Origin of the sequence: Streptomyces sp. NPDC059534 (assembly GCF_042743475.1) — a bacterium.
Classification (GTDB): domain Bacteria; phylum Actinomycetota; class Actinomycetes; order Streptomycetales; family Streptomycetaceae; genus Streptomyces.
Window position 1 is genome coordinate 57,672 of record NZ_JBHWAQ010000023.1, and the last position, 96,361, is coordinate 154,032.

The following is a 96,361-nucleotide window of genomic DNA, read 5'->3' on the forward strand; positions in this document are numbered from 1 at the left end:
CGACCGTGCCCGCCGACCGGCACACCCTGGTCCGGGTCCTCCGGGTCGTCCGCGGCACGGTCCGCTTCGCGGTGGAGTGCCGGCCGCGCTTCGACTACGGCCGGGAGACACACGAGCTGGTCCTCGACGGCGCCACCGCCCGATTCACCGGCACTACCGCCGCCGCACACCTCCAGGCGCTCGGCGCCATCGCGCTGGAACGGGACGGGGAGGACGTCCGCGCGACCGTGGAACTGTCCGCCGGCCAGCGCGCCGCCACCGTACTCACCCTGGACGCGCCCGGCGCCGAACCGCCCGTACCGGCCGACGAGACGAGCCTGCAGACCGCCTTCGACGACGTCCGCTCCTTCTGGCACGAATGGATCAGCCGCTGCCGCTACCGGGGCCGCTGGCAGCAGCAGGTCAACCGCTCGGCGATCACACTGAAGCTGCTCACATACGCTCCGTCCGGCGCACCCGTGGCCGCCGCCACCATGGGCCTGCCCGAGCAGGTCGGCGGCGAACGCAACTGGGACTACCGCTACACCTGGGTCCGCGACGCCTCGCTCTCCGTGCGCGCCATGGTCGACCTGGGCTTCACCGAGGAGGCCGACGCCTTCCGCCTCTGGCTCGGCGCCCGGCTCCGGGCCGGCGGCACGGTCAGCGGCGAACCGCTCCAGATCATGTACCGGGTGGACGGCGATCCGCACCTGCGCGAGGAGGTACTGGACCACCTGGAGGGCTGGCGCGGCTCGGCCCCGGTCCGGGCCGGCAACGGCGCCGCCGACCAGCTCCAACTCGACATCTACGGCGAAGCCGTCTACGCCTTCGCGCAGGCCCGCGACCTCGCCCAACTGGCCGGCTACGACGGCTGGCAGCGCTTCGCCGCCACGGTGGACTGGCTGTGCGACCACTGGGACCGCCCGGACGAGGGCATCTGGGAGACCCGCGGCGGCCGCCAGGACTTCACCTACAGCCGGCTCATGTGCTGGGTCGCCTTCGACCGCGCCGTCCGCATGGCCACCGAACTCGGCCGCCCCGCCGACCTCCCCCGCTGGACCTCCGCCCGGGACGCCGTACTCCACCAGGTCATGGAACGCGGCTGGTCCGCCGACCGCCGAGCCTTCGTCCAGCACTACGGCAGCGACGTCCTCGACGCCTCCCTCCTCCTGATGCCGATCACCGGCTTCGTCTCGCCACGCGACCCCCGCTGGCTCTCCACCCTGGACGCGATGGACACCGAACTCGTCTCCGACAGCCTCGTCTACCGCTACGACCCCGCCGCCTCCCCCGACGGCCTCCGCGGTTCCGAAGGCACCTTCTCCCTCTGCAGCTTCCTCTACGTCGACGCCCTCGCCCGAGCCGGCCGCCTCGAACAGGCCCGCTACGCCTTCGACAAAATGCTCACCTACGCCAACCACGTCGGCCTCTTCGCCGAGGAAATCGGCCCCACCGGCGAACAACTCGGCAACTTCCCCCAAGCCTTCACCCACCTCGCCCTCATCACCGCCGCCCTCAGCCTCGACGCGGCCCTGGACCACTGACCCCCGTTCCGAGCCGACCGTCCAACAGGCGGGCGGTCAGACGATCCTCGAACTCCGGGTCCCGGTACCGCCGCGCTCCGCTTCCCGCGGGTCGGAAGCGCGGTGCCCTAGAGTCACCGCATGCGACGAAGGACCGGAGTGGTGATCGCCTGCGCGGCAGCCCTGGCCTGGGGCGAGTGGCTGAACCGGCGCTGGTCCCGAACGCTCGTCGGCAAGGGTGAAGGCACGTCAGAGGCCGTGGTCGTCCTCGGATACCGAAACCCGCAACCGACAGCAAACCTCGTCAACCGCTGGCGGGTTCGCGCCGGAATCCGCTCCCTCGCCGCAGGCAGCCCACGCGACACGCGTCTGATCCTCAGCGGTGGCGCGATCGGCGGCGCCGTCTCGGAGGCCCGACTGATGGCCGACTACGCGCATGCGGTGCTCGCGTTCCACGGCACCGTGATCCTCGAAGAGGACAGCAGCACGACATGGGAAAACGTCACCAACGTGATCCCCCTGCTCGAAGACGTCGACCGCATCAAAATCGCCTCCCAGCCGGCCCACGCCCTCAAAGCCCGCGTCTACCTGCGCCGCCAGCGCCCCGACCTGGCCCGGAAGCTCGTACGCGCCGACGACTACCGCCCCGGCGAGTGGTCCGCCGCCAAACCGCTCCTGGCCCTCTACGGACTCTGGACACTCCGTGCCCTCACCTCCGACGAACGAAAACGCCCGCTGTAGACGGCTGCCACTCCAGTCGGCCGCCGCCGGCGGCGACGGAGTACCGCGCGACCTCGGACGCTGCGACCGCGGACTGACCAGTCAATGTCAACGAGGCTGCGAGACAGTCCAGTTCAGGCCATCCGGATATGATCGACACTTTGATCCCATGAGCGCGCAAAGAGGTTCCCATGCGGCACACCCACATTCTCCGGCGCGGCACGACGGCCCTGGCCGCCGCCGCCCTCCTGGGGTTCGGCGCGGCACCCGCCCACGCCGACCCCGGCATCCCCACCGTCGGCTACGGCTACCAGAACTGGGGCTCCTCCGTCCGCTGCATCCAGTACTACGTGAATCAGCTCACGGACGTGCACATCCTGGAGGACGGCAAGTTCGGCCCCGAGACCGCGCTCGGAATCAGGCGAATCCAGCAGCTGGCCAGCACTGACTGGGCCGCCGCCCCTCTGAAGGTGGACGGCTACTTCGGCCAGGCGACGGGCCAGGTCGTACTGGAGCGCGTCAAGTACCACCCCTGGATGGTCGACGACTATCAGAAGGCATCCATCTGCGGCCACTACGTCCCCTCGTACACGGTGGTCCTCAACTGATCCCCCCATCCCCCTTCCGGGGCCGTCGTATCAAGCATTGACGACGGTGGTGCCACGGTGGGTCGGATTCAGTCATTCGACGGCCTCTGACACGGTGCGACGGGGCCAGGCGATGTCCGCTGGGTGTCTGCCGGCACCACCGGCGCGGTAAGGGAGCGGCTTGGTAGGCCGCTCCCTTATTCCGGACGCAGCGAGCGGGGTGAACTCCGGTGTAGGCGCCTCGGGCTGCGAGGGCACTGTGTCCGCAGGGAGTCGGTTCCGCTCGCGGTGACCACGAGTTCGCGTCAGCAGGCGGTGCCGGAGGCGAGTCGGGTGACTTGGCCGCCGGTGGAACCGCCGATGCCCGCCTCGCCGTTCTGGCGTTCCAGTTCCGCGGCGGCCTTGACGCTCTCCTTGAGCTGGGCGACCGAGGTGATGCGCTCGGGCTTGGCCGGGGCCGCCTCGCTCGTCGTGGCGGCGACGGCGGTGACCAGACTCGCCGCCAGCAGTGCGGCGGCCCCGGCCGCGGCCGTCTTGCGGGTCGAATTGCCCATGACGTACTCCTGTCTCACGGTGAAAGGAACCAGGAGCGTAGAAGGGCGAGGGGGCCGTGAACGGCACTCGGTGGCAGCAGTCGCCCGGCAGTTCCGGCCCGGGCATCGCGGCCAGGACCACCACGACCCTCGGCGGGCGTGGATCCGAGGTCGTCGGCGGGGCTTGGGCGAAGATCCGTGATCGGGCCGGAACGGGGACCGAGCTGAGTTAGAAAGATCGGCATGGAACTCACCCAGATACGCCTGTTGGTGTCCGACTTCCCCGCCGTCTACCGCTTCTACCGGGACGTGATCGGGCTCAAGCCGCAGTTCGAGGCCGAGGCGGGCCCGTACGCCAAGCTCAGCCCCGACACCGGACCCGCCGGGATCGCTTTGCAGGACCGGACGCAAATGGCGGGGGTGCTGGAGCAGTTGGGGGTGGCGCCGGAGGGGTACCGCTCGCTGGTGGTGCTGCGGGTGGACGACCTGGATGCCGCTCGGGCTGAACTCGTGTCGCGGGGTGCCGAGTTCGTTCGGGAACCGGGCCCGATGGGCGACCGTATGCGGGTCGCCTACCTGGAGGACCCGGAAGGGAATCTGATCGAGCTTCAGGAGTGGGTGGTACTGCGCGAGCAGGCTGGTGCCGGAGGGGCGTAGGGGTCAGGGGCGGGGTATCGAGGCCCGAGTGTGGTGATGCGCGTCGTCTGCGTTCCCGCGACGGCGCGCCCGGCACAGAGTGATGGGCGCGCCCGGCGGGGAGTTCGGGTAATGGATCGACCCGGACGGTGCGGTGGTCCACACGTTCGCGTCACAGCTCGGCCGTGACCCGGGCCGGGGCCGGGTCTTCCTCCCACATTCCGCTTCCCGCCTCCCGGGGTCAGCGGGCGCCGAACACCTGGGTCCAGTACGGGCCGCCGGAGGTGTGGATGCCAATGCCGATTTCCTTGAAGTCGCAGTTGAGGATGTTGGCGCGGTGGCCCGGGCTGTTCATCCAGGACTCCATGACCTGCTCAGGGGTGCTCTGGCCCATGGCGATGTTCTCGCCGTAGGTAGACCAGGGATAGCCGGCGGCGGTGACGCGCTCGCCGGGGCCGGCGCCGTCGGGGTTGGTGTGGTCGAAGAAGTCGCGGGCGGCCATGTCGTCGGAGTGGCCCTGGGCGGCTTTGTTGAGGGTGGCGTTGGCGGTGAGGGCTCCGCAACCGGCTTTGGCGCGCTCGGCGTTGACCAGCGCGATGACCTTGTCCGCGGCCGAGGACTGGCCGGTGTCGTGCTGCGTGCCGCCGCCCGGGCCGTCGTCCGTGCCGCCGGTGGGGGCGGTCTTCTTCGGGGTGGGGGCCTTGGTGGTGGGGGCGGGGGTGGTGGGGCGCTTCGTGGCGGGTGCCGCGGTGGTGGAACGGGGGGCCTTGCTCGGCGTGGCGGTGGGCCGCTTGGGGGTGCCGGGGGTCTGGGTCGGCGAGGCCGAGGTGGAGGGGGTTGCCGAGGTGGTGGACGGGGAGGCGGTGAGGGTGCCCGGTTCGTTCGCCAGGGGGAGGTCGAGGTCCGGCGCGGAGGCCCGGTTGGCCTCCAGGAGGTCCTCGTTGCCGCCGCGTGTGGCGTGCAGCGAGAACGCTCCGCCGGTCACCGCGACGACGGCCATCCCGGCCGCGACGACGGCGCGGCGGCGGTTGCGTTCGTCGGTCTGGCGGCGCCGCCGGCGGGTGGCGCGAGTGCTGCGTCGACCGGCCGCCGCGATGACGGCTTCGCGTTCCGCGGGGGTGGGGTAGCCGTTCACGTCGTGGAGGACGGCACCGTACGTCGCTGTCGGGGCGTCTGCGCTGAAGTCGGTCGCGGTGACGGCGCCGTACTCGGGCGGGGTGGCGGCGTCGCCGTACTCGGGCGGGGTGACCGCGTCGCCGTACTCGGGCGCGGCAGCCCCGAAGTCGGTCGGGGCGAATGTCTCGAAGTCGGTCGCGGCGGCTGCCCCGAAGCCGGCCGGGGCGACGACGCCCGGGACCCCCGTTACGGGCGCCACGCGCGCGCCGCCATGCGTCGCCGCGCCGAATCCGGTGGCGCAGTAAGCGCAGTGGGTCGTGTGGCGGGCGAGCTCGTCGCGCCAGGCGGCGCTCGGGTGGCCGTCCCAGGTGGCGGCCTGATCCTGGAGGGCGGGGCAGCGGGGGGCTCGCGTGAGGGCGGTGGTGACCGACTGGGCGGCGGCCAGGCGCAGGCGTACGGCTTCCCTGCGCATCGCCGTGTCCTGGGGGGTCCAGTTCAGTGCGGCAGACGTTTCGTACGGGCTCAGGTGCCCTTCCTCCTCCAGGGACCACAGTGCCGCCAGGACGGAGTCCTCGATGTCCAGCCAGGGGAGGGCGTCGGTGAGGCCGGAGCCGGGGGGTGCCGGTGGGGCCGGGTGGGCGGGGAGGCCGGTGGCGTGGGCGAGGGTGCTCGCGATGCCGATCGCGACGAGCCAGGGGCGGAAGGCGTCCGGGGAGGGGAGGGTGCCCAGTGCGAACTCGGCGCGGCTCAGGGTGTCGCGTACGACCGCGTGCACGGCGGCGGCGGAGCCGGGGCGGCCGTCGAGGGCGCGGGCGGCGAGGGCGTGGACCAGGGGCTGGTAGGCGCCGATGAGCTGCTCGCGGGCCCAGGTGTCGCCGTACTGCGCCGCCCGTATCAGCTCTGCATCCGTCAGCTGCTCAAAACCCGTGGTCCGCTGCACGCTGCCCGTCCTTCACTTGCCTTGTGGAGTTCCTTGCACAAGGGAGAGCCTCCGCCCGGGACGCCGATAACGGAAAGAGGAAGACCGGGTTTATGACGTGGGTCACATCCTCGGATCCGTCGAAGGGACCGCCCGCAGGGCGGCGCCGATGGGACCCGACGGAGGCCGACGGGGTGCACCGGAGCCCTGTCGGGTGGACGGAGCCATGTCGGATGGACGGAACCCAGTCGGGCGGCCGGAGCGCGAGGATGCGCTCGGGCCGCCCGACTCGCCCCGGCCCCCTGCCGTCCGGACGGCCCAGGCGGAGGCGGTCCGCGTCAGCGCGTGACGTGGTACTCGTTCCCGGCGGCGTCGAGGAACTCGCCGGGTTCGCGTTCCGGGTGGGTGATCTCCAGGCGCAGTCTGTTCCGCGTCGTCTTCGGCGCCGCGGGCGGTCCCATGACGAGCGAGACCGTGCTGGTGGGCGTACGGCGCAGCCGGAAGCCCCAGTCGTGGGACTCGTGGGCGGACCAGTCGGCCTGGGACTGCCAGAGCGTTTCCTGTGCGCGGCGGTCCTCGGCGGCGACGTCGAGGCAGACGGCGACGAGGCCGGAGTCGGCGAGCACTCCGTGGTGACCGGGACGGAGTACGCAGAACTCGTTTCCCTCCGGGTCGGCCAGTACGTCCCACGGGACGTCTCCCTGGCCGATGTCGGCCCGCGTGGCGCCGAGGGCGAGCAGGCGTGCCACCTCATTCTCCCAGTCCGGTCCCCCGGCCAGGTCGAGGTGGAGCCGGTTCTTGTGCGTCGTCTTGGGTTGCGAGGTCGGGACGAACCGCAGGTGCAGGTCGCCCGTGCGGCCTTGCGTCGCTTCCTGCCAGAAGCGGTCCATGCGCGCGACGTCCAGCGCGTCGATGACGATCCCCGTCAGCATCCTGTTCCCCCAAGCCGTTGATCCGGTTGCCGCCGCTCATTCTCGCCGCGCGGGAGGGCAGGGCGGGGTGCGTTGAGCCGGTCCGCGTCGCGGCCGGGAGGCCGCACACGTGTATCGACGGCAGTCCGGACTCGAAGGGGCGCTCGTCCGTGGACGGCGGCGAGATCGCGTGGGACGACGAGTCGAGGTTCGACGACGCGCGGAGCCCCGCGAGTACGGCACCGCACACCGAGGACGTCTTCACCGGCCGGGTGGCGGCGTTCGAGGAGCAGCGGGAACTCCGGAGCTGGACGGCGGACGTCTACCGGGTCGAGGTGGTCTCGGTGCTGCGTGGCGACGTACGGGGGACGGTGCGGGTCACGTACGCGCCGGAGGACGAGCCGAGGCCCCGGCTGGTGGACGGCGAGACGTACGTGTTCGCGACCCGGGCGTGGCCCGACACCGTCAAGGACGGTCACGCGCAGCTGTTCAAGGGCGAGATGAAGCCGTTGGACGACGCGCAGCTGACCGTGTGGAAGAAGGCGGTGGCGCTCCCGATGGCGCCGCGGTAGCAGGCCGTCGTCGGGTGCCACTGCTCCTCCACGGGCCGTTTACGGGCCACCCGGGGCGGAGACCTCACTCTGCCGCGCGCAGCCGAAGAAGGTACCCGGCCGTCAGCGCGACGGCGCGGTCCTCGTCGTGTGACAGCTCCGCGAGGGCGCGTGCGGCCGTCGCGCCCGGTACGGCGGCGAGCGCCTGGGTCAGACGTCCGCGTGCGGGGGCGTCCGTTGTGGCGAGGGCGAGGCGGTCGACGAGTTCGGTCGCGATGCGGTCCGCGGTGGCGGTGCCGTCCGCCAGTACGCCGAGGGCGTCGGCCGCGTCGCTGTCGTTGCGCCCTTCCACGATCACGTCGATGAGTATCGGGAGCGCCTCGGCCTCGCCGCGGGCTCCGAGCGCCAGGGCGGCATGCCCGCGGACCACCCCGTCGGGGTTCGTGAGGGCCTGCCGCAGCAGGGCGGTGGCCTCGCCGCCGGGCAGCTCGGCGAGGGTGCGGACGGCGCGTTCCCGCACCGCGGCCTCCGGTGAGGCGAGGCCCTCCGCGAGGAGGCCCGTGCCGCCGTCGGCCGAGCGCGCCAGCGCCCATCGGAGGGCGCCGGCGACGTTCGCGTCGGTCTCGTTCAGGGCCGCTTCGACGAGGGCCTCGACCGGCACCGGAACGTCGTCGGCCGAGGAGAGGGCCGCGCGCTGGCGTGCGTCGGCGTTCGTCGAACCGAGCGCCTGGAGGAGGGCGACGACCTGGAGGACGTCCTCCCAGCCGGCGGGGTCCGCGGCGTCGATGCGGCGCAGCCGGGTCAGCAGCTCGGTCTCGGCCTCGATGCGGTCACGTGTCTGGCGGATGAGGTCGCCGACGAGCGCCGAGGGGGTGAAGCCGGGTTCTTCGAGCGCCCGCCCGATCTCCCGCAGCGACAGTCCCAGCGACCGCAGGCTCTCGATGTGGAAGATCCGCCGGATGTCCTCCGCCGCGTACTCCCGATAGCCGGAGCCGCTACGAGCGGACGGCCGGACCAGGCCGAGCGACTCGTAGTGCCGGAGCATCCGGGCACTGACCCCGGACCGTTGCGCCACCTCACCGATCAACACGCCCTATTGTCACTCCTGCCCGGAACCGCCGAGGGCCACGACGCGCTTCGCCTCCTCGATCGCGAACTCGAAGCCCGTGTCCGGGTCGCGCAGCAGCCGCCGTGTGGCGAGCGCGTGGGTGCGCACCTGCGGGTCGGGGGCCGTCGTGGCGGCCTCCAGCGCCGGCACGATCGCCTCCCCCAGCGCGACGAGTGCCCGGCTGAGGCTCAGCTGCGTCTCCCGCTCGCCGCGCCCGAGCTGGGTCGCCAGTACGGAGGCCAACGCGGACTCCTCGCCCTCCGGTACGAGCAGCACCGCGGCGCGCCAGGCGCTGCGGGCCACTTCCTCGTCGGCGTCGCACATTAGCTCCCTCGTGATCGCCGGCCACGCCTGTCGGTCGCCGATCTTGGAGAGCGTGTGCAGTGCCTGGCTCCGTGCCTGTGCCCGCTCCGAGCGGACCTCGCGGAGCAGCTCGGGGAGCGTCACGGTCACCGGGTGGCGGGTGAGCGCCCAGGTCAGCATGTCGCGGACGAGGAACTCGGGCTCGACCGCGCAGCGCTCGATCAGCGTGCCGACGGAGCGTGGGTCGGGTGTCGTACCGACCGCAAGGGCGGCCCGCAACCGTACGGACGAGCGGCCGTCCTCCAGGGCCTGGAGCGCTCGCGTCATATCCGTGTTCTGTCCCGTGATCGTCATCGAGACCACCTCCTCGATGAGGAGTGAAAACCTTGTCACCGTGTCAAGGTCAACCGGGCGCGCTGCGCGATCACCGGCCGGCCGGTCGGTGATCGGTCGGTCGGTCGTGGAACAAGGGCGTTGAGCGAGGGCCTTGAGCGAGGGCCTTCACCGCGTCGGCGAAGGCCCTCGCACGCGTCAGAAGGCGCCGTTCAGGCTCCACCAGCTGGCGGTCGTCTGCTCGCCGGTCCGCACTCCGCCCGCGCCGGTGCCCTGGTACTGGACCAGCCAGTCGCCGTCGAGCGCGAGGAGGTCCGGTCGGGCGTCGCCCGACCAGTCGCCGATGCCGAGGAGGGAGTCCATGGCGTTCCAGCCGCCGCTGCCGACCAGGACGCGAGAGCCGAAGTAGCCCGCCCGGCCCGGGTAGAGCCAGAGCTTGCCGGTGGCGGCCTCGCGGGCGTAGAGGTCGGATCGGCCGTCGCCGTTGGTGTCGCCGACGGCCACCAGGCCGTTCATGGTCTGCCAGCCGCCGCCCATGAGCTTGCGGGCGCCGAGGCCGCCGGATGCCGTGCCCGGGTAGAGCCACAGCTTGCCGGTGGCCTTCTCCACGGCCAGGAGGTCCGACCGGCCGTCGCCGGTGAGGTCGCCGAAGGCGGTGATGCGGCTCATGCCGTTCCAGCCGCCGCCCATGAGCTTGCGGGCGCCGAAGCCCCCGGTGCCGCTGCCGGGGTAGAGCCACAGCTTGCCGGTGGCCTTCTCGCGGGCGAGCACGTCCTCCCGGCCGTCACGGCTGAAGTCCCCGTGGCGGGTGAAGGCGTTGAAGGCGTTCCAGCCGCCGCTGCCGGCCAGGCGGCCGGAACCGTCGCCGGGCAGGAACCACAGGCGCCCGGCGGTGTCGCGGACGAGGACGTCCGACCTCCGGTCGCCGTTCATGTCGCCGAACCCACCCGGCCTGGGCGCGGTCTGCGCGTACCAGTAGGGGTACGCGGCCGCTTCGCACTCCCGCGCCGTGCGGACGAACTTCAGCGAGCTGTAGGAGCCCGGCTCCATGTAGGTGCGATAGATCTCCCGGGGCTCGTAGGTGTTGTAACCCCTGGACACGCCGTAGTTCGGGTCGTCGTAGAGGCAGGCGATCAGGGCCGTGCGGTTGATGACCGAGCGGAAGCTGTTGTCCCAGGCGCCCAGCGTCGCCTTGTTCGTGTTCGTCTTGAACATCGAACCCGCGCCGTCGCCCTTCCAGGCGCAGAAGTACCCCGAAGGGCAGTCGTCGGCGGCTCGCGCGGGCGCGGCGCCCGCGCTGACGAGGCCGAGCGAGCCGAGCCCCAGCGTCACGGCCACAGTGGCCAGACGCCGAAGCAGTGATGTGCGCATTCGTTCCCTCCCTGTCGCGGCGAACAGGCTTTCAAGACGTGCCTTCGAGTCGCGCCGCGAGAGGGACCGTACCCGCGGTCACGGTCACACCGTCACGCGGGTGGCCGTCGCGTGTGGTCGGTGATCCAGCGGGCGGCGAGCAGGCCGGAGGCCGCGGTGAGGACGGCGGCGGCGATCACGGTGACGTCGAGGCCGAGCGTGTCGGCGAGGACGCCGGCGAACAGGGCTCCGGCGGCGTAGCCGATGTCGCGCCAGAAGCGGTAGGTGCCGAGCGCGTTGGCGCGCCAGGCGGGGTGGGCGTGGTCGGAGACGGAGGCGATGAGGGCCGGGTAGACCATGGCGGTGCCGAGCCCGAGGGCGACGGCGGAGAGGACCCCGGCCAGGAGCGGGGTGTCCAGAAGGGTGAGGGCGAGGACGAATCCGCCGGATTGGACGAGCATGCCGGTGACGATGAGGGGTCTGCGGCCGATGCGGTCGGCGAGATGGCCGGTGGGGATCTGGCCGATGCCCCAGAGGATGGAGTAGAGGCCCTTGATGAGGCCGACGGCGGCCAGGCCGAGGCCGTGGTCGGTGAACAGCAGGGGAAAGACACCCCAGGTCAGTCCGTCGTTGAGGTTGTTGACCAGACCGGCCTGGCTGGCGCCGCGCAGGGAGCGGTCGCGCCAGGAGGTGCGGGCGAACGTGGCCGCCAGTCCGGTGTCCTCCCCCGCGGGCAGCGGCTTCGTGTGCCGGCCGAGTTCGAGTGCGACGTGCCCTGCGGTGTCCCGTACCACGAGGGCCAGGGCGAGACCGGCGACGACGAAGACGACGCCGATGAGCTCCGGGACGGGCCGCAGACCGTAGGACGTGGCGAGGTAGCCGGTGACCAGCGCGGTGACGCCGACGGCGGTGTAGCCCGCGGCCTCGTTCAGGCCGGTGGCCAGGCCCCTGCGGGCGGGCCCCACGAGGTCGATCTTCATGTTGACCGTCATCGACCAGGTCAGGCCCTGGTTGAGGCCGAGCAGGACGTTCGCGGCGACGATCCACCCCCACGAGGGCGCCCAGGCGAGCGCGAAGGGTACGGGTACGCCGATCAGCCAGCCGGTGACGAGCAGCTGCTTCCGGCGGAAGCGGGCCGTCAGGGCTCCGGCGGCCAGGTTGGTCAGTGCCTTGGTGAGGCCGAAGGCGATGATGAAGGAGAAGACGGCGAGGTCGCTGGTCAGGCCGAAGGTGTCGGTGCCGATGAGCGGCACGGTGGTGCGCTCCAGGCCCACCAGACCGCCTACCGCGATGTTGACGACGACGAGCAGGGAGAACTGGAGCCGGTTCTCCCGCAGCCCCAGGCGGACCGGGCGCCCGGCGGCGTCGGTCGGAGCGTCGACCGCGGGCGTCGTCACCGTGGGCGTGGCGTCCGTGGGCGTGGCGTTCACGAGGCATCTCCTCCGGGCCTTGACAGTGCACATCCAGTACGTATCCGCAGATCACCATACCCCTATGGGTATATTTCAGGAGCCTGGAGACGCGCTCCCACCCTGTGAGCCAGGATACCCAGGGGGGTATTTGACTTCCCCGCGACGCCACCTTACGGTCGAGTACGTAAATACCCAGGGGGGTATCGATAGCAAGGGATACCTCGATGCGAGAAGCAGGTCTGGACGTCTTCGCGGCCGAGCTCGCCCAAGGCGCGTTCGCCATCGACGTCCGCGAGCCCGACGAGTACACGAGCGGCCACGTGCCGGGAGCGCTCAGCACCCCGCTGTCGGCGCTCGGGGCCGTACTCGGCGAGCTGCCCGGCGACCGACCCGTGTACGTGATCTGCGCAAGCGGCAACAGGAGCGCCTGGGCCGCCGAACAGCTCGCGGCACGCGGACTGGACGCCGTATCCGTAGCGGGCGGCACCGCGGGCTGGGCTCGCAGCGGCCGAGCGCTCGTGCGCGGCACGACGGCTCGCGCCGCCTGAACCCCCGGCCCTCCGGGAGCTCGACCCACCGCGTCGGGCGTACCACCGCCGCGTACCCCGGCACGCTCGCACCCACCGCGAGGTGCCCGTTCGTCATGAAGGGATTGCCGTGTTCTTCACCCAGTACTACCTCGACTGCCTCTCCCAGGCGTCGTACATGGTCGCCGACGAGACCACCGGCCAGGCGGTGGTCGTCGACCCACGACGGGACGTGTCCGAGTACCTGGCCGACGCCGCCGCGCACGGGTTCACGGTGGTCGGCGTGATCAACACGCACTTCCACGCGGACTTCGTCGCCGGCCACCTGGAGATGGCGGACGAGACCGGTGCCTGGATCGGCTACGGCCGGCGCGCCGAGACCGAGTACGCCATCCGCACGTTCGCCGAGGGCGAGCGGATCTCCCTCGGCGACGTCACCCTGCGGATCATGGAGACGCCCGGGCACACCCCGGAGTCGATCAGTGTCCTCGTGTACGAGCACGCCGACGACACCGTCCCGTACGGCGTCCTCACCGGCGACGCGCTGTTCATCGGCGACGTGGGCCGCCCCGATCTCCTCGCCTCCGTCGGCGTCACCGCCGACGAACTCGGCGCGATGCTCCACGACAGCGTCCAGAACAAGCTGATGGGCCTCCCCGACGAGGTCCGCGTCTTCCCCGCGCACGGCGCCGGATCGGCCTGCGGCAAGAACCTGTCCACCGCGAAGCAGTCCACCATCGGCGAGCAGCGCGCCACCAACTACGCCTGCGCGCCGATGAGCCGCGAGGACTTCGTGGCCCTCGTCACCGCCGGGCAGTCGGCCGCCCCGGGCTACTTCGCCTACGACGCCGACCTCAACCGCAAGGACCGGGTCCGCTACGACGCCTCCGCGGCCCCTCGGCCCCTGTCGCTCGCCGAGTTCGACGCGCTGCGGGCCGGCGGCGCCGTCGTGGTGGACGCCCGCGACCCGCAGGAGTTCGCGGCCGGGCACCTGAACGGCGCGGTGAACGTGCCCGCGGACGGACGCTTCGCCGAGCAGGCGGGCACCGTACTCGACCCCTCCGACGAACTGGTCGTCATGGCGCCGCAGAACCGTGAGGAGGAAGTCGTCACCCGCCTCGCCCGCATCGGCTTCGACCGCGCCGTCGGCTATCTGCGCAACCCCGAGGACGCCCTGACGGCACTCGCCGACGAGGTCGCCCCGGCCAGCCGCGTCACCGCCGCGCAGCTGCGTACCGCCCTGGCCGGCGACAACGCCCCCGTCGTCGTCGACGTCCGCACCTGCGGCGAACGCGAGGCGAACGGCTTCATCGAGTCCGCCCTGCACATCCCCCTCAGCGAACTGCCCGCACGCAGCGCCGAGCTGCCCACCGACCAGCCCCTCGTCCTCCACTGCGCCGGCGGCCACCGCTCCTCCATCGCGGCCAGCCTTCTGCGCCACCAGGGCTTCACCGACGTCTCCGACATCCTCGGCGGCTACGCCGCCTGGGCCCTGACGGCCGAATCCGTCGGGGCGGCGGAGCCTGTCGGGGCCTGATAGCCAGGCCCTGATCGTCAGGGCCTGATCCGGCAGCCCGCTCCCCCTTCGCCCATGGGGGCCCTCTCTCCGTCCATCTGGGCCCCCCACACCCTCACGAATACCCCCCCGGGTATATGGATCCGACCGAAAGGAACCCCATGAGCACCACCCCCGCGCCCTCCCCCGCCCTCACCCCGGCCGCGCTGCATCGGCTCGTCCAGGAGGGACGGGCACCACGCCTGCTGGACGTGCGCACCCCCGGCGAGTTCCGTACGGCGCACATCCCGGGCTCGTACAACGTCCCGCTCGCCACCCTGCGAGAGCACCGCGCCGAGCTGCTGACCCACCTCGACGAGGACGTGGTGCTCGTCTGCCGTTCCGGGGCCCGCGCCTCGCAGGCAGAGAAGGCACTGGCCGAGGGCGGTCTGCCGAACCTCCGCGTCCTGGAGGGTGGCATCGTCGCCTGGGAGACCGCCGGCGCTCCCCTCAACCGGGGTCCCGAGCGGTGGGACATGGAGCGGCAGGTGCGGCTCGTGGCGGGCTCGATCGTGCTGGCCACCGGCCTCGTCGGGGTGTTCGTCCCGGGCGCGCACCTGATCGGAACCGCGATCGGAGCCGGCCTCACCTACGCGGCCGTCAGCAACTCGTGCGCCATGGGCGTCCTGCTGTCCAAGCTGCCCTACAACCGGGGTCCGCGTCCCGACATCCGCACCGTGATCGCGGAGCTGCGGAGCACGTCGTGACCGTCCTCGTCGTCGCGGCCTCGCTGCTCGTGGGCGTCAGCCTCGGCATCCTCGGCGGCGGAGGCTCGATCCTGACCGTGCCGATCCTGGTCTACCTCGCCGGCCAGGAGACCAAGGAAGCCATCGCCACGTCGCTGTTCGTGGTCGGCGTGACCAGTCTGGCCGCGCTCGTTCCGCACGCGCGGGCCCGGCGGGTGCGCTGGCGGACCGGTCTGCTGTTCGGCGCGTTCAGCATGGTCGGCGCGTACGGCGGCGGCCGGCTCGCCGAGTACATCCCGGGGACGGTCCTGCTCGTCGCGTTCGCGCTCATGATGCTGGCCACCGCCTTCGCGATGCTCCACAAGCCCCGCAAGGGGGCGAAGAAGACACGGCCCGCGCACGGCGATCTGCCGCTCAAGCACATCGCGGTCGAAGGTCTGGTCGTCGGTGCGGTGACGGGCCTGGTCGGCTCGGGCGGCGGATTCCTCGTCGTCCCGGCCCTCGCGATCCTCGGCGGCCTCCCGATGGGCATCGCCGTCGGTACGTCGCTGCTCGTCATCGCGATGAAGTCCTTCGCCGGCCTCGCCGGACACCTCTCCGGCGTGGAGATCGACTGGCGCCTCGCGCTGACGGTGACCGCGGCCGCCGTGGTCGGCAGCCTCGTCGGCGGCCGGCTCGCGGGCCGCATCCCCCAGGACGCGCTCCGCAAGGCTTTCGGCTGGTTCGTCGTCGTCATGGGCGTCTTCGTGCTCGCCCAGCAGGTCGACACCGCCCTGTGGACCCGGCCGCTCACCTGGGCGGGCCTCGGGGTCGTCCTGGCCGCCGCGCTCGCCACCCGGCTCCGACGGGTCCGGCATGCGCCGCGCCCGGATGCGGCGGCCCCCGTCCACGGACCTTCCAGGCCCCTGGAGGGACACGGGCAGAGCAGAACAAAGTCCTGATTTATACCCCATGGGGTATCCTTGCCAGGGGGGCGAAGGAGGATGTCGTGCAGGTAGACCAAGATTCGGTACGGCCGGTCCTTAACCGCCTACGGCGGGCACAGGGACAGCTGGCCGCAGTGATCACGATGGTCGAGTCGGGCCGCGACTGCAAGGACGTCGTGACCCAGCTCGCCGCCGTCTCCCGCGCCCTGGACCGCGCCGGATTCAAGATCGTGGCCAGCGGCATGCGACAGTGCCTCGCCGACGACACCGACGCCCCACCCATGTCGGAAGAGGAGCTGGAAAAGCTCTTCCTCGCCCTGGCCTGACCCTCCCGCGTCCGGCCGGCACCTCCCGTGCCGGCCGGACGCGGGCGTTCCCGTACGGTGGGCCGCGCGGCGCCGCCCGCCGTCCTGCTCGCGCCCACCCTCCTCGAACCCACACCCGCACCTGCGCCCACACCCACACCCACACCGAATCAGACCGGAAAGCCCCTCACCGTGCTCGTCGTCCGCTCCATCAGCCTGTTCGCCGTCGCCGCCCTCTTCGAAATCGGGGGCGCCTGGCTGGTCTGGCAGGGCCTTCGCGAGCACAAGGGCTGGATCTGGATCGGCGCAGGTGTCATCGCCCTGGGGCTGTACGGCGTCGTCGCCACCTTCCAGAGCGATGACAACTTCGGCCGCATCCTCGCCGCGTACGGCGGCGTCTTCGTCGCCGGATCGATCGCCTGGGGCATGGTCGCCGACGGCTACCGCCCCGACCGCTTCGACGTCATCGGTGCCCTGATCTGCCTCGCCGGGATGGCGGTCATCATGTACGCCCCACGCGGCCACTGACCCCGACCGGACGGCCACTCGGCGGGTATGACCGGGGATGGTTCGGGACGGTTCGGGACGGGAGCGGGGGCGGCGTGGCGGCCCGGACGTGAGCCGCCGGACAGGCCCTACCGGCGCAGGGCCGTCGCGCCCGCGTATTGGGCGGTCGATCCCAACTCCTCCTCTATGCGGATGAGTTGGTTGTACTTGGCGGTGCGGTCGGAGCGGGACAGGGAGCCGGTCTTGATCTGGCCGCAGCCCGTGGCAACGGCCAGGTCCGCGATCGTGGTGTCCTCCGTCTCGCCCGAGCGGTGCGACATGACGACGGTGTAGCCCGCCCGGTGGGCGGCGTCGACGGTGGCCAGGGACTCCGTGAGGGTGCCGATCTGGTTGACCTTCACCAGCACCGAGTTGGCGACGCCGGAGCCGATGCCTTCCCGCAGGAGGGTTTCGTTGGTGCAGAACACGTCGTCGCCGGTGAGCTGGCAGCGCGAACCGACCCGCGCGGTCAGGTCCCGCCACCCCGTCAGGTCGTCCTCTGCCATCGGGTCCTCGATCGAGACGACGGGGTAGGAGTCGATCAACTTGACCAGGTAGTCCGCGTGTTCGGCGGGCGTACGCCGCACCCCTTCGCCGGAGTAGTCGTAGACGCCCTCGCGGAAGAACTCGGACGACGCCGGGTCCATGACCAGGCCGATGTCCTCGCCGGGCCGGTATCCGGTGCGCTCGACGGCGGCCACCACGAAGTCGAGCGCCTCCTCGGCGGTACGCAGGGCGGGGGCGAAGCCGCCCTCGTCGCCCACGCCCGTGGAGTGACCGGCGGCGAGGAGGTCGCGCCGCAGGGTGTGGAAGATCTCGGATCCCATCCGCACGGCCTCGGCGAAGGTCTCCGCGCCGATCGGCGCGATCATGAACTCCTGGAAGTCCAGGGGATTGTCGGCGTGCGCGCCCCCGTTGACGATGTTCATCATCGGCACGGGCAGCAGCCGGGCGTCGGCTCCGCCGAGGTAGCGGTAGAGCGGCAGGCGGTGGGCGGCGGCCGCGGCCTTGGCGGTGGCCAGGGACACCCCGAGGATCGCGTTGGCGCCGAGCCTGGACTTGGTGGGGGTGCCGTCCGTCGCGATGAGGGCGGCGTCCAGGCCCGCCTGATCCTCGGCCTCGCGGCCGACGACGGTGGCCGCGAGCTCCGTGTTGACGTGGCGCACCGCCTGGTCGACGCCCTTGCCGTGCCACCGCGCCGGGTCGCCGTCGCGGAGTTCGACGGCCTCGCGGGCCCCGGTCGAAGCGCCGGAGGGGACCGCGGCCCGGCCGATGGATCCGTCGGCCAGTTCCACGTCCACTTCGACGGTGGGGTTGCCCCTGCTGTCGAGGACGCGGCGGCCTGTGACGGAGGTGATGGCGGTCATGGGAGTCCTTCCCCTTGTCGCATGTACGCCGGGTTCTCGGCTGCGGCGACGGTGGCGCTGGACCCGGCGCGGCAGACTCTACAGCAGCACTGCGCAGTTGTGCTGTTTAGTTTCGCTGTTCAGTTTTGCTGTACAGTTCTGCTGCGTAGCCGTGCTGCGTTAAAATTCGGCATGCCCCTTCCGGAATCCGCCGCCATCGCCGCCGAACTGCGCACCGCGATGGGCAAGCTCACGCGGCGCGTGAAGCTGGAGGACCAGATGCCCTTCGGCCAGGCGGCCGTCCTCGGCGCACTGGACCGCAGCGGTGCGATGACGACCAGCGAACTCGCGGCCGACCAGCGCGTACGCCCCCAGTCCATGGCCCGAGCCGTCGGACTCCTCATGGACCAGGGGCTGATCACCCGCCGCGCCCACCCGACCGACGGCCGCAAGAGCCTCGTCGAACTCTCCCCCGCCGGACAGGCACTGCTGGAGGAGGAGCGAGGACGCAGGGCGGACTGGCTCGCGCGTGCGATCGAGGCCGAGTTGACGGGGGAAGAGCGGGCCCTGCTGGCGCAGGGAATCGGGCTGGTGGAAAGGCTCGCGGCGCACTAGCCAGCGGTCGGCCCCGCACTCACCTCTACGGCGACCGTCGACGCGTGGGACCTCGGCGGCACTCGACCGGGCCACCACGGGCCGGGATACCGGGCACTTCGTGTATCGCGGGTGTATCGAGAATCGCATACGGCACCGCAACGGCCCTCCGGCTTCCCTGGGGGCATGAGTCACCACATATCCCTGTCAGCACCTCCTCGTCGTACCCGCGCGGTCGTGTGGACCGGCCTGGCGGTCCTCGGTGTGCTGGGCGCGGCGTTCGTCGTGCGGAGGCCGCTCATGATGTCGGCTCCGCGGTGTGTGGCCGGGCGGTGGCACGGGTGCTGGGACACGTTCAACGGCGTGGTGTTCCTGACATTGGTCGCGCTGCCGTTGGCCGGACTGGTGGTGTGCGTACTGGCGCGCCGGCGACGGGGCGCGGGGGTCGCGGCGCCGTGGCGGGCGTCGGTGGCCGAGGTGGGCATGGTGTACGGGACGGTGCCGTTCGTGTGGATGACGATGATGCCGGGTGCGGGGGCCGGCGTCGTTCCCGGTCGGGTGAGTCTGGTGCCGGTGCGGGACCTGGTCACGATGGGGCCGCTCGGGATCGTCGGGAACCTGTTGGTGTTCGCGGCGCTGGGGTTCTTCGCGCCGATGCGGTGCGCGGCGCTGGCGTCCGTGCCGCGTGTGCTGGCGCTCGGGGCGGTCTGCTCGGTGCTGGTGGAGACCGCGCAGTACGTGCTGCGGCTGGACCGGGTGTCCTCCGTGGACGACGTACTGGTCAACGCTGCCGGCGCCGGGCTGGCGGCTCTGATGTCGCGTCGCTGGTGGCGTACGACGGCGGGGGCGCCGTCGGATCAGGGCCGCCCCGCGCAGGCGTCGGCAGTGGATACGTCGGCGATACGTCGTGGTGCTTAGGCTTCGGGGATGCGCGTACTGATCGTCGAGGACGAGCCCTACCTGGCCGAGGCCGTTCGTGACGGGCTCCGGCTGGAGGCGATCGCCGCCGACATCGCCGGCGACGGCGACTCCGCTCTGGAGCTGCTGAGTGTCCATGCGTACGATCTCGCGATCCTCGACCGTGACATCCCCGGGCCCTCCGGCGACGAGGTCGCGCGGCGCATCGTGGCGTCGGGGAGCGGGATCCCGATCCTGATGCTGACGGCTGCCGACCGGATCGACGACAAGGCGTCCGGCTTCGGGCTGGGGGCCGACGACTACCTCACGAAGCCGTTCGAGCTGCGGGAGCTCGTCATGCGGCTGAGGGCGCTCGACCGAAGGCGCGCGTACGCCCGGCCCCCGGTCCGTGAGCTCGCGGGTCTGCGCGTCGACCCCTTCCGGCGGGAGGTCTTCCGTGACGGACGCTATGTGGCGCTCACGCGCAAACAGTTCGCCGTGCTGGAGGTGCTCGTCGCCGCCGAGGGCGGGGTCGTCGGTTCCGAGGAGCTGCTGGAGCGGGCGTGGGACGAGAACGCCGATCCGTTCACCAACGCCGTACGCATCACCGTCTCCGCGTTGCGCAAGCGGCTCGGCGAACCCTGGGTCATCGTCACGGTACCGGGGGTCGGCTACCGCATCGACTCCCGCCCCGGCGGTACGCATGCGTAGGCGTCCGGGGCTCAGCGTCCGGCTGAGACTCACCCTCAGCTATGCCGGGTTCCTCGCCGTGGCCGGTGCGCTCCTGATGGCCGTGGTGTGGGGGTTCCTGCTGCGCTACGTCCCCGACAACTCCCAGGGACTTCTCGGGGTCTCGCCCAACCGCTACCTGCTCGTGCGCACGTTCGCCCCCGCCGCGGCCGCGGCGATGGTGTTCCTGCTGGTGTTCGGCCTTGTCGGAGGATGGTTCCTCGCCGGCCGGATGCTCGCGCCGCTCACGCGGATCACGGCGGCGGCGCGGTCGGCCGGAAGCGGGGCGTTGTCGCACCGGATCCGCATGGGGGGCCGCCAGGACGAGTTCCGGGAGCTGTCCGACGCGTTCGACACCATGCTCGAACAGGTCGAGTCGCATGTGGCCGAGCAGCGGAGGTTCGCCGCGAACGCCTCCCATGAACTGCGCACCCCGTTGGCCATCTCACGGACGCTGCTCGACGTCGCCCGTAAGGACCCCACAGGGGACCGGGAGGAACTCGTCGAGCGCCTGCAGGCGGTCAACGCGCGCGCGATCGGCCTCACCGAGTCCCTTCTGCTGCTCAGTCGCAGCGACCGAGGGACCTTCGACCGCGAGCGCGTCGACCTCTCCCTCGTCGCCGAGGAGGCCGCAGAGACGCTGCTCCCTCTCGCCGAGCAGCGCGGGATCACGCTCGACGTCACGGGCGGAGCGGCACGGACCGGCGGCTCCGCGGAACTCCTGCTACGGATGGTGACGAACCTCGTCCAGAACGCCGTCGTCCACAACCTGCCCGTTGGCGGCACCGTGACGGTCCGGACCGAAGTGGCGGGGGACGCGAGCGTGGTGCGGGTCGAGAACACGGGGCTACCGCTGGCGCCGGAACTGGTGCCGACGCTCACCGAGCCCTTCCAGCGCGGAACGGAGCGGGTGCGCACCGACGAGCACGCCGGTGTCGGCCTCGGTCTCGCCATCGTGCAGAGCATCGTCCGCGCCCACGACGGGACCCTCGACCTCGTTCCCCGCCCCGAGGGCGGTCTCGTCGTGTCGGTGCGGCTCCCTGGCGTGCCGTAGGCGCCGCGCCCCGGTGGTCAGTCGACCGGCCAGGTATGCGCGGGTGCGTTCATGTGCATGTAGCCGATGTACTGCTGGGTCATGCGCCGGAGGGCCTCGTGCCGGTCCAGGTGGGCGATGTCGTGGAGGTGGTGGTACATCTCCGACTGCCACACGGCGCCGTTGCGGCCGCTGACGCAGCGCTGCTCGATGACGCCCAGGAGGGGTTCGCGCCGGGCGGTGTCGAGGCCGATGCGTTGGAGGCCGCGGTCGGCGAGGGGCAGCAGGCGCCGCAGGACGAGCTCGGTGGCGGGGACCTCTCCCATGCCGGGCCAGTAGAGCTGGGCGTCGATGCCGTGCCGGGCGGCGGTGTGCAGGTTGTCCTCGGCGGCGGAGAAGGACATGCGGGACCAGACGGGACGGTCCTCGTCGACGAGGGCGCGGAGGAGCCCGTAGTAGAAGGCGCCGTTGGACAGGGTGTCCGCGACGGTGGGGCCGGCGGGGAGCACGCGGTTCTCGATCCGGAGGTGGGGGACGCCGTCGACGACGGCGTACACCGGCCGGTTCCAGCGGTACACCGTGCCGTTGTGCAGGGTGAGCTCGGCGAGCTCGGGGGTGCCGCCGCGGTCGAGGGTCTGCTCGGGGTCCTCGTCGTCGCACAGCGGGAGCAGGGCGGGGAAGTAGCGCGCGTTCTCCTCGAAGAGGTCGAAGACGGAGGTGATCCAGCGCTCGCCGAACCACACCCGGGGGCGGACTCCCTGCACCTTGATCTCGTCCGGTCGGGTGTCGGTGGCCTGTTCGAACAGCGGGATGCGGGTCTCGCGCCACAGTTCCTTGGCGAAGAGGAACGGCGAGTTCGCGGCCAGGGCGACCTGCACTCCCGCGATGGCCTGCGCGGCGTTCCAGTAGTCGGCGAACTCGTCCGGTGAGACCTGGAGGTGGAACTGGGTGCTGGTGCAGGCCGCCTCGGGGGTGATCGTCTCCGCGTACGTACGCAGTCGCTCCACGCCGTCCACCGAGATCAGCAGGTCCTCGCCGCGGGCGGAGAAGATCTGCTCGTTGAGGAGGTGGTAGCGCGGGTTCTCGGACAGCGAGTGCGGGCCGGCGTCCTCGATCTCCAGCGTCGGCAGGATTCCGATCATGACGAGATGGGCGCCGATCGCCGCGGCCTTCTCCTCGGCGTGGTTGAGCGCGTCGCGGATCTCCTGCTCCCAGGCGTCCGGTCCCCCCTCGGCGAGCCTCCGCGGGGCGACGTTGATCTCCAGATTGAACCGGCCCAGCTCGGTCGACCAGGACGGATCGGCGATCGCGTCCAGGACGTCCGTACTGCGCATGGTGGGCTCGCCCTGGGCGTCCACGAGGTTCAGTTCGATCTCCAGACCGACCTGCGGCCGCTCGAAATCGAATCGCGACTCCCGCAGCATCCGCGCGAACACGTCGAGACAGGTGTGCATCTTGTTCCGGAACTGGCGCCGGTCGTCACGGGTGAACACCAGCGCCGGGACGTCACGTCCCATTCGGCCCTCCCGAGTCTCGTCGGCACAGGCCCCACCATTCAGGCTCCCACTCCGGTGGCGGCCTCACCACCGAAGCGGCCGCGTGCCCTGCGTGTTCTCTCGGCCGCGCGGACTACCGTGCGCGACCATACGAACGCCGTGAGCGATCAGTCACCAGGCATGGCACCGCGACAGGAAGCCACCAGGCGTGGCACCGAGACAGGAAGAAGGACGGACGTGTCCGGCAGCGAAAGCGAAAACCCGGTAATCCCCTCCCCGACCCCCACGGAGACCCGCCCCAAGACGAATCAGGACTGGTGGCCGAATCAACTGGACCTTCAGGTCCTCCACCAGCATTCGCCCCAGGCCGATCCGATGGACGAGGACTTCGACTACGCGAAGGAGTTCGCGACGCTGGACGTCGACGCGCTGAAGCGGGACGTCATCGAGGTCATGACCGCGTCGCAGGAATGGTGGCCCGCCGACTACGGCCACTACGGGCCGCTCTTCATCCGGATGAGCTGGCACGCGGCGGGCACGTACCGCATCGAGGACGGCCGGGGCGGTGGCGGCTCCGGCGCCCAGCGCTTCGCCCCTCTCAACAGCTGGCCGGACAACGCGAGCCTCGACAAGGCCCGCCGGCTGCTCTGGCCGGTCAAGCAGAAGTACGGCCGGAAGATCTCCTGGGCCGACCTACTCGTCTTCGCCGGAAACTGCGCCATGGAATCGATGGGCTTCAAGACGTTCGGTTTCGGCTTCGGCCGACAGGACATCTGGGAACCCGAGGAGATCTTCTGGGGCCCCGAGGACACCTGGCTCGGCGATGAGCGCTACAGCGGCGACCGGGATCTCACCGGCCCCTTCGGCGCCGTGCAGATGGGCCTGATCTACGTCAATCCCGAGGGCCCCAACGGCAACCCGGATCCGATCGCGGCCGCCCGGGACATCCGCGAGACGTTCGCGCGCATGGCCATGAACGACGAGGAGACCACCGCGCTCATCATCGGCGGCCACACCTTCGGCAAATGCCACGGCGCCGTCGACCCCTCGTACGTCGGCCCGGAACCCGAGGCATGTCCGGTGGAGCAGCAGGGCCTCGGCTGGCGGAACACGTCCGGCAGCGGCGTCGGCGTCGACGCGGTGACCAGCGGGCTCGAGGGCGCGTGGACCACCGCGCCGACGACGTGGGACAACGGCTACCTCGACAACCTGTTCCGGTACGACTGGGAGCTGACGACGAGCCCGGCCGGCGCGCAGCAGTGGACCCCCACGGATCCCGCGGCGCAGGGCACCGTGCCCGACGCCCACGATCCGTCGAAGCGGCACGCCCCCATGATGCTGACGACCGACCTCTCGCTGAAGCTCGACCCTGTCTACGCCCCCCTCGCGAAGAGCTTCCACGAGAACCCGGACAAGCTCGCCGACACGTTCGCCCGGGCCTGGTACAAGCTCCTCCACCGCGACATGGGACCCCTCTCCCGCTATCTCGGCCCCTGGATCCCCGAGCCGCAGCTGTGGCAGGACCCCGTCCCCGACGTCGATCACCCGCTCGTCGGCGATGCCGACATCGCCGCCCTCAAGAGCACGATCCTCGGCTCGGGCCTGTCCGTCTCCCAGCTGGTCACCACCGCCTGGGCGTCGGCCGCGAGCTTCCGCGGCACCGACAAGCGCGGCGGAGCCAACGGAGCGCGGATCCGGCTCGCACCCCAGAAGGACTGGGAGGCCAACGACCTGCCGGAGATCTCCCGGACGGTGCAGACCCTCGAACAGATCCAGCAGGGCTTCAACGGCTCGTCCTCCACGGGCGCGAAGATCTCCCTCGCCGACCTCATCGTCCTGGGCGGCTGCGCGGCCGTCGAGCAGGCCGCCGCGAGCGCCGGCCACTCCCTCACCGTCCCCTTCTCCCCCGGGCGCACGGATGCCTCCCAGGAGCAGACGGACGTGGAGTCCTTCGCCGTCCTCGAACCGCGGGCGGACGCCTTCCGCAACTACCTCCGGTCCGGAGAGAAGCTCTCGCCGGAGACCCTCCTCCTGGACCGCGCCAACCTGCTCACGCTCACAGCCCCCGAGATGACGGTCCTGCTCGGCGGCATGCGTGCCCTCAAGGCCGGCTCCGCCCACTCCCCGCACGGCATCCTCACCACCCGGCCGGAGACGTTGACCAACGACTTCTTCGTCAACCTCCTCGACATGGGCACCGAATGGAAGCCGTCGGCCTCGACGGAGAACGTCTACGAAGGCCGCAACCGCGCCACGGGCCAGGTCACCTGGACCGCCACGGCCGCCGACCTCGTCTTCGGTTCGCACTCCCAGCTCCGCGCCCTCTCCGAGGTGTACGCCTCCCAGGACGCGGGCGACAAGTTCGTGCGCGACTTCGTGGCGGCCTGGGACAAGGTGATGAACCTCGACCGGTTCGACCTCGCCCGAGGGTGACGCGCCGGACGGCCGCATCGGCCTAGGAGGAGGCTAGGCGGCCGGGCACGCCCGGTGCGACGTCGATCGCACCGGGCGTGTCGTCGACCGGAAGCGGGGGTGCCTCAGCGCGACCAGAAGCGCCGCTTCTCCGGTTCCGGTGCCGGGATCGTCGGGTTCGGAGTGCGGAAGGGCAGCCCGGCCGAGCGCAGGTACTCGACCTCGCCGTGGGGACGCGTGGTGATACCGGAGGTGAGACCGGAGGTGAGATCGGTGAGGCGGTGCGTCTGGGTGGTCTCCCGCAGAAGGTCGGCCAGGAGGAGGACTTCGGCCACCGGCGCCTGGTCGCCCGCTGCCTGGAGAAGTCGACCGTCCTCGAACTGGGGCAGCTTCCCCACCATTCCGGTGGCAAGTCTCAGCACGTCACGTGCCGGACGCTGCTTGACGATCGCCGTGGCCAGGCGCCGGGTCTCCAACAGGCGGCGATGCTTCTCGAAGATTGCGTACAGTTCCACGAGATCGCTCAGCGAAGCCACGTCGACGAACGCGCGGATCTGCCGGTCCGCCGCCTCGTTGCTTCCCTGCTCGCGCAGGACGAAGACCTCATCCGCACTCCGTTGGGGCGACGCCGCCTCGCCCTGGACGCCTTCGGAACCGGCGGCCACGGCCTCGCCGCTCCGCCACCCCTCGATCTCCTTGCCCGCCGCGGCCATCATCGTCGTCACGTGCTCGTCCTCCTGCCGCATCAGACGCAGCAGGGCCTCGTGCTGCCGGACGAGGTCTTCGAGCACGGCGATGCGCTGACGGATCTCCTCCTGCTCCTCGGCCACCTCCCGCCGCTCGCGGTAGGCGTGCTCGGACATGTCACGCAGCTCCTGCTCCAGGCTCGCCAGGCGTCGGCGCTCCTCGTTCAGACCACCGCGCAGCCCGGCGAGTTCCTCCGCGGTCCGCGCCCGCTGCTCGCCGAGATCCTCGAGGGCCGCCTCCAGCCGGTACTCCCGCGCCATCAGCGGTCCCTTGCTCTGCGCCGCGGCGAACACCAGCTCGCGCCCGACGCGTACGGCGCCTTCGTCGACGGGTCGGCCCGTTCTCCCGGCGAGCAGTTCGTGCATCCGGGAGATCAGGGAGAGCTTCGGCAGCGTCTTCCCACTGAGGCAGCGCGAGAGCTGGAACTCGCTGACGGGCTCGCCGGGCTTCAGCTCGGTGAGTGCGGGCGCGAGCTCCTTCGAGGTCATCTCCAGCCGCGCATGCAGCTCCCGCAGGTAGAGAGCGACCTTCTCCTCATCCGCTTCGAGTCCGCTCAGCTTCGCCAACCCACGTGGACGGCTGCGCACTTCGTCCGAGCGCGGCTTCTCCAGCACGGCGCCTCCTTGTTCCTGACGTTCCACCCGCTCCTGAGTGACGAACAGCCTCTCAAATTGCGGAGTGTCGCAACTTCCGGTCGTGGCGATTCCCTGTTCTCAGCCGGTCACCCGACCGTCGACCAGAACGGAGCACGCATGCCTTCCACGACCCACAAGACGACCACGACTCCCCCGCCGTTCCTCGAGATCCGGTGCCGAGGGGTCCGCCTCGTCATGCACCACGTCCCGTACCGGCTGATCACGCTGGTCTCCACGGCGGCGGGAGTCGCCGCCGGGGGGATCTGGCTCCAGAAGTAGACGCCCGCCGCCCACCGGCCCGGCCGCCAAAGCCCCTTCGGGGGGGCGGCCGGGCCGGTGGGGCGTTCGCGTCCTGGCGTCGGCGAGGGCGCTCAGGCGGCGGGCGGGGGTTCGGTGGTGGGGGCGGCGCGGCGCAGCGTGCGGATGGCCGGGGTCGTGAGGAGTGCGGCGCAGCCCGCGAGGCAGGCGGCGGCCGAGATCAGGAGCAGGCGGTCGGGGGAGGCGAGGGCGGTGGCGGGGCCGGCCAGGATCTGGCCGAGGGCGATGCCGGAGACGGACCCGGCCAGCTCGTACGCGCTGACGCGGTTGAGGACGACGGGTGGGGTGTGGGTCTGGACGCTCGTGGCCCACATGACCGACCAGAACGCGAGGGCGCCGCCGCCGAGGGCGTGGCCCGCGAGCAGCCAGGGCAGTCCGGCGCCGAGGGCGACGCAGAGCGGAAGGGCGGTGTACAGGGCCATGGCGAGGGCGCCGGCGGCCAGCGGACGGGCCGGGCGCAGCCTCAGGGCGAGCAGGCCGCCGAGGACCGTGCCGACGCCGAGGAAGGAGACGGCCAGGCCATAGGCGTTCGGGCCGAGTCGGGCGCCGATCAGCGCCGAGCTGAGCGGTACGAGCGGGCCGAAGAGGAGTACGCCGTAGACCACCCAGATGAGGATGACCGCCCACATCCAGGTGCGGGCCCGGAACTCGTGCCAGCCCTGGCGAAGGTCGCGGCCGAGCGAACGGCCACCGGACGTCGAGGAGTCGGCTTCGGCCGGGGTCTCCGTGGGCGCGCCGGAGGGGGCGAGGCGGATCAGCGCGAGACAGAGGGCGCTGAGCAGGAAGGTTCCGGCGTCGATGGCGTAGACGGTGCCGGCGCTGGTCAGCGTGATCAGGAGGCCGGCGAGGGCCGGGCCGGTCAGGTGGGCGAGGGCGTCGGCCACCTTGAGTGTGGCGTTGGCTCGCTGGGGCTCGCGGGCGACGAGCGGGATCATCCCGTTCACGCCCGGGAGGAACATCGCCACGGCCGCGCCTGCCACGGCCGCCATGGCCACCAGCAGCCAGAACGGCGGTGGACCGGTGAAGAAGGCGGCAGCCAGTACCCCTTGGGTGAGGACACGGACGAGGTCCGCGAGAACCATCATGCGGCGCGCGCCGAACCGGTCGGCGAGCACCCCGCCGAACAGGACCAGGAGCACGAACGTGCCGGTCCACACGCCGAGGACGAGGCCGGCCCCGGTGATCCCGTAGAGCGCGCCGACCGCGAGCACGGCGGCCACCGGCATCATCGCGTCGCCGACGAGCGAGACCGTGCGGGCGGTGAAGTAGAGCGTGAAGCGTCGGTCCCACAAGGGGGGCCGTGCGGGCGCGCCTTCCGTCGTCGGTGGGTCGGTGGGCCCGTTCGCCGAAGGTGGGTCGGTGGGATCGGCCGCGCGTGGTCGATCGGTGAGCCCGTCCGCAAGTGGTCGGTCGGCGAGCCCGTCCGCGCGTGGCTGGTCGAGGGGCTGGTCAGGCTGTGGGCCGGTGGGTGGTGGGGGCTGGGTCTGGCTGTGCGCGTTGGTCACAGCACGCCATACTGGTCTGCACCAATCGGGCGGCCCCAGTGTCCGGAGCGACATGATGGGGTACTTTCCCGCCATGACGCTTCGTTCGCTGCCGAAGTCCGCGGCGCCGCACCGGGTGGTGGCCCTGTTGCAGCCGCAGCAGTCGACGTTCCCGCTGGCCTGCGCGGCGGAGGTGTTCGGGGACCACGGCCCGGCGATCCCCGCCCGCTACGCGTTCGAGGTCTGCGCGGAGCGACCCGGACCGGTACGGACCCAGGCGGGGTACGACATGCTCGTCGAGACGGGCCTGGAGGCGCTGGAGCGCGCGGACACCGTGGTGGTTCCCGGCCGTCAGCAGCCGGGCCGCGGCGCGATGCCGACGGCGGTGGTCGAGGCGGTCCGCGGTGCGCATGAGCGCGGTGCGCGGATCGTCGGGATCTCTTCGGGGGCGTTCGTCCTCGCGGCTGCCGGGCTCCTCGACGGTCGGCGGGCCGCGACCCACTGGGCGCAGGCCGCCGAGCTGGCCACCCGGTTCCCGCGGGTCCAGGTCGATGCCGGGGTGCTGTACGTGGACCATGGCGACGTGGCGACCAGTGCCGGATCCGCGGCCGGTGTGGACCTGTGCCTGCATCTGGTGCGTACCGACCACGGCGCCGCGTACGCGATGCGCATCGCCCGGCAGATGGTGATGCCGCCGCACCGCGAGGGCTGCCAGTTGCAGTACGCCGAACTGCCCACCTCCGGGCCGGTCGCCGACTCGCTGGCGCCGCTCCTCGAATGGCTGGGCGAGCGCCTGGACCAGCCTGTCAGCGTGGCCGACATGGCGGTCTGCTCACAGGTCTCGGCCCGCACGCTGACCCGTCGCTTCACCGAGCAGCTCGGCATCAGTCCCGGACGGTGGCTGCTGGACCGCAGACTCGCCGCGACCCGGGCGCTGCTGGAGGAGACCGACCTGCCGGTGGAGACCATCGCCCGGAGGGTCGGTCTCTCGTCGGCCGTCAACCTGCGTCGGCGCTTCCACGAGGCCCTGCGTACGACGCCCGCCGCCTACCGGCGTACCTTCCGCGCGGAAGGGGCCCGATAAGGAGCGGGGCCGGCTCAGCGCGTCCATTCCTCCAGGGCCGCCGCGACCTGCCGGACGTCGACCCGGCCTTCGGCCACGCGCTCGACGAGGTCGATCGCCCCCTCCGCCGTGACACGGACGGGGTATCCGCACGCGTGGAGGTAGGCGGCGGCCACGACCACGCCGTACAGCTCGTTGGAGTGCTCCAGCGCCGGCACGCGGACGAGCTGTTCCAGGAGGGCGGCCGCACGGTGGTGCGGATGCTCGTACACGGGGATGTCCATCACCCGGAAGGCATGCCGGGCGCGGGCGGCTTCGAGCGATCCCCAGTCGGAGATCCCCGGGTCGCCCGGGATCTCCTGCTGAGCTATGTCGAGCAGCCAGGAGAGATCGATGTGGAGGAACACGCGCGGGCCGGATCAGGCCGCGTCGGCGCCGGGCGGCACGGGACGACTGAATCGCTCCGCGAACGCCTTGCCGTGCTCGACGACGAAGGAGCGTGCGCCTTCGACGAACCTGGTCCGCGTCAGATCCGCGTCCAGCACACGGCCCGCGTAGTCCTCGGCGGGCACCTGCTTCTCCGCCGCGACGCGTTCCAGAGCCTCGTACGCCTCGTCGCTGATCTCGATACGGATTTCCCGGGCCATGGACCCACGGTAGCGGCTGGCCGCCGGGCGCGGCAGGGGCGGAACGTCACAGCCGTCGGGACGAGGGGATGTTCGGTGCGGACGTCAGGAGGAGGGGACGAGAGGGATCCGGCGCCACGGCCCTCAGGAAGGGGAGGACGAGGAGGCCGTTCGCTCGGAGCGGCCGAACGCGAGGTCGAAGATCCTTCGCCACCTCACCGGCTGCTTGATCACGGCGACGCCCGGACGGTCGCGCGGTACCAGCACCCGCAGCGCACCCGGGCGCGTCGTGCACACGACCGGCGTCGGCATCCGCAGTGCCTCGCCGTCGACGGCCACGGGGATCTCGTCCTCGTCGGCGGTCACCTCGACCCGTCGGGCGGTGAGTACGGTCAGCCCGGTGGACTGCGAACCCCGTACGGCCAGGTCGGCGGCCTGCGCGGCGTCCTCCACCCGGATCCCGAGCACGCCGAGCAGCCCGTCGTCGAGCCGGGGCCGACGGCCGCCGGCGGCGATCTCGTCGGGTGAGACGTACGGGTTGTTGCTGATCAGCAGTGCCTGCTGGGACTCGAGCGACGTGGCGTCGGCCTGTGCGTCGACACGTCGAGCCCCCTCGCCGAGCAGCAGGTCCGGCATGAGGGTCAGCGCCGTACCGGCCTTGGCGTCGCGGTACTCGGGATGTGCCACGACGTCGGCGTACACCCCGAAGGACACGGTGTTGACGAACGCCCGGTCCGCGACGAAGCCCAGGTCCACCCTGAGCTCCTCACCGTCGGTCAGCGCGTCGAGGCAGCGTGAGGGGTCGTCGCGGTCGAGACCGAGGTCCATGGCGAAGTGGTTGCGCGTGCCGGCCGACACCACGAGGAACGGCAGGTCGTTCTCGGCCGCGACCGCCGCGACCAGGGCCTGGGTGCCGTCGCCGCCCGCGACCCCGAGCAGGTCCGCACCCTCGGACACGGCCTCCCGGGCCAGCGCGGCGACATCGGCCGGCGCGGACGGGTCGAGCAGGATCACCCGCGCACCGAGCTCCTCCGCCCGCTCCACCAGCCCGAAGCGGCCGACCTTCCCTCCTCCGGACTTCGGGTTCATGATCAGCACCGGGCGCTCCGGCGGCACCGCGGCCCTCACCTTCTGCGGCCGCTCCTTGTGCGCCTTCCGCAGCGCCGCCCGCGCGCAGGCCATCGCCACGCCCCAGCACAGACACAGCACCAGCGCCGTCAGCCACAGACCTTCGTGCGTGAAGTACACCAGGACGGCGATCGGCGCCAAGACCGCCACGAGCGCCCCGAGCAGCCGCATGAGACCGCGGTGCGCCACGAGCCACCACACTCCCGCGGCTCCGAGGACCAGCCCGAGGAGCCCCGCCACGACGATCTCGAGCCCGCCCTCCCCCAGCGCGCTCACCAGGGCCACCAGCGAACCGACGGCCGCAAGCACGGCCAGCCGCGCCAGCAGCCGCGCGGCCCGGCCCCCGTCAGGACCCGCCCTGCCTGTTCTGCCCATGGGTTCCTCTCCCCGCCGTACCGACAACGAGCCCAGTCCAAGGCACCAGCCTGCCCAATCACGGCACCGGCGGCATCCCGGCGAGCCCGCGCGGATGACGGCCCCGCCGGACCGCCGCCGCACCACCGGGGCCCGGCCGGGCGCCCAGATCGACGCCTGGGAGCGGGCGCGGGAACGGCAGACCGAGAAGGACGACCCGGAAGACGAGCCGGTCGCCTACCGGCACGACCTGTCGATTCCCCCGGGTAGGCCCGGCAGCCGCGCGGGCGGTCAGCGTGCCGGCGACGCGTTTGCCCTGCGGTGCCGGAGGTTGACGGAGGCGGCCCTGGCCAGGGCCAGGGGGTTCAGGAACTGGAGGGGGCTGATGAGGCGGGAGGCGAAGAGGTGCATGTGACGGGCGGTGGCGCCGTCGCGGGTGGCCGCGGAGAACATGAGGCGTTCCATGGGGTTGAAGCGGCGGCCCTTGGCGTAGTCGGCGGCGAGGTACTGGTGGGGGGCCAGGCGGCGGCGGTGGGTGCGGGCGTAGGCGGCGAGGGAGGTGTCGAGGTCGGCGTGGCCGGTGGTGGCCGGGGCGACGGCGGTGGCGAGCCATTGGGCGGACTGGAGGGCCCAGCCGCAGCCGACGCCCCAGAGGGGGTCGCCGGTGAGGGCGGCGTCGCCGATGAGGGCGATGCCGGGTGCGGTGGGGTCGCGGCTGAGGAGGGGGTAGTTGACGGCGCCGATGATCTTCGAGACGCGTTCGGCGGAGTCGATGGGGGGTGCTTCGGGGAGGGAGCGGACGAAGGAGAGGAAGCTGCCTTCCAGGTCTTCACGGAAGGCGGGGAGGTGCTTCTTGTCGGGGAGGACGGCGAGGACGGTGACGCCGTCGTCGTTGGGGAAGGCGTAGGCCATGTCGGGTTCGAGGAACCAGGTCTGGCCTATCCCGCCGTGCAGCGGGAGGTCGCGGAAGTGCGCGAGGTAGCCGAACCGGGCGTTCTCGTACTGGCGCGTGGGGATGCCGGCGAGTTTCGCGACGGCCGAGTCCTTGCCGTCGGCGCCGACGACCAGGCGGGCGCGGATCTCGCGTTCGCCCTGGGGTGTCGAGGCGCGGACTCCCACGGTTCGTCCGGCTTCGTCGATCAGGCCGGTCACCTGGTGGCCGAGGAGCAGGTCGACGCCGGGGGTCTCGGCGGCGTGGGACCTGATGAGCGGGTCCAGGACGCTGCGCCGGATGTTGTACGCGTACGGCAGCCCGGGCCCTGTCGGCGCGGGCCGCGGCTCGATCCATCCCCAGCGGGTGTACCAGCGGGCGTCGTTGCGGACGGCTCCCGCCTTCTCCAGGGCGGGGACGAGGCCCAGTTCGTCCAGCACGGGGTAGGCGTTGGCCGTGATGGAGTGGGTGCACAGCACCTTGTACGCGGAGGGGTCCGAGCGGCGTTCCAGGAGTGCGACGCGGGCACCGCGTCGGGCCAGCAGGATCGCCGCGGCGCTGCCGGCGATGCTGGCTCCGCTGATGACGACGTCGTACTCGGATTCCGCGCTCTCAGGCTTGGTCATGCGCTGAGTGCCCCCTTCGCAGTGTGTGGTGCCTCTCGTGGGAGTCGTGCAGTGCCACAGGTGTCAGGAACATGACCTGTTGTCAAGTGTCGTCGATCGCCGGTCGGGCGGTGCGCGATCACGCCGGGCTCGCGGCACGATCGACGGGCGTACCCGATCGCTCCCGATCGGGTACGCCCAACCCCTGCCCCGGCCCGGTCAGTTCTCGACGTCCTCCGGGTACCAGCGCAGCTCGACGGTGTTGCCGTCGGGGTCCTTGACGTAGACCGACTGCGCGGAACCGCGGGCGCCCCAGCGCGGGACCGGGCCCTCCATGACGTCGAAGGTGCCGGAGTCGACGACCTCCTGCCAGTCGAGGGGGTCGACGACGAGGCAGATGTGGTCGACGTTGGACTCGCCGCGCGGGCGGGAGAACAGGTCGATGACGGTGGTCGCGTCGATACGGACGGAGGGGAACGACACCTTGCCGGCCCGCCACTCCTCGACGCGTTCGGGCGCGAGGCCGAGGAGGCCGGTGTAGAAGTCCAGCGCCTTGTCGACGTCGGTCACGTTGAGTACCAGGTGGTCGAAGGCTTTGACGCGCATGGTGAGTTCTCCAGGGTTGGTGGATACACAACTGCTCGGGCGGGCCGTGCTGGTGGGGCCCGCCCTGCCAGAGATTACTCAGTTGGTCGTACCGGTGATCCCTTGGCGTGCCCGCCACGGAATCGATCCGACGGATCACACCGCGCGCCCGAACCGCCACCGGTCAGGACGAGTTCACCGTGGTGCGGGGCGACTCGTCGACATGCAGCGTGAAGACGTCGGGGCGGGCGTAGTGACCCGTGGCGTCGAGGTCGAAGCGGGCGCGGGCCAGGTCGTCGAGGTCGAGTTCGGCGGTCAGGATGCCCTCGCCGTCGCGCAGCGGGCCGGCGAGGACGTCGCCCAGGGGGGAGACGATGACGGAGCCGCCGCCGATGAGGACGGTGTCGGGGGCGTCGCCCTGTACGGGGTGGAGGTCGGCGGGGAGGGCGTCGCGGCGCAGGTACTGGCCGGCGCTGAGGACGAAGCAGCGGCCCTCCAGGGCGATGTGACGCATGGTGGCCTGCCAGGCGTCGCGGTCGTCGACGGTGGGTGCGCACCAGAGGTCGACGCCCTTGGCGTACATGGCGGTACGCAGGAGTGGCATGTAGTTCTCCCAGCAGATCGCCGAGCCGAGGCGGGCCGTACCGGTGTCGACGACGGGGAGGGTGGAGCCGTCGCCCTGGCCCCAGAGGTAGCGCTCGGCGGCCGTGGGCATGAGCTTGCGGTGCAGGCCGAGGTAGCCGTCGGGGCCGAAGAAGAGGGCGACGCAGTAGAGGGTGCCGCCCTGACGCTCGACCGCGCCGACGACGACGTGGCAGCCGAGGTCCCGGGTGACGGCGGCGAGGGCCTCGACCTCCGGGCCGGGGACCTCGATGGCGGCGGCGTGGTAGCGCCGGAAGAGGTCGCGGCCGGCCGGTGTGCGGCTGCCGACGGTGATGCCGAAGTCCAGTCCCTTGGGATAGCCGCCGATGAACGCCTCGGGCAGCACCATGACCTCGGCGCCGCGGGCGGCGGCCTCGCGGATGAGCTCCTCGGCCCGGGCCACCGCGGCCGGGGTGTCGAAGAGGGGGGCGGCCGCCTGGACGACGGCGACGGTCATGGTGCGGCGGGGCGCGGCGGAGGTAGACGTCATGCTCCGACGCTAGAAACGACACCCTTCATCCGGCAAACTGATTCTCGCGATGATCGACATCTACGAAACCGAATTCCGGAAGGCCGACCTCAACCTGCTGGTCGTCTTCGCCGCCCTCATGCGCGAGCGCAGCGTCACCCGGGCCGCCGCCGCCCTCCATCTGAGCCAGGGCGCCACGAGCGCGGCCCTGGGGCGCCTGCGCACGCTCTTCGACGACGAGCTGTTCACCCGTACCCGCAGTGGTGTCGAGCCCACGCCGCGCGCCGTCGCACTGGCCCGCCGGGTCGAGCCGGCGCTCGGGCTGATCCACGGAGCCGTGACCGACCGGGACGACTTCGACCCGGCCACCGCCCGGCGCACCTTCACCCTGGGCATGTCCGACGACCTGGAGGCGGCCCTCCTTCCCCGCCTCCTGGAAGCCACGTCCGGGCTGCCGGGCATCCGACTGGCCGTACGCCAGGCAAGCCGCAACACCGTCGCCGACATGATCGACCGCGCCGAGATCGACCTCGGCGTGGCGGCCGCCCCCGCGCACCGCGCCGACCATCGCAGCCGAGCCCTGTTCACCTCCGACTACACTTGCCTGTTCAACCCCCGCCTCCTGCCGCTGCGGGCCCCGCTCTCCCTCGACGACTATCTGACCCACCCCCACCTGCTGATCTCCTACGACGGGCGGCGCGGCATCGTCGACGACGTCCTGGAAACCCGCGGACTCGACCGTCGGGTGATCGCCTCCACCACCCACTTCGCCGGAGCCGCCCTCCAACTCGCCACCCTGCCCGCCCTGGCCACCGTCCCCACCCACGCGGCCCTCGTCTACGCGGACCTCCTGGACCTCACGGCCACCGCCCCGCCCCTCCCCATGCCCACATACACCGTCAGCGCGATCTGGCACGCCAGCGTCGCCGACGACCCCGCCCACGCGTGGCTCCGCCGACTCGTCGACACCGCCGCCGGGCGGCGTGACCGGCGACGATCCGACGGCACGGAACCGGCGACACGGCAGCCCGACTGACACCATGGACCCGTGGGCCCACCGCAGGCAGCGGCGCTGCAAGGGCACCTGTGGACACGCTTGGCATCACTTGTCTCCCGCAGTCGAGAGGCCGTAGCGCGTCGGAGTGGATGGCCGGTCGCTGCGGGGCGGGGGCCGACGACGGCCAGGGGCGGGATCACGCCGTTGTCGGCGGACCGACGATGTCCACTGACCCTGGAACGACTCGCGATCATCGCGAATCTACGGCACCGGATCGAAGTAGAGCGTCACCGTGGAAGCGTAGCCAGGGGGCGCTGTGCGGTGACGGCCGGTGTCGCCGCCGTCATCGCTTCGGGCAATCCGGTGCCGCGCTCGCCGCTGCGGCTACGCTGCCACCTGCACAGCCGATCACGGGTAGGGCAGGGTGAGATGGTGAGCCGACCGCTGCTGTTCCTCGACGTGGACTTTACCGACCGCAGGTAGTGCCGCCCGTGATGTCCCTCTGGGCCTGTGACTTGGGCGTCATGGGCTCGTTTACCGACCGGGACCGGGACGTCTGTCATGTTCCGGAGTCGGTATGGAGGACAAGTGGTACGGCACGTCGTGGTCGGGGACTTGAGGGTCCAGCGAATCGAGAGGAAGGACGGGCGGAGGTCATGGACGATCGTCTGGCCCGAGGGCACGCTGCACACGGAGGCGGACCGGTTCCTGCGTGAGCACGAGGGCTCGGGCACGCAGAAGACCTACGCGTACTACCTGGTGGATCACCTGCGGTGGCTGGAGCGTGAGTGTCTGGCCTTCGACACGGTCCAACTGCGCGACCTGGAACGGTATATGGGGATCGTCGGCGCCGAGGTCCGCATGCCGCTCGGGGAGCCGTGGCGGGTCGGCAAGCGCCTCTACAGCCGCTCGGCGCTGTCGACCGCAGCGGCCTGCTTGAAGGGCTTCTACCTGCACCAAGCCGCGCTCGGCGTAAACGGCGAACTCGGCAAGAAACTCGACAGGTCCCGGCTGCCGTCGCGGGTGGACCGCCGCCGCTCGTTCCTCGGTCATGTGAAGTCGCCACTGCCCACGAACCCGCTGGCGCCGAAGGGGCCGCACCGCCGGCACCCGAAGATGCTGCCGGACGGGGCGAGGGAGAAGCTGCTGGAGACGGTGAACGCCGCCCGTGACCGGCTGGTCGTCGACTGGCTCGCAGACGGGGGCCTGCGGATCGGCGAGCTGTGCGGGTTGCACCTGGTCGACCTGCACCTGCGGGAGAACGCTGCCTGCGGCGAGTGCCGCACGCCGCACCTGCACGTCTGCCACCGGCCCGGCAACCCGAACCGGGCCGAGGCCAAGACCAAGCACCCGTGGCAGGTCGAGCGTGGGACGGTCACCGGCGGGCTGATCAAGCGGGTCAGCCCGGCGATGGTGCACTCCTACTTCGAGTACATGACGACCGAGTACCCGCGCGGCGCTCGGCACGGCATGCTCCTGGTCCAGTTGCACGGCGCCGATACGGGCCGGCCGTGGGCCCCGGTCGGCGCCCGCCGGATGCTCGGCCGGGCAGGGAAACGCGCTGGTCTGGGGCTGGTGAAACCCCATGCCTTCCGGCACACCTTCACCTCGGCGGTTCTCGATGCCGCGGACGGCAACACCCTGATCGCCCGGGACGCGGGCGGCTGGGCCTCGGCGGCGATGGTCGACGAGGTCTACGGTCACGTCGACATCCACGATCCGGTCTTCGACGCCGCTCTGCGCATGGTCTGGGGTGAGGGCCGGTGAAGCGCCGGGATGCGTTTCTGCTGCCCTTGCTGACCGCACATCAGAACCACACCCGAATCGGCAGGGATCGCTTGGAGATCCTCACCGCGTTGACCAGCGCGCCCTCCTTCGATCCTCTTTTCCGCGACGACATCGTCCAGATCCCACCCGGGCATCAGACCTATCGGTGGTTTTGCCGGGTCACCGATTGCCAGCGCGGCAGCGGCCTCGGCGACTTCTGTCACGCCCATCGCCAGGAGTGGCTCGCGGCCGAGAAGGAAGGGGTCAGCAGGTCAGCCTTCCTCAAAACTGCTGAACCATTGAGCCAGACAACCGAGCATGACGGGAATCTGGCCTGTCTGATCTGCCCCGAGCGACCCGCGCGGGCGAGCCAGTACCGTCTCTGTAGATATCACCTGCAGAAATGGAGTCGGACGCGAGTCGGCCAAGAAGCCACACCCGACTTCGATGGGTGGGCCGCCGAGCAAAGCCCCACTCCGGGGTTCGGGACCTGCACGGTACTGGTCTGTCCTCTGCTGGCGGAGTCGCCGCTGGGGCTGTGCCAGCGACACGCTCACGCCTACCGGAGGGCGGGTTCTCCCGGCGGCGCATCCATTCCGGGCGGATCGTGGCGCGAGGGGCGAGTCGCTGTCAGCTACATCGACCACGTCCAGTTCCGTGCGTGGTGCGCCAGGGAGATCGCGGTCTCCGTGCCCGCTCAGCTGAACTTGCGCGGGCTGAGGCCGCTGACGCGAGCGGAAATCCAGTGGGGGTTGTTCACTCATACACAGCGGCCGCGTCCGGCCCGCTGGGATGTCACCGCGCTCCGCATGGTGGTGAACGCCTGCCGCGAGCAGGATGCAACCTCGATCGTCGACCTGGACCTTGCTTGCTTGACCAAGACCGCCAGCGGGATCGCGAAAGAGATCCTCCACGAGTTGCGCCTGGTCTACTTCACACCTGAGGAGGCCAAAGAGGCCGGATTCCTTGAAACGAGGCACTTCGGTATCAGTTACGAGAACCGGCTCGGGCACATCAGCCTCACCTCGATCTCTCAACGGTGGCTGCGGGACATCACGTAGGACTACTTCGCGGGACTCCTGCGCTCCCCGCGCTGCCCCAACAGCGCCCACACCCTGGACCAGATTCGTCGAGCGATGATCGAGTTGAGCGCTTTCATCGAGGCCGACGCCCCCGGCGGGGGCCACGACCCCGCAGTCCTGGCGAAGCAACACGCCGACCACTTCGTCGCAGATCAGCGACATCGCGAGCGCCACGCGCTCCCGTCTTTGGCCATGGTCCGGGTCGATGGGAAGCCGAGCATCGTCACGACCGGCACGCGATCGTTGGTCTTCAACCACACCCGCAGGATCCTCCGCAAGGCGATGGACGATGGCGCGACCGACGCCATCGGCCTGGCCAGGGAGTTCGTCATCGCGTTGCCGAACGCAGGCAGCACCGCCTACCAGAAGCGGCGACGCCCCTTCGCCGACGAGGTAGCACGCGCACTGGCCGACGAACACAATCTCGCCGAGTTCACACGCGTCCACGATCCGGATGACGAGGGCGCCCGGGACATCTGGGAGACCCTCGTGGTCACCGGACGGCGGTTGGGGGAGGTCATCGAGCTCCGCTGGAACTGCATCGGTCGGCTCAGCGGGCTCGCGATGCTCTGGCACGACCAGACCAAGGTAGGCAACTACGACGCGGCTATCCGCATCCCCGAGTCCCTCTACGCCCTCATCGCCGACCGGCAGCGCAAAACGCTCAGGCGGTTCGCCGACGAACACGGCTACACCCCCACGGGCAAGGAACGCGACGGACTTGCGCTGTTCCCCACCAGCTACCGCAGCACCGACGGAACGGTCGCGCTGAGCAGACCGTGGTTCTACAGCCGTTTCCGTCCCTGGGTCGACGCTATGGACATCGGCCATTGCGTCCCCCACCAGGCCCGCCACACCCTGGCCACCAGCCTCCTGCGTCAAGGCGCCACCCTCACCCACATCCGCCGCTACCTCGGACACGTCTCGGACCGGATGGCCGAGCACTACGTCCACCTCTCCAACACCGATCTGGAGAACGTGCTCCAGCACGTCTGGGTCGCCGGCCCCGGCACGACCGCTCCTGGGGAGCTCCTCGCAGGGGACTCAGCCGAGGCGCTCACGAAGGAGCAGGCCCTCGCCATCGCCATCGACCTCGCCCGCCGCAGCACCCCGGCCGAGGGTGGCTTCTGCACCTTCCAGCCGGTCATCGACGGCGGTGCCTGTCCCTGGAACCTCGACTGCCACAACTGCGACAAGTTCGTCCTCTCCGGCGCGGACCTCCTCTACTGGCGGCGGAAACGGGAACAGTGGCGGCAACTGGCCGAAGGCGCCTCGGACGACGCCACCGCCGACTACCTCCACCGCTACTTCGAACCGACCGCCCGCGCCATCGACGGCTTGGAGAAAGCCCTGGCCGGCCTCGGGCTGCTCGATGACGCCCTCGCCCTGGACCTGCGCAAACCGCAGGACTACTTCCACCGCGTGTGGTCCACCGCCTTCCGCGCCGCCGACCTCGCCGCCGCGGGCAGCGAAGACGAGCAGAGCGAGTACAGCGATACACGCACAACCGACAACGACCCTGATCAGGACATCGCATGAAGACCGCTGCCGTCCCAGAACCCCGCACGGCCGCCGCCCTGGCGGCCCGCCGCCACAAGACCGAGACCGCCCTCCAGCGGGTCCGCGAAGCCATCACCCGACTTCAACGCGAGAAAACCCAGGTCAGCGTCGCCGCCGTCGCCCGTCGCGCGGACGTCTCGCGCACCTTCCTCTACGACAACGCCGAGGCCCGAGCCACGATCACCAGCGCGATGGCCGAGTCCGGAAGCCGCCGGGCACAGTTGCTCGCCGACCAGAACGACGAGCGCGAGGCGACCTGGCGCGAACGTGCCCTGAACGCCGAAGAACGTCTCAAGGCCGCCCAGGCCGAGATCCTCACCCAGCGGACCCGAATTGGCGAACTCCTCGGCCAGATCCGGGACTTGGAAGCCGAGTGGACCGAGGAAGCCATCCAGCGGATCACCACTGAGAACACCACCCTCAAACAGCGGGTCCGCCAACTCACGACCGACAACCGCACCCTCGACGAGCGGCTCAAGGCCGCCCGCTCCAACCTCCGCTTCCAGGACCGGCGCGTCGCCGACCTCGAAGCCCAGATCACGGGCACCTGACAACCCGGGGATGCCGCTCAGTCCGGTCCGGTGACCAGGGGAAACCCGTGGTCACCGGACCATCCCGTATGCCAGGCTCCGGCATATGGAGCCCCACAACGAGCAGGCCGCAGGCGAGGTCCTGCGTCAACGCGGCTGGCGCAAGGCATTCACCGTCCGAGAGATGATCGACAAGTGGGCCTGGCTCGTGGACAAAGTCGAGGACGGTTACAGCGACCTGGTGGACGAATACACCAACGACCTCTACAGCCGGAACTGGCTGCATGAGGCGTGGCCGATCCTCACTGAGCGTGTGATCGTCCTATGGACCCCCCAGGTCAAAGCCCTCGACGATCGTTTCCGGGCCGCCACCGTCTTCGACGACGGCATCTCCTTGTCACAGTTCCACCGGATCAGCGGATTCGACCCCATCGACATGTGGTGGTGGCGGCGCCACCCTCGTCTACTCGTCGGCGATCTCGGCCGTTCGCTCCGCTCGGCGGGCGCTACCGACTGATCCTCGACAGGACAAGGCACGAGAACCCACCGAGCCGTGGTTGCCCCGAGTGTCTTCGTTGACTCCGCAACGGAGCCCTCTGCAAATCGCGGCCGGTGGCCGCAATCACCTGACCAGTGGCTCAGCCAAGAGTACGACGCGATCGGCCTCGATATCGAAGCCGAGTACCGGATGGCCACGATCACCCTCCGGGTCCATCAGCACCGGCTTGCCCAGGCGTCGCCCGATTTCCCGCAAGAAGTCGCAGAACACATCAAGTCGCTCTTGGCCCTGCAACTCCCGCAGATCAACATCGAAGTCGATTTCGTCATCGTCATGGAAACGGAAGATCGCCAGAACATCAACAGTCGGCCACACCCGCAGGTTCGGGCACTCAGCGTCCTCCGGGCGGGACAGCACGGTCTCCGCCCGAGGGACCGGCAGCACAGTCTCGCCTTCGGAGTACTGGCGCTGCCAACCTCTCGCCTCGACAAGATCGAGGACCGCCTGCCAGTCCTCCACCGAGGCGTCTGGGACACGCAGGTCCGGCAGAGACCCCATCAGGTCCGGGTCGAAGAAACAGCTCACGTCATCCCACAGCAGATCGGCCACACCGCCATGCTGCCCGGCTCCCTGATCCAACGCAGCCTCGTTTTCGCTTGGCCAAAGACATGGGGCCAACGTTCACTCGGACTGACTACATCATCGATCCCAACTCACCGTCACGGACATGTACTCTATGAATCGTCGCAGTTCAGAGCCGATATCCAAGCTCCTGCGGTCGGTAAAGTGGACGGGCCTCTCAACCCCTACGCGGCCAAGCCGGAAAGGCGTCCGGCCGGCTACACGACCATCCGGGTCCCCCGAGACGGCGGAGCGTCGGACGGGACCGGAGCGTTCTCGTTGCGTCGGGGGCCTTTGCGGGTCTGGCTCCACCCGGAGCATGGTCGAGAACTGCTGGGGCTCGGCTATGAGTTGTGCTGGGCCACTACGTGGATGGGGGACGCCAACCGCTGGATCGCCCCGGTAATCGGACTTCCCGAGCTTCCCTTCGTCGACTTCGGTGACGTGTTGTTTCGGGAGCGCGCCGACGGGGTGCACTGGAAGACCGCCGCGCTGGTGGATTACGCGAGCGGGCGGCCGTTCGCGTGGGTGGACGACGAACTGAGCGACTTGGACCAGGCATACGTGGCCACCCACCACCCCGCACGGGGACTTCTGCACCACGTGAACCCGCGGATCGGCCTGCGCGAGGACGACTTCGGGGCGCTTGCCGATTTCGCGCGTTCTCTGGGTACTTCCCAGGCCACCGGCTGAATCCTGATCGCGCCTTCTGCCTCCTGGCCCGTCGTCCTCGTCCTCTCCCTCGCCTCCTGCAGCCGTCGGCGCGGAAACCGGCGAGCCCGCCCCAACTCCCGCTCGGTGGCGGGGTAGACGCAGCGCAGGCGCACGTACTGGTCGACTTCGAACAACAGTAGTATTCGGGGATGGCCATGCGACCTGACGAGTTCTACGACCACGCACGTACCGCCGCGGACGGTGAGCAGCGGCTTCCGCTGGCCCGTATGACGGGGTGGGACATCAGTCCGTTCGAGCCGGAGGGACTGCGCGTCGCGCCGTTGCGACCGCCGGTGCTGCCCGAGCCCGCGCGGCACGGTGAGGACCCGTCGGACTGCGACGCGTGCCGGAGGCGGGACGAAGGGATCTGGCTGGACGACCGGTGGCGGCTCACCCGGATCGCGGGGGTCGGTGTGCCGCTGGCGCTGATGCTGTATCCGCGCGATCACTTCGACCTGGCGGACCTGCCCGACGGACTCGCGGGCGAGTTGGGCGTCCTTACCGCTCACATCGCCCGTCATGTGCAAGCGCTGCCGCACATCTCGCGGGCCCACGTCTACCGCATCGGAGACGGTGGAGCCCATCTGCACATCTGGTTCTTCGCCCGTCCCGAGGGGCAGGCCCAGCTGTACGGTTCATGGATGGTCATCTGGGACGACCTGCTGCCGGAGTACCCGGCGGACGTGGCAGAGGCGGACGCGGCGATCGTGGCGGACGCGTTGGTCGCCTCGTACGGAGGTCGTCGACCGGCGGTCGGCGAACCGCCGCACGCCTGATCCGCCGGAGCGCGATCCCGTGGGGCTTCGAAGGCCGAGCGGCTGAGCGGTACGTCGCGCCGGGGCGGTCAGGGGGCCGTCGCGGCGGAGACCGCGGTGTCGACGGACGCGTAGGTGACGCCGTGGTCGGCGAGGGTTTCGGCGACGACGCCTCCGGTGAGGGTGAGGGCGAGGAGGAGGTGTTCGTCGCCGATCTCGCGGTCCTTGCGGGAGAGGGCGACGCGGAGGGACTTCTCCAGGACGGTCTTGCTCTCCCGAGAGAAGGAGCGGCGGCCGGAGCGGCGGCCGGAGTCCTTGCGGTCGCCGGCGAGTGCGCCCGTGCCGTGGGTCTCCTCGACGCGGGCGACGATGGCGCCGACGTCGATGCCGAGGTCGGCGAGGGCGTCCGTGTCGGCGCGGGACAGTCCGGCCCGGCGCCGGGCGTCGGCGAGGGCGGAGACGAGGGACGGGAGGCGGTCGGGCGGGCACAGGGTGTGGAGTGCGGCCGCCGCCGGGGTGTCCTCGCGGTCGAGCAGGGACAGGAGCAGGTGTTCGGGCGTGACGACGTTCGCGTCGGCCCGTTCCGCGTGCTCGACCGCGCCCTGGACGACGGAACGTGCCGCTTTGGTGAACCGTTCGAACATCACTGCCTCCCGTATTTCTTGTGGACGGCCTGTCGGCTGACGCCCAGTTCGGTGGCGATCTCCTGCCACGACCAGCCCTGGTTGCGCGCACTGCGTACCTGGACGGCTTCCAGTTGTTCCAGTAGTCGCCGCAGCGCGGAGACGGCCCGTAGCCCGACCCGTGGGTCGCGGTCGCCCGCTCGCGCGGCGAGATCGGTCGCATCGGTCATGACGTCAACCTATGTTGACAGCGACGTGATGTCAACCTTGATTGACAGCGGACCCGGAGGTGCACCCCGTAGCCATCCGGTCACCGGGCCCCGGACGCGGCCCCGCGCCTTGTCGTCGCTAGCCTGACTGACAATCAGAACGGCTTTCCGGTAGGTAGGTTCAGCGGGAAGCCGCTCGCATCGGCGCAGGGGGAACCGTATGTCGGAATCGCAGGAGCCCTGGTACAGGCACCGTCCACCGCCCTGGCCCGTGCCGGACAATCCGTACGCTCCCGAGGGGTACGGGGCACCGCCGCCCGGGCCCCGCCGGCGATGGCGGTGGCGGTGGCCGGTGACCGCCGCGGTGTTCGTGCTCGTGCTGGCTGTCGGCGGCGGCGCGTACCTGGGGTGGCCCGGCGGGCCGGAGCGCCCGGCGGGCCCGGTCGCCAAGGAGTCGACGCGGCCTTCGCGGACGGCGGGCACGCCTTCCCCGTCGGCGAAGCCGAGCCCGACGCCCTCCGAGATCCCCACGACCGAGGAGATCGCGCAGCGGCGGCGGTCCGGCGAGGCCGGCGCCTGGATCGTCGACGACCGCACCGACCTGCCGCGGCGGAACATCCCGACCGAGGATCTGTGGATCTTCGGGGGCGCCGCCGTCCAGGCCGTCTACAAGAAGGTCGCCGCGCACCGGCTCAGCGACGGTGCCGAGCTGTGGAGCCTGGCACTGCCGACACCGGTCTGCGAGACGCCGGTGAACCCGACTCCGGACGGGAAGGTCGTCGTCGTTCTGCAGAACGTCGAGGCATGGACCGGGACCCGGTGCAATCAGCTCTGGATGATCGATCTGCGCACCGGCAAGGCCGGTTGGCACAAGCAGCTGACCGAGACGGGGGCCGGGGACGACACGATCATGGTGGACAGTGCCGTGAGCGGTGGCACGTTCGCGGTGGTGCAGAGCATGAAGGCGGCGGCGTACCGGGTCGTCGACGGGACGAAGGCGTACGACATCCCGCTGGAGAACCCCGGGAAGTGCTATCCGGGCAGGGTGGCGGGCGGCAGACGGCTTCTCGTGATCGCCGACTGCGCGATCAGCGCGCTGGAGAAGGCGTACAGCCAGCTTCGAGAGGCGGATCCGGCCACGGGGAAGGTGCGGTGGCGCTACCGGACGGAGCCGGGGTGGGCGGTGGGTCAGGTCCTCTCCGTCGACCCGGTCGTGATCACCACCGTGCGCAAGGCGTCGAACGGCGACGACTGGCGGGTCGTCGCGCTCGGGCCCGACGGGCGGGCCCGGAGGACCATCGACCCGCGGCCGCAGGGGATCACGCACTGCGGTGACTCCGTGGACACCAGCGACAACGCCCAGGCGTGCCGGCAGGCGTTCGTCGGCGGGGGGCTCGTGCTGCTGGGCGACACCGATCGCATCGGCGCCTACGACCTCGGCACCGGGAAGCTCGTGTGGGGAGTGAAGGCCGGGGGAACCTCGTACGGCTACTACCCGCTGCGGGTCGGGCCGGGCAGGACCGGGTTCGTCTACCAGCTGGGCGCGGGCGGCTCGCCCGGGCGCGTCTTCCGGGTCGGGCCGGGCGGCGTGGACACGATCAAGGACGTGCTGCGGCTTCCCGTCGCGACCGCGCGAGTGGAGTTCGGCATGGGGGTCGTCGGGCAGAACGCCTACACGGGTGACCGGCTCGTGATCGTGCCCTCCGGCCTGAACGGCGACGACGCCCGGCACGAGCCCCGCATGCTGTCCTTCGCGCCCTGATCCGGCAGCGGGACCGCTGGGACTCTCCGTCGCGCCGGGCGGTCCGCCACGAGGAGCGCGGTGGGCCGTCCGGTACGGCCGTGGCCTGCCGTACCGGACGGAGCGAGGGGTCAGGCTTCGCGGGAGCCCTCGTACATGGCCTCGACGAGTTCGGCGTACTCGCTTTCCACGAAGGGGCGCTTGATCTTGAGGCTGGGGGTGAGTTCGCCGTGTTCGACGTCGAGGTCGCGGGGCAGGACGGAGAACTTCTTGAGGGTCTGCCAGCGCTGGAGGTCGCCGTTGACGCGCTGGACGAAGCCGTCGATCAGGGCGTGCACCTCCGGCGAGGTGACGACCTCGGTGTAGGTGCGGCCGGCGAGGCCGTGGGAGACGGCCCAGGGCATGATCGCGGTCTCGTCGAGCGTGATGAGGGCGGTGCAGTAGTTGCGGCCGTTGCCGATGACCAGGATGTTGCTGACGTACGGGCAGACGGCCTTGAAACGGCCCTCGATCTCGGTGGGTGCGACGTACTTGCCGCCGGAGGTCTTGAAGAGGTCCTTCTTGCGGTCGGTGATCCGGACGTAGCCGTCCTTGTCGATCTCGCCGATGTCGCCGGTGCGGAACCAGCCGTCGCTCTCCAGGACTTCGGCGGTCTTCTCGGGAAGGTTGTGGTAGCCGCGCATGATGCCGGGGCCCCGCAGGAGGATCTCGCCGTCCTCGGCGATGCGGACCTCGGTACCGGGCAGGGGCTTGCCGACCGTGCCCACCCGGTAGTCGTCGGCCGGGTTGACGGTGCAGGCGGCGCTGGTCTCCGTGAGGCCGTAGCCTTCGAGGACGTTCACGCCGGCGCCGGCGAAGAAGTAGCCGATGTCGGGGGCGAGTGCGGCGCTGCCCGAGGCGCTGCCGCGGAGCGCGCCGCCGAAGGCCGCACGGATCTTGCCGTAGACCAGCTTGTCGGCGATGGCGTGCTGCACGGTGAGCGACAGGGGCACGGTGCGCCGGCCGGTCGCCACCTGCTGTTCCTGGCCGGTCCTGGCGTAGTCGCGGGCGACCCGCGCCGCCCACAGGAAGATCTTGTACTTGGCGCCGCCCTCGGCCCTCGCCCGGGCGGCGATGCCGTTGTAGACCTTCTCGAAGACCCGCGGTGCGGAGGCCATCACGGTGGGCCGGACTACGGGCAGGTTGGTGACGATGCGGTCGATGCGCCCGTCCACGGCCATCACGTGGCCGGACTGCACCTGACCGGAGATCAGGGCCTTGCCGAAGACATGCGACAGCGGCAGCCACAGGAACTGCACGTCGTCGGGGAGCACCAGCCCCGTGGCCTCCTGCGCGACCCCCTGGTACGACCAGCAGTCGTGCACCAGGCGCACGCCCTTCGGGCGGCCGGTCGTGCCGGAGGTGTAGATCAGCGTGGCGAGCTGCTCCGGAGCGATGCCCCGGACGGTGGTCTCGATGGCGTCCGGATGCTTCGTGAGGTGGTCGTTGCCGCGCTGTTCGAGCTCGGCGAGGGTGAGTACCTCCAGGCCGTCGACCTCGGCAGTGTCCGCCGCCGGGTCGAAGAGGACGGCGTGGTCGAGCCCGGGCAGGCGGTCCTTGTGCGCGATGACCTTGGCCAGCTGCTCGGCGTTCTCGACGAAGATCGCGCGGCTGTCGGAGTCGGCCAGGATGTACGCCGTCTCGTCGCCGTTGGTGCTCGGGTAGACGGCGGTCGCGGCGGCTCCCGCGCACATCACGCCCAGGTCGGCGAGGATCCACTCCACCCGCGTCGAGGACGAGATGGCCACCCGCTCCTCGGCCCCCAGTCCCAGGCTGAGCAGGCCGGCCGCGATCGCCTTCACGCGCTCCGCGGTCTGGCCCCACGTCAGCGAACGCCATTCCTCGGCACCGGCGGCGCCGTCGGCGGCCGCCACGGGGTACCGGTACGCCTCTCGCCCTGGGGTGGCCTCGACCCGTGACAGGAACAGGTGCGCCACGGAAGGCGGGCGGCTTTCGAGCAGGTGCTGCGCGGAACTCATGTCGACCTCCGGGCCCGGGGCGCCCATCACAGATTGGTTGACTGGCAGGTAACTTGCGAGATGTGGTGAGGCTAAGGGTCAAACCCCCCGCTGTGTAAGGGGATCGGGCGAGGAATGTACGCGCTGCCCCCTTGATGCCCCGTCGGCTTCGGGCTCGCACCCGGCCCGGCCGACCGGCCTGTCCGGGAGTTCGGCCGACGTCGGTGCCCCCCGTGGCCCCTCGCCGTAGGCTGGCGGCGCCGGGCACCCGGCCCGGCCTAGTGCGGTCCGCCGGTTCGTTGGTTCGGTTCGTCGGTTCAGTTCAGTTCGGTTCGTCGGTTCGGTTCGGTTCGGGAGTAGCAGGCGGAGGGGTCATGCCGGAGGAGTTGGCACGGTTCGCGCTGGGGGACGGGGACGCCGCGGTGTTCGTGGCGTTCGAGGACGAAAGCCCCGAGATCGTGCGGGCCAGGGCACGGCAGCGTACGGCGGACGGAGCCGTGGAGGTCGCGGCCGGGCGGTTCGAGGCTGGCCTTGAGCAGATCCGGGAGATGGCGGGGCGGACGCTCGACCGGCTGGTGGCGATGCCCGCGCCGCCGTCGACCGTGGAGCTGGAGTTCGGGGTGAAGTTCAACGTCGAGACGGGCGTCGTGGTCGCCCGTACCGGCGTCGAGGGCCACATCAAGGTCAAGGTGGTCTGGGAGCGGGGAGCGCCTCGTCGGCAACCGGAGGACGAGGAGGCGACACCCTCGGCCGGCGCCGGTGCCGGCGCGACAGCGGATCAGTCGGAGGCGCCGGGGCGGGCGGACGGCGAGGGCTGAGCCGGCGGCGGGGGTGCGGGGGCGGCGGCGGTCGCCGGTGCGGGGACGGTACGCGGGGCGGTGAGCGACGCGGTAAGCGGGGCGGGGTGAGAGGTGACGGCCGGGTCGTCGATGCCCTCACCGTCGGGGCTGGTCTCGTCCCGAATGCCCCCGCCTTCGCCGCGCGGCTCCTCCGTTCGCCGCTCCAGCTGGCTGCGGTACAGCGTCGTGCGCCCGGTGACCGCCGAGGCGCACAGGACCGCGAGGACGCCGGGGCCGAGGAGGGAGGCGTCGGCGACCATCTCCGTGGCCATGATCAGGACGCCGATGGGCGCGTGGGCCACCGGCCCCAGGCAGGCGGCCATGCCCACCACCACGTACGGGAGGGGGCCGGTGGACGGCAGGTGCAGTGCCTCGCCGAGTCGCCAGGCGAGGGCGCCGACGCCCGCGCCGACGACCATGCACGGTCCGAAGATGCCGCCGGAGCCGCCGGAGCCCACGGTCAGGGCGGTGCCCGCGATCTTCGCGAGGGGGATGGCGAGGAGGAGGAGTATGGGGAGTTCCACGACCGTGCCGCGGTCGGTGAGGGCCTCCATCAGGCCGTACCCGGTGCCGAGGACGCCGGGGACCAGCAGCCCGAGGAGGCCCACGAGCAGTGCGGCGGCGACCGGCGCGGCGATCCGGGCGGGGACGGTACGGACGCGGGCCTCGGTCCGCAGGTGTACGGCGTAGAAGACCGTGGTGTAGAGGCGGCCGGCAAGCCCGCACAGGAGACCGGTGACGGCGATGAGGGCGAAGTCGCCCGGACCGAATCCCGATCCGTCGTCGGGGTGGCGGCCGAGGACGGGGGCGAAGCCGTAGCAGGCGCCGAAGATCAGCCAGCCCGCGCAGGCCGCGATGAGCGCCTTCGGCAGGACCCGTACGTCCATGTCCTTGCGGTACAGGAGTTCGGCGCCGAGCAGCGCGCCGCCGAGCGGGGCCTGGAAGATGGCGCCGACGCCGGACGCCAGGCCGATCACCAGAGCGGTACGGGCCTGTTCGCGGGTCATGCCCGTGCGGCGGGCGATCACCGAGCCGAACGCCGCCGAGATCTGCGCGGCGGGTCCCTCCGTGCCGCCGGAGCCTCCGGATCCGATGGTGAGCGCGGAGGCGACGAGTTTCACCACGGTCACCCTCCCGCGCATTCCGGCCGGGTTGTGGTGGGCGGCGGCGATCGCCGCGTCCGTGCCGTGTCCCCGCGCCTCGGGCGCCAGCCACACGGCCAGCGCCGTGGCCACCAGGGCTCCTCCGGCGGCCACCAGCGGGACGGCCCAGGGGCGGTCGGACGGGACCAGGTCGCGGGGACCGCCCTCGGCGGAGGTGAGGTACGGCCGGAACCCGGCAACGTGTTCGAGGAGTAACTCCGTGCACAGATGCAGCAGTCCGAACAGGGCCGCCGCGCCGAGACCGGCCACCACGCCGATGAGGACGGAGGGCACGATCCAGCGGGCCAGCGGGTCGTCGGAAGCCTCCGACGAGGACGCTCCGGCAGACGCCGGAGCGGGGAAGAACCGGGCCAGGGCCGGAGGGAGACGGTGCCCGGAACCGGAACTCTCCCCGCCCGCCCGCTGCTTCCAACTCATAGGAAATCCCCGTTCGTTCAGCCCCCGTTGGACAGCATTGTGGCCCACGGGGGCCTCGCTCCGCGCCGTCGCCACACCCGCTCGATCGCGACATCGGCGATCGGTTCTTTGTTTGACGAGGCGACTGAATGGCCATGACACGGAGAGGGACCCTCACGGTGACACGGGCGGCCTGGCTCGGTGACACCGGAGAAGGGCGGGGGCCGTGAGGCACGAGGGGCGACAGGGGGATGTCATGGGGACCGGTCCACTCGAGCGCGTCCACGGCCGCATCCCGACCGTCCGGGTCCCGGACCTGACGGGCCTGCCCGAGCCGGCGGGCCCACCCGACCTGTCGAGCCTGCCCGACCTGACGGGCGTCGGGGATCTCGCGGACCTCACGCTGGAGGAGCTCCTCGACGGGCCGAACCCGGTGCTCGCACGCGCCGCCCGGCGCGTCCTCGACCGGCTGGCCGCGGAGGAGGCTCCGCTCGCCGCGTACGACTCGTCCGCCGTGCCCACCGACGACCACCCGGTGTGAGCGCGCCCGCGCGCACCCGGCAGGCGCTCCCCTTCCGGGAATTCCTGGTGAAGGTGCACAGCCGCTGCAACCTGGCCTGCACCTACTGCTACGTGTACGAGAGCGCGGACCGCGGCTGGCGCGCCCAGCCGGTGACCATGGCCCCGGCGACCGCGGAACTCCTCTGCCGGCGGATCGGCGAGCACGCCCGGCGCCATGCGCTGCGCTCGGTCCGGGTGATCCTCCACGGCGGCGAACCGCTGCTGGCGGGTGAACCGTTCCTCGCCGGCCTCGTCCGTGCTCTGCGTGCGGCGCTGCCGCCCACCACCCGGGCCGAGGTGGCGCTGCAGACCAACGGCACCCTTCTCGACGCGGCCGTCCTGCGTCTCTGCCGGGACGAGGACATCCGCATCGGGGTCAGCCTGGACGGCCCGCCCGCCGTCCACGACCGCTACCGCCGCGACCCGGGGGGCCGCGGCAGTCACGCCAGGGTCGCCGCCGCGCTGCGGCTCCTCGCCCGTCCCGAACACCGCGCGCTCTGGGCCGGGGTCCTGACCACCGTCGATCCGGCCACCGATCCCCTGGCCACCTACGAGCACCTGCTGTCGTACGATCCGCCCGCCGTCACCCTCATCCTGCCGCTCGGCCACTGGACCCTGCCCCCGCCCGGGCGCGTCCCCGATCCGGCCGCCACGCCGTACGCCGACTGGCTGATCCCCGTGTTCGACCGCTGGTACGGGGGCGGGGCCCGGGCGCCGCGTATCTCCCTGTTCGAGTCGGTACTCGATCTGCTCCTCGGCGGGGAGTCCGGCAGCGAGGTGATCGGCGCCGCGCCGAGCCGGCTCGCCGTGGTCGACACCGACGGCTCGCTCGCGCTCTCCGACCACCTCAAGACCACGTTCGACGGGGCCGACCGCACGGGGCTCAGCCTGCACGACGACGCGTTCGACGCGCTGCTCGCCCATCCCGGGGTCGCGGCCCGGCAGTCCGGCCGCGACGGGCTCTGCGCGCAGTGCCGCGCCTGCCCGCTCGTCGCCGTCTGCGGCGGCGGCCACTATCCGCACCGCTACCGCGAGGGGTCCGGGGGCGCGGGCCACGACAACCCGTCCGTGTACTGCCCGGATCTCGCACGGTTCATCGGCCACGCCGCACGGATCGTCCGCGGCGACCTGGCCGCACGGGTCCCGGGAGTGGCGCCGACGCCCGGGCGGTGCACGGAGCGCTGCGCATGAGCCTCCGGCCCGAAGCCGGTCGCGCCCCCTCCCCGCTCCCCCGACAGCCGTTCTGGGAGGGCCTGGCGGCCGGCACCCCCGGCCCGGAGGTCCTCACCGCCCTGCGCACCGCCCGCCGCGACCGCAACCTCCTCCTTCTGCGCGCCGCCCACGCCCGGCACCGCGTCGAACCCCACTGGTCGGAGTCCGTCTCCCTCCTCGCCGAGGTCCGCCGCCTCCGGCCCGACGTCTTCGCCGACGTCCTCGGCGACCCGGAGGCCGGGGCATGGCTCGCACGGCAGGCTCAGCGGTCCCATGCCGACGGCCCGAAGGCCACCGCCCGGGTGCCTCTCACGGGTCTCGCCCGCTTCGCGGCCGCGGCCGCCTTGCGTGCGGGCCTCGACTTCCGCATCCGGGTACCGGTCGCGGACGGTACCGGGGTGGTGCTCCCCGGGCTGGGGGCGGCCTTCCTCCCGGCCTCGGGTCCCCGCACCGCAACGGTCGTGCGTGACGGAGGCGGCGCCAGGCTCGTCCGGGCGGGCGACCGCCCGGTGCTGCTCGACGGCGTGGCGGGGCTTCACGCCGTGGCGGGGCACGACGGCGAGGCGGGGCACGACCGCTTGGTACGGCTCGACAGCACCGCGGGATTCGGCAGCGCCGCGGGATTCGGCAGCGCCGCGGGGTTCGGCAGGGCGACAGCCGGCCATTCCGGCGCGTGCGAAAGCGGGCAGGAAGGCGGCGGCGATCCGGGCTGGCACCCCGTACCGCGACTGCGTCTGCGCGCGGGCGCAGTCGCGGGCGGCCGCCTCGGCAGCGGGGTCGTCGTGCGGCTCGACACCCTCGATCCGCTGCGTCTCGGTACTGCCGTGCGCCGGCCGGCACGGCCTCTCCCGCCCCAGGAGTACGCGGCCTGGCAGCGCCGTATCGACGCGGCCTGGGACGTGTTGACCGAGCGTCACCCGGAGCGCGCGGAGACGGTCGCGGGTGTGCTGCGTGTCGTCGTACCGCTGACGGGTGAAGGGGGCGCGGGCTGGCGGAGTGCGTCGTTCAGTGACGCGACGGGGCTGGTCGCGTTGTCGGCGATCGACGATCCGGTGGAGCTGGCGGCCGATCTCGTGCACGAGGCCCAGCACTCGCTCCTCTACGCCCTGACGGACCTCGCTCCCCTGCTGGACGCCCCGCCGGGCAGCAGGGGCCGTGCGCCGTGGAGCGAGCTGCCCCGGCCGCCCGGCGCTCTCTTGCAGGGCGGGTCCGCGTTCCTCGTCACGGCCGGGTTCTGGCGGGAGGAACGGGACTTCGGGAACGGCGCGGCGGGGCGGCCCTACGCGCACTGGCGGCGGACCGCGCGGATCGCCGTCGCCTCGCTCGCCGCCCGCGAGGACTGGACGACGGCGGACGGACGGCGGCTGCTCGACGCCATGGGCGCCCTTCTCGACTCCTGGGATCCGTAGGTGGTCGGTGAGGGACGGAGTCCGTCACAGCGGAGGCGGTTCGATGTCGCACTCGGCGCGGCGGCCGGCCCGCGCCGACAGCGTCTCCGGGTGGTCGGGTCCCAGCGTGCCGTGGTAGCGGCGCACCACGGAGGCCATGAGCTCGGCGCCCCGTTCGTCCTCCCCGCAGGCCACGAGGTCCAGGGAGAGGTTGCAGAGGGCGGCCAGGGTCGCCGGATGGCGGTCTCCGTAGCGGTTCTCCAGGAGCCGGGCGCACCGCTCGCCCTGTTCGCGCGCCGCCTGGTGCTCGCCCGCGGCGGCGAGTCCGGTCGCCAGGTTGACGTGGGCGAGGAGGGGCCACGGGTGGTCCTCGTAGAGCGCGTGTTCCAGGCCGGCCGCGGATGCCTGGTCGAGACGGAGGGCTTGTGCGAAGCCGCCGGTGGCGCGGCGGGCCGCGCCGTGGTTGACGGCGGCGACGTGGGTCAGCGGGTGCTCGGTGCCGAGCACCGCCCGGTAGCGTTCGACGGCCTGGGCGCCCTGCCGTTCGGCCGCCTCGCCGTCGCCCGTCAGGCGCAGGTCGTTGGAGAGGTTGGTGAAGGCGGCGAGCGAGTCGATGTGGAGGGGGCCGAAGATCCGCAGGTAGAGCTCGAGGGCTTCTTCGGCCAGGGCTCTTCCGCGGTCGAAGTCGCCGGCCTTGCGGCAGGTCACGGACATGTTCTTGATCGCCCGCAGGGTGTGCGGGTGCTCGTCGCCGTACTGGCTGCGGTACTGGCCCAGGGTCTGTTCCTGGAGTTCGAGGGCCGCCGCGTACTCGCCGTGCTCGCGCAGGTCGCGGGCGACGTTGTTGACGGAGAAGAGCGTCGAGTGCGCGGTGGCGCCGAGGACCGTCAGGCGCTCCCGGAACACGCGCCGGTCGAGGTCGAGGGCCTCGGCGTACCGTCCGTTGACGCGCAGGCTGACGGCGTAGTTGTGGCCGGCGCGCAGGGCGAAGGGGTCGTCGGCGCCGTAGACGTTCACGCTGCGCCGGTAGGCGTCCTCGTCCAGGGCCAGGGCGTCGGTGAAGCGTCCGGCGGTCCGCAGGTCGGCGGCGAGGGCGCCCGCGGCGGTGAGCGTGTACTCGTGGTCGTCGCCGACGGTGTCCCGCAGGCGGCGCAGCACCTCCTCGTTGAGGGGACGCGAGGTCGCGAACTCGGCCAGCTGCCAGTGCGCGCTCGCTCGGTACCGCATCGCCCAGAGGGTCTGCAGGTCGTCCGCGCCCAGGAACGTCCGCCACTCCGTGCTGATCCGCTCGCCGAGCTGCGCCGCGCCGCGCAGTACGCCGCGGGAGAGCAGCGAGGAGATGAGGTTCACCCCGGTGTCCCGGATGTGCCGGTCCTCGCACGTGAGCAGGCCCGTGGGCTCCAGGTGGGGAAGGATGTCGGTGTAGTTGCGCCAGTGCTCGGGGCGCTGGGTGTCGCCGGGGTCGTGTGCGGCGATGACCTGGTGCACCAGGTGGCGCATGTCGCTCTGTTCCGTCTCGGACAGTTCGTCCTGGAGGACCGCGCGGACGAGCCGGTGCATCTGCACCGTTCCGGCCACGTTGTCGACGGTGAGCAGGGAGTACTGGTTGATGGCCCGGATGGTGCGGCCGCGGGCCAGTGGGTCCCGGGCCAGCCGCATGAGGGCGGGCGGCAGTGGCAGCATCCTGGCGTCGTGGAGGAAGCCGAGGGCGACCGGTTCCGGGCCGAAGAAGGCGAGGAGGCGCAGGAGTTCGAGGGCGCCGGGGGTCTGCTCGGCCAGTGACCGCATGGAGGCCCGCCACACCACCGCGACCGGCAGGGTGATCGAGTCGACGCCCTCGGCCAGCACTTCGGCCCGACGCTGTTCGATCATCGCCAGGAAGTCGGAGACCGCGATGCCGGTCTGCCGTTGGAGCGCGGCGCACTGTTCGAGGGCGAGCGGCAGGTCGCCGAGGAGTTCGGCGAGCTGGTCGGCTTCCTCCGGTCCTGCCCAGGGCGCGCGTGCCCGCAGGAAGTCCAGGCTCTCGGCGCGGGTGAAGACGTCCACCCGGGTGGCGAGCACCCGGTCCGACCAGCCGGCGTGGCGCGAGGTGATGAGGATGCGCCCGGCGAGGTCGGTGTCGCCGATCAGGGAGGGCAGGTAGGGGATGACCTCGTTGGGCTGCCCGGCGTTGTCGAACACCAGCAGCCACCGGCGGTACGGCTCGCCCGCCGCGAGCGCCGCGATCACGCGCGCCACGGTGTCGCTCTGGGCGTCGGGGACCAGGCCGAGTTCCGGCGCGAGCATGGTGAGCTGGGCGCGGATGACGGCGGGCTGCTCGGCGTCGATCCACCACACCCGGTCGTACTCGTGCCGGTGCAGCTGGACGTACTTGAGGGCGAGCTGCGTCTTGCCGACGCCGCCGAGGCCGTGCAGCGCGTGCGGCAGGACGGCGGCCCTGGTGTTCGTGCCGAGCTGCCGGTGCAGTGCGGCGAGTTCGGCCTCGCGGGCGGCGAAGAAGGGGTTGGGCAGGGGGACGGAGCGGGGCGAGCGGGCGTTTCCCGGAGGGCCCTGCTGACCTCCCGCGCCCGGACCCGCCGTGCCCGGGGCGCCGGTGCCGGTCGTGCCGTCGGTGCCGGTGTCGCCGGGACCCCCGGGCGGACGATCCGATGGGGTTCCTCCGGACTGCGGCGGTTCCATGGTGCGTTCCTTTGCGGTCGGGGGCGGAGTGGCGCTGTCCTGGGCGGAGCCCGTGCCGTCGTCCGGCGGCAGGACGACCGGCGGGGTTGTCGGTGTCGTGGCGCCCGGGCCGTGGTCGTCCGGTCGGGCACCGTCCGCCGTGATCCCTTCCCCCGTGGTGGCCGGACCGAACTCCGTCCTTCCGTGGACGGGGTCCCACACCGCGCCGTAGGGCGGGCCGAGCGCCTTGAGCGCGGGCAGCGCGGCGTCGAGGAGTTCGCGGTCGAGCTCGGTCAGGGTGTCCGCCTCGGGCTGTTCCCGGCTGCCGATGACGGTTCTCAGCAGGTCCGGCCGGGCCCCGACCGTTCGGCCCGCCAGTGTGGACGTCTCCTGGAGCGTGCGGAGGAGTTCGGCGCGCCCCAGGCCGCGCAGCAGCCGCGACCGTACCCCGTCGAGGAACTCGAACACGTAGCGCTCGCCCGGCCGTTCGGGGCCGGTCGCCGGACGTAACCGGAGGAGTCCGCCGAGCAGGATCTCCGCGAACGGCAGCGGTCCGGCGGTCGCCGTGCCCTGGCGCACCGCCTCGACCACCTCGGGGCGCAGCGGCACCATGGCGAGGCGCGCGGCGAGTCCTCGCGCCGCCGGTGACGCGTGCTGGAGGAAGCGTCGTACCGCCAGGTCCGGCGGGATGGGCGCCCGCCGCTCCTCCCAGGTGAACGGCGGGAGGCAGTGGGGGGTGAGCCCCTCCGCGTTCACCAGCAGCGTGGTCGCCTCGGTGAAGGGCAGCCCGCCGCCGGTCACCATCCGGGCCCACCCGGCGAGCCAGTGGGGTTCCAGTTCGAGGACGGGGACGGGCACGGGCAGGGGATCGGCCGGATCGCTGTCGCACGGCCGCTCCCAGCGGCCTTCCCGCAGCAGTTCGAGCCGGGAGTTGGGCAGTCCGGGGAGCGGGGCTCGCAGCCGCAGCTCCCGGGGTACGCCGTCGCACAGGTCCCACATGTGGGTGGGGAGTGGCTGCAGTACGGCCACCGGCGCGCGCCGGCCCCAGGTGTGCAGCAGCCGGGGCACCGCGCCGCCCGCCCACGCGTCGCCGACGCAGTCGCTCATGACCAGGACGATCCGCCGGTTGTCCGGGTGGAACAGTTCGGCGGGGCTGTGCCGCAGTCCTCCGGCGGCGGACCGCAGCACCGCGTGCTTGCCGTCCCGGGTGTCGAGGGACCAGGTTCTCACGTCGGCGAACGCGCCCTGGCGGCGCAGGAGTTCGGCGAACGCGTGGGCCACCGGCTGCCACACCGCCATGGAGACGCTCTGCTCGACGACGAGGGCCACCTCGAACCACCGGGCGGGCGGCCGGGTGAGCACGGGGGTCCACTGGCGCGTCTCGGCCGCGCGGACGGCCGTCGCCTCCTCGTCGAGGACGCTGTGCCGGCTGCCGGCGGGTAACCGCCGGTTGAACGGTCTCAGGGCCCGGGCCAGCCTGCGGGGCTCGCGGAGCGCGCCGGGAAGCCCGTCACCAGCGCTCGTGCCCGCGGAGCCGTACCCGGGGCCGGATGGGGATCCGGCGAGGAGGGTGTGGGACATCCGGGGGACGGCGGGCAGCGGGCCGTCGGGATCGGCGGAGGCGGTGGCGCCCGAGCCGGAGGGGGCGGCGCCCGGCGGCGACGAGGGAGTCGGCGTCGCCCCATCTGCCGTACCGGGCCCGGTGCGACGGGAGGTTCCGGCCTCGTGGTCGGCCCCCGGGCCGTTCCGGGCTCCGGGGCGGGTGGCCGTTCCCGGGGCCGCGACGTCCGGCGTCTCCCGCGCTCCGCCGTCGCCGCCTTCGCCGAAGGCGCCGTCCGGGTCGGTGGCCTGATCGGGCGTGGCGCCGCCGGACCCGCCGTCCTCGAAGGCGCCGGCGTCCGGGAGTGGCGGGGTCGTGGCGTCGGCCGGCCCGATCACCTCCGCGAGCCAGATCGCCTCCGCCCATTCCCGTGCCGTGGGCCTGCCGGAGCCCCCGGTTCCGCTCATGGTGAGGTGTCCGAGGACAGATTCCGCCAGAGGGCGTCGCGCAGCTGCCGCCAGGAGGCGTCGTCCGCCTCCGCGGCGCCGTTGGTGAGCATGTGCACGGTGTTGAGCAGTTGGTCGACGGCGAGATCGGCACTGTCGCCCCGGCGCTCCAGGAACTCGCGCACGAGCTCGGTGGTCCGTCCGTCGAGCCCGCCGTCGAAGTGGGAGGCGACCATCGCGGCGAGCCGCCCGGCGTCCGGTGCGGGCATCCGCACTTCGAGGCACCTGCGCCGGAAGGCCGGCGGGAAGTCGCGCTCTCCGTTGCTGGTGATGATCACGACGGGGAACTCGGCGCAGCGGACCCGGCCGGCGGTGACGGTGACCCGTTTGTCGTGGTCGGTGGTGGCCACTTCCACCTGGCGCTGGGACTGGGCCAGCCGCTCCAGTTCGGGGATGCGGTACTCGCCCTCCTCGAAGATGTGCAGCAGGTCGTTCGGCAGGTCGATGTCGCTCTTGTCGAGCTCGTCGACGAGCAGCACCCTCGGGCGCCGCCACGGCAGCAGTGCGGTTCCCAGCGGGCCGAGCGTGAGATAGCGGCCGACGCCGGGCAGCGGACCGTCCCCGCCGGCGGAGCGGCGTCCCGGCTGCGGGGCGTCCTGGACGCGGCCGATGGCGTCGTAGTCGTACAGACCGTCGCGGAGCGTCGTCCGGCTGACCACCGGCCACCACAGCACCCTGCCCAGGCCCAGCTCGGAGGCGATCTGGTGGGCGAGCGTGGACTTGCCGGTGCCGGGCGCGCCGGTGAGGAGCAGGGGGCGGCGCAGATGAATGGCCGCGTTGACGACGTGGAGCACCTTCGGGCTCAGTGTACCGCCGCGCCGGCGGCCGAGCCTGCGCCGGGTGTCCGCGCCGTCTGGGGGCACCGGGACGGTCAGGGGGCCGCGCTCGGACTCCGGCCGGAAGCGGCGCCAGGCCGGTGGCGCGGGCAGTTTGGGCAGTGCCTCGTCCTCGGGCGAGCGGTGTTCGCCGGTGTCCCGGAACACCCACCAGTCGGGTGCGGAGGGCGTGTCCGTCGGCCCCACGGCACGCGCGGCCCCGTCATCGCGCCCGCGGTCGGCATCGCCTCCACGGTCGGCATCACCCGTAACGTCGGCAGCGCCCGTACGATCGGTCTCGCCCGCGCCCTCGGCAGCGCCCGTACCGTCGGCGTCGTCCCCGCTGCCCGCCGCGTCGTTCACGGTCCCGCTCATGGCAAGCCACCCCCGGTCCGCGGATGCCCCAGCGCGGCGTCCGCCCCCTCCAGTCCGTCACGGCCGTCCCACACTAGGCTGAGGTGGCGATGCAGGTCCAGAACGGCGAACACGTCGCTGTCCGGGCCCATTTCGCCCCTCAGCATCCTTACCCGTTCGGGTAGTTCCATGAGCCTCCCGGCCAGGACTTTCCTCGTCTTGCGTTCGGCATCCGGGCGCTCGCCGACCTCACGCACCGCGACGATGACCGGAATCCCCATCTCCAGCAGGACGTTGACCGCGTCGGGCTCCAGTCCACCGGTGTACGGGGGCGGTTGGAGGAACAGCCAGCCCAGCTGCTCGCGGTCGTGCCGCAGCCTCCGGAGCAGCTCCTCCGGGCACAGCCGCTCCCCGTACGGCACGACGCGCACGGCGGCCGACTCGAAGCAGACGTCCGGTCCGGAGGTGAGGAGGTCGGACCGTTCGTGGAGCAGCGGCCGCCAGTGCGGTTTCGCCCACCGGTCCCGGCTGCGGACCAGGACGGTGTGGTCGGCGCCGATCGGCCGCGGGACGGAGTCCGGTGGCCTCGCCATGATCTGGTCCACCGGCAGCCACAGCAGCGGCCTCGGGAGCAGGAACTCGACGCGCATCCCCGCGCTCAGCTCCCCCAGGTCCTCGACGCAGGACAGATAGCGCGCGGCGACGTCCGCCTCCATCTCCGCGCGGGAGGACAGCTGCGCCGGTGCGCCGTACTGCCGTGTCCCGTCCGGCCCGGGGGGCACCACCCAGGACCGTACGGTGTAGTGATCGGGTACGGGCGTCCGCGCGGTGATCTCCACGAGCAGCCGGTACGGCGAGAGCGGCCGGCCGGCCCGCACGGCGACCTCCTCCCGCAGCCGGGCGAGTCGCTGCGGGCTGCGGCAGCCGAGGTGGGCGGCGACCTGCCCGCTCCAGGCGCGCATCCGGGCCCGGAGCGGGGAGTCCTCGAGGACGGCGACGGTCTCCACGAAGACGAGCAGGGGGTGCGGTTCGTCCTCCCAGCCGTAGGCGAGGTCGTCGAAGACGGCCAGGATCTCCGCGACCTCGTTCCGGTGGTCGGCGTGGCCTCGGCCGCCCCCCTGGTCCTCCAGGGCGAGAGGTCCGGTTCCGGCGTCGTGCAGGACGCGCAGGGCGAGCGTGCGCAGCCGGGGGGCCTGGTCGCAGGATTCGAGCAACTCGCAGAGCACGCGGTGGTGGTGCGGGTCGACGAGCGTGGCGGTGAAGAGCTGCCGTTGCAGTTGCTCCACCGCGCGCCACGCGTGCGTCTTCTCGAACCCCCGGGCGAACTCGCCGAGATAGGCCGCCAGTCCGCCCGAGTGGTCGGCGCAGTAGGCGAGTTCGGCGGCGAGCGCCTCCACCGTGGTGCCTTCCGGGGTGCGCGGCGTGGCCCCGCACTCCGCCGCCACCCGGGCGAGCGCGGCCCGCCGGGCCGACAGGGTGTCCGCGGCCGGGCGCTGGAGCCGCACCAGCTGGCGGGCCAGCGTCCAGTAGGGGTCGTGGGAGCCGCTCATGGCGCGATCCCACCGCCGGAGTCCCGAGGTCGCAGCCGGGCGATCGCCCGGTCGAACTCGCGCATGGGCAGTGATCCAGGCTCGTACCAGCGCAGCGCCGCCGCGAGCCGGTCGATGCCGTCCTCGTACTCCAGGCAGAGCCCGACCACGGCCCGTGCGTCGTTGATGAGGATCCCGGTCCGCTCCACGTGGAACGCGATGTCGTCGCCGGTGTCCCGCAGCACCCGTTCCCGGCGGTGCGCGTCGGCGAAGCTCCGTACCTTGACGAGCACACGGGCGAGGTCGCGTTCGGCGGTGGGGGGCCACGGTGGCGGAAGGGCGTCCGCCCCCGCCGCCTGCCTCCGGTCCGCCGAGTGCCTCCCGTTCGTCCCCGCCGACTCCCCCGGGTCCGGGGCCGGGTCCTGGTCCGCGGCGACCGCGTCGGCCACACCGGGGCAGTAGCGTACGGCCGCCTCGACGGGGATCATCCATCCGGTACGGCGCTCCGCGCGGGTGTCCGCCGCCACCACCAGGCCGATCACGGCCCCGGTGGCGTCGACGACGCCCGCGCCGCTGTACCCCTGCCGCAGCCGGTCCCCGGCCTCGCCCGCCGCTTCCAGCTGCACCCACTCGGGGCTCAGCCCGCCCGCCCCGACCAGCCGGGCCCGTACCCACAGCCCGGCGGACCCGCCCGCGGGATGACCGAAGGCCCGTACGATCCTGTCGCCTGCCGCTCCGCAGGGGCGCAGGACCGCGGGCGCGCAGTCGTCCGGTGCCCGCTCCCGCAACTCCAGTACGGCCACATCCGCACGTTCCCCGTCCGGCGGCGCCCACCCGAGGGGAGCGATCCCCGCACGCACGGGCCCGCCGCGGGGGGCGAGCGACCCGGGGAAGTCGACGGTGAGCTCGGCGTTCTCCAGGTACTCGGCTCCGACCGGGCCGTCCGCCGCGCCGCCCTCCGCTTCGTCGAACGCCGCTTCGTCGAACGCCGCCTCCGCCACGTGGGCGCAGGTCAGCACCCGGCCACCGGGAAGCAGCACCCCGGCGCCGACCGGCTGTCCACGCGTGTCGAGGATGCGAACGCGCCACGTCTCCGCATGCGAAAGTGCCACCCCTGTTGCCCCCGTTCCCCGCTCCGCGAGCCCACTCCGCTCGCCCCGCGCGCCGTGTCCGGGCGCCGCTGCGGTGCATCAGGTACGGAAGGCGCGCGTGTGACGGCCATGCTAAGCAGCAATACCCGATCGGTGGCATGACAAGCCAGGGAAAGAGGGCCGGGGGGCCGGGGATGGCCGAATGCGTTCGCCCGGGCCGGTCGCGTGGCCTCGTCGCGCGGCGCCTCGTTGCGGGGGGGGCTCGTTGCGGGGCGCGTCGTCGCGGGGTGCGTCGTCGCGGGGTGCGTCGTCGCGGGGTGCATCGTCGCCGAAAGCCTCGGAGACACGCGCCTCGGCCGGTTCCGTACCCTGGCTGCATGCGCATGCGCCCCACTCTGAGCTGGACGCCGCCCGAGGACCTGCCACCGGGCACCACCGACCTGGCGCCGGTCGCCGAGGCGCTGCATGCCGGTGGTGTGCTGGTACTGAGCGGGGCGGGGATCTCCACGGAGTCGGGCATCCCCGACTACCGGGGCGAGGGCGGGAGCCTGAGCCGGCACACGCCGATGACGTACCAGGACTTCACCGGCGGCGCCCAGGCCCGGCGCCGCTACTGGGCGCGCAGCCACCTCGGCTGGCGCACGTTCGGCCGGGCGCTGCCCAACGCGGGACACCGGGCCGTGGCCGCCTTCGGGCGGCACGGCCTGCTCTCGGGCGTGATCACCCAGAACGTCGACGGGCTCCATCAGGCCGCCGGCAGCGATGGGGTCGTGGAACTCCACGGCGGCCTGGACCGGGTCGTCTGTCTGTCCTGCGGCACGTTCAGCCCGCGCCGTGAGCTGGCCCGACGGCTGGAGGAGGCCAACGCGGGCTTCGCCCCGGTGGCGGCCGGAGTCAACCCGGACGGTGACGCCGACCTCACCGACGAGCAGATCGGGGACTTCCGCGTCGTGCCCTGCGCGCTCTGCGGCGGCATCCTCAAACCGGACGTGGTCTTCTTCGGCGAGAACGTGCCGCCCCGGCGGGTCGAGCACTGCCGCTCCCTGGTCCGCGAGGCCACCTCGCTGCTGGTCCTCGGCTCCTCGCTGACCGTGATGTCCGGCCTCCGCTTCGTCCGCCAGGCAGCCCAGGACGGCACCCCCGTGGTGATCGTGAACCGCGACCCGATCCGCGGCGACCCGCACGCCCTCACCCGCGTCGCGGTGCCCCTCGGGGCAGCCCTCACCGCCGTCTCCGAGCGACTCGGCATCACCGCCGACAGCGGGACGGCGAACCCCTCGGAGTAACTCGGCGTCACCGCCGACAGCGGGACGGTAAGGCGCCGTGTCCCCGGCGTGGGCGGCCACCAGCGCCGGGGACTGCGAAGGAGCATGCTTCGACGCCTGGTACGAGCTAGTGGGGAACCCTCCAAGCCGGGCGGGGCATCGTTGTGCGCGGTCAAGATCACTTCGGTCGTCGGCGCGGCAGCAGACTGGCGGAACGGGATGGCCGGACGGCCGCCCGCGACCGATCTTTCGTGACGACCTATCTGGGGGACCGCACCGTGAGCGAACGCGTCATCGAGCCGAAGAGCCGGGGCTTCCTGTTTCTCGACTCGCATCCTGGTGGCTGCCGGCGGCTGGTGGACGAGATGTGGGAGGCGGTGCCCGAACCGGTCGACGGCGAGGGTGAGGGGCCGGTGGCGCTGGTGATCGGCTCGTCCGCGGGGTACGGCCTGGCCGCGACGATCGCGGGTCTGGCGCGGGTGGGGATCCGTGGCATCGGGGTGTGCTTCGAGAAGGCGCCGGCGCGGCGCACCGGGACGGCGGGGTGGTACCGCACCGCTGCCACGGCACGGCTCGCCCGGGAGCACGGGCGGGACATGGTGTTCCTCAACGGCGACGCGTTCGGCGACGCGGTGAAGGAGCAGGTGGCCGGCCTGCTCGCCGAGCGGTTCGGGGGGCGGCTCGACTTCCTGGTCTACTCGGTCGCCGCGCCTCGCCGTACCGACCCGGTCAGCGGCGAGGTGTACGCCTCGGTGCTCAAGCCGGTGGGTTCGGAGTACACCACCAAGACGCTCGTGTTCGACGAGCACGGCGGCCCGGAGGTGAAGGAGGTCACCACGGCGCCGGCCGAGGGCGACGACGTGGAGCAGACCGTGGCGGTGATGGGCGGGGCCGACTGGGAACGGTGGATCACGTTCCTGGCGGACCGGGACCTGCTCGCCGAGGGCTTCAGGACCGCGGCCCTGTCCTACATCGGTTCGCCGCTCACCGCGGCGATCTACCGGCAGGGCACCATCGGGGCGGCGAAGGCCCATCTGGAGGCCACCGCGCGGACTTTGGACGAGCGGCTCGCGAAGACCGTGGGCGGCCGCGCCGTGACCTCGGTCAACGCCGCCGCCGTCACCCAGTCCTCCACCGCCATCCCCGGCATCGCGCTGTACGTCGGGCTGCTGCGCGGCGTGCTCGGCGACGCGATGGTGGCCCCGATCGGTCAGCTCGTGGCCCTGTGGGACCAGTTGACCGGCGCCCGCCCCCTCGATCTCGACGAAGAGGGCCGGGTGCGTCTCGACACCTGGGAACTCGACGCCGCCGTGCAGGACGCCGTCGCCGAACGGTGGGCCACGGCCACCAGCGGCACCATCGCCGGCCTCGCCGACCTGGACTGGTTCGGCGACGAAGTCCGCCGCCTGTACGGCTTCTCCGTACCCGGCGTGGACTACTCGGCCGCCGTCGAGACCGACGTCCCCTGGCCCGCCCCCACCGCCTGACCCACGCCCGCCGGCCGCCCGGTCGCTCGGCGCACGTCCTGTGGCGGCCGCGCCGGGCCGAGGCGCGCGAATCCGCCCTCGCCGCGGCGCGGTTCGCCGACGGTCTTCCGGAGCTCGTGTCGTCCGGCATGCATCTGCCGGCCGTTGCACGTCCGGACTCCGGGCAGGCGTACGGACCCGGTTGTCGGCGTTTCGGTCACCGGCGGGTGCGGTGACGGGTCGGGCGCGGCAAGGGTCGGTGTAGGCGGCACGAACGCGCATTCGCCTTTCCGTGGGGGTCGGGCCGCGTCCGAAAGACGTGTGTTCGAGATGTCGGTGGCCTCGTTGAACGCCACGACGACTCGGACCTCTCTCGAACGGAAGCCACCATGTATCCCCTTCCCGTATCGCCCTCCTTCTCCCCTGCCGTCCCCCGCCACCGGACCGGGGGGTCCACCGCCGCCGCGGCACGGGGCCTTCGCCCCTCCGGCGTCTTCTGCTCAGTACGTCCGGACGGGAGGTGGGAGGCATGACGGCCGCTTCGGGCAGCGAGGGGTCCGCGGCGGGGGCGGAGGCCCCGTCGGCGTCCGAGCAACTGCTGTTCGGCGGTGAGCTCACCACCGAACAGGGGTGGAACCAGCACCGCGGTACGTGGATGAGGCTCGGCATGTGGAGCATGGCGGTGAGCTTTCCTCGGCAGGTCGGGGTCGCCGTACGGCTGGCGCGGCAGGCCGATCGGCGGGCCCTGGGCACGGTGGTGGTCAGCGAGATCGGCCGCGGTGTGGCGCAGGCGTTCTCCCTGGTGGCGGTCAACACGCTGCTGGCCGAGCTGCTGGCGTCGGGAGTCCTGGCCGACCGGTTGCGGGCGGCCCTGCCGTCCCTGGTGTTCGTGTCGGTGCTGGCGATCGTCTCCTCACTGCTGAGGTCGGCGTCGACCGCGTCGACGGGGGTCCTGGAACCGAAGGTCCAGCGGGTCGCCACGGAGCGGTACCTGGGGCTGGTCGCCCGGGTGGAGATGGACGCGATCGAGGACGACGCCTTCCACAAGCTGATGGACTCGGCGCAGTGGGGCGCGGACGGGGCCCGCCGGATGGTGGGTTACTGCACGGCCGCGGTCGCCTCGGCCATCTCGCTGGCCGCGGCCGCGAGCGTGCTCACCGTCCTGCACCCGGCGCTGCTGCCCCTGCTGGTCGCCATGGCGCTGCCGAGCGCGTGGGGGTCGCTGACGATGGCCCGGGCGCGGTACGAGAGCTGGCACCGGTTCGTGCAGCACGCGCGCGCGGCGCAGCTGATCAGCCGACTGCTGATCGACCAGCAGGCGGCGGGTGAGGTCCGGGTCCATGACGTGGGTCCGTTCCTGCTGGAGCATTTCCGGGGCATGGCGGAGACGAGCGAGCGGGAGCAGACCCGGCTCGCGTGGGTGGGGGCTCGTACGGGGCTGTTCGCGGACGGTGCCCGTGGTGCGGCGACGGTGGCGGCGTACGGGGTCCTCGGTCTGCTGCTGTGGAACGGGCAGATGGCGCTCGCGGTGGGCGGCACCGCGGTGCTCGCGATCCGGGCCGGGTCGGCGAGCATCACGGATCTGGTGCTGCGGGTGACGGACATCCAGGAGGAGTCCCTGTTCGTCGCCGACCTGGAGCGGCTGTGCGCGGAGGCGGAGCGGCGGGCCATCCCGGAGACGGGCGTGGACGTGCCGGAGGACTTCGACGCGATCCGCTTCGAGAAGGTCACCTTCTCCTATCAGGGCGCCGAGGAGCCGTCCTTGCGGGGAGTGGACCTGGTCATCCCCCGAGGCAGGACCGTGGCCTTGGTGGGAGCCAACGGCTCCGGGAAGACGACGGTGTCGAAGTTGCTGTGCGGTCTGCACATGCCCGCTTCCGGCCGGGTGATGTGGGGCGGTGTCGACGCGGCCGAGATCTGCCGGGCGCGGCTCTTCTCACGGGTGGCGATGGTCGCCCAGAACTTCCAGCGGTGGCCGTTCACCGCGCGGGTCAACATCGGGATCGGCCGGCCGGGGAGTGCGATCGACGACCGTGAGGTCCACGCCGCGGCCGCCTACGCGGGTGCCGACGAGGTCGTGGCGAAGCTGCCGCGGGGCATGGACACGCTCCTGGCCCGCGGTTACCGGGGCGGTCAGGAGATCTCCGGCGGGCAGTGGCAGAAGATCGGACTGGCTCGGGCACGGTTCCGGAACGGGCGGGTCCTGGTCGTCGACGAGCCGACCAGTGCCCTCGACCCGGTGGCCGAGCAGCGCGTCTTCGACCAGATCCACCGGCTCGCCGGCACCGGCCAGACGACCGTCCTCATCACCCATCGCCTCCACAGCGTGCGCCACGCCGACCTGATCTACGTCCTGGAGGACGGCCGGGTCGTGGAGCACGGCACCTTCGCCGAGCTCATGGACCCGGCCACCGGCGCCGGGGTGTTCCGGGAGGCGTACGACCTGCAGGCCCGTCAGTTCCTGCCCACGGCGCTTCCCGGTCAGTCCGGGCCTCCCGACGTGGACACCGAGGCGGAGGGAGCGACGGCGTAAGCAGCCGCGTGCGTGACAGCGGTGGTCCGGGCAAGGGCGCGCTCGCTCCGAGCGGCGTCCTTGCCCGTCCGGGCGGGTCCCGGTCCGTCCGGGCGGGTCCCGGTCCGGGGCCGGCCCGGCCCCCGCGCCCCCCCATGACCGCCCGCCCTTACCACGGCGAACTACCCCCACACCCGGCCCTGTTGACCATCACAGCGCACCCGCCCGCCCCGTACGCTGAAGTCCCCACCGCACCATCGGCACCACATCGAGGAGCACGCGCATGACCACCGGCCGTCCCCCGCTTCCCCCGTTCACCGCCGAGACCGCCGCGCTCAAGGTCCGCGCCGCGGAGGACGCCTGGAACACCCGCGACCCGGAGAAGGTCGCCCTGGCCTACACGCCGGACTCGGTGTGGCGGAACAGGGACGAGTTCCTGACCGGCCGCGACGAGATCCGTGCCTTTCTGCGCCGCAAGTGGGAGAAGGAGCACGACTACGCGCTGCGCAAGAACCTGTGGGCGTTCACCGAGGACAGGATCGCCGTCCGCTTCACGTACGAATGGCGGGACGGCGACGGCCAGTGGTGGCGCAGCCACGGCAACGAGCTGTGGGAGTTCGCGCCCGACGGTCTGATGCGGCGGCGCGAGGCCAGTATCAACGACCTCCGCATCAGCGAGGCCGACCGTACGATCATCGGCCCGCGCGCGAACTGACCGGCGGCACCACGGATCGGCCGGCCGAACAAACCTCCACCCGGCTGGCAGACACGCGACCTGGGCCGAGACGGGGCCCGGAAAGTATGATCAAGCGATGTCCGACATGACTGAGACCACGCCCGGCTGGCTGACCACGGATGAACTGGACGTGGCCAGGGCCCGGATGCCGATCCTGTACGTCGAAGCCGTGCCCGTGCGTGTGGACGACAGCGGGGAGGTCACCAGCATCGGCCTGCTCCTGAGGATCGGTGCGGACGGAACCATCAGCCGCACCCTGGTGTCCGGCCGCGTCATGCACCACGAGCGGGTGCGCGACGCGCTGCTGCGCCACCTGGAGAAGGACCTCGGTCCGGTGGCCCTGCCGCGCGTGCCCGCCTCCCTCCAGCCCTTCACCGTGGCCGAGTACTTCCCGACGGCGGGCGTCACGCAGTACCACGACCCGCGTCAGCACGCCGTGTCCCTGGCGTACGTCGTCCCCGTGACCGGCGACTGCCGGCCACGGCAGGACGCGCTGGACCTGGTCTGGTTCAGCCCGCAGGAGGCGTCGTCGATGGCCGTGCAGAGCGAGATGCCGGGTGGTCAGGGAGTACTCCTGAAGCAGGCTCTCGCCCACACGGGGCACGTCTACTGAGTCCGGCCGGGGGCGGGTTCAGCCACAGCTGTACGTGAAGGTCCCCTCGGCCGTGTGAGGGGTGGGCGAGGTGACGACGAGGCGCGCCACGGCCCGGTGCGAGCCGGGTCCGTGGAAGGTCCACAGGAGGTGGAGCCGCGCCTCCCGCTGCCCGCGGGCCACGGTCTCGCGCAGCGGAGCCGAGTGGGTGCCGTCGCTGCGCTCCCAGTGGTACGTGAGGGTCCCGGGCCGGCCGTCGGTGCGTACGACGCCGACGACGTTCGCGGTGCCGTCGCAGCCGAGTGCCTGCCCGGGGGCGGTGACGGCGACGGTCCGCACAGCGACCTGAGGGCCGTACTCCCGCCAGGCGAGGTAGACCAGGACGGCGACCAGGACCAGGACCGCGGGCACGTACCTGAGCGGCCATCGGCGGCGGGGCGCCGGCGGTGGCGGCGCTCCGGGCAGGGTGCCGTGCCAGATCTCGGCCGCGGTGGGGGTGTTCTCGGCGCGCCGGGCGGCGACCGCGGTGACCCCCGGACCGAAGCGCAGGACGTCGCCGTCGACTCGGTCGGGCTCGGCGGCCGCCGTCGGGTGTTCGAACCAGTGGCTGCCGAGTTCGGTGGCGCTGTAGTCGTCGTCGTTCATGTGATCACACACCGCCGGATGAAGATCTGCTGGAGGGAACCGCCGGTCGCGGCGGCCGGGTTCGTGGTGGCGCGCACGCCCCAGTAGCAGCCGTTGCCGCGGACGCCGTGGGTGAGCGTGAGGGTGTACTGGGTGGCTCCCTCGCGCCGGAAGGTCTCCGAACCGTCGGGTGCGCCCGGCGTTCCCTTCTCGTCGCCCGTGAACCACTCGACGAGGAGGACCACCGGGCCCGTGCCGTCCGTCGTGATCTGGACGGTGGCCTCGGCGGCCGTCGGTCCGGTCTGGCGCAGGCTGGTGACGGAGACCGCCCTCACGGAGACGGGTGGTGTCGTCGGGGCCGTGGTCGGCGTGGTCGGAGTCGGGGTCGTGGTCGGCGGTGTCGTGGGCGTGGTGGTGGGCGTGGGCGGCGGGGTCGGTGGGGGTGTCGTGGTGGGTGCGGTGGTCGTGTCGTCCGTCGGGGAGGCGTCCGGGGTGACGGTCGGCGTGGGGGTGTCGGAGGAGGCGGAGGGTTCCGGCGACGTCGTGGTCGGTTCCGGTGTCGGCGCAGTGCCCGGGTCCGCCGGTGGGGTGCTCGGCGCGGTGTTCGTCGTGGCGGACGCCTGGGCGGCCGGGTCCCCTTCGGCCTCTTGGGTCCCGGCCCGCGCGGCGAGGGCGAGCAGGAGCGCCAGGACGAGCGCGGCCGCCCCCGCGGGCACGCCGCGGGGGAAGCGGCGGCGGGGTCGCGGTGCCGGTGGCCGGGGCAGGACCGTGGTGGCGAACGCCGTGGCGCCCTGGGCCGTACCGCCGGAGGAGGGGAAGAGGAGGGGCAGGAGCGCGGCCAGGGCCGCGAGGCGGCCCCGTCCCCGTTCTTCCCAGTCCGGGCCGTAGGTGGCGGTGGCGACCGATTCCAGCTCGCTGACGAAAGCGGCCGCGTTCTCCGGCCGTTCGTCGGGGGCCTTGGCCAGGCCGCGCCGGATGAGCGGACGCAGTGGCTCCGGCGCCTGTTCGTCGGGGACGGGGGCTTCCAGGTGCTGGAGGGCGAGTTCGGCGAAGTTGTCCCCCGCGAAGGGCTTGCGGCCGGTCAGGCACTCGAAGAACGTCGCGGTCGCCGCGTAGACGTCGGCGGCGGGCGAGGCGGGGGCGCCGCTCCACTGCTCGGGTGCCATGTAGGCGGGCGTGCCGGCGACACCCGGCCTGCTGTCCCGTCCGGCGGCGATGCCGAAGTCGACCAGCTTGGAGGAGCCGTCGGCTGCGACGAGGACGTTCTCGGGCTTGTAGTCGCGGTGGACGACGCCCGCCCGGTGGGCGGCGGCGAGGCCGAGCAGCGAGCCCTTGAGGACGACGAGGGCGGCCTCGGGGCCGGTCGAGCCCTCGCGGGCGAGGAGGGCCCGCAGGGCGACGCCGTCCACCAGTTCCATGACGATGGCCGCGCCCTGGGGCGCCTCGACGTACTCGTAGAACCCCACGACGTACGGGGTGTCCAGGGCGCCGAGCAGCCGGGCCTCGGACCGGAATCCGTGCACGAACGCCTCGTCCGTGCGCAGCCGTTCGCTCAGGTACTTCACGGCCACGGGGACGCCGGTGGCGTCATGTGTGGCCAGCACGACGCGCCCGCTGCCGCCCGCGCCCAGCTCCCGGGATTCCGTGTACCCCGGGACCGTCCAGATGCTCATCCCCGTCCCCCCTCGGCGCCGTGGACGCCTTCTCCTTCAGGGACAGATTCTCGCCAAGGCCGGTTCCCGGCGACAGAGGGGGAACAGCTTCGTTCCGCCACGGCGGGCACGGGGACGGCCCCCCACGGTGTGGAGGGCCGTCCGCCGGCGGTGTGCGGTGGGGTGGTTACGGCGTGACCTTCAGGAGCTTGTTGGCGGTGCCGGAGGAGGGGTTCTTGATCGCGTCCGCCGTCGCCGCCCCCGTCAGCGCGGCGGCGGTGTCGGCGGGGGTCGCCGACGGGTGGGCGGCCAGGTACAGGGCGGCGGCGCCCGCCACGTGGGGCGCGGCCATGGACGTCCCGGAGATGGTCTTCACGCCGGTGTCGCTGTCGTTCCAGTCCGACGTGATGTCGGAGCCGGGGGCGTACAGGTCCACCACCGCCCCGAAGTTGGAGAAGTCCGACTGCTCGTCGTCCTTGGTGCTGGAGGCCACGGTGAGCGCCTCGGGCACCCGGGACGGCGAGCCCTGGCCGGCGTCGGAGGACTCGTTGCCGGCCGCGACGGCGAAGGTCACGCCGGAGGCGATGGCACGCTGCACCGCCGCGTCGAGGGCCTCGTCGGCGCCGCCGCCGAGGCTCATGTTCGCGACCGAGGGCCCGGAGTGGTTCTTGGTGACCCAGTCGATGCCCGCCACGACCTGCTCGGTGGTGCCGGATCCGTTGTCGTCAAGGACGCGTACGGCGACGATCTTCGCCTTCTTGGCCACGCCGTGGGAGGTGCCGGCGATGGTGCCCGCCACGTGGGTGCCGTGGCCGTTGCCGTCGTCGGCCGTGGAGTCGTCGTCCACGGCGTCGAAGCCGTGGGCGGCGCGGCCGCCGAAGTCCTGGTGCGAGATCCGGACGCCGGTGTCGATGACGTACGCGGTCACGCCCTCTCCCCCGCCGTCGGGGTAGGTGTACTTCTCGTCGCCGGCCGTCTCGGCCTGGTCGATCCGGTCCAGGCCCCAGGACGGGGGCTTCTCCTGCGTCTCGTTGATGCTGAACCGCTTGTTCTGCACGACCGTCCCGACGGCGGGGTCGGCGGCGAGCCGCTTGGCCTCCTGGACGGTCAGGCCCGACGCCGAGAAGCCGTTGACCTCGGAACCGTAGGAGCGCTGGAGCGTTCCGCCGTACTTCTTCGCCAGGTCTTCCTTGTTCGCGGATGCGTCGAGGATGACGACGAAGCTGCCGTCCACGGCGCCCGGGGCGCCGAGTCCGTGCACGGTCCCTTCGGCCGGAGCGGCTGCTCCGGCGAGATTGCCGGCGAGCAGTGCCGCGGCGGCGGCACCTGCCACACCTGCGGCTATGGCCGCGTTGCGAAGACCGTGGGATCGCTTGTGAGTTGCCATGAAAGGGGATCTCTCCTCGTGTTGACGTGTGGGGCGTCAAACGTTCGAGAGAAACCCTGTGCGGGTTGGCAGGAGCAAATCAAGAGCGAACCCGGGGTACGGGGTTATTCAACAAGGTTTCTTAATACCTTCTCCGCATCGCCTCCACTTCCACCACCCGATCCCGCGAACTCCCGCCTGGAACGCACACGTTCACGTCAGACCGGAGCCGCGGGTCATCTCAAGTGAAAACAGGGGCCGTTGTTGCGTTCGCGCGGAGCGGGCGGACTACAGGCCCGGGCCGTTGTACGCGCCGCGGTGCGGCTTGGCGGTCGCGGACACCGGGTTCGCCCAGTAGTCGCGGCCTCCGTTGCCACTGATGACGGAGGCGTTGTTCAGGGCGGGGGACGTGGAGCGCAGCTTGTAGCCGTCGACGGAGTGGATCGTGTCGCCGCCGGTGCCGGGGGCGACGAACTGCGGGTCGCCGACGATGCCGTTGGCCGTCGGCCGGGGCACGCCCTGGAAGACGTTCCACAGCCAGGAGACCCCGGTGGTGGGGAGCCGGGAGTCGGTGGTGCCGACCCAGATGTTGTTCTCGACGACGCTCTCGTCGGGGAGCGTGATGCTGAGCTTCCGGTCCGTGCAGTAGAAGACGTTGTTGTACATGTGCAGCGCGGAGCGCCCGGCGCTGGCGCTGCTCATGCGGCAGTCGTTCTCGGAGATGTTGTAGCGGATGACCTGCTTGGCGGCGCCGATGGTGCCGCATCCGTCGCAGTCGAGGAAGAAGCCGCCGATGTTGTCGCGGCTGAAGTTGTACTGGATCGTGCAGGTGCCGGTGTTGCCCCAGTCGCAGTCGAACGCCTGGCTGTCGGCCACGGACATCCGCGTGATGCCGTACACGGCGTTCTTCTGGATGGTCGGGTTGTGGTCGCCGAGCACCCAGATGCCGGCGAAGTTGCCGCCGGAGAAGGGGTACACGCCGTTGCCGACGCCGGAGGCGTTGTTGTACTGGATCATGGGGGCGTCGGCGTAGCTGACGATGATGCCGTCGCCGCCGACGTCCTTGACGACGTTGTTCTCGATCAGCACGCCGGTGCCCTTGACCGCCATGGCGCCGACACGGATCTTGAGACCGCCGCCTCCCGTGTTGCTGATCCGGTTGTCGTGGATGTGGACGTCGTTGAGGGTCGAGTTCGTGCCGGTCGCGCCGGTGACGATGCCCGCGGACTGGACGAAGTCCTCGGTGGTCGGACTGTTCTTGCTGGTCTGGCCGGCGACGCGGTCGATGACGAGTCCGCCGATGTCGTAACCGCGGTGTGCCGTTCCGTCGGTGGCGGAGATCCGCAGTCCGGTGCGGCGGGCGATCGAGGCGGCGGGGTTGGTCAGCTGGAGGTCGCCGATCCGCCAGTGGTCCTGGTTGGTCAGGGTGACGGCGCTGGCGGCGCCGCCGCCGTCGATCACGGGCAGGGCGCCGGTGCCGTAGCCGGTGAGGGTGATCGGAGCGGCGGCGGTTCCACTGCCCTGCGGGGCGAGGGAGCCGGTGCAGGTGGTGCCGGAGGCGAAGGCAAGCGTGTCACCGGGGGCGTACGTCCTGCCGTTGGCCTGACCGATGCTGTTGAAGGGCGCGGTCTGGCTGCCGTCACCGGCGGTCGGGCGCGAGCAGTCGACGTAGGTGGTGGCCCCCTCGGCCGAGGCGGGCGCCCCGGCGAGGGCGACGGTGCCACCGAGCGCGAGGGTGGCGGCGATGAGCGCGCGGCCCATCAACTGCCGTACGGGGAATGGTCTGGTGGTCAAGGTGCGGCACCCTTTCTGACGGTCCGGTGCCGCCAGAAGCTAGGTGCGACCGATGATCGAGTCAATGCAATCTTGTCGATTGATCGAGTTTCGATCAGCGAGTGGCCGATTGGTCGATTTCGTCCGGCGTTCCTGAGGTGACCGCTCCGGCGTTCGCGCTGTCACCGCTCCGCCGTGCTCTGCCGTTCCCGAAGTCACCGCTCCGCCGTTCCCGCTGTCACCACCTCCGGGGTTTCCTCGGTCATCTCCTCGGCAGTTCCCTCGGCCACCGCCTCGGGCGTTCCGTCGGCCACCGCCTCGGGCGCTCCTTCGTGCCGGCGGGCCAGCGCGCTGAGCACCGCGGCCAGCAGGGCGCAGAGCGCGGCGACGAGCCAGACGGCGCGGTAGCCGTTCTCGCCCGGCTGGCCGCTCGCCGGGGAGGCGAACGCCCCCAGGAGCGAGGCGAAGACGCCGCCGGCGACCGCGCCTCCCAGGGTCTTGATGTTGTTGTAGAGAGCGGCGGCGATGCCGGTGCGGGACAGGTCCGACGCCTCGACGATCACGGTGGGCATGGCGCCGAGGGCCAGACCGATGCCGAGCCCGAGGAAGAACGACCCGGTCGCCATGTGCCACACCACGTCATGGAGCAGGGCGTACTGGAGGAACGCCGCCGCCACCAGGACGAACGCCGTCACCAGGGTGGGGCGGTAGCCGATGCGCCGCGCGACGGCGGCGGTGGCGAAGGAGCCGAGGACGGCGGCGACGTAACCGGGCAGCGAGACGAGCGAGATGGCCAGGGCGGTCATGCCGAAGCCGTATCCGGCGGTCGCGGGATCGGCGGCGAAGAAGGTGGCGTTGGGGGCCTGGCTGCCGAAGTAGAAGATGCCGAAGAGGAAGGCCCCGAGATAGAAGGGGGCCGCCTCGCGGCCGGCCAGGGCCCGCAGGTCCACCAGCGGTTCCGCGGCGCGGAGTTCCACGGCGACCCAGCCCGCCAGCAGGGCGGCGCCGAGGAGGAGCGGGCCGAGGACCCCGGGGCTGCCCCACGCGCCGTCCTTCGCGGCCCCGACCCCGCCCAGGAGGGCCAGGACGGCGGCGCTGAGCAGGGCCACGCCGGGCCAGTCGACCCGGCCCCCCGCCCGGTGCGCGGACTCGGGCACCGCGACGAAGGAGACGGGTACGCAGATCAGGGCGAGCACCGCGGGCACGAGCAGCACCGGGCGCAGGTCGCCGACGGCGGAGTGGAGCGCGCCCATGAGCACGCCGCCCGCGAGGGAACCGAGGGCCAGCGAGCCGACGAGGAGCGCGATCGCCCGCCGCGCCCCGGCCACGGGCAGCCGGTCGCGTACGAGTGCGATCTCCAGCGGCAGCAGCGCGGCGACCGGCCCCTGGAGGAGCCTGCCGACGAGGAGCAGCGGATAGCTGTCGGCGAGGGCCACGATCAGGGTGCCCGCCGCGATCAGGACGAGGGCGATCCGGAGCATGCGCCGGTGGCCGTGGAGGTCGCCGAGGCGCCCGAACAGCGGCACGCACACGGCGGCCGCGAGGAGCTGGACGGAGACGATCCAGTTGGTGTCGACGGCGTCGACGCCGAGGTGCGCGGCGAGTTCGGGCAGGAGCGGGGCGATGCCCGCCTGGACGACACCGCTGGTGACCTCGAAGAACACGAGTAGGCCGACGACGGCGGTGACGGCGGGCGCGGGTATCCGGGTGTCCCGCGCCGCCGGTCCGGTGGTGGGGGTCATGGTCACTCCTGGGGGACGAGAGAGGCCGGGGCGTCGGGCGTGCGGGCGAGGCGCCGGAGCGCGAGGCCGGCGAGCAGGGCGGCGGCGTGGGGCAGCGCCGCGTCGTCGTACACGGCCTGCGGCGAGTGGTTCATGGGTGCCGTCGCGGGGTCGGTGCCGGCCGGGCAGGCGCCGAGCCCCAGGAACGCCCCCGGTACCTCGCGCAGGACGAAGGAGAAGTCCTCGGAGCCGGCCATCGGGGTGGGAGCCGCGAAGACCCGGTCCTCGCCCAGGACCTCCCGGGCGGTTTCGAGGGCGAACACGGCCTCGCCGTCGTGGTTGACGGTCGGCGGGTACTGGTGGACGTAGTCGATGTCGGCGCGTACCCCGTGGGCGGCGGCGACACCGTGCACGGTCCGCTCGAACGCGGCGCGGACGGTGGCGCGCGAGGTGTCGGAGAAGGTCCTGACCGTGGCCGAGAAGCGCCCCGACTCGGGGATCACGTTGGCGGCGGTGCCGGCTTCCAGAAGGCCGACCGTGACGACGGCCGGGTCGAAGATGTCGATCTCGCGGGTGACCAGTGTCTGCAGGGCGGTGACCATCGCGCACAGGGCGGGCACCGGGTCGGTGGCGGAGTGCGGGGACGAACCGTGGCCGCCCTCGCCGCGCACGGTGACGTGGACGGTGTCGGAGGCGGCGAGCATGGGGCCGGGCCGGGTGGCGGCGAAGCCGGTCGGGGCACCCCGGGAGATGACGTGCAGCGCGTAAGCGGCGACGACCCGTTCGCCGGCCGCGTCGAGCACCCCCTCGTCGATCATGATCTTGGCGCCGCCCTGGCCCTCCTCACCCGGCTGGAACATGAGGACGACGTCCCCGGCGAGCTCCTCCCGGCGGGCCGCGAGGAGGTGTGCGGCGCCGACGAGTCCGGCGGTGTGCAGGTCGTGGCCGCAGGCGTGCATCCGGCCGTCGAGGACTGAGGCGTACGGGACTCCCGTGTCCTCCTGGACGGGCAACGCGTCCATGTCGCCCCTCAGCAGGACGGCCGGCCCGGGGCGCCCGCCGCGCAGGACGGCCGTGACCGAGCTGAGCGCCTCGCCCTCGGTGATCTCCAGGCCGAGCCCGTCGAGGGCGGCGATCACTTTCGCCTGGGTGAGGGGGAGGTCGAGGCCCAGCTCCGGTTCCCGGTGCAGGGCGTGGCGCAGGGCGGTGAGGACAGGAGCCAGGCTGTGGGCATCATGCAACAGAGACATGTGTGTATGGTGGCGACCCGCATCAGTCGCAGAGATCGTCCGCAGGAAACCACCGCCCATGAGCACTCCGCTGCTGGAATCGACCACCCCGTCCGGCGTTCTCGACGAGCTCGACCACCTGCTGATCACCGCGCTGCAGACCTCGCCGAGGGCCCCCTGGGAACAGATCGGCTCGGCCGTCGGTGTCGACGCCTCGACGGTGGCGCGCCGCTGGAAGCGGCTGACCGAGGCCGGTCACGCCTGGATGAGCTGCCACGCCGCCGGCATCGGACCCACACCGCCGACCGTCGCCGTCATCGAGGTCGACTGCGCCTCGGGGACGCTGCACCAGGTCGCCGCCGCCATCGTGGACGACCCGCACCTGATCACGATCGACCACGTCACCGGCTCTCGGGACCTGGTCCTCACCGCCGCGTTCCCCGATCACGCGGCGCTGGCCCGCTATGTGGGCCTGCGCCTGGAAGCGCTGCCCGGGGTCGCCGCGACCCGGTCGCAGATCGCCTCCACCGTGCACGCCGTCGGCAGCCGCTGGCGCCTCGACCGGCTCGCCCCGGGCGGCCGGGAGAACCTGTCACAGGACCCGTCCGGCGGCAGCGGCGGACTCGGCCGGGGCCTGCCCTCGGCCGACGCGCTGGACCACCACCTGCTCGCCCTGCTCGCGCAGGACTGCCGGCAGCCGGTCGCCTCCCTCGCCCAGAGCACCGGAGCCAGCGCCAGCACGGTCCGGCGGAGGCTGGACCGCTTCCACCGCGAGGACGCCCTCGTCTACCGCTGCGAGGTGTCCCGGTATCTCTCCGGCTGGCCCGTCGCCGTCACCCTGTGGGGCGTCGCGCCACCTGACGCGACAGCCCGGATCACGGCGCAGCTCATCGCCCAACGCGAGACACGTCTCTGCGCCTCCCTCTCCGGCCCCCACAACCTCCTGCTGACCGTCTGGCTGCGCTCCGTGGAGGACATGCCCTCCTTCGAGACCCGGCTCTTCGCCCGCTTCCCCGAACTCACCATCACCGACCGGGCCGTGACCCTCTGGCCGCTCAAACTGGCCGGCCAGATCCTCGACCCGCGCGGCCGCCGCATCCGGGGCGTCCCCGTGGCCTTCTGGCACGACCCGGCCGCCGAACGCTCCGAGGCCGACCTCGTACGCCGTCTCGGGACACCCCGGCCGGCGCGACCCGAGCGGTCCGCATGACCCGAGCGGGCCGGGCGGCCCGAACACGCCGAGCGCGCCGAGCGGTCCGAGTGATGCGAGCGGTCCGGGTGAAGCGTGTGATCTGGGTGATCCGAGTAGTCCGAGTGAAGCGTGTGGTCCGGGTGATCCGAGTAGTCCGGGCGATGCGACAGCGAAGGCACGCGCGGGACTTCAGTCGTCGCCCGCGTCCATGGTGAGGGCGAGGCGCTCCAGCAGTCCGGCGAGCTGCGCCTACTCGTCGCCGCTCAGCCCGGCGAGGAGCCGGCGCCGGTTGCCCAGATGGACGGTCATCAGCTCGTCGGTCAGGACGACTCCTTCGGCGGTGAGGGAGATGAGGCGCCCACGCGAATCCGTCTCGCTCCGAACGCGACCGGCTCCTCGCCTGGGACCGCAGCCTGCGCAACGCCGGCATGGGGTGCGGCAGCCTCGCCGCGGCGGGCATGCCGGCGTGGAACGGCACCGCCGGCTTCGTCGTCGCCGCCGAAGTCCTGGCAGGGGTGTTCGCCGTCGCCGCCGTACTGGTCTCCCGGATCCCCCACATCCGCGCCGCCGCCCAGCGGACACCGTCACGCGACGGATACCGGCAGGTACTCGCCGACCGCCCCTACCTGCTCCTCACCACGGCAAACTTCCTGATCGCCTTCGGCTACACCACCCAGGCCATGGCCCTGCCCGTCTTCCTCACCCGCGACATCGGCATGCCCGACACCCTGGCCGGCGTCGTCTTCGCTCTCAACACCGCCCTGGTCGCCACCCTCGGCGTCCCCGCCGCCCGCCTCACCTCACGGGGCAGACGCACCCGCGCCGGAGCGCTCGGCGCGGCCGTCTTCGCCCTGTCCTTCGCCGCCTTCGCCGCCCTCCCCCAGCTCGTCACCGGCGCCGACGCCCTCCTCGCCGTCCTGACCGTCGCGGTCCTCTACACCGCCGGCAAACTCATCCACTCCGGCCCCTCGCAAAGCCTCTCCGTGCAAGCCGCCCCCGATCACCTACGCGGCCGCTACCTCTCCGTCCACCAACTCTCCTGGTCGGTCTGCCGCACCATCGCCCCCCTGCTCCTCGACGCCGGCCCCTGGCGCCTGTGGACCGTGCTCGCCCTCATGATGCTGACCGGCGCCGCCGTACTCCTGTACGCGGAACGATCTCTACCGCCCCACGCGGTCGACGTCGGCACCGAGCGCCCGGTGCACTCCTCCGCGGCCCCGCATCCCCAAGTGCCCCCGCAGAACAGGGAATCCCTCCTCCCCGCCTCCACGAGAAGTTCACCACCCCGACTTCACCACCGCCGGTAGCGTACGGATCATGGCAACCACCGACGACAAAGGCCCCATGTGAGGCTGCCTGATACCGCTCGTCCTGGTCATCGTCGCGGCCGGGCTCGGCGTGATGCTGCTCGGCAGGAACATGATCACCTCGGAGGCCAAGGCGCTCTGCGGCAGCCAAGTCATCGAGCAAGGCCAAACGTGCGTCCGGGGCTCCGGAGACAGCGCCGTCCGCTTCGGCGCCGACGAGGCCCAGAACGAACAGGACACCAGCAAGGACATCTTCGGCTGGATCGTCGTCCTCGTCGGAGGCGCCGTCAGCCTGGGCGGCGCCGGCCCCTCCTGGCCCTCGCCATCAAGCACCGCCCGAGGCCCACAACGGGTTCATGAGCGTCACGCCGCTCAAGGTCGGCCCTGACTTCGGCCACCTCACCGGCCGACGCCCCTCGGCGCTCGCCGCACCGCACGACGCCTCCGGCACCGTCGCACGGGAGTGGCCGACGGCCCCGCGGGCATCTGCGGCGTTCGTGTCAGGGATTCGCGATGAGTTCGCCGAGTCGCAGGGCGAGCCACGGTTTGCGTCCGCCTGCTCGCAGCCGGCCTCGCGCGATCGCCTTCCAGAGGGGTATGCGGCGGAAGGAGACGAGGAGGAAGGCGACGGGTGACACGGTGAGGCGGCAGTCGTAGGAGCGCGGGGGTGCGTCGCGGGTGACCGTCATGGTGCCGTTGTCGATGACGACGGCGAGGCGTGGGCCGTTCCTGACGACGAGGTCGAAGGCGGTGGTGACGCCTTGGGCCTTGGTGGTGTCGAGGGCGAGGGTCATCATCGTCGGCATTGTCTGGCCGAGGACGAGGCTTGCCTCGTGGGGGCCGATGGGCCACGGAAGTCCGGCGCCGCGCGCGATGTCGAGGCCGTGGACGAGGCTCTCGGAGAGCATGAGGCCGGTGAGGGCGGCAAGGGTCAGGTCCTGCTTGAACCAGGGGACGGCGATGGGGGTGTCGGGGGCGAGGCCCTGGGTGTCGCGGAGGAACGTCTCGCCGCGTCCGGCGAGGAAGTCGGCCAGGTGGGCGCGTTCGTCGTCGCCGAAGAGGGTGACGGCCGTGGCGTTCATGGCCGTGATGCGCTCGGTGAGAGAACCGTCGCCGGGCGGCAGGACGCTGTCCCATTCCACGGACTGGTCGTCGCAGGCGAGGGAGCAGTACGCCAGGTAGACGGAGGCGAGGTGCGCGCCGACGTCGCCCACCGTCCAGACGGGGACGCCGGAGGGCGCCTTCCGGCCCGGAACGTCACGCATGAGCCGCACGAGCCGGGGCACCGCGTCGGCGAGGGCGGCGCGGGTCCGCTCGTGTTCGACGACGGGATCGAAGCGCGTGACCGTACCCATACCACTCCCCCATGTCACGGACCGGGCCCGTAGATTACCGCCGGGTAGCTTGCTGGCGATAGCCCTGCGCCCGGGGCGGTCGGCGCCCCTCGCCGACCGCCCGCCGCTTGTGGCCCGCGGCGGGCGGGGCCGGAGACGTCAGCCCTGGCGCTGGTTGATGTTGACCAGCCAGGTGATGCCGAAGCGGTCCGTGCACATGCCGAACACGTCGCCCCACATCTGCTTGTCGAGCGGGACCGCGATCGTGCCGCCGCTGGAGAGTTTGTCCCAGTAGCCGCGCAGTTCGTCGGCGTCCTCGCCGCTGACGCTCACCGAGATGTTGGTCCCCGGATTGAAGGCCATCCCCGGCGGGACGTCGGCCGCCATGAGCGTGAAGCCGCCCTCGGTCTCCAGCATGCCGTGCATGATCTTGTCTGCGGCGGCGCCGGCCTCCTTGGCGCCGAAGTCGCCGTACGTGTTCACCTCCAGGGTGCCGCCGAAGACGCCCTGGTAGAACCCCAGTGCCTGACGGGCGTCGCCGTCGAAGTTGATGTACGGGTTGAGGCGGGAAGGCATGGGGGTTCTCCCTGGATGAAGAGGCGTCGGTTCCGGGAGAGTAGGTGAAGGGCGACGGCCGGACGGGGCGACTCCCCGGGCCGGGGGCGAAAGTCGACCTGTTGCCCGAGCCTGTCCTCGCCTGCTGTCCTGCCCGTCCCGCCGTCCCGCTGCGCGTCGCCTACGCCGTCGTCCTGGCGCGGGCAGGTGGGGCGAGGGTGTGGCCCGCGGCGCGCAGGGCCTGGTCATAGGCGTGCATGGCGTCTTCGGGGGATCCGAGACGCTGGTGGAGGAGGGCGACCCGGTGCCAGTGCTGGGTGGTGTGCCGGTCGCCGTCCGGTGGTGCGGAAAGGAGGTCGGTGGCGGTGGTGAGGGCGGTGGTCGCGGCGGTGCGGTCGCCGTCGGCGAGGGAGACCTCGGCCAGGACGAGGTGCGCCTGGACGCGGTGTGCGCAGGGGGCGTCGGCGGTACGGCCCAGGGCGGCTTCGGCGAGGGATCGTGCCTGTGCGGTGTCGTCGGCGCGGATGAGGAGCCCGGCCAGTGCGAGTTCGCACCGGGAGAGGTCGGTGGGTGCGGAGAGACCGAGGAGGTCGGAGCGGGCGTGCGCGAGCAGGCCGATGGCCTCGTGGAGGCGCGTGGGGCGGGATTCGGCGAGGAGGACGCCGGTGAGGGCCCGGTGGTTGGCGGCGTCGAGGAGCCGGTCCGTCTCGGTGAACATCGCCAGGGCCTTCGTCGACAGGGCGTGCGCCTCGCGGAACCGGCCTTGGTCGTGGGCGTGCCGGGCGGCGTGGGCGTACCCGTGGGCGCGTGTGGCGGGGGTGGGCCGGTCGGCGGTCGCTTCGCCGATTCGTTCCAGCAGGGTGGCGGCGCCGTGCTGGTCGCCCTGCTGGGCGCGGACGTCGGCGAGGAGCGTCGCGAGCCGTGTCGCTTCGTGGGACCAGAGGAGGTCCCGCTCCTCGTAGACGGCGAGGGCGCGCTCGCCGAGTTCCGCCGCGGAGTGCAGGTCGCGGCAGGTGAGGTAGCAGCGTACGAGGTCGGCGGCGTGTTCGGCCCAGGGGAGGGTGTCGGGCTCCGCCTGGCCGAGGTTCTTCTCGTGGCCGTCGGTCGCCTCGTCGAGCCGTCCGAGGTGTTCGAGGGCTCGGAGTCGGCCCGCTGTCGCGGCCGGGCCTTCGAGGCCGTCGAGCAGGGTGAGGGTCTCCTCGGGGTGGCCGGTCCGCAGGGCGAGCAGGCCGAGTTGGACCTTGCTCTCGGTCTCGGTCCGGGTGTCGCTCTCGTGTCCCTGGGCGAGGAACTCGATCGTCGTGCCCAGCCGGCCGGCGAGGTGGCGCAGTGCGGCGGGCGAGGCGGCGCGGGACCCCGACTCGATCATCGACAGGTAGCTGGCGGACATACCGGGGCCGACCAGGTCGGCCTGCGAGCGGCCCTGGGTGACCCGCAGGGTGCGGATGCGGCGGCCTGTCTGCTCGTCGGGGGTCATGTCGACCGATCCTAGCTCCAGGCGGACGCGCTGTGACCGGTGAGGAGGAGGGCCTGGCGATAGGCGTGGAGGGCTTCGTCCACCGCGCCGCACGCCCGGTGGAGGGCGGCCGTCCGGTGCCACTCGCGGGCGAGCATCACGCGCTGGTGGCCCTGGGTCGTGGCGAGGATCTCGGTGGCGTGGGCGATCTCCTCCCGGCACCCGGCCTGGTCGCCGACGGCGAGGAGGGCCTCGGCGAGGACCAGGCGACTGTCGGCCATGGCCACGGTCGCGGGCGCCTGGGGCCGGGCGAGGGCGGCCCGTATGTACGGCAGCGCCCGTTCGGCTTCGTCCGCGCGGACGAGGAGGTCGGCCACCTCGGTCTCGCAGTCGATGAGCAGATAGCCCTGGTTCAGTTCGGACAGCTCGGCATGGGCGCGCAGGAGGAGCGCCAGTGCTTCCTCCCAGCGGTCCGGGTGGGCGCGGCCGAGTATCCTGCCGTGGATCCCGCGGACGGTGGCGAGGTTGAGGGTGTGATCGGTCTCGCCGAAGAGGGCGAGTGCCTGCCGTGAGAGTTCACATGCCTCGTGGGTCCGGCCCTGCCAGTACGCGTTGAGTGCCCCGTTCCAGCAGACGGCGCCCCGGGCGCCGGGCGCGCCCAGTTCGTCGGCGACGGTGCGCAGTCTGCGCAACAGGCGTCCCGCGCGCCGTAGTTCACCTCGTTTGCTGTACGCGCCTTCGAGGGTCACCCCGAGCCGTACCGCCTGCTCGTGTCAGGGGTGTCCGTGATCGGTGAAGTCGGCCAGGGCCCGTTCGCCCCAGGCTCCGGCGATGCCCAGTTCACCGGAGGTCGTGTGGCACCGGACCAGGGCGACGGCACGCTCGGGTGAGCCGGGTTCGGCATCGCCCCACAGCGCCTCGTAGTGGGCCGTCGCCTCGGCCGTCCGGTCCAGCGCCTCCAGGGCCTCCAGGGCCCTGGCCCTGCCGTACCGCGCGGCCGAACTCACCGCCAAGGTGGCCGCGTTCGGCAAGCCGCTGCTCGGGATCTTCGTCACCCACGCGCACCCCGACCACTTCAACGGCGTGCACGCCCTCCTGGACGGCCGCGACATCCCCGTCCACGCCACCGAGGCCGTCGGCAAGGCCATCGTCGAGATCGCCGACGCGAAGCGGGCGCAGTGGGGGCCGGTGTACGGCGACGAGTGGCCCGCTGTCACCGCCTACCCGACGGTCCTCCTGGAGGACCGCCAGACGGTCGAGCTGGGCGGGGTCACCTTCACCGCCCGTCACGTCGGCCCGGCCGAGAGCCACGCCGACAGCTACTTCCTCGCCTCGGCCGACGGCGGCGCACCCACCGCCTTCATCGGCGACCTCGCCTTCCACGGCACCCATCCCTACACCGCCGACGGCCACGGAGCCCTCTGGCTCGACGCGCTCACCACCCTCACCGCCGACCTCGCCGACGCCCGCACCCTCCTCCCGGGACACGGCGCCCCCACGGGCCTCGACGTACTCACCGCCCAGCACCGCTACCTCCGGCACTACCGCGACACCGTCCGCGAACTCGCCCAGGGCAGCCCCACCCTCTCCCAGGACGCCAAGGACGAACTCGACCGCCGCATGCAGGAGTTCGCCCCCGACCTCCCCCTCACCTGGATGATCGCCCTCGGGGCCGACGCCGTGGCCACGGAACTGGCGACCTCGTGATCCCCCGCCCGGGCCCTTGCGGGGGCCCGGGCCCGCCCGTCGCTCTCATCGCGCCCTGGGGCGAGGCCGCCGCCGGGGCTACGAGGTAGCGGCCGGTCCTGCGCGGAAGGCGAGCATCGCGGTGTCGTCGCGGTGGTCCGAGAGGTCGTCGAGGAGGCGGAGGAGGTCGGGGAGGGGCCGGTCGCGGTACTGGGCGGCGGCTTCGGCGAGGCGTTGCTGGCCTTGGTCGAGGGAGGCGGTGGGGCTTTCGATGAGGCCGTCCGTGTAGTGGAGGAGGGTGTCGCCGGGTTCCAGGGTGTGGTGGTGGCTGGATCGGGCGATGCGGGGACCGACGCAGAGGGGCGGGTCCTCTCCGCTGCCGGTGAGAAAGCGGGGCGTGCCCTGGGCGGGAACCAGGAGCGGGGGTGGGTGGCCGGCGTTGGACCAGGTCATGTGCCAGGTGCCGTCCGGCCGGCGGCGGAGGTGGGTGTGCACGGCGGTGGTGAACGGGGCGATGGAGAGGCCCACGGCGACGTCGTCGAGCAGGGACAGGACCGTGGCGGGGGTGCGCTCGGGGCCCTGGTGCCAGGCGAGGGCGCGGAGCATGCTGCGCAGTTGGCCCATGGCGGTGGCCGCGGCGAGGTCGTGGCCCGCGACGTCGCCGATGTCGAGGACGAGGGTGCCGTCCGGGTGGACGAGCGCGTCGTACCAGTCGCCGCCGATCTCATGGGAGGAGCTGGCGGGCTGGTAGCAGGCGGCCAGGGACGCGCCGGGCACGTCCGGCGGCCGCGTGAGGTGGGCCCGCTGGAGGGCGAGCGCGGTGCGGCGCGCCTGCTGGAGGTCGACGGCCTTGCGGATCGGGCGCTGGGCGTGGTGCAGCACCTCCCGCAGCAGTTCGGTGTCGGGGGCCGCGGGGACGGGCGTGTCGCCGTTGGTACTGGTGGCGGCGTATCCGAGGACGATGTCGTCGACGACGAGCGGGACGAGCGTCAGACTGGTGGCTTCCGCCGCGACGAGCCACCGCTCGGTGACCGCCGGGACCAGACCCGAGGGCACGGGGCCGCCCTCCGGGAGGAGGAACGTCCGGGGCACCCTGCTTTCCAGTACCTCTCGTACGGTGTCGGTGACGGTGACCCGCTGCCCCCGCAGTGCCGGAGGGGCGGGCAGGCCGGGGCGGGTGGCGGAGGCCACGCGGCGGGCCGTGACGGTGGCGTTCTCGGGCAGCGGCCACTCCTCGTGGGAGAGCAGCAGGATCAGACACGCGTCGGCCAGCTCGGGTACCACCACCTTCACCACGGCGACGAACGCCTCGTCCGGGCTTCCGCCCGACACCTCCGCCACCTGCGCCAGCAGACTCTCCCTCAGGTGTGCCCCCACGTGTCCTCGACGTCGGCGGTCGCGGCGATCCACTCGGTGACGCGGCCTTCGTCGAGCACGGGAACGCAGCGGGTGGACATGTGCCGGTACGAGCCGTCTGCCGCCCGGACGCGGAAGGTGCTCTGGAAGACGCGGGGGCCCTCGGGCCCGGTGGCGGCTCGCCAGGCGCCGCCGAGCTTCTCCCGGTCGCGGGGGTGGATGAAGGCGTACCAGCCTTTGTCCGCCCGGCCGAGCCAGGGGGCTCCGGTGAGGTGCTGCCAGCCGGGGACGACCTCCTCCATGGAGCCGTCGTCGTTCATCACCCAGACCATCTGCGAGATGGCCGAGACGAGGGCCTCGTACCGCTGGAGCGCGCGGCTCTCCGGCGTGGTGTCCATGGCCACCACCAGGATCCCGGTCCCCTCGCGCGTGGTGACGGGGCTGCAGGAGTAGACGAAGCGGGCCGCCTGGTCGGCGGCGCCGAGGTCGATCTCGCGGGCGCCGGTGACCTGACGCGCGCGTCCGGTCGCGCGTACGTCGGCGAGGACGGAGAGAAACCGTCCCGCGTCCGGGTCCGGGAACGCCTCCGGGGCCGGCAGGCCCAGGGTGCGCGAGCCGAACAGCCTCGTGAACGCCTCGTTGGTGTAGATGAGGCGGTGCTCGGGCCCGGCCAGCAGCGCGACGGCCGCGATCGTCGCGTCGAACAGCTTCGGATCCAGTGCCCGTGCGGGACTCACCGCGTGCCTGCCGGGTCGATGACGGCCCCACCGCACCCGCGGCCCCTGCCCCTGCCCGTGTCTGTGCCTGTGCCTGTGCCTGTGCCCCGAAGGGAGTCCCCCGGCGCGGGTCTCCGCCCGCCTCTCACCACACCAGCGCCACGCATTTCCCCATCTTCCCTGGTCAACCGGCTCGTACCGGCGCGCCACGCTGGCTTCGCACGGGCCGCGGGCCCGCGTCTCGTACGGGGGCGGGAAAGCCGTCCCCGGCGGAACACCCCCTTCCGCCGGCCGTCGCCGGATACTGCTGCGATGCCGCAGACGCCGCCCTCAGTGGAGCCCGAACCCCTCTCTGCCGACCCGCCGCACCGCACGGGCCGCACGCTGCTCACCCAGTCCTGGCTCGACCTGGCGTTCCTGCACTGGCCGGTGGATCCGGCGGACGTGGCCCCGCTGCTGCCGCCCGGTACAGTGCCCGACACCCTCGACGGGGTGACGTACGTGGGGCTGGTCGCGTTCCGGATGCACCGGGTCGGCTGGTTCCGCCTGCCCGGGGTCCCGTACCTCGGCACGTTCCCCGAGACCAACGTCCGCCTGTACTCCGTGGACGGACACGGGAGGCGCGGAGTGGTCTTCCGCTCGCTGGACGCGTCCCGCCTGCTTCCCGTGACCGTCGGCCGGTGGGCGTTCCGGCTGCCCTACGTGTGGTCGAGGATGACCGTCCGGAGCGACGGTACGACGATGACGTACGGCAGCAGGCGGCGGTGGCCCGGACCACGCGGGGCGTACAGCGCGATCACCGTGGACATCGGCGAACGGATCGAGGAGCCCACCGCGCTCGAGCACTTCCTGACCGCCCGCTGGGGCATGCACAGTTCGTTCCTCGGACGGCCGCTCTACCTGCCGAACACACACCCCCGGTGGCCGCTGCACCGGGCCCGGCTGCTGTCCCTCGACGAGAACCTCCTCGCCGCCGGCGGCTTCCCCTCTCCCCTCGGCGAGCCCGTGAGCGTGCTCTACTCGCCGGGCGTCCCCGTCCGCTTCGGCGGCCCGCCCCGGCGGCCGTACGGCGTGGCCCGCTGACCCCGTCGCGATCGGGCGACGGTCGGCGCGCGACCGGGGACGGATGCGCGACGGACGGCGGGTGAACTCACGACCGGGGCCGGTGAGGATGGTGGACATGGACCCCGAACTCGAAGCATTCATCCCGCTGTTCCCGCGAACCGACCTGAGCGACCCCGTCGCCGCACGCGAAAAGCTGGCCAGGCTGACCGCCGCGGTGCCCGTCGACCTCACCGGCCTGGAGGTCGAGGACCGCACGGTGCCCGGCGACCCCGACGTGACCGTACGCGTCTACCGCCCGCACGAGGCGCGAGGAGCGCTCGTCTGGCTGCACGGCGGCGGGTTCGTCATGGGAGACGTGGAGACCGAGCACCCGTGGGCCACCCGGCTCGCCGCGTCCTCCGGCGCGGTGGTCATCTCGGTGGGCTACCGGCTGTCCCCCGAGAACCGCTTCCCGGCCGCGCTGGACGACGCGTACGCCGTACTGGGCTGGGCGGCCGAACACGCCCCGGAACTCGGCTTCGACCCGGCGCGGATCGCGGTCGGCGGCCACAGCGCCGGCGCCGGTCTCGCAGCGGGAATCGCGCTGCGGTCACGCGACGAGCAGGGGCCGCCGATCCACTTCCAGCTGCTGAACCAGCCGGGGCTCGACGACCGCCAGGAGACCTGGTCGCAGCGGAACTTCACCAGCACGCCCTGGTTCGACCGCGACAAGGTCGGCGCCGCGTGGCGGCACTACCTGGGCTCGCAGCCCGCCACCCCGTACGCCGCTCCCGGACGGGCCACGGACCTGTCCGGCCTCCCGCCGGCGTACATCGGCACCGCGGAACTCTGCCCGAACCGCGACGAGGACATCGAGTACGCGCTGCGCCTGCTGCGCGCCGGCGTCTCGGTCGAACTGCACCAGTGGCCGGGCACCTTCCACGGATCCCAGGCGATCCTCTCCGCCGAGGTGTCCCAACGACAGAACGACGAACTGGGCGCCGTGCTGCGCCGCGCACTCGCCGCGTGAGCTCGCCGTCGGCGTCCTGGCCCGCACGGTGCTGAGCACCCGGCCCCCGGCCGCCCGGGCCGTCACCCGCGTCAGCGGTGCCATGATGATCGTCATCGGTGCCTTCCTGCTGGTGGAACGCCTGGCCGGCTGAGGCGTCGCCAACGGGCAGCGGACCCTGATCCGCGTGACCAAACCCACCCGGGCACGACGCAGCCGGCCGTACCGTCGTTCCCAGCGCCGACACGCTGCGCGTGGACGGCTGCGCCGAGCGCAGGGCGACATGCGGATCTCAGTCAGGCAGGCCCCAGAACGAGCCCCGCAGGCCGACCTCGGCGAAGTAGGAGGCCGCGGCGGCGGGGTCACGGCGAACATAGCCCGCGTCCAGGCGCCCGGTGTACCAGTCGCCGGCGAAGCGCCACAGGGTGGGCAGATCCATCACGTAGCCACGTACGTGCCCCGTCTTGCGCAGCCAGGTGTCGACGCAGTCGGTGGAGCAGAACAGACGCTGGTTGCCGCAGGTGTGCACGACGTCGTCCCAGGCCCGGTTCATGGGGGTGAGGAACGAGTCCCAGGCGCAACCGCCCCACCACAGGGTGTGCGTCCCCATGACGGAGAATCCGAGGGGTACGGAGGCGAAGGGGTGGGCCATCACGACCCGGTCCTCGTCCTGCGGATCCAGGACCAGATCATGGCGTGCGTGGAGGGTGCGCAGTTCCTGGCGTACCCGGTCGGGGGCGAGCGCGGTGAGTGCGGAGAGTTCCGGCACGCTCGGTGCGCGTCCGGTGCGGGCGAATCCTCGGTAGACGGCCAGGCGCACCTTCTCCGTCTCGTCGAGGCTCAGCGGTGCTGTCGAGGCGTTCTCGGTCATGCGTGTGGTTCCTTTGGTTCCTTCGCTGATTGAGGCGATGACTCCAGCGTGCGCCCTGGACGGGGGCGGGGGCTTGAACGCTCGTGCGGGACAATGGCGACATGACGACTTCCGGAGAACGCGCCGCCTACTGGCGGGTTCCCGGGCTCGCGCTGGAGCCATGGACGCCCGTTTCGAGCAGTACGCGTATCCGCTGCACGCCCACGACACGTACTCGTTCGGGGTGACCGATCACGGTGCGCAGTCTTTCGTGTGCAGGGGAGGGCGCACGTCAGCGCGGCTGGGCTGGTCATGGCGTTCAATCCGGACGACCCTCACGACGGTCAGTCGGCCGTCCGAGACGGCTACCGCTACCGGATGCTGCACCTCGGCGAAGACCACGCCTCTGCCGGACCGGCCGGGCCGAATGGACCTCACTGCCCTGGACCGGGCCCGCAATCTGCTGCGCCAGCGGTTCGCCGACAACATCTCCGCCGACGACCTGGCGCGAGCGGCCGGCTGCAGCCGCTTCACGCTGTACCGGGGCTTCCGCACGGCGTACGGCTTCGCCCCCAGCGACTACCAGCGCGATCTGCGGCCGCGCCGAGCCCGCGCGCTCCTGGCCAGGGGGATGACACCGGCCTCGGCGGCCGCCGAGGCCGGCTTCGCCGACCAGGCCCACCTCACTCGATGGTTCACCCGCACCTACGGGATCACGCCCGCCGCCTACCGCACAGCGTGACGCACCGCGGCCGCCGTCCGGAGGTCTGCTCAGGGGGCCGGGAACGCCTCCCGGCCCGGGGCCCGGCCGCGCGACGAACACCCGCTCCAGTCCGCCCCCCTCGCCGGGTCGGCGGGTCGGCGGGTCGGCGATCAGGCTTCGCCGAGAAGCTGCCACGCGGTGAGGGCGAGCCTGGCGCGGGTCAGGCCCGTGGGGTCGGTGAGATCGATGTGCAGGGCCGTGCCGATGTGGTCGATCCGGCGGGCGACGGTGCTGTGGTGCAGATGGAGGGCGTCGGCGGCGCGGCGGAGGGAGCCGGTGGCGCAGTACGCCTCCAGGGTTTCGATGTCCTCCGGGGTACGCGCCAGATGGGCGACGGCGGTCACGTCGGCGTTGGCCCGCAGGACGTCGTCGGGGACATCGGCGAGCAGGGCCAACGCGCCGAGGTCGTCATGGTGGACGACCGGTCGTCGCGGGGTGGTGAAGCGCAGGGCGGTACGGGCTTCGCGCCAGGCGCGGTCGGGGGCCCCTGTGGCGCCGATGCCGGCGCGTACGCCTGCCGGCAGCGCGTCCGGGGCGACGGTGGTGGCCAGGATGACGCCCACGCCGCCGACCAGGGCCGCCTTCACCGGGCGGGCCGGGCAGATCAGTCCGCCGACGCGGTCGAGCGGGATCCGGGACCGTACGGCGACGACCCGGACGGGCAGGTCGGCGGCGAAGCCCAGGAGGCGGAGCGCCCGGGCCCGACCCGCCTCGTCGCAGTCCGCGCTGACCACGAGTTCGACGAGGGCGGGATCGGCCATGGTCGTACGGGCGGGGCCGTAGCGCTCGACGACCGCCGCGGCGGCGATGGCGAGGCGGTCGAGGAGGACGTCGTCGAACACGCCGGGCGGGCCCGGGCGTTCCAGCCAGACCGTGCCGATCTCCTCGTCGTCGAGGGTGATCGGGGCCGTGGTGGAAGGAGCGGTCGGGGCGGTCGGTGGAGTGGTCGGCGCCGCGGCGGACGCGGCTGGCGGCGGAGTGATCAGGGCTGGGGCGGACGCGGTCGGCGGACGAGTGATCGCCGCCGTGGCGGACGCGACTGCCGTAGGGGCGGCCGCCTCTCGGCCGTCCGGCGTGACGCGGATGGACCGTCCGGTGCCGTGGAGCCTGATGCCGGCCACGCATTCGGCCAGACCGGCCGAGGCCCGGGCGAGCGCCGGCAGGTCCACGCGCCGGCGCATCAGGGTGTCGTAGAACGCGACGACGCGAAGGGCGCCTTCGCTGTGCGGGTCCAGTTGCGACAGCCGTTCGGCCAGTGCCTCCATGTCAGGAGAATAGGGTCCGGGCGCGGCGAGGGGGTGCGCCGTTCGGCGCGCGATCGACCTGGTGGGGCGACAGTCGGCGGGTGACGTCGTACGCCCTGGCCGCGCGGGGGTGTTCGCGGGGCGTGGCGCCTATGAGAGCACCCATCTGGGCGGGTGTCCCCCGTCGGCCGGGCAGACGAAGACGTGCAGGTCGCGATCGCGGCCGAAGCGGAGCCGGGTGGGGACGACGACGGAGAGACCGAACCCGGCCCGGGTCGTGCCTTCGAGGGCCAAGTCCCGTTCCTCCAGAGGCATCCAGTTGTGCGTGCCACCGTCCGTCTCGTAGCCCTCGGCGGTCAGCAGCAGCCGCATCGGGGCGGCGCAAGTCGCGCAGTCGACGGTCATCGGGCCGGTCGACGCCCAGGAGGGGAAGCCCCCGACGCGCCAGCCGGGCGGGATCGACAGATCGCTCTGGTAGCAGGGGGCGTCGCGCCCGTGCGCCGCCTCCTGGGCGTCGTCCCACGCGTCGATCCGGGCGGTCAGGGCGGCGGGCAGCGTGTCGTCCTCCGCCCAGGGATAGGTGATCACCTGTTCGGGATGGGTCACGCACGGCTCGGGGAGCTCCGCCTCCCAAGGGAGCAGCGGGAGTTCGGGCGGGGTGGAGAGCATCCGGTCCGCCGACTCCGCGTCGGCCCGGCGCCACCGCAAGTGGTAGCGGCGCTCCAGATGCGGACCGTGGGGCAGCGGGCAGCGGAAGAGCTGCACCATGTCCTCGCCGTCGGGCCCGGCGGCGAGGTCGGGGACGTCCCGGCGGAACAGCTGGGCGAGAGCGACGAACGGTACCGCCCCTTCGTCTCCGGTCGATGTCGGCGTCGATGTCGGCGTCGGCTTTTCGGCGCGGGCCGGCGCCTGGCTCACGGCATGTCGTTCGACGGCCCGGGCGCCGTCGGCGCCGGGGTCCGCGACGCCGATCTCCCGGGCGCGCCTGATCTCGTCCGGTACGTACCCGTGGGTGACCGGCCCATGGGCTTCGCCGCAGGTGGGCCACGGCTCGTCGGCGGGCCACAGCATCGGCCCCCCGATATGGCTGTCACCCACGCCCGGCCGCCCCCGCCTCGGGTGCAGCCTGGTCGTCGTGCCGCGGTACGCCGCCAGTCCGGGGAACACCTCCTCCACGTCCACCGGACGCGCCGGCGTGGTTCTCGTCATGCGAGGACCGTACGCGGCACGGGCGGCTCGCCGTCGGGCGCGTCCGATCGGGGCAACTGGGCGGGCGGACCGGACGGGACACCGGTCAGGACGGGCGGGCGGCCTGGGCGACCGCCGATCAGGACGGTGGGCGGGCGGCCAGGACGGGCAGGCCAGTGGGTGGCGCGATATTCCCACGTGATCCATCGGAATGCCGATGCCGGACATCGGTTTCTCCATTGGTGGCCCTTCCGCGGCCGGTCTACGTTCGAGGACATCGCCACACCGACGATCCGGACGCGAAATGCCAGCGCTCGCGGAGCGTCGGAGCGTGCGGTCCCGTCCATGAAGCCGTGCAGGCCCCCACCCCCGGAGTGACACACACCATGGCCAAGATCCTTTTCGTGATGACCGGCGCCGACCACTGGACGCTCGCCGACGGCACCAAGCACCCGACCGGCTTCTGGGCCGAGGAGGCCGTCGCCCCCTACCAGGCGCTCACGGCCGCCGGTCACGAGATCGTCGTCGCCACCCCCGGCGGCGTCGTCCCCACCGTCGACCGGGGCAGCCTCGCGCCGGAGGCCAACGGCGGCAAGGAGGCCGCCGACGCGATCGCCGCCGCGCTCGCCTCGATGGACGAGCTGAAGAGCCCGATCAAGCTGGAGGACGTAGAGCTGGGTGACTACGCCGCCGTCTTCTACCCCGGCGGCCACGGCCCCATGGAGGACCTCGCCGTGGACGCGACCTCCGGCCGGCTGCTGGTCGACGCCCTCGACTCCGGCAAGCCGCTCGCGGTCGTCTGCCACGGACCGGCCGCGCTCCTCGCCGCCACGCGCGCGGACGGCTCGAACGCCTTCGCCGGTTACAAGGTCGCCGCCTTCACCGACGCCGAGGAGACCCTGGCCGGGCTGGCGGACAAGGCGAAGTGGCTCCTGGAGACCCGCCTCGTCGAGGCCGGTGTCGACGTCCAGGTGGGCGAGCCGTGGGTCCCGAACGTGGTCGTCGACCGCAACCTCTTCACCGGCCAGAACCCCGCCTCCTCCGCGCCGCTCGCGGCCGAGGTCGTCAAGAAGCTGGGCTGACCGCGCGCACCCGGCCGGGCGGCGGAGGCGGCGGGTGGAAGCGGGCGGAGGCGACAGGCGGAGGCAGGCAGCCTCTCGCCGGCGGCCGGGCTCCCTGTCATAGGGGCACGGGTACGGTTGCCAGGTGGCCCATATGAATTCCGATGGCACTTCGGCGGTGCCGCTGTCCGGCACCGCCGCCGTGTCGGACCTGAACCTGCTGCGTACCTTCCTGGCGGTCTACCGTTCCGGCTCGTTCACGGCGGCGGCCGGGCTCCTGGGCCTGTCGCAGCCGACGGTGACCGCTCAGATCCGGTCACTGGAGCGCCAGACGGGCCGAGAGCTGTTCGCGCGTCTGCCGCGGGGTGTCGCCCCGACGCCCGTCGCCCACGACCTGGCGGCGCGGGTCGCCACCCCGCTCGACGCCCTGGCCGCCGCCGTCGGACAGGACGACTCGCCCGACGAACGGGCCGCCCCGGTCCATCTCGCGGGCCCCGCAGAGCTCCTCTGTACGCGGGTGCTGCCCGCCCTCGCGCCGCTGGCCGCCGAAGGCGTGCGGCTGCGGGTCGTCCCGGGGCTCACCGATCCCCTCCTGGACGAACTGCGGGCGGGCCGGCACGACCTGGTCGTCGCCACCTTCCGGCCGCGCGGGCGGACGCTGGTCGCCGTCCCGCTGATGGACGAGGAGTTCGTCCTCGTGGCGGCGCCCGTCTGGGCCGACCGCGTCGGGGAACGCGTCGCGGTGGAAGGCCCGGCGGCGCTGCACGCCGTCCCCCTCGTCAGCTACGCCGAGGACGTCCCCCTCGCCCGCCGCTACTGGCGGCACGTCTTCGGTACCCGACTGTCCTGCCCCGCCGCCGTCACCGTCCCCGACTTGCGCGGTGTCCTGGCCGCGGTCACCGCCGGCGCCGGCTTCACGGTCCTGCCGCGCTATCTCTGCGACGCGGAAATCGCCTCCGGCGCCCTCGTCCTCCTGCACGACCCCGACGACCCGCCCATCAACACCGGCTATCTCGTGCAGCGTCCCGGCCGTCCGGACAACGCGGACGTCACCCGGGTCCGCGACCTGCTGATCGACGCGGGACGCACCTGGTGACCCGGCCGACGGTCGACGGGGGCACGGGGTCGGACCGCCGGGGGCGATGAGGGCGTTCCGGTCAGGCTGCGTGGTGCGGGGGGCAGGTACTCGGGTCAGGCCACGGGAGTCAGGGGGATGGCGGCGGAGAGCACGGTGCCCTCGCCCGGGGTGGATTCGACGGTGAGGGTGCCGCCGAGCTGCTGGGCGCGGACGCGCATGGCGGGCAGGCCGTGGCCGCGGACGCCGCCGGGGGTGTCGGCCGGGTCGAAGCCGTGGCCGTCGTCGGCGATGTCGAGGACGACCTGGTCGTCGAGGTAGGTGAGGGTCAGGGCGGCGGATTCGGCGCCGGCGTGCTCGCGGATGTTGGCGAGGGCGCCCTGGGCGATCCGCAGCAGCGCCGACTGCACCCGCTCGGGCAGCGCGCTCGCGGGGACGCCGTCCTGGTGGAAGTGGGTCCGGAGGCTGTCGGACATCTCGCGGTCGACGAGCGTACGCAGGGCGTCTTCGAGGGTTCCGCCGTCGGCGAGGTCGGCGGGCGCGAGGTCGTGGACGAAGCGGCGGGCCTCGGTGAGGTTGTGGTCCGCGATGGACTCGGCGGTACGGATGTGGCGGCGGGCGGCCACCGGGTCGGTCTCCCACAGCCGGTCGGCGGCCTGGAGCAGCATCCTCTGACTGGACAGGCCCTGCGCCAGGGTGTCGTGGATCTCCATCGACAGCCGCTGCCGCTCCGCCAGCGTGCCTTCGCGCCGCTCGGTGGCGGCCAGTTCCCGGCGGGTGCGGACGAGGTCGGTGATGACGGCCCGCAGCCGGTCGGCCTGGCGCTGGGAGTAGACGAAGACCGCCGTGGCGACGGCGGCACCGGCCGGCGGTGCGAACAGCAGGTTCGGGTCGAAGCCGAAGCGGAGCCGTAGCTTCATCTGCCCGGCCACGACACAGGCGGTGATCAGCGCGGCCAGCAGGATCGCGGACCGGGTGCGCAGCGAGCGCAGGCCGGTGTAGTAGAGCGGCACGGCGCACCAGGCGAAGCTCGGGGCGAGCACCACGAGCGTGAACCACGACCCGATCACGGCGGCGAGCCACAGGATGTGGGCCGGAGTACGGCTGCCGGGGGCGGGGGTCCGCCGGGGGCCGAGGATCGGGCCGAGGATGTACAGCAGGGCCAGCGCGGCGGTCAGGGCGATCACCCAGGGGGTGGCGGGGGCGCCGGGGTGGACCATCAGGTAGCGGGTCAGGGACGAGCACAGGAGGACGAAGAACGCCACGTGCATCACGGTCGCGAGCCAGCCGGAGTCCGGGTCGACGTCGTCCGTGCCCAGGGCCGCCCGCTCGCTCGTCCGCACCACTCGCTCCTCGCCTCCGGCCGTTCCCCCCGAGCCAGGCTATCCGGATTGATCCATTCCGCATCAACCGATCGGTTGACCCCCGTGTCCCCCGCCGGGTGCGCCGGGCGGAGCCTGTAGGCCGACCGCCGAGGCCCTCGACCGCGCCCAGGATGGATGTCAGAGCGGGAACGCGGAGCTTCCCGAGCCCCCGGACAGGGGGCGAGACCCCAAGGAGCCGAAGACCATGAAGAAGCTGTCCCTGCGCACCCGCGTCCTCACCGGTACCCTCGCCGCCGGCGCCCTCGCCGCCGGTACGTTCGGCGCCGTCTCCGCCCAGGCGGCCACGCCGGCCGCCGCCCCCGCCGCGGTCACCGCCGACGCCGAGAACAAGAACACCACCGAGTCGACGCACCTGACGATCGAGGCCGCGACGAAGGCCGCGCAGGCGACCCTGGACGCCGCGGAGAAGGAGAACCAGCGCGTCTCCGTCGCCGTCG

Annotated in this window: 87 protein-coding genes and 3 pseudogenes (1 of these 90 running past the window's edge); 47 read left to right on the forward strand and 43 right to left on the reverse strand. The window is 72.2% G+C overall.

All coding sequences use genetic code 11. From position 1 onward, the window contains the following. The 3 genes from ACFVZH_RS25750 to ACFVZH_RS25760 all read left to right on the forward strand — a co-directional run. Positions 1–1,523, forward strand: partial view of a glycoside hydrolase family 15 protein gene (locus ACFVZH_RS25750; protein WP_384900685.1) — the 3' portion only. The gene continues 295 nt to the left of window position 1, outside the view; only the last 1,523 of its 1,818 coding nucleotides appear in the window; the start codon falls outside the window, past its left edge; its stop codon occupies positions 1,521–1,523. A 120-nt stretch (positions 1,524–1,643) separates the two neighbouring features. After that, positions 1,644–2,243, forward strand: a complete 600-nt coding sequence (locus ACFVZH_RS25755) for a YdcF family protein (RefSeq protein ID WP_384900687.1) — start codon at positions 1,644–1,646, stop codon at positions 2,241–2,243. A 170-nt stretch (positions 2,244–2,413) separates the two neighbouring features. Beyond that, entirely contained in the window at positions 2,414–2,830 is a 417-nt protein-coding gene (locus tag ACFVZH_RS25760; protein WP_384900689.1) for a peptidoglycan-binding protein, read from the forward strand. Positions 2,831–3,114: 284 nt separating this feature from the next. Here ACFVZH_RS25760 and ACFVZH_RS25765 read toward each other — a convergent pair whose 3' ends face one another. Further along, on the reverse strand, positions 3,115–3,363 hold the full coding sequence (locus ACFVZH_RS25765) for a hypothetical protein (RefSeq protein WP_384900690.1): 249 nt from the start codon (positions 3,361–3,363) through the stop codon (positions 3,115–3,117). A 222-nt stretch (positions 3,364–3,585) separates the two neighbouring features. Here ACFVZH_RS25765 and ACFVZH_RS25770 point away from each other — a divergent pair, with 222 nt between their 5' ends. After that, positions 3,586–3,999 carry a VOC family protein gene (locus tag ACFVZH_RS25770; protein WP_384900692.1) on the forward strand — a complete coding sequence of 138 codons (414 nt, stop codon included), beginning with the start codon at positions 3,586–3,588 and terminating at the stop codon, positions 3,997–3,999. A 220-nt stretch (positions 4,000–4,219) separates the two neighbouring features. Here ACFVZH_RS25770 and ACFVZH_RS25775 read toward each other — a convergent pair whose 3' ends face one another. Both ACFVZH_RS25775 and ACFVZH_RS25780 read right to left on the reverse strand, forming a co-directional pair. Next, a complete protein-coding gene (locus ACFVZH_RS25775; protein ID WP_384900694.1) occupies positions 4,220–6,034 on the reverse strand; it encodes a CAP domain-containing protein in 1,815 nt (604 codons plus the stop codon). 317 nt (positions 6,035–6,351) lie between these two features. Continuing rightward, positions 6,352–6,945, reverse strand: a complete 594-nt coding sequence (locus ACFVZH_RS25780) for a VOC family protein (RefSeq protein ID WP_384900695.1) — start codon at positions 6,943–6,945, stop codon at positions 6,352–6,354. Positions 6,946–7,094: 149 nt separating this feature from the next. On the opposite strand from ACFVZH_RS25780, the gene ACFVZH_RS25785 reads away from it, so the two are divergent. Next, the gene (locus ACFVZH_RS25785) at positions 7,095–7,496 is read left to right on the forward strand and encodes a hypothetical protein (RefSeq protein ID WP_384900697.1); all 402 of its coding nucleotides are present in this window, start codon (positions 7,095–7,097) and stop codon (positions 7,494–7,496) included. A gap of 64 nt (positions 7,497–7,560) precedes the next feature. Here ACFVZH_RS25785 and ACFVZH_RS25790 read toward each other — a convergent pair whose 3' ends face one another. From ACFVZH_RS25790 to ACFVZH_RS25805, 4 genes are all read right to left on the reverse strand, one after another. After that, positions 7,561–8,565, reverse strand: a complete 1,005-nt coding sequence (locus ACFVZH_RS25790; protein ID WP_384900699.1) for a MerR family transcriptional regulator — start codon at positions 8,563–8,565, stop codon at positions 7,561–7,563. A 9-nt stretch (positions 8,566–8,574) separates the two neighbouring features. Then, positions 8,575–9,240, reverse strand: a complete 666-nt coding sequence (locus tag ACFVZH_RS25795) for a HEAT repeat domain-containing protein (RefSeq protein WP_384900701.1) — start codon at positions 9,238–9,240, stop codon at positions 8,575–8,577. A gap of 177 nt (positions 9,241–9,417) precedes the next feature. Beyond that, entirely contained in the window at positions 9,418–10,590 is a 1,173-nt protein-coding gene (locus tag ACFVZH_RS25800; RefSeq protein WP_384900702.1) for an FG-GAP-like repeat-containing protein, read from the reverse strand. Positions 10,591–10,682: 92 nt separating this feature from the next. Further along, complete coding sequence (locus tag ACFVZH_RS25805; RefSeq protein WP_384900704.1) at positions 10,683–11,999, reverse strand: MFS transporter; 1,317 nt, start codon at positions 11,997–11,999, stop codon at positions 10,683–10,685. Between the two features lie 206 nt (positions 12,000–12,205). On the opposite strand from ACFVZH_RS25805, the gene ACFVZH_RS25810 reads away from it, so the two are divergent. The 6 genes from ACFVZH_RS25810 (at position 12,206) to ACFVZH_RS25835 (ending at position 16,508) form a co-directional block, all read left to right on the forward strand. Next, complete coding sequence (locus ACFVZH_RS25810) at positions 12,206–12,529, forward strand: rhodanese-like domain-containing protein (protein WP_384900706.1); 324 nt, start codon at positions 12,206–12,208, stop codon at positions 12,527–12,529. 109 nt (positions 12,530–12,638) lie between these two features. Next, a complete protein-coding gene (locus ACFVZH_RS25815) occupies positions 12,639–14,045 on the forward strand; it encodes a rhodanese-like domain-containing protein (protein WP_384900708.1) in 1,407 nt (468 codons plus the stop codon). A 140-nt stretch (positions 14,046–14,185) separates the two neighbouring features. Next, positions 14,186–14,770 carry a rhodanese-like domain-containing protein gene (locus tag ACFVZH_RS25820; protein WP_384900710.1) on the forward strand — a complete coding sequence of 195 codons (585 nt, stop codon included), beginning with the start codon at positions 14,186–14,188 and terminating at the stop codon, positions 14,768–14,770. After that, positions 14,767–15,690 carry a sulfite exporter TauE/SafE family protein gene (locus tag ACFVZH_RS25825; protein ID WP_384900711.1) on the forward strand — a complete coding sequence of 308 codons (924 nt, stop codon included), beginning with the start codon at positions 14,767–14,769 and terminating at the stop codon, positions 15,688–15,690. Before ACFVZH_RS25820 ends, ACFVZH_RS25825 begins: the two co-directional genes overlap by 4 nt. A 47-nt stretch (positions 15,691–15,737) precedes the next feature. Beyond that, on the forward strand, positions 15,738–16,001 hold the full coding sequence (locus tag ACFVZH_RS25830; protein ID WP_384900713.1) for a metal-sensitive transcriptional regulator: 264 nt from the start codon (positions 15,738–15,740) through the stop codon (positions 15,999–16,001). Between the two features lie 171 nt (positions 16,002–16,172). Beyond that, the gene (locus ACFVZH_RS25835; protein ID WP_384900840.1) at positions 16,173–16,508 is read left to right on the forward strand and encodes a YnfA family protein; all 336 of its coding nucleotides are present in this window, start codon (positions 16,173–16,175) and stop codon (positions 16,506–16,508) included. 107 nt (positions 16,509–16,615) lie between these two features. Here the strand turns inward: ACFVZH_RS25835 and eno are convergent, their stop codons facing one another. Continuing rightward, entirely contained in the window at positions 16,616–17,893 is a 1,278-nt protein-coding gene (gene eno / locus ACFVZH_RS25840) for a phosphopyruvate hydratase (protein WP_384900715.1), read from the reverse strand. Between the two features lie 171 nt (positions 17,894–18,064). On the opposite strand from eno, the gene ACFVZH_RS25845 reads away from it, so the two are divergent. The 4 genes from ACFVZH_RS25845 (at position 18,065) to ACFVZH_RS25860 (ending at position 21,146) form a co-directional block, all read left to right on the forward strand. Continuing rightward, entirely contained in the window at positions 18,065–18,487 is a 423-nt protein-coding gene (locus ACFVZH_RS25845) for a MarR family winged helix-turn-helix transcriptional regulator (RefSeq protein ID WP_384900717.1), read from the forward strand. 165 nt (positions 18,488–18,652) lie between these two features. Further along, positions 18,653–19,384 (forward strand): VanZ family protein, encoded by a 732-nt coding sequence (locus tag ACFVZH_RS25850; RefSeq protein ID WP_384900720.1) that lies wholly within the window; start codon positions 18,653–18,655, stop codon positions 19,382–19,384. A 9-nt stretch (positions 19,385–19,393) separates the two neighbouring features. Continuing rightward, entirely contained in the window at positions 19,394–20,074 is a 681-nt protein-coding gene (locus ACFVZH_RS25855; protein WP_384900722.1) for a response regulator transcription factor, read from the forward strand. Beyond that, positions 20,067–21,146 (forward strand): sensor histidine kinase, encoded by a 1,080-nt coding sequence (locus tag ACFVZH_RS25860; protein WP_384900724.1) that lies wholly within the window; start codon positions 20,067–20,069, stop codon positions 21,144–21,146. The genes ACFVZH_RS25855 and ACFVZH_RS25860 overlap by 8 nt, the downstream gene beginning before the upstream one ends. A 17-nt stretch (positions 21,147–21,163) precedes the next feature. Here ACFVZH_RS25860 and ACFVZH_RS25865 read toward each other — a convergent pair whose 3' ends face one another. Beyond that, on the reverse strand, positions 21,164–22,642 hold the full coding sequence (locus ACFVZH_RS25865; protein ID WP_384900726.1) for a glutamate--cysteine ligase: 1,479 nt from the start codon (positions 22,640–22,642) through the stop codon (positions 21,164–21,166). A gap of 159 nt (positions 22,643–22,801) precedes the next feature. Here ACFVZH_RS25865 and katG point away from each other — a divergent pair, with 159 nt between their 5' ends. Next, complete coding sequence (gene katG, locus ACFVZH_RS25870; protein ID WP_384900728.1) at positions 22,802–25,054, forward strand: catalase/peroxidase HPI; 2,253 nt, start codon at positions 22,802–22,804, stop codon at positions 25,052–25,054. Positions 25,055–25,158: 104 nt separating this feature from the next. Here the strand turns inward: katG and ACFVZH_RS25875 are convergent, their stop codons facing one another. Further along, positions 25,159–26,394, reverse strand: coding sequence for a hypothetical protein (locus ACFVZH_RS25875; protein WP_384900729.1), 1,236 nt, complete (start codon positions 26,392–26,394; stop codon positions 25,159–25,161). A 138-nt stretch (positions 26,395–26,532) separates the two neighbouring features. Here ACFVZH_RS25875 and ACFVZH_RS25880 point away from each other — a divergent pair, with 138 nt between their 5' ends. Beyond that, entirely contained in the window at positions 26,533–26,694 is a 162-nt protein-coding gene (locus tag ACFVZH_RS25880; protein WP_384900731.1) for a hypothetical protein, read from the forward strand. 92 nt (positions 26,695–26,786) lie between these two features. Here the strand turns inward: ACFVZH_RS25880 and ACFVZH_RS25885 are convergent, their stop codons facing one another. Next, the gene (locus tag ACFVZH_RS25885; RefSeq protein WP_384900733.1) at positions 26,787–28,025 is read right to left on the reverse strand and encodes an MFS transporter; all 1,239 of its coding nucleotides are present in this window, start codon (positions 28,023–28,025) and stop codon (positions 26,787–26,789) included. A 286-nt stretch (positions 28,026–28,311) separates the two neighbouring features. Here ACFVZH_RS25885 and ACFVZH_RS25890 point away from each other — a divergent pair, with 286 nt between their 5' ends. Next, positions 28,312–29,301 (forward strand): GlxA family transcriptional regulator, encoded by a 990-nt coding sequence (locus tag ACFVZH_RS25890; RefSeq protein WP_384900735.1) that lies wholly within the window; start codon positions 28,312–28,314, stop codon positions 29,299–29,301. A gap of 14 nt (positions 29,302–29,315) precedes the next feature. Here the strand turns inward: ACFVZH_RS25890 and ACFVZH_RS25895 are convergent, their stop codons facing one another. From ACFVZH_RS25895 to ACFVZH_RS25920, 6 genes are all read right to left on the reverse strand, one after another. Next, on the reverse strand, positions 29,316–29,687 hold the full coding sequence (locus ACFVZH_RS25895) for a fic family toxin-antitoxin system, toxin component (protein ID WP_384900737.1): 372 nt from the start codon (positions 29,685–29,687) through the stop codon (positions 29,316–29,318). A 12-nt stretch (positions 29,688–29,699) separates the two neighbouring features. Continuing rightward, positions 29,700–29,927 (reverse strand): hypothetical protein, encoded by a 228-nt coding sequence (locus ACFVZH_RS25900; RefSeq protein WP_384900738.1) that lies wholly within the window; start codon positions 29,925–29,927, stop codon positions 29,700–29,702. Positions 29,928–30,050: 123 nt separating this feature from the next. Next, positions 30,051–31,409, reverse strand: a complete 1,359-nt coding sequence (locus ACFVZH_RS25905) for a diacylglycerol/lipid kinase family protein (protein WP_384900740.1) — start codon at positions 31,407–31,409, stop codon at positions 30,051–30,053. Positions 31,410–31,679: 270 nt separating this feature from the next. After that, positions 31,680–32,945: an NAD(P)/FAD-dependent oxidoreductase gene (locus tag ACFVZH_RS25910; protein WP_384900742.1), complete on the reverse strand. Its 1,266-nt coding sequence runs from the start codon at positions 32,943–32,945 to the stop codon at positions 31,680–31,682. A 198-nt stretch (positions 32,946–33,143) separates the two neighbouring features. Next, complete coding sequence (locus ACFVZH_RS25915; RefSeq protein WP_384900743.1) at positions 33,144–33,530, reverse strand: VOC family protein; 387 nt, start codon at positions 33,528–33,530, stop codon at positions 33,144–33,146. 163 nt (positions 33,531–33,693) lie between these two features. After that, the gene (locus ACFVZH_RS25920; protein ID WP_384900745.1) at positions 33,694–34,641 is read right to left on the reverse strand and encodes a nitrilase-related carbon-nitrogen hydrolase; all 948 of its coding nucleotides are present in this window, start codon (positions 34,639–34,641) and stop codon (positions 33,694–33,696) included. A gap of 49 nt (positions 34,642–34,690) precedes the next feature. On the opposite strand from ACFVZH_RS25920, the gene ACFVZH_RS25925 reads away from it, so the two are divergent. The 6 genes from ACFVZH_RS25925 (at position 34,691) to ACFVZH_RS25950 (ending at position 41,073) form a co-directional block, all read left to right on the forward strand. After that, complete coding sequence (locus ACFVZH_RS25925; RefSeq protein WP_384900747.1) at positions 34,691–35,656, forward strand: LysR family transcriptional regulator; 966 nt, start codon at positions 34,691–34,693, stop codon at positions 35,654–35,656. Between the two features lie 576 nt (positions 35,657–36,232). Then, positions 36,233–37,384, forward strand: a complete 1,152-nt coding sequence (locus tag ACFVZH_RS25930) for a tyrosine-type recombinase/integrase (RefSeq protein WP_384900749.1) — start codon at positions 36,233–36,235, stop codon at positions 37,382–37,384. Beyond that, entirely contained in the window at positions 37,381–38,445 is a 1,065-nt protein-coding gene (locus ACFVZH_RS25935) for a hypothetical protein (RefSeq protein WP_384900751.1), read from the forward strand. The genes ACFVZH_RS25930 and ACFVZH_RS25935 overlap by 4 nt, the downstream gene beginning before the upstream one ends. 75 nt (positions 38,446–38,520) lie before the next feature. After that, a complete protein-coding gene (locus ACFVZH_RS25940) occupies positions 38,521–40,005 on the forward strand; it encodes a tyrosine-type recombinase/integrase (protein ID WP_384900752.1) in 1,485 nt (494 codons plus the stop codon). Beyond that, positions 40,002–40,577 (forward strand): DUF6262 family protein, encoded by a 576-nt coding sequence (locus tag ACFVZH_RS25945; protein ID WP_384900754.1) that lies wholly within the window; start codon positions 40,002–40,004, stop codon positions 40,575–40,577. Before ACFVZH_RS25940 ends, ACFVZH_RS25945 begins: the two co-directional genes overlap by 4 nt. Positions 40,578–40,662: 85 nt before the next feature. After that, a complete protein-coding gene (locus ACFVZH_RS25950) occupies positions 40,663–41,073 on the forward strand; it encodes a hypothetical protein (RefSeq protein WP_100566578.1) in 411 nt (136 codons plus the stop codon). Positions 41,074–41,178: 105 nt separating this feature from the next. Here the strand turns inward: ACFVZH_RS25950 and ACFVZH_RS25955 are convergent, their stop codons facing one another. Next, positions 41,179–41,664 carry a hypothetical protein gene (locus tag ACFVZH_RS25955; RefSeq protein ID WP_384900756.1) on the reverse strand — a complete coding sequence of 162 codons (486 nt, stop codon included), beginning with the start codon at positions 41,662–41,664 and terminating at the stop codon, positions 41,179–41,181. A gap of 153 nt (positions 41,665–41,817) precedes the next feature. Here ACFVZH_RS25955 and ACFVZH_RS25960 point away from each other — a divergent pair, with 153 nt between their 5' ends. Both ACFVZH_RS25960 and ACFVZH_RS25965 read left to right on the forward strand, forming a co-directional pair. Next, positions 41,818–42,369 (forward strand): hypothetical protein, encoded by a 552-nt coding sequence (locus ACFVZH_RS25960; RefSeq protein WP_384900842.1) that lies wholly within the window; start codon positions 41,818–41,820, stop codon positions 42,367–42,369. Between the two features lie 170 nt (positions 42,370–42,539). After that, positions 42,540–43,166, forward strand: coding sequence for a hypothetical protein (locus tag ACFVZH_RS25965; RefSeq protein ID WP_384900758.1), 627 nt, complete (start codon positions 42,540–42,542; stop codon positions 43,164–43,166). Between the two features lie 68 nt (positions 43,167–43,234). Here the strand turns inward: ACFVZH_RS25965 and ACFVZH_RS25970 are convergent, their stop codons facing one another. Together ACFVZH_RS25970 and ACFVZH_RS25975 are read right to left on the reverse strand one after the other, a co-directional pair. Further along, positions 43,235–43,789 (reverse strand): Clp protease N-terminal domain-containing protein, encoded by a 555-nt coding sequence (locus tag ACFVZH_RS25970; RefSeq protein ID WP_384900760.1) that lies wholly within the window; start codon positions 43,787–43,789, stop codon positions 43,235–43,237. Beyond that, entirely contained in the window at positions 43,789–43,998 is a 210-nt protein-coding gene (locus tag ACFVZH_RS25975; RefSeq protein WP_030315760.1) for a helix-turn-helix domain-containing protein, read from the reverse strand. Before ACFVZH_RS25975 ends, ACFVZH_RS25970 begins: the two co-directional genes overlap by 1 nt. A gap of 331 nt (positions 43,999–44,329) precedes the next feature. Between ACFVZH_RS25975 and ACFVZH_RS25980 the strand changes: the two genes are divergently transcribed. Further along, positions 44,330–45,739, forward strand: coding sequence for a PQQ-binding-like beta-propeller repeat protein (locus tag ACFVZH_RS25980; protein ID WP_384900762.1), 1,410 nt, complete (start codon positions 44,330–44,332; stop codon positions 45,737–45,739). Between the two features lie 110 nt (positions 45,740–45,849). Here the strand turns inward: ACFVZH_RS25980 and ACFVZH_RS25985 are convergent, their stop codons facing one another. Then, complete coding sequence (locus tag ACFVZH_RS25985; RefSeq protein ID WP_384900764.1) at positions 45,850–47,736, reverse strand: AMP-dependent synthetase/ligase; 1,887 nt, start codon at positions 47,734–47,736, stop codon at positions 45,850–45,852. A 353-nt stretch (positions 47,737–48,089) separates the two neighbouring features. Here ACFVZH_RS25985 and ACFVZH_RS25990 point away from each other — a divergent pair, with 353 nt between their 5' ends. After that, positions 48,090–48,533, forward strand: a complete 444-nt coding sequence (locus ACFVZH_RS25990) for a CU044_2847 family protein (protein ID WP_384900766.1) — start codon at positions 48,090–48,092, stop codon at positions 48,531–48,533. Here the strand turns inward: ACFVZH_RS25990 and ACFVZH_RS25995 are convergent. Continuing rightward, the gene (locus ACFVZH_RS25995) at positions 48,494–50,134 is read right to left on the reverse strand and encodes a chloride channel protein (RefSeq protein ID WP_384900768.1); all 1,641 of its coding nucleotides are present in this window, start codon (positions 50,132–50,134) and stop codon (positions 48,494–48,496) included. The two genes, ACFVZH_RS25990 and ACFVZH_RS25995, sit on opposite strands and share 40 nt — an antisense overlap. A 235-nt stretch (positions 50,135–50,369) precedes the next feature. On the opposite strand from ACFVZH_RS25995, the gene fxsA reads away from it, so the two are divergent. From fxsA to ACFVZH_RS26010, 3 genes are read left to right on the forward strand one after another with little or no spacing between them, the layout of a single operon-like run. Beyond that, positions 50,370–50,654 carry an FxSxx-COOH cyclophane-containing RiPP peptide gene (gene fxsA / locus ACFVZH_RS26000; RefSeq protein WP_384900769.1) on the forward strand — a complete coding sequence of 95 codons (285 nt, stop codon included), beginning with the start codon at positions 50,370–50,372 and terminating at the stop codon, positions 50,652–50,654. Then, positions 50,651–51,865, forward strand: coding sequence for an FxsB family cyclophane-forming radical SAM/SPASM peptide maturase (locus ACFVZH_RS26005; protein ID WP_384900771.1), 1,215 nt, complete (start codon positions 50,651–50,653; stop codon positions 51,863–51,865). The genes fxsA and ACFVZH_RS26005 overlap by 4 nt, the downstream gene beginning before the upstream one ends. After that, entirely contained in the window at positions 51,862–53,295 is a 1,434-nt protein-coding gene (locus ACFVZH_RS26010) for an aKG-HExxH-type peptide beta-hydroxylase (RefSeq protein ID WP_384900773.1), read from the forward strand. Before ACFVZH_RS26005 ends, ACFVZH_RS26010 begins: the two co-directional genes overlap by 4 nt. 24 nt (positions 53,296–53,319) lie before the next feature. Here ACFVZH_RS26010 and fxsT read toward each other — a convergent pair whose 3' ends face one another. From fxsT to ACFVZH_RS26030, 4 genes are read right to left on the reverse strand one after another with little or no spacing between them, the layout of a single operon-like run. Further along, a complete protein-coding gene (fxsT, locus tag ACFVZH_RS26015) occupies positions 53,320–57,939 on the reverse strand; it encodes an FxSxx-COOH system tetratricopeptide repeat protein (protein WP_384900775.1) in 4,620 nt (1,539 codons plus the stop codon). Beyond that, entirely contained in the window at positions 57,936–59,168 is a 1,233-nt protein-coding gene (locus ACFVZH_RS26020; RefSeq protein WP_384900777.1) for an AAA family ATPase, read from the reverse strand. Before ACFVZH_RS26020 ends, fxsT begins: the two co-directional genes overlap by 4 nt. Continuing rightward, positions 59,165–60,697 carry a hypothetical protein gene (locus tag ACFVZH_RS26025; RefSeq protein WP_384900779.1) on the reverse strand — a complete coding sequence of 511 codons (1,533 nt, stop codon included), beginning with the start codon at positions 60,695–60,697 and terminating at the stop codon, positions 59,165–59,167. The genes ACFVZH_RS26020 and ACFVZH_RS26025 overlap by 4 nt, the downstream gene beginning before the upstream one ends. Next, positions 60,694–61,788 (reverse strand): trypsin-like peptidase domain-containing protein, encoded by a 1,095-nt coding sequence (locus ACFVZH_RS26030; protein ID WP_384900781.1) that lies wholly within the window; start codon positions 61,786–61,788, stop codon positions 60,694–60,696. The genes ACFVZH_RS26025 and ACFVZH_RS26030 overlap by 4 nt, the downstream gene beginning before the upstream one ends. A 356-nt stretch (positions 61,789–62,144) precedes the next feature. Between ACFVZH_RS26030 and ACFVZH_RS26035 the strand changes: the two genes are divergently transcribed. The 5 genes from ACFVZH_RS26035 to ACFVZH_RS26055 all read left to right on the forward strand — a co-directional run bounded on the left by ACFVZH_RS26035 (position 62,145) and on the right by ACFVZH_RS26055 (position 68,359). Next, on the forward strand, positions 62,145–63,053 hold the full coding sequence (locus tag ACFVZH_RS26035; protein ID WP_384900783.1) for an NAD-dependent protein deacetylase: 909 nt from the start codon (positions 62,145–62,147) through the stop codon (positions 63,051–63,053). A gap of 257 nt (positions 63,054–63,310) precedes the next feature. Further along, entirely contained in the window at positions 63,311–64,519 is a 1,209-nt protein-coding gene (fabV, locus tag ACFVZH_RS26040) for an enoyl-[acyl-carrier-protein] reductase FabV (protein ID WP_384900844.1), read from the forward strand. Between the two features lie 508 nt (positions 64,520–65,027). Further along, positions 65,028–67,031, forward strand: a complete 2,004-nt coding sequence (locus ACFVZH_RS26045; RefSeq protein WP_384900785.1) for an ABC transporter ATP-binding protein — start codon at positions 65,028–65,030, stop codon at positions 67,029–67,031. A gap of 262 nt (positions 67,032–67,293) precedes the next feature. Further along, positions 67,294–67,725 (forward strand): nuclear transport factor 2 family protein, encoded by a 432-nt coding sequence (locus ACFVZH_RS26050; RefSeq protein WP_384900787.1) that lies wholly within the window; start codon positions 67,294–67,296, stop codon positions 67,723–67,725. 97 nt (positions 67,726–67,822) lie between these two features. Continuing rightward, positions 67,823–68,359 (forward strand): NUDIX hydrolase family protein, encoded by a 537-nt coding sequence (locus tag ACFVZH_RS26055; protein ID WP_384900789.1) that lies wholly within the window; start codon positions 67,823–67,825, stop codon positions 68,357–68,359. 18 nt (positions 68,360–68,377) lie between these two features. On the opposite strand, the gene ACFVZH_RS26060 is transcribed toward ACFVZH_RS26055, so the two are convergent. From ACFVZH_RS26060 to ACFVZH_RS26085, 6 genes are all read right to left on the reverse strand, one after another. Continuing rightward, on the reverse strand, positions 68,378–68,983 hold the full coding sequence (locus ACFVZH_RS26060; RefSeq protein ID WP_384900791.1) for a hypothetical protein: 606 nt from the start codon (positions 68,981–68,983) through the stop codon (positions 68,378–68,380). Beyond that, complete coding sequence (locus tag ACFVZH_RS26065; RefSeq protein WP_384900793.1) at positions 68,980–70,635, reverse strand: protein kinase; 1,656 nt, start codon at positions 70,633–70,635, stop codon at positions 68,980–68,982. The genes ACFVZH_RS26060 and ACFVZH_RS26065 overlap by 4 nt, the downstream gene beginning before the upstream one ends. Before the next feature lie 166 nt (positions 70,636–70,801). Further along, on the reverse strand, positions 70,802–72,001 hold the full coding sequence (locus ACFVZH_RS26070; RefSeq protein ID WP_384900795.1) for a S8 family peptidase: 1,200 nt from the start codon (positions 71,999–72,001) through the stop codon (positions 70,802–70,804). A gap of 267 nt (positions 72,002–72,268) precedes the next feature. Continuing rightward, on the reverse strand, positions 72,269–73,741 hold the full coding sequence (locus ACFVZH_RS26075) for a right-handed parallel beta-helix repeat-containing protein (RefSeq protein WP_384900846.1): 1,473 nt from the start codon (positions 73,739–73,741) through the stop codon (positions 72,269–72,271). Positions 73,742–73,968: 227 nt separating this feature from the next. Continuing rightward, positions 73,969–75,495 carry an MFS transporter gene (locus ACFVZH_RS26080; protein WP_384900797.1) on the reverse strand — a complete coding sequence of 509 codons (1,527 nt, stop codon included), beginning with the start codon at positions 75,493–75,495 and terminating at the stop codon, positions 73,969–73,971. A 2-nt stretch (positions 75,496–75,497) separates the two neighbouring features. After that, complete coding sequence (locus ACFVZH_RS26085; RefSeq protein WP_384900799.1) at positions 75,498–76,724, reverse strand: M20 family metallopeptidase; 1,227 nt, start codon at positions 76,722–76,724, stop codon at positions 75,498–75,500. Between the two features lie 58 nt (positions 76,725–76,782). Here ACFVZH_RS26085 and ACFVZH_RS26090 point away from each other — a divergent pair, with 58 nt between their 5' ends. The 3 genes and pseudogenes from ACFVZH_RS26090 to ACFVZH_RS26100 all read left to right on the forward strand — a co-directional run bounded on the left by ACFVZH_RS26090 (position 76,783) and on the right by ACFVZH_RS26100 (position 79,590). After that, a complete protein-coding gene (locus ACFVZH_RS26090; protein ID WP_384900801.1) occupies positions 76,783–77,913 on the forward strand; it encodes an Lrp/AsnC family transcriptional regulator in 1,131 nt (376 codons plus the stop codon). A 362-nt stretch (positions 77,914–78,275) separates the two neighbouring features. After that, positions 78,276–79,202, forward strand: a pseudogene (locus ACFVZH_RS26095) (MFS transporter); the annotation flags it as partial. A gap of 94 nt (positions 79,203–79,296) precedes the next feature. Next, entirely contained in the window at positions 79,297–79,590 is a 294-nt protein-coding gene (locus tag ACFVZH_RS26100; protein WP_384900803.1) for a hypothetical protein, read from the forward strand. Between the two features lie 112 nt (positions 79,591–79,702). Here the strand turns inward: ACFVZH_RS26100 and ACFVZH_RS26105 are convergent, their stop codons facing one another. From ACFVZH_RS26105 to ACFVZH_RS26125, 5 genes are all read right to left on the reverse strand, one after another. Then, a complete protein-coding gene (locus ACFVZH_RS26105; protein WP_384900805.1) occupies positions 79,703–80,557 on the reverse strand; it encodes a maleylpyruvate isomerase N-terminal domain-containing protein in 855 nt (284 codons plus the stop codon). 138 nt (positions 80,558–80,695) lie between these two features. Further along, complete coding sequence (locus ACFVZH_RS26110) at positions 80,696–81,112, reverse strand: VOC family protein (RefSeq protein WP_384900807.1); 417 nt, start codon at positions 81,110–81,112, stop codon at positions 80,696–80,698. Between the two features lie 160 nt (positions 81,113–81,272). After that, positions 81,273–82,568: a helix-turn-helix domain-containing protein gene (locus tag ACFVZH_RS26115; protein ID WP_384900809.1), complete on the reverse strand. Its 1,296-nt coding sequence runs from the start codon at positions 82,566–82,568 to the stop codon at positions 81,273–81,275. Between the two features lie 11 nt (positions 82,569–82,579). Beyond that, positions 82,580–83,239, reverse strand: a complete 660-nt coding sequence (locus tag ACFVZH_RS26120; protein ID WP_384900811.1) for a hypothetical protein — start codon at positions 83,237–83,239, stop codon at positions 82,580–82,582. Positions 83,240–83,320: 81 nt separating this feature from the next. Further along, positions 83,321–83,554, reverse strand: a complete 234-nt coding sequence (locus tag ACFVZH_RS26125; protein WP_384900813.1) for a hypothetical protein — start codon at positions 83,552–83,554, stop codon at positions 83,321–83,323. A 7-nt stretch (positions 83,555–83,561) separates the two neighbouring features. Here ACFVZH_RS26125 and ACFVZH_RS26130 point away from each other — a divergent pair, with 7 nt between their 5' ends. Beyond that, the gene (locus ACFVZH_RS26130) at positions 83,562–84,254 is read left to right on the forward strand and encodes an MBL fold metallo-hydrolase (protein ID WP_384900815.1); all 693 of its coding nucleotides are present in this window, start codon (positions 83,562–83,564) and stop codon (positions 84,252–84,254) included. Positions 84,255–84,332: 78 nt separating this feature from the next. Here the strand turns inward: ACFVZH_RS26130 and ACFVZH_RS26135 are convergent, their stop codons facing one another. Next, positions 84,333–85,610 (reverse strand): PP2C family protein-serine/threonine phosphatase, encoded by a 1,278-nt coding sequence (locus ACFVZH_RS26135; RefSeq protein WP_384900817.1) that lies wholly within the window; start codon positions 85,608–85,610, stop codon positions 84,333–84,335. After that, positions 85,595–86,326, reverse strand: a complete 732-nt coding sequence (locus ACFVZH_RS26140; RefSeq protein ID WP_384900819.1) for a PAS domain-containing protein — start codon at positions 86,324–86,326, stop codon at positions 85,595–85,597. Before ACFVZH_RS26140 ends, ACFVZH_RS26135 begins: the two co-directional genes overlap by 16 nt. A gap of 291 nt (positions 86,327–86,617) precedes the next feature. Between ACFVZH_RS26140 and ACFVZH_RS26145 the strand changes: the two genes are divergently transcribed. Beyond that, positions 86,618–87,388 (forward strand): YqjF family protein, encoded by a 771-nt coding sequence (locus tag ACFVZH_RS26145; RefSeq protein ID WP_384900820.1) that lies wholly within the window; start codon positions 86,618–86,620, stop codon positions 87,386–87,388. A 97-nt stretch (positions 87,389–87,485) separates the two neighbouring features. After that, positions 87,486–88,379 carry an alpha/beta hydrolase gene (locus ACFVZH_RS26150; RefSeq protein WP_384900822.1) on the forward strand — a complete coding sequence of 298 codons (894 nt, stop codon included), beginning with the start codon at positions 87,486–87,488 and terminating at the stop codon, positions 88,377–88,379. 271 nt (positions 88,380–88,650) lie between these two features. On the opposite strand, the gene merB is transcribed toward ACFVZH_RS26150, so the two are convergent. Then, on the reverse strand, positions 88,651–89,229 hold the full coding sequence (gene merB / locus ACFVZH_RS26155; RefSeq protein WP_384900824.1) for an organomercurial lyase: 579 nt from the start codon (positions 89,227–89,229) through the stop codon (positions 88,651–88,653). A gap of 160 nt (positions 89,230–89,389) precedes the next feature. Here merB and ACFVZH_RS26160 point away from each other — a divergent pair. Both ACFVZH_RS26160 and ACFVZH_RS26165 read left to right on the forward strand, forming a co-directional pair. Then, positions 89,390–89,544: pseudogene (locus tag ACFVZH_RS26160) on the forward strand (AraC family ligand binding domain-containing protein); the annotation flags it as partial. 91 nt (positions 89,545–89,635) lie between these two features. Then, entirely contained in the window at positions 89,636–89,950 is a 315-nt protein-coding gene (locus tag ACFVZH_RS26165; protein ID WP_384900826.1) for a helix-turn-helix domain-containing protein, read from the forward strand. Between the two features lie 131 nt (positions 89,951–90,081). On the opposite strand, the gene ACFVZH_RS26170 is transcribed toward ACFVZH_RS26165, so the two are convergent. Both ACFVZH_RS26170 and ACFVZH_RS26175 read right to left on the reverse strand, forming a co-directional pair. Beyond that, entirely contained in the window at positions 90,082–91,236 is a 1,155-nt protein-coding gene (locus ACFVZH_RS26170; protein WP_384900828.1) for a PucR family transcriptional regulator, read from the reverse strand. Positions 91,237–91,365: 129 nt separating this feature from the next. Next, on the reverse strand, positions 91,366–92,424 hold the full coding sequence (locus tag ACFVZH_RS26175; protein ID WP_384900830.1) for a hypothetical protein: 1,059 nt from the start codon (positions 92,422–92,424) through the stop codon (positions 91,366–91,368). A gap of 365 nt (positions 92,425–92,789) precedes the next feature. Between ACFVZH_RS26175 and ACFVZH_RS26180 the strand changes: the two genes are divergently transcribed. Then, complete coding sequence (locus ACFVZH_RS26180) at positions 92,790–93,485, forward strand: type 1 glutamine amidotransferase domain-containing protein (protein ID WP_384900832.1); 696 nt, start codon at positions 92,790–92,792, stop codon at positions 93,483–93,485. A gap of 133 nt (positions 93,486–93,618) precedes the next feature. Beyond that, a complete protein-coding gene (locus ACFVZH_RS26185) occupies positions 93,619–94,560 on the forward strand; it encodes a LysR family transcriptional regulator (protein ID WP_384900834.1) in 942 nt (313 codons plus the stop codon). A 95-nt stretch (positions 94,561–94,655) separates the two neighbouring features. Here the strand turns inward: ACFVZH_RS26185 and ACFVZH_RS26190 are convergent, their stop codons facing one another. Further along, on the reverse strand, positions 94,656–95,810 hold the full coding sequence (locus ACFVZH_RS26190; RefSeq protein WP_384900847.1) for a sensor histidine kinase: 1,155 nt from the start codon (positions 95,808–95,810) through the stop codon (positions 94,656–94,658). Positions 95,811–96,108: 298 nt separating this feature from the next. Here ACFVZH_RS26190 and ACFVZH_RS26195 point away from each other — a divergent pair. Next, positions 96,109–96,361: pseudogene (locus ACFVZH_RS26195) on the forward strand (heme-binding protein); the annotation flags it as partial.

Excerpts from the sequence above, each read along its gene's own strand:
- ACFVZH_RS25755 (WP_384900687.1), top strand. The coding sequence starts at position 1,644 with ATGCGACGAAGGACCGGAGTGGTGATCGCCTGCGCGGCAGCCCTGGCC.
- ACFVZH_RS25760 (WP_384900689.1), top strand. The coding sequence starts at position 2,414 with ATGCGGCACACCCACATTCTCCGGCGCGGCACGACGGCCCTGGCCGCC.
- ACFVZH_RS25765 (WP_384900690.1), bottom strand. The coding sequence starts at position 3,363 with ATGGGCAATTCGACCCGCAAGACGGCCGCGGCCGGGGCCGCCGCACTG.
- ACFVZH_RS25770 (WP_384900692.1), top strand. The coding sequence starts at position 3,586 with ATGGAACTCACCCAGATACGCCTGTTGGTGTCCGACTTCCCCGCCGTC.
- ACFVZH_RS25780 (WP_384900695.1), bottom strand. The coding sequence starts at position 6,945 with ATGCTGACGGGGATCGTCATCGACGCGCTGGACGTCGCGCGCATGGAC.
- ACFVZH_RS25795 (WP_384900701.1), bottom strand. The coding sequence starts at position 9,240 with ATGACGATCACGGGACAGAACACGGATATGACGCGAGCGCTCCAGGCC.
- ACFVZH_RS25800 (WP_384900702.1), bottom strand. The coding sequence starts at position 10,590 with ATGCGCACATCACTGCTTCGGCGTCTGGCCACTGTGGCCGTGACGCTG.
- ACFVZH_RS25810 (WP_384900706.1), top strand. The coding sequence starts at position 12,206 with ATGCGAGAAGCAGGTCTGGACGTCTTCGCGGCCGAGCTCGCCCAAGGC.
- ACFVZH_RS25820 (WP_384900710.1), top strand. The coding sequence starts at position 14,186 with ATGAGCACCACCCCCGCGCCCTCCCCCGCCCTCACCCCGGCCGCGCTG.
- eno (WP_384900715.1), bottom strand. The coding sequence starts at position 17,893 with ATGACCGCCATCACCTCCGTCACAGGCCGCCGCGTCCTCGACAGCAGG.
- ACFVZH_RS25845 (WP_384900717.1), top strand. The coding sequence starts at position 18,065 with ATGCCCCTTCCGGAATCCGCCGCCATCGCCGCCGAACTGCGCACCGCG.
- ACFVZH_RS25850 (WP_384900720.1), top strand. The coding sequence starts at position 18,653 with ATGAGTCACCACATATCCCTGTCAGCACCTCCTCGTCGTACCCGCGCG.
- ACFVZH_RS25855 (WP_384900722.1), top strand. The coding sequence starts at position 19,394 with ATGCGCGTACTGATCGTCGAGGACGAGCCCTACCTGGCCGAGGCCGTT.
- ACFVZH_RS25860 (WP_384900724.1), top strand. The coding sequence starts at position 20,067 with ATGCGTAGGCGTCCGGGGCTCAGCGTCCGGCTGAGACTCACCCTCAGC.
- ACFVZH_RS25865 (WP_384900726.1), bottom strand. The coding sequence starts at position 22,642 with ATGGGACGTGACGTCCCGGCGCTGGTGTTCACCCGTGACGACCGGCGC.
- katG (WP_384900728.1), top strand. The coding sequence starts at position 22,802 with ATGGCACCGCGACAGGAAGCCACCAGGCGTGGCACCGAGACAGGAAGA.
- ACFVZH_RS25880 (WP_384900731.1), top strand. The coding sequence starts at position 26,533 with ATGCCTTCCACGACCCACAAGACGACCACGACTCCCCCGCCGTTCCTC.
- ACFVZH_RS25890 (WP_384900735.1), top strand. The coding sequence starts at position 28,312 with ATGACGCTTCGTTCGCTGCCGAAGTCCGCGGCGCCGCACCGGGTGGTG.
- ACFVZH_RS25900 (WP_384900738.1), bottom strand. The coding sequence starts at position 29,927 with ATGGCCCGGGAAATCCGTATCGAGATCAGCGACGAGGCGTACGAGGCT.
- ACFVZH_RS25905 (WP_384900740.1), bottom strand. The coding sequence starts at position 31,409 with ATGGGCAGAACAGGCAGGGCGGGTCCTGACGGGGGCCGGGCCGCGCGG.
- ACFVZH_RS25910 (WP_384900742.1), bottom strand. The coding sequence starts at position 32,945 with ATGACCAAGCCTGAGAGCGCGGAATCCGAGTACGACGTCGTCATCAGC.
- ACFVZH_RS25915 (WP_384900743.1), bottom strand. The coding sequence starts at position 33,530 with ATGCGCGTCAAAGCCTTCGACCACCTGGTACTCAACGTGACCGACGTC.
- ACFVZH_RS25920 (WP_384900745.1), bottom strand. The coding sequence starts at position 34,641 with ATGACGTCTACCTCCGCCGCGCCCCGCCGCACCATGACCGTCGCCGTC.
- ACFVZH_RS25925 (WP_384900747.1), top strand. The coding sequence starts at position 34,691 with ATGATCGACATCTACGAAACCGAATTCCGGAAGGCCGACCTCAACCTG.
- ACFVZH_RS25940 (WP_384900752.1), top strand. The coding sequence starts at position 38,521 with ATGATCGAGTTGAGCGCTTTCATCGAGGCCGACGCCCCCGGCGGGGGC.
- ACFVZH_RS25945 (WP_384900754.1), top strand. The coding sequence starts at position 40,002 with ATGAAGACCGCTGCCGTCCCAGAACCCCGCACGGCCGCCGCCCTGGCG.
- ACFVZH_RS25950 (WP_100566578.1), top strand. The coding sequence starts at position 40,663 with ATGGAGCCCCACAACGAGCAGGCCGCAGGCGAGGTCCTGCGTCAACGC.
- ACFVZH_RS25965 (WP_384900758.1), top strand. The coding sequence starts at position 42,540 with ATGGCCATGCGACCTGACGAGTTCTACGACCACGCACGTACCGCCGCG.
- ACFVZH_RS25970 (WP_384900760.1), bottom strand. The coding sequence starts at position 43,789 with ATGTTCGAACGGTTCACCAAAGCGGCACGTTCCGTCGTCCAGGGCGCG.
- ACFVZH_RS25975 (WP_030315760.1), bottom strand. The coding sequence starts at position 43,998 with ATGACCGATGCGACCGATCTCGCCGCGCGAGCGGGCGACCGCGACCCA.
- ACFVZH_RS25985 (WP_384900764.1), bottom strand. The coding sequence starts at position 47,736 with ATGAGTTCCGCGCAGCACCTGCTCGAAAGCCGCCCGCCTTCCGTGGCG.
- ACFVZH_RS25990 (WP_384900766.1), top strand. The coding sequence starts at position 48,090 with ATGCCGGAGGAGTTGGCACGGTTCGCGCTGGGGGACGGGGACGCCGCG.
- ACFVZH_RS25995 (WP_384900768.1), bottom strand. The coding sequence starts at position 50,134 with ATGAGTTGGAAGCAGCGGGCGGGCGGGGAGAGTTCCGGTTCCGGGCAC.
- fxsA (WP_384900769.1), top strand. The coding sequence starts at position 50,370 with ATGGGGACCGGTCCACTCGAGCGCGTCCACGGCCGCATCCCGACCGTC.
- ACFVZH_RS26010 (WP_384900773.1), top strand. The coding sequence starts at position 51,862 with ATGAGCCTCCGGCCCGAAGCCGGTCGCGCCCCCTCCCCGCTCCCCCGA.
- fxsT (WP_384900775.1), bottom strand. The coding sequence starts at position 57,939 with ATGAGCGGAACCGGGGGCTCCGGCAGGCCCACGGCACGGGAATGGGCG.
- ACFVZH_RS26020 (WP_384900777.1), bottom strand. The coding sequence starts at position 59,168 with ATGAGCGGGACCGTGAACGACGCGGCGGGCAGCGGGGACGACGCCGAC.
- ACFVZH_RS26025 (WP_384900779.1), bottom strand. The coding sequence starts at position 60,697 with ATGAGCGGCTCCCACGACCCCTACTGGACGCTGGCCCGCCAGCTGGTG.
- ACFVZH_RS26035 (WP_384900783.1), top strand. The coding sequence starts at position 62,145 with ATGCGCATGCGCCCCACTCTGAGCTGGACGCCGCCCGAGGACCTGCCA.
- ACFVZH_RS26045 (WP_384900785.1), top strand. The coding sequence starts at position 65,028 with ATGACGGCCGCTTCGGGCAGCGAGGGGTCCGCGGCGGGGGCGGAGGCC.
- ACFVZH_RS26050 (WP_384900787.1), top strand. The coding sequence starts at position 67,294 with ATGACCACCGGCCGTCCCCCGCTTCCCCCGTTCACCGCCGAGACCGCC.
- ACFVZH_RS26055 (WP_384900789.1), top strand. The coding sequence starts at position 67,823 with ATGTCCGACATGACTGAGACCACGCCCGGCTGGCTGACCACGGATGAA.
- ACFVZH_RS26060 (WP_384900791.1), bottom strand. The coding sequence starts at position 68,983 with ATGAACGACGACGACTACAGCGCCACCGAACTCGGCAGCCACTGGTTC.
- ACFVZH_RS26065 (WP_384900793.1), bottom strand. The coding sequence starts at position 70,635 with ATGAGCATCTGGACGGTCCCGGGGTACACGGAATCCCGGGAGCTGGGC.
- ACFVZH_RS26070 (WP_384900795.1), bottom strand. The coding sequence starts at position 72,001 with ATGGCAACTCACAAGCGATCCCACGGTCTTCGCAACGCGGCCATAGCC.
- ACFVZH_RS26075 (WP_384900846.1), bottom strand. The coding sequence starts at position 73,741 with ATGGGCCGCGCGCTCATCGCCGCCACCCTCGCGCTCGGTGGCACCGTC.
- ACFVZH_RS26080 (WP_384900797.1), bottom strand. The coding sequence starts at position 75,495 with ATGACCCCCACCACCGGACCGGCGGCGCGGGACACCCGGATACCCGCG.
- ACFVZH_RS26085 (WP_384900799.1), bottom strand. The coding sequence starts at position 76,724 with ATGTCTCTGTTGCATGATGCCCACAGCCTGGCTCCTGTCCTCACCGCC.
- ACFVZH_RS26090 (WP_384900801.1), top strand. The coding sequence starts at position 76,783 with ATGAGCACTCCGCTGCTGGAATCGACCACCCCGTCCGGCGTTCTCGAC.
- ACFVZH_RS26100 (WP_384900803.1), top strand. The coding sequence starts at position 79,297 with ATGCTGCTCGGCAGGAACATGATCACCTCGGAGGCCAAGGCGCTCTGC.
- ACFVZH_RS26105 (WP_384900805.1), bottom strand. The coding sequence starts at position 80,557 with ATGGGTACGGTCACGCGCTTCGATCCCGTCGTCGAACACGAGCGGACC.
- ACFVZH_RS26110 (WP_384900807.1), bottom strand. The coding sequence starts at position 81,112 with ATGCCTTCCCGCCTCAACCCGTACATCAACTTCGACGGCGACGCCCGT.
- ACFVZH_RS26115 (WP_384900809.1), bottom strand. The coding sequence starts at position 82,568 with ATGACCCCCGACGAGCAGACAGGCCGCCGCATCCGCACCCTGCGGGTC.
- ACFVZH_RS26145 (WP_384900820.1), top strand. The coding sequence starts at position 86,618 with ATGCCGCAGACGCCGCCCTCAGTGGAGCCCGAACCCCTCTCTGCCGAC.
- ACFVZH_RS26150 (WP_384900822.1), top strand. The coding sequence starts at position 87,486 with ATGGACCCCGAACTCGAAGCATTCATCCCGCTGTTCCCGCGAACCGAC.
- merB (WP_384900824.1), bottom strand. The coding sequence starts at position 89,229 with ATGACCGAGAACGCCTCGACAGCACCGCTGAGCCTCGACGAGACGGAG.
- ACFVZH_RS26165 (WP_384900826.1), top strand. The coding sequence starts at position 89,636 with ATGGACCTCACTGCCCTGGACCGGGCCCGCAATCTGCTGCGCCAGCGG.
- ACFVZH_RS26170 (WP_384900828.1), bottom strand. The coding sequence starts at position 91,236 with ATGGAGGCACTGGCCGAACGGCTGTCGCAACTGGACCCGCACAGCGAA.
- ACFVZH_RS26175 (WP_384900830.1), bottom strand. The coding sequence starts at position 92,424 with ATGACGAGAACCACGCCGGCGCGTCCGGTGGACGTGGAGGAGGTGTTC.
- ACFVZH_RS26180 (WP_384900832.1), top strand. The coding sequence starts at position 92,790 with ATGGCCAAGATCCTTTTCGTGATGACCGGCGCCGACCACTGGACGCTC.
- ACFVZH_RS26185 (WP_384900834.1), top strand. The coding sequence starts at position 93,619 with ATGAATTCCGATGGCACTTCGGCGGTGCCGCTGTCCGGCACCGCCGCC.
- ACFVZH_RS26190 (WP_384900847.1), bottom strand. The coding sequence starts at position 95,810 with ATGCACGTGGCGTTCTTCGTCCTCCTGTGCTCGTCCCTGACCCGCTAC.